This window comes from Pseudomonas sp. FEMGT703P (assembly GCF_002786345.1).
In the GTDB taxonomy this organism is placed as follows: Bacteria; Pseudomonadota; Gammaproteobacteria; order Pseudomonadales; family Pseudomonadaceae; genus Aquipseudomonas; species Aquipseudomonas peli.
The window spans coordinates 167198-280596 of the sequence record NZ_PGCM01000006.1 but is presented as its reverse complement, the minus strand read 5'-3'; the positions used below and the strand labels follow the sequence as shown (position 1 = coordinate 280596).

The 113399-nt window shown below is 59.0% G+C and carries 104 protein-coding genes and 2 tRNA genes (2 of these 106 running past the window's edge); 59 read left to right on the top strand and 47 right to left on the bottom strand.

The window, feature by feature from the left end; genetic code table 11:
• From CUR33_RS11415 to CUR33_RS11405, 3 genes are all read right to left on the bottom strand, one after another.
• Positions 1 to 532 carry the 5' portion of a substrate-binding periplasmic protein gene (locus CUR33_RS11415; protein ID WP_289239701.1) on the bottom strand. It extends 197 nt beyond the left edge of the window, so 532 of the gene's 729 nt are visible here — the first part of the coding sequence; it begins with the start codon at positions 530 to 532; its stop codon lies off the left edge, out of view.
• Between the two features lie 29 nt (positions 533 to 561).
• On the bottom strand, positions 562 to 1173 hold the full coding sequence (locus tag CUR33_RS11410) for a LysE family translocator (RefSeq protein ID WP_090251605.1): 612 nt from the start codon (positions 1171 to 1173) through the stop codon (positions 562 to 564).
• Positions 1174 to 1309: 136 nt separating this feature from the next.
• Positions 1310 to 2383, bottom strand: coding sequence for a hypothetical protein (locus tag CUR33_RS11405; RefSeq protein ID WP_289239700.1), 1074 nt, complete (start codon positions 2381 to 2383; stop codon positions 1310 to 1312).
• A gap of 350 nt (positions 2384 to 2733) precedes the next feature.
• Here CUR33_RS11405 and CUR33_RS11400 point away from each other — a divergent pair, with 350 nt between their 5' ends.
• From CUR33_RS11400 to CUR33_RS11390, 3 genes are read left to right on the top strand one after another with little or no spacing between them, the layout of a single operon-like run.
• A complete protein-coding gene (locus CUR33_RS11400) occupies positions 2734 to 3855 on the top strand; it encodes a beta-ketoacyl-ACP synthase III (RefSeq protein ID WP_289239769.1) in 1122 nt (373 codons plus the stop codon).
• Entirely contained in the window at positions 3855 to 4466 is a 612-nt protein-coding gene (locus CUR33_RS11395) for an RNA polymerase sigma factor (RefSeq protein ID WP_289239699.1), read from the top strand. The genes CUR33_RS11400 and CUR33_RS11395 overlap by 1 nt, the downstream gene beginning before the upstream one ends.
• Positions 4460 to 4693: an anti-sigma factor family protein gene (locus tag CUR33_RS11390; protein ID WP_090251613.1), complete on the top strand. Its 234-nt coding sequence runs from the start codon at positions 4460 to 4462 to the stop codon at positions 4691 to 4693. Before CUR33_RS11395 ends, CUR33_RS11390 begins: the two co-directional genes overlap by 7 nt.
• Positions 4694 to 4725: 32 nt before the next feature.
• Here the strand turns inward: CUR33_RS11390 and CUR33_RS11385 are convergent, their stop codons facing one another.
• Entirely contained in the window at positions 4726 to 5259 is a 534-nt protein-coding gene (locus CUR33_RS11385) for a hypothetical protein (protein WP_289239698.1), read from the bottom strand.
• Between the two features lie 249 nt (positions 5260 to 5508).
• Between CUR33_RS11385 and CUR33_RS11380 the strand changes: the two genes are divergently transcribed.
• A complete protein-coding gene (locus CUR33_RS11380) occupies positions 5509 to 6213 on the top strand; it encodes a Crp/Fnr family transcriptional regulator (RefSeq protein ID WP_160088215.1) in 705 nt (234 codons plus the stop codon).
• Positions 6214 to 6388: 175 nt separating this feature from the next.
• Complete coding sequence (locus tag CUR33_RS11375; RefSeq protein ID WP_160088213.1) at positions 6389 to 7093, top strand: Crp/Fnr family transcriptional regulator; 705 nt, start codon at positions 6389 to 6391, stop codon at positions 7091 to 7093.
• Here CUR33_RS11375 and CUR33_RS11370 read toward each other — a convergent pair.
• Together CUR33_RS11370 and CUR33_RS11365 are read right to left on the bottom strand one after the other, a co-directional pair.
• Positions 7090 to 9216: a putative bifunctional diguanylate cyclase/phosphodiesterase gene (locus CUR33_RS11370; RefSeq protein ID WP_289239697.1), complete on the bottom strand. Its 2127-nt coding sequence runs from the start codon at positions 9214 to 9216 to the stop codon at positions 7090 to 7092. The two genes, CUR33_RS11375 and CUR33_RS11370, sit on opposite strands and share 4 nt — an antisense overlap.
• A 101-nt stretch (positions 9217 to 9317) precedes the next feature.
• Entirely contained in the window at positions 9318 to 9617 is a 300-nt protein-coding gene (locus tag CUR33_RS11365; RefSeq protein WP_289239696.1) for a hypothetical protein, read from the bottom strand.
• A 393-nt stretch (positions 9618 to 10010) separates the two neighbouring features.
• Between CUR33_RS11365 and pgm the strand changes: the two genes are divergently transcribed.
• The 3 genes from pgm to CUR33_RS11350 all read left to right on the top strand — a co-directional run bounded on the left by pgm (position 10011) and on the right by CUR33_RS11350 (position 12421).
• Complete coding sequence (gene pgm, locus CUR33_RS11360) at positions 10011 to 11663, top strand: phosphoglucomutase (alpha-D-glucose-1,6-bisphosphate-dependent) (RefSeq protein WP_289239695.1); 1653 nt, start codon at positions 10011 to 10013, stop codon at positions 11661 to 11663.
• A gap of 125 nt (positions 11664 to 11788) precedes the next feature.
• Entirely contained in the window at positions 11789 to 11947 is a 159-nt protein-coding gene (locus CUR33_RS11355) for a DUF3309 family protein (RefSeq protein WP_090251631.1), read from the top strand.
• Between the two features lie 108 nt (positions 11948 to 12055).
• Positions 12056 to 12421 carry a winged helix-turn-helix domain-containing protein gene (locus CUR33_RS11350; RefSeq protein WP_289239694.1) on the top strand — a complete coding sequence of 122 codons (366 nt, stop codon included), beginning with the start codon at positions 12056 to 12058 and terminating at the stop codon, positions 12419 to 12421.
• On the opposite strand, the gene CUR33_RS11345 is transcribed toward CUR33_RS11350, so the two are convergent.
• From CUR33_RS11345 to dksA, 3 genes are all read right to left on the bottom strand, one after another.
• Entirely contained in the window at positions 12416 to 20929 is an 8514-nt protein-coding gene (locus tag CUR33_RS11345; RefSeq protein WP_289239693.1) for a GH36-type glycosyl hydrolase domain-containing protein, read from the bottom strand. The two genes, CUR33_RS11350 and CUR33_RS11345, sit on opposite strands and share 6 nt — an antisense overlap.
• Before the next feature lie 304 nt (positions 20930 to 21233).
• A complete protein-coding gene (gluQRS, locus tag CUR33_RS11340; protein WP_289239692.1) occupies positions 21234 to 22121 on the bottom strand; it encodes a tRNA glutamyl-Q(34) synthetase GluQRS in 888 nt (295 codons plus the stop codon).
• Positions 22122 to 22181: 60 nt separating this feature from the next.
• Positions 22182 to 22625, bottom strand: a complete 444-nt coding sequence (gene dksA / locus CUR33_RS11335) for an RNA polymerase-binding protein DksA (protein WP_090251641.1) — start codon at positions 22623 to 22625, stop codon at positions 22182 to 22184.
• Between the two features lie 196 nt (positions 22626 to 22821).
• Between dksA and CUR33_RS11330 the strand changes: the two genes are divergently transcribed.
• Both CUR33_RS11330 and sfsA read left to right on the top strand, forming a co-directional pair.
• Positions 22822 to 24003 carry a pyridoxal phosphate-dependent aminotransferase gene (locus CUR33_RS11330; RefSeq protein WP_289239691.1) on the top strand — a complete coding sequence of 394 codons (1182 nt, stop codon included), beginning with the start codon at positions 22822 to 22824 and terminating at the stop codon, positions 24001 to 24003.
• On the top strand, positions 23993 to 24700 hold the full coding sequence (gene sfsA / locus CUR33_RS11325; RefSeq protein ID WP_289239690.1) for a DNA/RNA nuclease SfsA: 708 nt from the start codon (positions 23993 to 23995) through the stop codon (positions 24698 to 24700). The genes CUR33_RS11330 and sfsA overlap by 11 nt, the downstream gene beginning before the upstream one ends.
• Before the next feature lie 22 nt (positions 24701 to 24722).
• Here the strand turns inward: sfsA and CUR33_RS11320 are convergent, their stop codons facing one another.
• Together CUR33_RS11320 and bsrA are read right to left on the bottom strand one after the other, a co-directional pair.
• Positions 24723 to 25901 (bottom strand): glycosyltransferase family 4 protein, encoded by a 1179-nt coding sequence (locus tag CUR33_RS11320; protein WP_289239689.1) that lies wholly within the window; start codon positions 25899 to 25901, stop codon positions 24723 to 24725.
• Positions 25902 to 25959: 58 nt separating this feature from the next.
• Positions 25960 to 26862, bottom strand: a complete 903-nt coding sequence (gene bsrA, locus CUR33_RS11315; RefSeq protein WP_289239688.1) for a LysR family transcriptional regulator BsrA — start codon at positions 26860 to 26862, stop codon at positions 25960 to 25962.
• An 82-nt stretch (positions 26863 to 26944) separates the two neighbouring features.
• Here bsrA and CUR33_RS11310 point away from each other — a divergent pair, with 82 nt between their 5' ends.
• Positions 26945 to 28066, top strand: coding sequence for an SRPBCC family protein (locus CUR33_RS11310; protein WP_289239687.1), 1122 nt, complete (start codon positions 26945 to 26947; stop codon positions 28064 to 28066).
• 4 nt (positions 28067 to 28070) lie between these two features.
• On the opposite strand, the gene cysZ is transcribed toward CUR33_RS11310, so the two are convergent.
• Positions 28071 to 28823 carry a sulfate transporter CysZ gene (gene cysZ / locus CUR33_RS11305; protein ID WP_289239686.1) on the bottom strand — a complete coding sequence of 251 codons (753 nt, stop codon included), beginning with the start codon at positions 28821 to 28823 and terminating at the stop codon, positions 28071 to 28073.
• Between the two features lie 268 nt (positions 28824 to 29091).
• On the opposite strand from cysZ, the gene trxB reads away from it, so the two are divergent.
• A complete protein-coding gene (gene trxB / locus CUR33_RS11300; RefSeq protein ID WP_282876487.1) occupies positions 29092 to 30039 on the top strand; it encodes a thioredoxin-disulfide reductase in 948 nt (315 codons plus the stop codon).
• 57 nt (positions 30040 to 30096) lie between these two features.
• Here the strand turns inward: trxB and CUR33_RS11295 are convergent, their stop codons facing one another.
• From CUR33_RS11295 to folM, 6 genes are all read right to left on the bottom strand, one after another.
• Positions 30097 to 30684, bottom strand: coding sequence for a putative glycolipid-binding domain-containing protein (locus CUR33_RS11295; RefSeq protein ID WP_160088191.1), 588 nt, complete (start codon positions 30682 to 30684; stop codon positions 30097 to 30099).
• Positions 30685 to 30868: 184 nt separating this feature from the next.
• Complete coding sequence (locus CUR33_RS11290; RefSeq protein WP_170048142.1) at positions 30869 to 31213, bottom strand: HopJ type III effector protein; 345 nt, start codon at positions 31211 to 31213, stop codon at positions 30869 to 30871.
• Entirely contained in the window at positions 31213 to 31503 is a 291-nt protein-coding gene (locus CUR33_RS11285; protein WP_090251667.1) for a DUF1244 domain-containing protein, read from the bottom strand. The genes CUR33_RS11290 and CUR33_RS11285 overlap by 1 nt, the downstream gene beginning before the upstream one ends.
• Before the next feature lie 123 nt (positions 31504 to 31626).
• Positions 31627 to 31998, bottom strand: coding sequence for a dihydroneopterin triphosphate 2'-epimerase (gene folX, locus CUR33_RS11280; RefSeq protein WP_090251669.1), 372 nt, complete (start codon positions 31996 to 31998; stop codon positions 31627 to 31629).
• Positions 31998 to 32558: a GTP cyclohydrolase I FolE gene (folE, locus tag CUR33_RS11275; protein ID WP_090251672.1), complete on the bottom strand. Its 561-nt coding sequence runs from the start codon at positions 32556 to 32558 to the stop codon at positions 31998 to 32000. The genes folX and folE overlap by 1 nt, the downstream gene beginning before the upstream one ends.
• Positions 32559 to 32580: 22 nt before the next feature.
• Positions 32581 to 33291 carry a dihydromonapterin reductase gene (folM, locus tag CUR33_RS11270; protein WP_289239685.1) on the bottom strand — a complete coding sequence of 237 codons (711 nt, stop codon included), beginning with the start codon at positions 33289 to 33291 and terminating at the stop codon, positions 32581 to 32583.
• Positions 33292 to 33555: 264 nt separating this feature from the next.
• Here folM and CUR33_RS11265 point away from each other — a divergent pair, with 264 nt between their 5' ends.
• Positions 33556 to 33852 (top strand): hypothetical protein, encoded by a 297-nt coding sequence (locus tag CUR33_RS11265; protein WP_289239684.1) that lies wholly within the window; start codon positions 33556 to 33558, stop codon positions 33850 to 33852.
• A 4-nt stretch (positions 33853 to 33856) separates the two neighbouring features.
• Here CUR33_RS11265 and CUR33_RS11260 read toward each other — a convergent pair whose 3' ends face one another.
• Positions 33857 to 34282, bottom strand: a complete 426-nt coding sequence (locus tag CUR33_RS11260) for a thiol-disulfide oxidoreductase DCC family protein (RefSeq protein WP_289239683.1) — start codon at positions 34280 to 34282, stop codon at positions 33857 to 33859.
• Between the two features lie 91 nt (positions 34283 to 34373).
• Between CUR33_RS11260 and CUR33_RS11255 the strand changes: the two genes are divergently transcribed.
• Both CUR33_RS11255 and CUR33_RS11250 read left to right on the top strand, forming a co-directional pair.
• A complete protein-coding gene (locus CUR33_RS11255) occupies positions 34374 to 35327 on the top strand; it encodes a MerR family transcriptional regulator (RefSeq protein ID WP_160088183.1) in 954 nt (317 codons plus the stop codon).
• Between the two features lie 207 nt (positions 35328 to 35534).
• A complete protein-coding gene (locus CUR33_RS11250; protein WP_289239682.1) occupies positions 35535 to 37313 on the top strand; it encodes an acyl-CoA dehydrogenase C-terminal domain-containing protein in 1779 nt (592 codons plus the stop codon).
• 140 nt (positions 37314 to 37453) lie between these two features.
• Here CUR33_RS11250 and CUR33_RS11245 read toward each other — a convergent pair whose 3' ends face one another.
• Both CUR33_RS11245 and CUR33_RS11240 read right to left on the bottom strand, forming a co-directional pair.
• Positions 37454 to 38065 (bottom strand): hypothetical protein, encoded by a 612-nt coding sequence (locus CUR33_RS11245; RefSeq protein ID WP_289239681.1) that lies wholly within the window; start codon positions 38063 to 38065, stop codon positions 37454 to 37456.
• Between the two features lie 51 nt (positions 38066 to 38116).
• A complete protein-coding gene (locus tag CUR33_RS11240; RefSeq protein WP_289239680.1) occupies positions 38117 to 38578 on the bottom strand; it encodes a PAS domain-containing protein in 462 nt (153 codons plus the stop codon).
• Positions 38579 to 38690: 112 nt separating this feature from the next.
• On the opposite strand from CUR33_RS11240, the gene CUR33_RS11235 reads away from it, so the two are divergent.
• The 7 genes from CUR33_RS11235 to CUR33_RS11205 all read left to right on the top strand — a co-directional run bounded on the left by CUR33_RS11235 (position 38691) and on the right by CUR33_RS11205 (position 43798).
• Positions 38691 to 39143 carry a flavodoxin gene (locus CUR33_RS11235; protein ID WP_289239679.1) on the top strand — a complete coding sequence of 151 codons (453 nt, stop codon included), beginning with the start codon at positions 38691 to 38693 and terminating at the stop codon, positions 39141 to 39143.
• Positions 39143 to 39610 (top strand): cupin domain-containing protein, encoded by a 468-nt coding sequence (locus CUR33_RS11230; RefSeq protein WP_289239678.1) that lies wholly within the window; start codon positions 39143 to 39145, stop codon positions 39608 to 39610. Before CUR33_RS11235 ends, CUR33_RS11230 begins: the two co-directional genes overlap by 1 nt.
• A gap of 99 nt (positions 39611 to 39709) precedes the next feature.
• Entirely contained in the window at positions 39710 to 40492 is a 783-nt protein-coding gene (locus tag CUR33_RS11225; RefSeq protein WP_108489704.1) for a class II aldolase/adducin family protein, read from the top strand.
• Positions 40489 to 41373 carry an alpha/beta fold hydrolase gene (locus CUR33_RS11220; RefSeq protein ID WP_289239677.1) on the top strand — a complete coding sequence of 295 codons (885 nt, stop codon included), beginning with the start codon at positions 40489 to 40491 and terminating at the stop codon, positions 41371 to 41373. The genes CUR33_RS11225 and CUR33_RS11220 overlap by 4 nt, the downstream gene beginning before the upstream one ends.
• Complete coding sequence (locus CUR33_RS11215) at positions 41373 to 41903, top strand: DUF1569 domain-containing protein (RefSeq protein ID WP_289239676.1); 531 nt, start codon at positions 41373 to 41375, stop codon at positions 41901 to 41903. The genes CUR33_RS11220 and CUR33_RS11215 overlap by 1 nt, the downstream gene beginning before the upstream one ends.
• A gap of 107 nt (positions 41904 to 42010) precedes the next feature.
• Positions 42011 to 42922: an SDR family oxidoreductase gene (locus CUR33_RS11210; RefSeq protein WP_090251709.1), complete on the top strand. Its 912-nt coding sequence runs from the start codon at positions 42011 to 42013 to the stop codon at positions 42920 to 42922.
• Between the two features lie 108 nt (positions 42923 to 43030).
• Positions 43031 to 43798 carry a crotonase/enoyl-CoA hydratase family protein gene (locus tag CUR33_RS11205; protein ID WP_289239675.1) on the top strand — a complete coding sequence of 256 codons (768 nt, stop codon included), beginning with the start codon at positions 43031 to 43033 and terminating at the stop codon, positions 43796 to 43798.
• Positions 43799 to 43807: 9 nt separating this feature from the next.
• Here CUR33_RS11205 and CUR33_RS11200 read toward each other — a convergent pair whose 3' ends face one another.
• Positions 43808 to 45346, bottom strand: coding sequence for a sigma-54-dependent transcriptional regulator (locus CUR33_RS11200; protein ID WP_289239674.1), 1539 nt, complete (start codon positions 45344 to 45346; stop codon positions 43808 to 43810).
• A gap of 74 nt (positions 45347 to 45420) precedes the next feature.
• Positions 45421 to 45720 carry an I78 family peptidase inhibitor gene (locus CUR33_RS11195; protein ID WP_289239673.1) on the bottom strand — a complete coding sequence of 100 codons (300 nt, stop codon included), beginning with the start codon at positions 45718 to 45720 and terminating at the stop codon, positions 45421 to 45423.
• 161 nt (positions 45721 to 45881) lie between these two features.
• Here CUR33_RS11195 and CUR33_RS11190 point away from each other — a divergent pair, with 161 nt between their 5' ends.
• The 8 genes from CUR33_RS11190 (at position 45882) to CUR33_RS11155 (ending at position 51137) form a co-directional block, all read left to right on the top strand.
• Positions 45882 to 46811, top strand: coding sequence for an ABC transporter ATP-binding protein (locus CUR33_RS11190; protein WP_289239672.1), 930 nt, complete (start codon positions 45882 to 45884; stop codon positions 46809 to 46811).
• Complete coding sequence (locus CUR33_RS11185) at positions 46808 to 47569, top strand: ABC transporter permease (protein ID WP_090251723.1); 762 nt, start codon at positions 46808 to 46810, stop codon at positions 47567 to 47569. The genes CUR33_RS11190 and CUR33_RS11185 overlap by 4 nt, the downstream gene beginning before the upstream one ends.
• A gap of 147 nt (positions 47570 to 47716) precedes the next feature.
• Complete coding sequence (locus CUR33_RS11180) at positions 47717 to 47902, top strand: hypothetical protein (protein ID WP_170048131.1); 186 nt, start codon at positions 47717 to 47719, stop codon at positions 47900 to 47902.
• Between the two features lie 134 nt (positions 47903 to 48036).
• Positions 48037 to 48381, top strand: coding sequence for a YciI family protein (locus tag CUR33_RS11175; RefSeq protein WP_289239671.1), 345 nt, complete (start codon positions 48037 to 48039; stop codon positions 48379 to 48381).
• Positions 48382 to 48409: 28 nt separating this feature from the next.
• Entirely contained in the window at positions 48410 to 48838 is a 429-nt protein-coding gene (locus CUR33_RS11170) for a YybH family protein (RefSeq protein ID WP_289239670.1), read from the top strand.
• A 172-nt stretch (positions 48839 to 49010) separates the two neighbouring features.
• Complete coding sequence (locus tag CUR33_RS11165) at positions 49011 to 49424, top strand: HPF/RaiA family ribosome-associated protein (RefSeq protein WP_090251725.1); 414 nt, start codon at positions 49011 to 49013, stop codon at positions 49422 to 49424.
• 262 nt (positions 49425 to 49686) lie between these two features.
• The gene (locus CUR33_RS11160) at positions 49687 to 50157 is read left to right on the top strand and encodes a hypothetical protein (RefSeq protein WP_289239669.1); all 471 of its coding nucleotides are present in this window, start codon (positions 49687 to 49689) and stop codon (positions 50155 to 50157) included.
• 128 nt (positions 50158 to 50285) lie between these two features.
• Positions 50286 to 51137, top strand: a complete 852-nt coding sequence (locus CUR33_RS11155; RefSeq protein ID WP_289239668.1) for a CAP domain-containing protein — start codon at positions 50286 to 50288, stop codon at positions 51135 to 51137.
• Between the two features lie 24 nt (positions 51138 to 51161).
• On the opposite strand, the gene CUR33_RS11150 is transcribed toward CUR33_RS11155, so the two are convergent.
• Entirely contained in the window at positions 51162 to 51587 is a 426-nt protein-coding gene (locus CUR33_RS11150; protein WP_289239667.1) for a helix-turn-helix domain-containing protein, read from the bottom strand.
• 72 nt (positions 51588 to 51659) lie between these two features.
• Between CUR33_RS11150 and CUR33_RS11145 the strand changes: the two genes are divergently transcribed.
• The gene (locus CUR33_RS11145) at positions 51660 to 52169 is read left to right on the top strand and encodes a DUF2938 domain-containing protein (RefSeq protein ID WP_289239666.1); all 510 of its coding nucleotides are present in this window, start codon (positions 51660 to 51662) and stop codon (positions 52167 to 52169) included.
• 10 nt (positions 52170 to 52179) lie between these two features.
• Here the strand turns inward: CUR33_RS11145 and CUR33_RS11140 are convergent, their stop codons facing one another.
• Complete coding sequence (locus tag CUR33_RS11140) at positions 52180 to 52761, bottom strand: NAD(P)H-dependent oxidoreductase (protein WP_289239665.1); 582 nt, start codon at positions 52759 to 52761, stop codon at positions 52180 to 52182.
• A gap of 152 nt (positions 52762 to 52913) precedes the next feature.
• On the opposite strand from CUR33_RS11140, the gene CUR33_RS11135 reads away from it, so the two are divergent.
• Positions 52914 to 53219, top strand: coding sequence for a putative quinol monooxygenase (locus CUR33_RS11135; RefSeq protein WP_289239664.1), 306 nt, complete (start codon positions 52914 to 52916; stop codon positions 53217 to 53219).
• Between the two features lie 67 nt (positions 53220 to 53286).
• On the opposite strand, the gene CUR33_RS11130 is transcribed toward CUR33_RS11135, so the two are convergent.
• Together CUR33_RS11130 and CUR33_RS11125 are read right to left on the bottom strand one after the other, a co-directional pair.
• Entirely contained in the window at positions 53287 to 54633 is a 1347-nt protein-coding gene (locus CUR33_RS11130; RefSeq protein ID WP_289239663.1) for a sensor domain-containing protein, read from the bottom strand.
• Between the two features lie 97 nt (positions 54634 to 54730).
• On the bottom strand, positions 54731 to 55417 hold the full coding sequence (locus CUR33_RS11125) for a GNAT family N-acetyltransferase (RefSeq protein ID WP_289239662.1): 687 nt from the start codon (positions 55415 to 55417) through the stop codon (positions 54731 to 54733).
• 187 nt (positions 55418 to 55604) lie between these two features.
• On the opposite strand from CUR33_RS11125, the gene CUR33_RS11120 reads away from it, so the two are divergent.
• Entirely contained in the window at positions 55605 to 56348 is a 744-nt protein-coding gene (locus CUR33_RS11120; protein WP_289239661.1) for a class I SAM-dependent DNA methyltransferase, read from the top strand.
• 321 nt (positions 56349 to 56669) lie between these two features.
• Complete coding sequence (locus CUR33_RS11115; RefSeq protein ID WP_289239660.1) at positions 56670 to 56969, top strand: putative quinol monooxygenase; 300 nt, start codon at positions 56670 to 56672, stop codon at positions 56967 to 56969.
• Between the two features lie 703 nt (positions 56970 to 57672).
• Here the strand turns inward: CUR33_RS11115 and CUR33_RS11110 are convergent.
• The 6 genes from CUR33_RS11110 to CUR33_RS11085 form a co-directional block, all read right to left on the bottom strand.
• The gene (locus CUR33_RS11110) at positions 57673 to 58476 is read right to left on the bottom strand and encodes a HEPN domain-containing protein (RefSeq protein ID WP_289239659.1); all 804 of its coding nucleotides are present in this window, start codon (positions 58474 to 58476) and stop codon (positions 57673 to 57675) included.
• 4 nt (positions 58477 to 58480) lie between these two features.
• Positions 58481 to 59668: a DUF262 domain-containing protein gene (locus CUR33_RS11105; RefSeq protein ID WP_289239658.1), complete on the bottom strand. Its 1188-nt coding sequence runs from the start codon at positions 59666 to 59668 to the stop codon at positions 58481 to 58483.
• A 393-nt stretch (positions 59669 to 60061) separates the two neighbouring features.
• Positions 60062 to 62008 (bottom strand): TniQ family protein, encoded by a 1947-nt coding sequence (locus tag CUR33_RS11100; protein ID WP_289239657.1) that lies wholly within the window; start codon positions 62006 to 62008, stop codon positions 60062 to 60064.
• Positions 62005 to 62949 (bottom strand): TniB family NTP-binding protein, encoded by a 945-nt coding sequence (locus CUR33_RS11095; RefSeq protein WP_289239656.1) that lies wholly within the window; start codon positions 62947 to 62949, stop codon positions 62005 to 62007. The genes CUR33_RS11100 and CUR33_RS11095 overlap by 4 nt, the downstream gene beginning before the upstream one ends.
• Before the next feature lie 2 nt (positions 62950 to 62951).
• On the bottom strand, positions 62952 to 64877 hold the full coding sequence (locus CUR33_RS11090) for a Mu transposase C-terminal domain-containing protein (RefSeq protein WP_289239655.1): 1926 nt from the start codon (positions 64875 to 64877) through the stop codon (positions 62952 to 62954).
• Between the two features lie 3 nt (positions 64878 to 64880).
• A complete protein-coding gene (locus CUR33_RS11085; protein WP_289239654.1) occupies positions 64881 to 65531 on the bottom strand; it encodes a Tn7 transposase TnsA N-terminal domain-containing protein in 651 nt (216 codons plus the stop codon).
• Positions 65532 to 66685: 1154 nt separating this feature from the next.
• On the opposite strand from CUR33_RS11085, the gene CUR33_RS11080 reads away from it, so the two are divergent.
• From CUR33_RS11080 to CUR33_RS11070, 3 genes are all read left to right on the top strand, one after another.
• Positions 66686 to 67033 (top strand): hypothetical protein, encoded by a 348-nt coding sequence (locus tag CUR33_RS11080; RefSeq protein WP_289239653.1) that lies wholly within the window; start codon positions 66686 to 66688, stop codon positions 67031 to 67033.
• A 241-nt stretch (positions 67034 to 67274) separates the two neighbouring features.
• The gene (locus tag CUR33_RS11075) at positions 67275 to 67889 is read left to right on the top strand and encodes an MbcA/ParS/Xre antitoxin family protein (RefSeq protein WP_289239652.1); all 615 of its coding nucleotides are present in this window, start codon (positions 67275 to 67277) and stop codon (positions 67887 to 67889) included.
• Positions 67890 to 68259: 370 nt separating this feature from the next.
• Positions 68260 to 69018 (top strand): hypothetical protein, encoded by a 759-nt coding sequence (locus CUR33_RS11070; RefSeq protein ID WP_289239651.1) that lies wholly within the window; start codon positions 68260 to 68262, stop codon positions 69016 to 69018.
• 2 nt (positions 69019 to 69020) lie between these two features.
• On the opposite strand, the gene CUR33_RS11065 is transcribed toward CUR33_RS11070, so the two are convergent.
• Positions 69021 to 70162 (bottom strand): IS3 family transposase gene (locus tag CUR33_RS11065; RefSeq protein WP_289239650.1). Its coding sequence is split into 2 segments (ribosomal slippage): positions 69021 to 69910 and positions 69910 to 70162, totalling 1143 coding nucleotides; the frame shifts between segments, so codons are not numbered across the junction.
• An 80-nt stretch (positions 70163 to 70242) separates the two neighbouring features.
• Between CUR33_RS11065 and CUR33_RS11060 the strand changes: the two genes are divergently transcribed.
• Both CUR33_RS11060 and CUR33_RS11055 read left to right on the top strand, forming a co-directional pair.
• On the top strand, positions 70243 to 72810 hold the full coding sequence (locus CUR33_RS11060; RefSeq protein ID WP_289239649.1) for a hypothetical protein: 2568 nt from the start codon (positions 70243 to 70245) through the stop codon (positions 72808 to 72810).
• Between the two features lie 246 nt (positions 72811 to 73056).
• Complete coding sequence (locus CUR33_RS11055) at positions 73057 to 73293, top strand: hypothetical protein (RefSeq protein WP_289239648.1); 237 nt, start codon at positions 73057 to 73059, stop codon at positions 73291 to 73293.
• Here the strand turns inward: CUR33_RS11055 and CUR33_RS11050 are convergent.
• Together CUR33_RS11050 and drt2 are read right to left on the bottom strand one after the other, a co-directional pair.
• Positions 73290 to 74234, bottom strand: coding sequence for a hypothetical protein (locus CUR33_RS11050; RefSeq protein WP_289239647.1), 945 nt, complete (start codon positions 74232 to 74234; stop codon positions 73290 to 73292). The two genes, CUR33_RS11055 and CUR33_RS11050, sit on opposite strands and share 4 nt — an antisense overlap.
• A gap of 30 nt (positions 74235 to 74264) precedes the next feature.
• Entirely contained in the window at positions 74265 to 75548 is a 1284-nt protein-coding gene (gene drt2 / locus CUR33_RS11045) for an antiviral reverse transcriptase Drt2 (RefSeq protein ID WP_289239646.1), read from the bottom strand.
• 804 nt (positions 75549 to 76352) lie between these two features.
• Between drt2 and CUR33_RS11040 the strand changes: the two genes are divergently transcribed.
• From CUR33_RS11040 to CUR33_RS11030, 3 genes are all read left to right on the top strand, one after another.
• A complete protein-coding gene (locus CUR33_RS11040; protein WP_289239645.1) occupies positions 76353 to 77450 on the top strand; it encodes an ATP-binding protein in 1098 nt (365 codons plus the stop codon).
• A gap of 23 nt (positions 77451 to 77473) precedes the next feature.
• Complete coding sequence (locus tag CUR33_RS11035) at positions 77474 to 78034, top strand: winged helix-turn-helix transcriptional regulator (RefSeq protein ID WP_289239644.1); 561 nt, start codon at positions 77474 to 77476, stop codon at positions 78032 to 78034.
• A 289-nt stretch (positions 78035 to 78323) separates the two neighbouring features.
• Entirely contained in the window at positions 78324 to 78656 is a 333-nt protein-coding gene (locus CUR33_RS11030) for a YegP family protein (protein ID WP_289239643.1), read from the top strand.
• A 104-nt stretch (positions 78657 to 78760) separates the two neighbouring features.
• On the opposite strand, the gene CUR33_RS11025 is transcribed toward CUR33_RS11030, so the two are convergent.
• The 7 genes from CUR33_RS11025 to CUR33_RS10995 all read right to left on the bottom strand — a co-directional run bounded on the left by CUR33_RS11025 (position 78761) and on the right by CUR33_RS10995 (position 91366).
• The gene (locus CUR33_RS11025; RefSeq protein ID WP_289239642.1) at positions 78761 to 79471 is read right to left on the bottom strand and encodes a YgjP family zinc-dependent metalloprotease; all 711 of its coding nucleotides are present in this window, start codon (positions 79469 to 79471) and stop codon (positions 78761 to 78763) included.
• Positions 79472 to 79484: 13 nt separating this feature from the next.
• Entirely contained in the window at positions 79485 to 82769 is a 3285-nt protein-coding gene (locus CUR33_RS11020) for a type I restriction endonuclease subunit R (RefSeq protein WP_289239641.1), read from the bottom strand.
• A 3-nt stretch (positions 82770 to 82772) separates the two neighbouring features.
• Positions 82773 to 83663, bottom strand: coding sequence for an OST-HTH/LOTUS domain-containing protein (locus CUR33_RS11015; RefSeq protein WP_289239640.1), 891 nt, complete (start codon positions 83661 to 83663; stop codon positions 82773 to 82775).
• Between the two features lie 10 nt (positions 83664 to 83673).
• Positions 83674 to 84909 (bottom strand): restriction endonuclease subunit S, encoded by a 1236-nt coding sequence (locus CUR33_RS11010; protein WP_289239639.1) that lies wholly within the window; start codon positions 84907 to 84909, stop codon positions 83674 to 83676.
• Positions 84906 to 86516 (bottom strand): type I restriction-modification system subunit M, encoded by a 1611-nt coding sequence (locus CUR33_RS11005; protein WP_289239638.1) that lies wholly within the window; start codon positions 86514 to 86516, stop codon positions 84906 to 84908. Before CUR33_RS11005 ends, CUR33_RS11010 begins: the two co-directional genes overlap by 4 nt.
• 269 nt (positions 86517 to 86785) lie before the next feature.
• Positions 86786 to 88036 carry a ribonucleotide-diphosphate reductase subunit beta gene (locus CUR33_RS11000; protein WP_090382856.1) on the bottom strand — a complete coding sequence of 417 codons (1251 nt, stop codon included), beginning with the start codon at positions 88034 to 88036 and terminating at the stop codon, positions 86786 to 86788.
• Between the two features lie 423 nt (positions 88037 to 88459).
• Positions 88460 to 91366 (bottom strand): ribonucleoside-diphosphate reductase subunit alpha, encoded by a 2907-nt coding sequence (locus CUR33_RS10995; protein WP_170048119.1) that lies wholly within the window; start codon positions 91364 to 91366, stop codon positions 88460 to 88462.
• 716 nt (positions 91367 to 92082) lie between these two features.
• On the opposite strand from CUR33_RS10995, the gene CUR33_RS10990 reads away from it, so the two are divergent.
• Positions 92083 to 92805, top strand: coding sequence for a response regulator (locus CUR33_RS10990; RefSeq protein WP_090251766.1), 723 nt, complete (start codon positions 92083 to 92085; stop codon positions 92803 to 92805).
• A 10-nt stretch (positions 92806 to 92815) separates the two neighbouring features.
• Positions 92816 to 94417, top strand: a complete 1602-nt coding sequence (locus CUR33_RS10985) for an ATP-binding protein (protein WP_289239637.1) — start codon at positions 92816 to 92818, stop codon at positions 94415 to 94417.
• A gap of 60 nt (positions 94418 to 94477) precedes the next feature.
• Here CUR33_RS10985 and CUR33_RS10980 read toward each other — a convergent pair whose 3' ends face one another.
• The 4 genes from CUR33_RS10980 to minC all read right to left on the bottom strand — a co-directional run bounded on the left by CUR33_RS10980 (position 94478) and on the right by minC (position 97053).
• Positions 94478 to 95113: an RluA family pseudouridine synthase gene (locus CUR33_RS10980; protein ID WP_090251771.1), complete on the bottom strand. Its 636-nt coding sequence runs from the start codon at positions 95111 to 95113 to the stop codon at positions 94478 to 94480.
• 56 nt (positions 95114 to 95169) lie between these two features.
• The gene (gene minE / locus CUR33_RS10975; protein ID WP_025165363.1) at positions 95170 to 95424 is read right to left on the bottom strand and encodes a cell division topological specificity factor MinE; all 255 of its coding nucleotides are present in this window, start codon (positions 95422 to 95424) and stop codon (positions 95170 to 95172) included.
• A complete protein-coding gene (minD, locus tag CUR33_RS10970) occupies positions 95421 to 96236 on the bottom strand; it encodes a septum site-determining protein MinD (RefSeq protein ID WP_090251774.1) in 816 nt (271 codons plus the stop codon). The genes minE and minD overlap by 4 nt, the downstream gene beginning before the upstream one ends.
• 91 nt (positions 96237 to 96327) lie before the next feature.
• Complete coding sequence (minC, locus tag CUR33_RS10965) at positions 96328 to 97053, bottom strand: septum site-determining protein MinC (protein WP_160088131.1); 726 nt, start codon at positions 97051 to 97053, stop codon at positions 96328 to 96330.
• A 158-nt stretch (positions 97054 to 97211) separates the two neighbouring features.
• Here minC and CUR33_RS10960 point away from each other — a divergent pair, with 158 nt between their 5' ends.
• The 15 genes from CUR33_RS10960 to CUR33_RS10890 all read left to right on the top strand — a co-directional run.
• The gene (locus CUR33_RS10960; protein WP_289239636.1) at positions 97212 to 98138 is read left to right on the top strand and encodes a lipid A biosynthesis lauroyl acyltransferase; all 927 of its coding nucleotides are present in this window, start codon (positions 97212 to 97214) and stop codon (positions 98136 to 98138) included.
• Positions 98139 to 98251: 113 nt separating this feature from the next.
• Positions 98252 to 99457: a patatin-like phospholipase family protein gene (locus CUR33_RS10955; protein WP_289239635.1), complete on the top strand. Its 1206-nt coding sequence runs from the start codon at positions 98252 to 98254 to the stop codon at positions 99455 to 99457.
• Between the two features lie 267 nt (positions 99458 to 99724).
• Positions 99725 to 100960: an aspartate aminotransferase family protein gene (locus tag CUR33_RS10950; RefSeq protein ID WP_090251783.1), complete on the top strand. Its 1236-nt coding sequence runs from the start codon at positions 99725 to 99727 to the stop codon at positions 100958 to 100960.
• A 174-nt stretch (positions 100961 to 101134) separates the two neighbouring features.
• Positions 101135 to 102151 (top strand): arginine/ornithine succinyltransferase subunit alpha, encoded by a 1017-nt coding sequence (gene aruF, locus CUR33_RS10945; RefSeq protein WP_289239634.1) that lies wholly within the window; start codon positions 101135 to 101137, stop codon positions 102149 to 102151.
• A gap of 11 nt (positions 102152 to 102162) precedes the next feature.
• Positions 102163 to 103179, top strand: coding sequence for an arginine N-succinyltransferase (astA, locus tag CUR33_RS10940; protein WP_090251788.1), 1017 nt, complete (start codon positions 102163 to 102165; stop codon positions 103177 to 103179).
• Between the two features lie 75 nt (positions 103180 to 103254).
• Positions 103255 to 104718 (top strand): succinylglutamate-semialdehyde dehydrogenase, encoded by a 1464-nt coding sequence (gene astD, locus CUR33_RS10935; protein ID WP_289239633.1) that lies wholly within the window; start codon positions 103255 to 103257, stop codon positions 104716 to 104718.
• Complete coding sequence (astB, locus tag CUR33_RS10930; protein WP_289239632.1) at positions 104715 to 106064, top strand: N-succinylarginine dihydrolase; 1350 nt, start codon at positions 104715 to 104717, stop codon at positions 106062 to 106064. The genes astD and astB overlap by 4 nt, the downstream gene beginning before the upstream one ends.
• Before the next feature lie 16 nt (positions 106065 to 106080).
• Positions 106081 to 106365 carry a topoisomerase II gene (locus CUR33_RS10925; RefSeq protein WP_282876459.1) on the top strand — a complete coding sequence of 95 codons (285 nt, stop codon included), beginning with the start codon at positions 106081 to 106083 and terminating at the stop codon, positions 106363 to 106365.
• 29 nt (positions 106366 to 106394) lie between these two features.
• Positions 106395 to 107405, top strand: coding sequence for a succinylglutamate desuccinylase (astE, locus tag CUR33_RS10920; protein ID WP_289239631.1), 1011 nt, complete (start codon positions 106395 to 106397; stop codon positions 107403 to 107405).
• A gap of 239 nt (positions 107406 to 107644) precedes the next feature.
• Positions 107645 to 108649, top strand: coding sequence for a low-specificity L-threonine aldolase (ltaE, locus tag CUR33_RS10915; protein WP_289239630.1), 1005 nt, complete (start codon positions 107645 to 107647; stop codon positions 108647 to 108649).
• A gap of 121 nt (positions 108650 to 108770) precedes the next feature.
• Positions 108771 to 111395, top strand: a complete 2625-nt coding sequence (gene alaS / locus CUR33_RS10910) for an alanine--tRNA ligase (RefSeq protein ID WP_289239629.1) — start codon at positions 108771 to 108773, stop codon at positions 111393 to 111395.
• A gap of 114 nt (positions 111396 to 111509) precedes the next feature.
• On the top strand, positions 111510 to 112748 hold the full coding sequence (locus CUR33_RS10905; protein ID WP_090251806.1) for an aspartate kinase: 1239 nt from the start codon (positions 111510 to 111512) through the stop codon (positions 112746 to 112748).
• A 187-nt stretch (positions 112749 to 112935) separates the two neighbouring features.
• Positions 112936 to 113121: a carbon storage regulator CsrA gene (gene csrA, locus CUR33_RS10900; protein ID WP_025165378.1), complete on the top strand. Its 186-nt coding sequence runs from the start codon at positions 112936 to 112938 to the stop codon at positions 113119 to 113121.
• Between the two features lie 62 nt (positions 113122 to 113183).
• Positions 113184 to 113274, top strand: a tRNA-Ser gene (locus CUR33_RS10895).
• A 52-nt stretch (positions 113275 to 113326) separates the two neighbouring features.
• Positions 113327 to 113399: transfer RNA gene (locus CUR33_RS10890), tRNA-Arg, on the top strand (it continues 4 nt past the right edge of the window).

Sequence of the window (113399 nt, the reverse complement as noted above, 5' to 3'; positions counted from 1 at the left end):
TGCTGATGGCATAGCGGTTTCGCCGAGCGCTGAGCTTGAGCAGCACCTGATCTTGGGTGCGGCCGTCTTCACGCTGGATCTGGCCGCTGGCGAACAGCGGCTCCAGGCGCGGGTAGGTGAAGCCGAGGACGGTGCCCAGGCGTTCATTGAGCAGTTGCTCTGGCTCCAGTTTCTCGGGCGTAACGCCTGCAAGCACATCACGCTGGGTCATAAAGGGCAGGCTCCAGATATAGCGATAGTGGCCACTGTTGACCCAGTTCGGGCTCACGTAACAGCGCACATCAATGTCGCCGGTATCCAGCGCGTGCTGCACGCGCATACGCGGCATCACCACCATCTCGGCCTTGCGCCCAACCTTGGCGGCCAGACGCTGATGCAAGTCGACGAGAATGCCTTCCACTGCCTTGCCGTCTTCGATACGCACCATGGGCATGGCCCAGCTGTCGTTGATCGAGAAGCGCAGCGCGCGCTCGGCGGCGAATGATGTGCCGCTCAGGGTGAGCAACAGCAGGGCAGTTAACAGCTTGGACACCAAGGCAGGTCCTTTGCGCTGTAGGCGCTTCAGCGGGTCATTGGCAGGGCTGCGCCCATCAAGGCAAACAGCCCGCCGCAGCAGCGATTGAAGCCTTTGCCACTGCGTTGCAGCCAGGGCCGCACGCGATGGGCCATGCGTGCCAGCAGGTATTCGACGCTGCCTTCGACCACGGCAAAGGTCAGCGCCATGATGGCGAACTGCAGTAAGAGGTCACCGCGTGGGTCGAGAAACTGCGGCAGAAAGGCGCCGAAAAACAGGATCACCTTGGGGTTGGACAATGCCGATAGCAGGCCCTGGCGAAACAGCTTGAAGCCGCTGCTCTCGGCTGCTTTCTCGGCCATCGCGAGGTGCAGTGGCGGTGCGCGCCAGAGCTGAATGCCGAGCCAGATCAGGTAGGCGCCGCCGAGCCATTTGAGGATGGTCAGGGCCTGCGCCGAGGCTTGCAGCAGGGTGCCGATACCGAGCATCGACAAGGCCATCAGCAGGGTAAATCCCAGCACGCCGCCGCTGACGGTAAACAGGGTTTTGCGGTGGCCATACAAGGCGCCATGGCTGAGCGCGAGCAGGCCATTGGGGCCTGGAGTCAGCGACAGGCCAAACACTGCCGTAAGAAAGATCAGCCAGGTATGCAGGGCCATAAGACAGGTATCCAGAAGCGCAAGAGTGCAGGGCCTGCGCGGCCCTGCGAGCCTCTGTTTTTTCATGCTGTGCCCAGATAGTCAAGCCGGCTTGAGTCGCACGGTCGCATTCATCAGCCTGGGCGGTGCACGGGGATCAGCGATTGGCCTCCTTAAAGTTATCGTCTGAGGGTTCCTTGCTGTAGGCGCCCTGATCCTGAACCAATTTCTTGCTGCCATTCATTAAGGTACTGATGCGGCTGTCGCTGGTTTTGGCAGAGGCGGCCTGGTTGCTGGTGCCGCTGATCAGCGGCGGGTTATTGCTGAACGACCACAGGTAGTGCCAGACCGCCGCATTGTGCTTCTCGGTCAGTTGCGTGGCGTTGAAGTACCAGGGCTTGAGTTCGCTGAAGGCCGTCATGTTCATCAGCCCAGTGTTGCTGTCGCCGATAAAACCGGTGCTGCTGGCCCCGGAGGTGCGGTAGGTCTCGAAGATCACACCTTTGGTTTTTAGCTCGCTGACATAGGTACGGCAGACTTCGCCGACCCACTTGTTACCCAGGTAGCTTTTCGCGTTGTTGGAGTAGAACGGATCGAGCAGGGCGACGCGCTTGGGCAGCAGTTTGCTGTTGATGGTTCCGGCAGTGACGGCATCGCTGATTTTCTTGGTCAGCACGATGGCCATCTGGTTACCCAGTGAGTGACCGGCGATGCGGATGTTGCTGCCGCTGTAGCCGGCCAGGTTAGCTTTGTAACTGTTGAACAGCAGATCGCTGGCCGATTGGCTGGGGCCTGTGGCGTATACCCCGCTGCTGTTGCGCCAACGCATGGCGCGTGGGCCGCTGGCGGTCCAGATCTTGGCCTCGGCATCTTTGACTTCGCCTTCATCGGCGAACTGATTCCAATACAGCACGCCCACGTTGTAGCCCGCTGCCAGCCAAGCGTTGGCAAGATCCAGATCGGGGCCGACGGCATCCTTACGGTTGAAGGTTTCGCGGTTCTTCTTTTGCGTCGAGCCGTTCTGCCAGCCGTGGATATAGATCAGTGTTGGTTTACTGGCCACGTAATAGGCATTCGTCTGGCCAGGCACGGCTTTTTGCCAGCTATCGCCGTAGCCAAACCAGTACAGGCCGTGGTCAAGATTCTGGAAGGTGCTGTCGGGGAATACACCCACGGCGGCCTGGCTCAGGGAGGTAAAACTCAGCACCAGCAATAGAAGCAGCTTGCGCATGACGGAAACCTTTCTTGTTATTAGGGAAAGGCGAGCATATAGATTGTCTGACAATCATCTATCCCCCGGACGGGTGAGGTCGCACCGTCTCCGATCAAGGCACTGGGCGGGATGTGTCTTGCGCGACGTTGTGAGCATCTTTGCCTCAATAGTCCGCAGTATGTTGCAGGTCCCAGACGTGCTGAGCGGACGAAGCACCCCAGGCTGTGGCAAACTCCAAGGCTCGTAACAGGACGTTTCATGGATCGAGTTTGCTGAGCCTGTCAGCCGTTTTTTTGCCCATGGCCTAGCCTGCCAGGGTGTATTGCATAACTGGCCGCTGCCTGCGGCGAAGAACAAGAGGAATGACTGTGCATAACGTCGTGATCAGTGGTACCGGCCTCTATACCCCGGCAAACAGTATTTCCAACGATGAGTTGGTCGAGTCGTTCAACGCCTTCGTCCAGCAATTCAATGCCGACAACGCCGCGGCCATTGCCAGCGGTGAAGTCGAAGCGCTGAGCGAGTCGAGCAGCGGCTTCATCGAAAAAGCCTCGGGCATCAAGAGCCGCTTTGTCATGGACAAGGCCGGCATTCTCGATCCCAAGCGCATGGCGCCGCGCCTACCGGAGCGCAGCAACGAAGACTGGGGCATCCTCTGCGAAATGGCCGTAGGCGCCGCCAAGGACGCCATGGCACGTGCCGGCAAGACTGCCGCCGATATCGACGGGGTGATCGTGGCCTGCTCCAACCTGCAGCGCGCCTACCCGGCGGTGGCGATTGAAGTGCAGGCCGCACTGGGCATCCAGGGTTTCGGTTATGACATGAACGTGGCCTGTTCCTCCGCCACCTTCGGTATCCAGGCTGCGGCCAACAGCGTGCAGCTGGGCCAGGCCCGCGCGATTCTGATGGTCAACCCGGAAATCTGCACCGGCCACCTGAACTTCCGTGACCGCGACAGCCACTTTATCTTCGGTGACGCCGCCACGGCGGTAATCATCGAGCGTGCCGACCAGGCCACCTCGAACTACCAGTTCGATATCGTCGGCACCAAGCTGATCACCCAGTTCAGCAACAACATCCGCAACAACTTCGGCTTCCTCAACCGCTGTGCGGAAGAGGGCGTCGGTGCCCGTGACAAGCTGTTCGTTCAGGAAGGGCGCAAGGTGTTCAAGGATGTCTGCCCGATGGTTGCCGAGCTGATTGCCGCGCACCTGGCCGAGAACAAGCTCAACGTCGGCGATGTGAAACGCTTCTGGCTGCACCAGGCCAACCTCAACATGAACCTGCTGATCGCACGCAAGCTGCTTGGCCGCGATGCCGAGCCAGGCGAAGCACCGGTGATTCTCGATACCTACGCCAACACCAGCTCGGCTGGTTCGGTGATCGCCCTGCACAAATACCAGGAAGACCTGCCGAACGGCGCCCTTGGTGTGCTCAGCTCGTTCGGCGCAGGTTATTCGATTGGTAGCGTGATCCTGCGTAAGCATTGATGGATTACCCGGCCGATCAGGCGCTGCTGGCCCGTCTGAGGGCAGGCGAGCAGAAGGCCTACCGCGAGCTGGTTGCCACCTATCAGGGGGCAATGCGCGCGGTGGCCTTTGCCATTGTTGGCAGCCGTAATGCCGATGAAGTGGTGCAGGACGCCTGGCTGGCCGTGGTGCGCAGCCTCGATGGCTTTCAGGCGCGCTCCAGCCTGAAGACCTGGCTGCTGACTATCACCGCCAACACCGCGAAAACCCGTCTCAAGGGCAATCGCCGTGAAGTGCTGCTCGACGACATTCCCTCGCCCCACGGCAGCATTGGTGATGAGCGATTCAGCTCGGATGGCCATTGGCTGCTGGCGCCGCATGCCTGGCATCACGACTCCCCGGAAGCTCTGCTGGCCGAGGACGAATTACGCGAATGCCTGGAGAAAACCCTGGCCAGCTTGTCCGAGCTGCAGGGCAGCGTGCTGCACCTGCGTGAGCGTGAAGGGTTGGAGTTGGAAGAAATCTGTAATCTTTTGCAGGTCTCGCTCTCCAATGTGCGGGTGCTGCTGCACCGCGCGCGTCTCAAGGTATTCGCCACCTTGGAGCATTTTGAGGAGACTGGCCAATGTTGAGTTGTAAGGAGTTGGTGGCCCACTCCAGTGAATTTATTGATGGTCAGTTGGGCCTGGGTAAACGCATGTCCGTGCGCTTGCACCTGGCGATGTGTCAGCACTGCCGGCGGTTTATCAAACAGATGCGTCTGAGTCAGGCGGTACTGCGCCAACTGCCGCCCGGGCAGAGCGCCGAGCTGGACGCTTTGGCGGCCAAGCTGGCGGAGTTGCGTCGCAACCATTCCTGATCGCCAGGCCGTTGGCCTGGCTAACTTCTCGTTTACTCGGCGTCTTGCGCGGCTTTAAGTGCTTCATAGGCCGGCGCGGCGTAGATGCCGACTTCCACTGCCAGCTCCATCACCCGCGCCAGGTCCGTGCTGTACACCAGTACGGCTTGCAGCTCGTCATCCAGCGGCTCGCTGAAATCCAGCAACACATAACCCTTGGTTTCCGGTGACAGGCTGGACAGTTGCACCTGAATGCGATTTAGCGCTTTTAGCGGCTCGACCTTGGCCAGTTGCTTGGCTTTGAGCACAAAGCTCACCTCTGGTCCGAACGATTCGGTGATCTGCTGGAACAGCGCGTCATAGCTGTCGGCCTGGAACAGCACAGTCTCCGGCAGGCTGCCGACCACCACCCATTCGCCCAGCGGAATGGGGAAGCTGTCGTCGAAATTGATGTCCGGGTTGGCGGCGAGAAACGCCTGCGGATCGGCGTAGGCCTGTGCGGCCTCATCGGCGATGCGCGTGACTTCTTCCGGCAGCATGCAGCCCGAGCTTATTTTGCTGATCAGTTCTTCAAGCTGGGCTTTCATTGGGGTCATCCTGCGGCATCAAAGGGCCGGCAAGGATAGCCGCAAATGGCTGAAAACGCTGCATTTGCGCGTTTTTGTCGACGCGTAAAATGACCATTTTCACCTGCCTTATAACTGCCCGGAATAGAGCCTGTCTGTACGCTACCGTACAGATAAAAAAACAGATTGGATTATGCTGGCGTGTGCAGTTAAGGCTCTGTAGCGAGCGCACATCAATCGCCAGCAGGCCTAAGAAGACCGGAGACAGTGATGTCCATAGCCCCATATCCCCAACAAAACCATCTGCTTGCCACCTTACCCGGTGAGGTGCTGGAGCGCCTGTTGCCGCACCTTGAGTTGGTGGATATGCCGCTGGGCATGGTGCTCTACGAATCAGGCGATACCCTGCGGCATGTGTACTTTCCCACCGATTCGATTGTGTCCCTGCTGTATGTGATGGAAAGCGGTGCGTCGGCGGAAATTTCCGTGGTGGGTAATGACGGGGTGATTGGTGTGGCGCTGTTTATGGGCGGTGAAAGCACCACCAGTCGCGCCCTTGTACAAAGTGCTGGCAGCGCTTACCGGGTACTCGGCAAACGCTTCAAGGAAGAGTTCAACCGGCATGGCGACATGCTGCAGCTGATGCTGCGCTACAGCCAGGCGCTGATTACCCAGATGGCGCAGACGGCGGTGTGCAACCGCCATCACTCGATTGATCAGCAGCTGTGCCGCTGGCTGTTGTTGTCGCTTGATCGGTTGAGGGACAACAAGCTGGCCATGACCCAGGAACTGATCGCCAATATGCTCGGCGTGCGCCGCGAGGGCGTCACCGAGGCCGCCGGCAAACTGCATCGCCAAGGCGTAATTGATTACAGTCGCGGGCTGATCACCGTGCTCGATCGCGCCAAGCTGGAAAGCCTGAGCTGTGAGTGTTACGCCGTGGTCAAGCGCGAAACCGACCGCCTACTGCCTTAAAGCCAGCGCATCCAAAGCCCCAATCTGTTACGCGCGCGGTTAGCCATTTAATGGATTGGCTTGAGTGCCGCAGCGCACAGAGCTTTGCCAAATGCTCAGGCAGACTGCAGCGGCGATAGCGTCAAGCACCGTTGTCGTGCCATGTTTTGGCAAGCGTCGTGCTCGGGACAAGTGAATGTCTGTTAAAGCACCGCTGCAAATCTTCAGCCGTCTGATCGAAGGGCTGCCCAGCAAACAACGCAAACAACTCCTTAATGGCTGCGAACCTGTGGACCTGGTTTTCGGCAACGTGTTGCATGAAGCCAACCAGCCGATTCGCCATGTGTATTTTCCGCTGAGTGGCTTTGTCTCGCTGGTGACCACCCTGGATGGGCATCAGCCGCTGGAGATGGGCCTGATCGGCAATGAAGGCATGCTGGGCGCAACGCTTGCCCTGGGCATTGGCCAGGCGCCCATGCGCGCGGTGGTGCAGGGTTCGGGCAGTGCCTTGCGTATCAGCAGTCAGTTATTCAAGCAGGAGCTGTTGAGTAGCCCGGCGCTGCTACGTGCGCTCAAGCGCTACCTGTATGTGGTGATGACGCAGCTGTCGCAGAGTGCAGCTTGTACGCATTTCCATGAAATCGAGCCACGTCTGGCGCGTTGGCTGCTGATGACCCACGACCGTGCGCATGCCGATCATTTTCACCTGACCCATGAGTACCTTGCCGACATGCTTGGCGTGCGCCGCAGTGGTGTATCGATTGCCGCCGCAGCCATGCAGGCACGCGGATTGATCAGCTATAGCCGCGGTGAGATTCATATCCTTGATCGCGCCGGGTTGGAGCTGGCCGCCTGCGAGTGTTATGCCGCGCTGCAGGCCGACTACCGCGCGCAGTTTTAACCCAGAGTGCCCGTTGTTTGGTAAAGCGTATTGATCGGCGAGCTGATGCCGCTGCGCAGCAGATTGGCAAACTGCTCCGCGCTGACCGGGTGGCTGAATAGAAAGCCCTGGCCTTCGCTGCAGTGATGGCTGCGCAGGAACTCCAGCTGCGCGGTTTCTTCGATCCCTTCGGCGATTACTCGCTGTTTCAGGCTGTTGCCCATGGCGATCACGGCGCTGACGATAATGCCGTTGCTGTTGTGGATGTCCTGCACAAAAGAACGATCAATTTTCAGCACATCGATGGGGAACTGGTTGAGGTAGCTGAGGCTGGAGTAACCGGTGCCAAAGTCGTCCACCGCCAGTTGTACGCCGAGGGTCTTCAGCTGCTGCAGGATCGTGGCGCTGGCCTGGGCGTCGCGCATCAGCACGCTTTCGGTGATCTCCAGTTGCAGGTTGTTGGGTTTAAGGCCGGTGACCCTCAGGGCGCTTTCCACGCTGTCGACAAAGTCCTTGCGGCGAAACTCCAGGGCCGAGATGTTCACCGCCACCGAATCCAGGGCATAGCCGCAGTTCTCCCAGCGTTTGGCCTGGGCGCAGGCTTGCAGCAGCACCCAGCGGCCCAGTGGCACGATCAACCCGCAGGCTTCGGCCACCGGAATAAACCGCGCCGGCAGAATCATGCCCCATGCCGGGTGCTGCCAGCGGATAAGCGCTTCGGCGCTGGTGATTCTGCCGCTGTGCAGGTCGATCTTCGGCTGGTAGTGAAGGATAAATTCGCTGTTTTCCATGGCCGTGCGCAGGTGCGCTTCGATCAACTGGCGTTCAACTGCGTGAACATTCATCTCCTGGCGGAAAAACTGGTAGTTGTTGCGGCCTTCTTCCTTGGCCAGGTACATCGCTGTGTCGGCATTCTTGATCAGGCCTTCGGCATCCCTGGCATCGTTGGGGTAGGTGCTGATGCCGATGCTGGAGGTAATGTGCAGTTGCTGCTGGCCAATGGTGTGGCTCATGGCCAGGACACTGAGGATTTTTTCGGCGGTGCGCGCGGCATCTTCGGCCGAGTGGCTTTCGCTCAGCAGCACCACAAACTCATCACCGCCCAAACGGCTGACCGTGTCAGAGCTGCGCACGCAGTCGCTCAAGCGCAGCGCTACCGCTTGCAGCAGCTGGTCGCCGACGCCGTGGCCAAGCGAATCATTGATGTGCTTGAAGTTATCCAGGTCGAGAAACAGCACCGCCAGGTGGCTGCTGCGGCGCTCGGCCAGAGCGATCGCCTGGTTGATGCGGTCATTGAGCAAGGCGCGGTTGGGCAGGTTGGTCAGGGCGTCATGCTGCGCCAGATGGGCCATCTTTTCGGTCATGGCGTGGGCGGCGGTCATGTCGTGGAAGACCATTACCGCACCCTTGAGGCGCCCGGCCGAATCATGGATCGGCGCGGCGGAATCTTCGATGGCGGACTCGCTGCCATCGCGGCGGATCAGTATCGTGCCGGCCGCCAGCAGTTTGCTCTCATCGTGCTGCAACACCTTGACGATGGGGTTGGCCACCGCCTCGCGGCTTTTATCGTTGACCAGGTGCATCACGCTATCGATCGGCAGGCCATGGGCTTTGTCGAGTTGCCAGCCAGTCATATGTTCGGCGGCGCTGTTGAGGTAGTCGACGTTGCCCTGCAGGTCGGTACTGATTACCGCATCACTGATCGAGTTGAGGGTCAGTGATGCGCGGGCTTTTTCGACGAACAACGCCTCTTCCACCGCCTTGCGCTGGATGATATTGCGCAGCGATTGCGGCACCAGGTAACTGTTGAAGTGGCCCTTGGACAGGCAACCCTGGGCACCACGCTGAATGGCGTCCCAGGTTTGCTGGTCATTCTCCAGGGTGCTCAGCGTGAGGATCGGAATGCTGGAGGCGAGGACGAACAGCTGGTCGAAGGTGGCCAAGCCCTGGCTGTCCGGCAGATCGAGATCAACCATGATCGCGTCGATGGGCTCTTTGCGATGGCTTTCCAGGCGCTGCAGGGCCTGCGCCAGGCTGGTCACCCACTCAATCAGGAACGGGCCGTCCTGGGCTCTATCCAGAACATCTTCCAAGGTCGCGGCGTCGTCACTGTTGCCGGTAATGATCAGAACGCGATTAGCCATGATGCCTATTCCTCCTTGAACAACATTACGCGGTGCGGGTGAGGCGCCTGCGTTGCCGATATGGCGTTAAGCATCGTGGGAGGTGCTGTGTGGTTGCGCGCTCAAAAGCGCAGCCGTGGCGGTGGCGGCTGGTCGTACTGCGGCGCGTTTACCGGCAGGCTGATCCAGCGGTCGTGTAGACGCGCCTTGCTGCTGGTGAGTTCAGTATTCTCTGGTTCCGGTTGCAGCCTGGCGTTGTGCAGGTTGTAGCGCGGCGCCGGTTCTGTGGTTGTCACGTGCTGTGGCGCTCGGCCGAACACTTCTGGCGCAAAGAGCTCGGCAGAGGCGTTGCCAGCCAGCAAGGCTGGCAGGATCAGGGCGATGCTGCTGGCTATCGCGTGGAAGTATCCGAGCCTGTGCATGTCATCTCTCCCTGTTCATGGACGTGCCTCACGTGCCTTCTCCAACGCACAACGTCCGGCCGCGAGCTGACCCGCGCTAACGTCGACAACTGCAATAGGTTTACTGCCCGTTAAGTGAGCTTTCGCTCAGGATGCGCAGCATGGCCAATCAGCGGGCCAAGCCGTTCGGGTGTGGGGGGCGGGTTGGCGCTGGGTTGGTCTGTCCATGGTCACCTCTGAGCAAGTCCCATGTGGGCGCAAATACGGGGGCTGAGTATTAGATACGCTGCTTGCAGGGGACTTGTCAGTGCGCTATCGCACCTAGCGCGCTTCGATATAAAGCCTCTCGGGATTACCCGGTCGGGCTGCTAGACTGGCGCACTTTTCACCGTCCGATCATTTTTGGAGCCTGTTGTGAGCCCGCGTATTCACCCTTTGGCCGGTCAGCCGGCACCTGCGTCCCTGTTGACTGATATCACTGCGCTGCTGGCGGCCTATTACGATCTGCAGCCGGACCTGAGCGTGGCCAGCCAGCGCGTGGCATTCGGCACCTCCGGGCATCGCGGCAGCTCCCTGGCTTACAGCTTCAACCAGGCCCATGTACTGGCGATCAGCCAGGCGATCTGTGATTACCGGGCGGCCCAGGGCATCAGCGGTCCGCTGTTTATCGGCGCCGACACCCATGCGCTGTCACAACCGGCGCTGGACAGCGCGATTGAAGTGCTGGCGGCCAATGGCGTGCAGACCATGATCTCTGCGGGCGGTGAGTTCACCCCGACGCCGGCAATCAGCCAGGCCATCCTGGTGCACAACCAGGGCCGCAGCTCGGGCCTGGCCGATGGCATCGTCATCACCCCCTCGCACAACCCGCCGGACAGCGGCGGTTTCAAATACAACCCCACCAACGGCGGGCCGGCTGACAGCGATATCACCACCTGGGTGCAGAACCGCGCCAATGCGCTGCTTGAAGGCGGCCTGCGCGAGGTCAAGCGCATGCCTTTGGCGCAGGCGCGGCAGGCGGCCAATGTGCAGGAATACGATTACCTCGCCAGCTATGTGAATGACCTGGGCAACGTCATCGACTTCGCCCCGATCCGTGCGGCGGGCCTGCGCCTGGGTGTCGACCCGCTGGGCGGCGCCGGCGTGCATTACTGGGGCCGCATCGCCGAGCAGTACGGCCTCAATTTGGACGTGGTGAGCGAGATTATCGATCCGCAGTTCGCCTTTATGAGCCTGGACTGGGACGGGCAGATCCGCATGGATCCGTCCTCCAGCCATGCCATGCAGCGTCTGATCGGCCTGAAGAACGGCTACGACATCGCCTTTGCCTGCGACACCGACTACGACCGCCACGGCATCGTTGCGCCAAGCGTCGGCCTGTTGCCGGCCAACCACTTCCTCAGTGTGGCCATCGATTACCTGTTCCAGCATCGCCCGCAATGGAGCGCCACAGCAGCGGTGGGTAAAACCCTGGTGAGCAGCGCGATGATTGACCGCGTCGCTGCGCGCCTGGGTCGGCCGATGCAGGAAGTGCCGGTGGGCTTCAAATGGTTTGCCGGCGGTCTGTTCGACGGCTCCCTGGGCTTTGGCGGCGAGGAGAGCGCCGGGGCGACCTTCCTGCGCCGTGATGGCAGGGTCTGGACCACCGACAAGGACGGCATCGCGTTGGCCCTGCTGGCTGCCGAGATGACCGCAGTAACCGGGCGTGACCCTGGCGAGTTGTACCAGGGCCTGAGCGATGAGTTCGGCGCGATTTATGCCGACCGCGTTGATGCGCCGGCCACGCCTGCGCAGAAAAAAGCCCTGGGCAAACTCTCGCCCGCGCAGATCAGCAGCCGTGAGCTGGCGGGTGATGCCGTTACCCAGGTGCTCGACAAGGCGCCGGGCAATGGCGCGGCGATTGGCGGCATCAAGGTGATCAGCGAGGGCGGCTGGTTCGCCGCGCGGCCGTCGGGCACCGAAGACATCTACAAGATCTACGCCGAGAGCTTCCGCGATGCGGCGCACCTGCAGCGCATCTTCAGCGAGGCGCAGCAGATCGTGGATGGGGCACTGGTCGCCGAATAGCAGGGCCGCCGTCGGTGCGATAGCGCACCGACACCTGCCGCTGTGGCGTACAGGATGAAGCAGCGCTTGGGTGCCATGCCGGCACCTGTTGTTCCGGCGTGTTGCAACTCATCAAGGAGAACGCCATGAGCCTGGGTACCATTCTATTGATCGTGCTTGTGCTGTTATTGATCGGTGCCATACCGGCCTGGCCACACAGCAGAAGCTGGGGTTACGGGCCTACGGGCGGTTTGGGCGTCGTGGTGGTGGTGCTGTTGGTGCTGCTGTTAATGGGCCGAATTTAACCGCTACCTGACATGTCCCACGGCCGCTGCGCAGCAAGTGGTTTGCCGCTTTCGCCTGAGTGATTCAGGCGTTAGTCTGCGCAGCGTATCCCCCGCTGTGGTCGCCGCATGTACCGTCTTGATCTGAAAATCCGCCTGCATAACGGTTCTGATATTGCCATTGGCCCCGGCAAGGCCGAGCTGTTGGCGGCTATCGCCCAGCACGGTTCGATCAGCGCCGCCGCGCGCGCCATGGGCATGTCCTATCGGCGCGCCTGGCTGTTGGTGGAAACCATGAACCGCAGTTTCAAGCAGCCGTTGGTCAGCACCCTGGCCGGCGGCAAGCAGGGCGGTGGCACCCAGCTCACCGCCACCGGCGAGCTGATTCTGCAGCGCTACCGCGCCCTCTGCGCCGCCGCCCTGGCAGCAGTGCAGAGTGGTTGCGACGAGCTGGCCGAACTGCTGGCCGAGCCACCCGCTAACAGCGACCTATAACTCAATCCGCAAGCGATGCGCCGCGCCATCCAGGGCGACTTTTAATGGCCCTTGCGGGCAAGTGATGGGCTGCTCGTCCAGCCAGGCTTGGCGAATGCCCTGGCTGCGTTGCGCCGGGTTGCTCAGCTCAATCTGGTAGTGGCTGCCAGCCAGGGCGATACGTGCGCTAAAGCCCGGCCAGTCGGGAGGGATGCAGGGGTTGAGCAACAGCCAGTCACCCTCGCGGCGAATACCGAGAATTCCTTCGACGCCGGCGCGCTGCATCCAGCCGGCTGCGCCGGTGTACCAGGTCCAACCGCCGCGCCCATTGTGCGGCGCCACTGCGTAAACATCGGCGGCCAGTACATAAGGCTCGACCTTGTAGCGCTGGCAGGCCTCAGGGCTGTTGCCGTGGTTGATCGGGTTGACCAGATCAAACAGGTCGAACGCCTGCTTGGCCGAGCCGAGCTGGCAGTACGCCAAAATCGCCCACATCGCCGCATGGCTGTATTGCCCGCCGTTCTCGCGCAGGCCCGGCGGATAACCCTTGATATAGCCAGGCTCCAGCGGGGTTTTGTCGAACGGCGGGGTGAACAGCAGGGCGATGCCATCGTCCTCGCGAATCAGCTGGCGTTGCATGGCAGCCATGGCCATGTTCGCCCGCAGCGGATCGGCGCTGGCGGACAGCACCGCCCAGGACTGGGCAATCGAGTCGATCCGGCATTCGCTGCTTTGCACCGAGCCGAGCCAGGTGCCGTCATCGAAGGTCGCGCGGCGGTACCACTGGCCATCCCAAGCATAGGTTTCCAGCGCCAGGCGCAGCTGCTCAGCATGTGCGCGCCAGCGTGCTACGCGGGCGCTGTCATACGCCTCGGCGTAGGGGGTGAACAGCGCAATGGTGCGCAGCAGTAACCAGCCGAGCCACACACTTTCGCCCTTGCCGTGCTCGCCAACGCGGTTCATGCCGTCGTTCCAGTCGCCGCCGCCAATCAGCGGCAGGCCCAGTTCGCCGGTCAGTTGCAGGCACTGGTCGAGGCCGCGGGCGCAGTGCTCGAACAGCGAAGCCGGCGCATCGGCCTGCATCGGCTGGAAGAACGCGTCATGTTCGCCAGCGGCCAGCAGCGGGCCTTCGAGAAAGTCCAATTGCTCATCGAGAATTGCCGCATCGCCGCTGCACTGGATGTACTGCGCAGTGGCGTAGGCCAGCCACACCCGGTCATCGGAGATGCGCGTGCGCACGCCCTGGCCGGAATGCGGCAGCCACCAGTGCTGCACATCGCCTTCGATAAACTGACGGCTGGCGGCGCGCAGGATATGCCCGCGGGTGATCGATGGGCTGGCAAAGGTCAGCGCCATGCCATCTTGCAACTGGTCGCGGAAGCCGTAAGCACCGCTGGCCTGGTAGAACGCCGAGCGCGCCCAGACGCGGCAAGCCAGGGTCTGATAGAGCAGCCAGCCGTTGAGCATGATGTCCATGGCGCGGCTTGGCGTTTGCACCTGCACCGCGCCGAGTACGCGCTGCCAGTGCGCTTGCACCTTGAGTAGCACCGCGTCCAGATCGGCCTCGCGGTACTGCGTTATCAAGGTGCTGGCCTGCTGTTCGCTGGCGCATTGGCCGAGGAGCCAGAGCACTTCCACGCTTTCCCCTGGCTGCAGTTCCAGCTGGCATTGCAGCGCGGTGCAGGGATCGAGCCCCGCACCCAGGCTGCCGCTCAGTGGGGCAAGGCGGGCGAGGGCGGCGGGTTGCGTGAGGTTACCGTTACGCCCGATAAACTCGCTGCGATCCGCCGTCCAGCTGCTTTGCCGGCCGCCCAGGTCGCTGAATGCGCTGCGCCCGGTAAAGGCGATGCTCCATGGGTTGCGGACCAGAACGGCACCGGTGGCGCTGTCCTGCTGACTGACGATAAACGGCGCGCTGGCTGCCCGCGTGCTGCCCAGCACCCATTCGGCATAGGCGGTCACGCTGAGGCGGCGTGGGCGGCCGGAGAGGTTACGCAGGGTCAGGCGGGAGATTTTGATCGGGTCGTCCAGCGGCACGAACTGCAGCAGCTCCATGGCAATGCCGCTTGCCTGATGGCTGAAGCGGCTGTAACCAAAGCCATGCCGCGCTTCATAGTGGCCGCTGTCGCGCAGCGGTTGGGCGGTGGGACTGAACAGCGCCAGGCTGTCTTCGTCACGGATATACAGGGCTTCGCCTGGCGGGTCGCTGACGGGGTCGTTGGACCAGGGTGTGAGCTGGTTTTCCCGGCTGTTGTCGGCCCAGGTGTAGCCGCTGCCTTCGGCCGAGACCTGAAAGCCGAACTGCGGATTGGCGATCACGTTGATCCACGGTGCCGGGGTGTTGCTCCAGGCGTCCAGGCGCACCACGTACTCGCGGCCATCCAGATCGAAACCGCCCTGGCCGTTGGCAAACTCCAGCGGGCTTGGCGGCGCTGCGTGGAATACCGGCAGGGGTTGCGCGCTGTGGTTGCTGGCGCTTGCCGGGACGGGGCTGGGGCAGGCCGGGATACGGGCCAGTTGTTCGGCAATGGGGCCGCGATGCGCCACCAGCAGCACCCTGGCGACGGCCTGCAGGCGTTCGCGGTATTCACCGCTGAGCAGGTCGGCGCGCAGCACGAATACCGCGCCCTGCGCCAGTTCGGCGGTAAAGCGTGGGCGTGATTGGCTGCTGCGTACGGCAGTTTCAATGGCCACCTGCAGGTCCTGTAGGTAGGAGGAGGCATGCTCGTTGACGATCACCAGGTCCACGGCCAGGCGCTTCATCCGCCAGTATTCGTGGGCGCGCAGCAGTTGCCGCACCTGGGCGATGTCTTCGGCGTCACTGATGCGCAGCAGAACGATCGGCAGGTCGCCGGAAATCCCTTGGGACCACAGCCCGGACTGGCTGCCGAGGCCGCGCAGCAGGCTGGCCGGCGGTGCGCGAAAACGCGAGTCGGCATACAGGATTGGTGCCGCCAGGCGCTGAAAGTCGGCGGCTTCGGCGGCGAGCATGTCGAGGTGGCGCAATTGCACCTGGGCCTGGGTCCAGGCCAGGGTTTTGGCGCGCTCGAAGGCGCTGCGGTCGTGGTGCTTGTCGATCAAATCAAGCAGCGCCTCACGGGTAGGCGCCACCACAGTCCAGAACGCTACACGAGCAATCTTGCCGGGTTCGATCAGCAGACGCTGGCGCAGCGAGAAGATCGGGTCCAGCACCGTGCCGACGGTATTCGATAGGCGCTGGCCCTGGCGGATTACCGCGGCGGCATGCAGTGCACAACTGCGTCCGAGAAACTTCGCGCGGTCGGACTCGTACTGCGGCTCGGCACTCACTTCACCTTCAATCACGGCAAAGTGCGCGGCCCACAGCGACGGTTCACTGGCACTGCGCGGCCGGCGTGTGGCAATCAACGCACCGAAGGCTGGCAGGTACTCGGTGACCACAAACAACTTGGAGAACGCCGGGTGGGCGTTGTCGCTGGCGGCGCTGGCCAGTACCAGTTCGGCGTAGGAGGTCAGTTCGATCTCCCGCGTTACGCGGCCGCTGTTGGTCAACGAGACGCGGCGCACTTCACCGTCGTCCTCGCCGGATACCAGCACTTCCAGGCTGGTGGTGAGATTGCCGTCGTGGCGGCTGTAGCTGGCGTAGTCCTCGGCGAACACCACTTCGTCATAGGGGTTGCTGCTGCTCGGCTGCGCGCCCAGGGACCAGCGGGTGCCATTGAGGGTATCCCAGAGAAAGATAAAGGAGCCGTGCGAGTCGCGGGTGCTGTCTTCTTGCCAGCGGGTGATGGCGATGTCGCGCCAGCGGCTGTAACCCGCGCCGCTGGCGGTGAGCATCACGCTGTACCGGCCGTTACTGAGCAGGTGAGTAACCGGCGGATTGCCGTTGAAGTGGTTCAGTCGGCGTTCGTTGTGCAGCGTGCAGTCGGCTTCTGTGGCGCAGGCGCTGACTTCTTCGGCGCGCGGATGGGCGACCGCGACATTGCGTGGCATGCGTTCCTGCAACAGCAGCTCGCAGGCCTGGATCATCGGTTCACGGTGGAAGCGCGCCCGCATCTGGCCGTCATGCAGGGTGTTGGCAATGGAGACGATGCTCATGCCCTGATGGTGGGCCATAAAATTGCGCACGATGGCGAAGGGTTGCTCATCCGGCAGGCGGGTGCGGGTGAAATCCAGCGCTTCATAGAAACCATAACGGCCCAGGGCGCCCATTTCATTCAGGCGGCGGTAGTTAGCCAGGGCGCCTTGCGGGTCGACCATGGTCGCTAGACCGGTGGCGTAGGGGGCAATCACCCGGTTGGCGGACAAGCCGCGCTTGAGGCCCAGGCCCGGTACGCCGAAGTTGGAATACTGGTAGGTCTGCTCCATGTCGCGGGCGTTGTAGGCCGATTCGGAAATCCCCCAGGGGATGCCCAAATCATTGCCATAGGCGGCCTGACGCGCGACCACCAGGCGGTTGGTCTGCTCCAGCAGGCTGCCGGCCGGCGCGCGCATCACCAGCGAGGGCATCAGGTATTCGAACATCGAGCCGGACCAGGAAATCAGTGCCGAGCCGCTGCCCAGTGGCGTGGCGGTGCGGCCCAGGCGGAACCAGTGACGGGTGCTGACATCGCCCTTGGCGATGGCGAACAGGCTGGCCAGGCGCGCTTCCGAGGCGAGCAGGTCATAGCAGCTGCTGTCCAGGCTGTTGTCAGCCAGGCAGAAGCCAATCGACAGTAGCTTGCGTTCCGGTTCCAGCAGGAAAGCGAAATCCATGTCCAGGGCCATGTTGCGTGCCTGCTCGGCGACGCTGCGCAGCGCGTCGTGCAGGGTTGTGCGTTGGCTATCCGTCAGCTCGGTATCCTGCTGCAGATCGCCCAGGGCCTGGGTGAGGGCCTGCAGCCAGAACAGCAGTTCCCCGGCCTGGTTATCCGTGTCGAGTGGGGCGAAGCCGCTGGCCAGCTGCGTGGCTTTGTCACTCAGGCGCAGCAGGGCTGGCAGCAAGCTAAACAGCGGCTGCGCGCCATTCAGGTCGGCTTCGATCTGTTGCAGTAATTCGTGCAGTTGTTGGCTGCGTTCGCTACTGGCAGTCGGCAGGGCCGCCAGCGCCGCCAGCGCGGTGCGGGCCAGTTGCAGGTTGTCGTCGATACCCTGGCGGGCGTCCGCACTTACGGGGGCTTTCAGCCATTCTTCGCAGGCATTGGCCACCACCAGTAGGTGGCCGGCTAGGTTGCCGCTGTCCACTGATGACACATAGGCCGGCGCCAACGGGCGCAAATCCTCGGTGTCGTACCAGTTGAAGAAGTGCCCGCGATGGCGCTGCAACTGCGCCATGACTGCCAGCGTGGCCTGCAGGCGGGTAATGGTGCGCTCGGTGCCGGCCCAGCCGAAATCACGTGAGGCAATGGCAGAGAGCAGGTACAGGCCCATATTGGTGGGTGAGGTGCGGTGGGCAATAACCGGCTTGGGATCTTCCTGAAAGTTATCCGGTGGCAGCTGGTTGTCGGCTGGGGTGACGAAGGTTTCGAAGAAGCGCCAGGTACGCCGGGCAATCAGGCGTAGCTCGTTGCGTTGCGTCGGGTCGATCAGCAGGCGTTTGGCTATGCGTGGCGAACGACTGACCAGCATGGCAATTGCCGGCGCGCTAAGCCAGAGCAGGGCGAAAGGCAGCACCAGCGGCCAGATGGCCGGTGACCAAAGCACGGCCAGAGCGCACAGCAGTAGACCTAGTACAGTGCCGCCGGCCATGCCGCAGTAGAAACCCAGCAGTTTCAAGCGCGGGCTGATCGCCGCCTGCGCGGCGGTGGTCCATTCCAGCAGGTTACGCCGGGTGATCAGCAGGCGGGTCAGGGTACGGCTGATCGCATCGAGCATGCGCCAGCTCTGGTCGGCGAGGAATGTCAGGTTCAGCGCGCTTTGCAGCAGGGCCAACAGCAGGTCATCGCGCAGTTTGCCGAGGTGGCTGCGCCAGCGAATACCGGCGCGTGCCGGCAGCAGGCCGAAGCACAGTGGCAGTAAGGCGGGGATCAGCAGGCTGGCAATCAGCAACAGGCTGGCGCTCAGCGCTGCCGGCAGGGGCAGCAACCAGCTCAGGCCCAGCGCTGCCAAGGTGGCCGGTGCCAGCAGGGAGCGGCGCAGGTTGTCGAGCATCTTCCAGCGGCCGATGCTCGGCAGTGCCGGTTTGCCGTGTAGCGGCCCGAAAATCCATGGCAGCAGCTGCCAGTCGCCCCGCGTCCAGCGGTGCTGACGCTTGCTGGCAACGTCGTAGCGCGAGGGGAATTCCTCGACCACTTCCACATCCGAAGCCAGGCCGGCGCGAGCGAAGACGCCTTCAAACAGGTCATGGCTGAGCAGGCTGTTTTCCCTGACCCGGCCTGCCAGCGCGGCCTCAAAGGCGTCGATGTCGTAGATGCCCTTGCCGGTAAAGGAGCCTTCGCCGAACAGGTCCTGATACACATCGGACACGGCTGCAGCGTAGGGGTCCATGCCGCCGGGACTGGAAAACACCTTCTGGTACAGCGAGCCTTCGCGCTGCAACGGCAGTGATGGGGTCACCCGGGGTTGCAGAATCGCGTAGCCGCCGACCACCCGTTGTAGCTCGGTGTTGAAACGCAGTTGGTTCAGCGGGTGGGCCATCTTGCCGATCAGACGCAGCGCGGCATCGCGGGGCAGGCGGGTGTCGGCGTCCAGGGTGATGACGTAGCGCACCGCGTCCGGTACGCGCTGGCTTAGCCCAGGCACCGGGGTAAAGCTGGTGTCAGTGGCACCGCGCAACAAACGATTGAGTTCATGCAGCTTGCCGCGCTTGCGTTCCCAGCCCATCCAGACGTTTTCACTGGAGTTGAACTGCCGCCGGCGGTGCAACAGGAGAAAGCGACTGCCGGCGATACCAGGCCCGTAGCGCTGGTTGAGCTGGTCGATGGCGGCGCTGGCCAGTTGCAGCAGGGCGTCGTCGCTGGCCAGGTGCTCCTGGTCGGCATCCAGGCCATCGGTGAGCAGGGCGAAGGTCAGGTCGCCGCCATGCCCAGCCAGGTGATGCACCTCCAGACGCTCGATCTGCTCCAACAGATCAGCCTCGCTGCCGAGCAGGGTCGGTACGGCAATCAGCGTGCGCAGGCTGCTGGGCACCCCTTCGCTCAGTTCCAGTCCCGGCAGGCCCATGGCGCCAAAGCTGGAACTGACCGCGCGATTGACCAGCGCGGTGGCCACTTCAGTGGCCGGCAGAAAGCCCAGCACACCCAGCGCCAGCAGCCAGCCGGCCGTGACGCCCTGGCTAGCCAGGCTGTACAGCGCCAGACCCAGTAGCAGGCTGGCCAGGCCAACGATGGCGCCGACGTAGCCGGTCATACCGAGGTGGATATGGCCACGGCTGATGCGCAGGCGCAGCGGCGGACGAAAATCGATGCGCTGCTCCAGCGCCAGGCGGCCTTCGGCGATCAGGTGGTAGCCGGGGTCGCTTGTGCGCGGATCTGCGTTCTGGGTTGCACTGGCCTGCTGTGTAGCCAGCAGCGCTTGTTCGGCAACTTCCAGTTCGCTGCAGCGACTGCCACGGGCCAGTTGCTCGATGGCGCTGCGGTACTGGTTGCGGGTGGCAAAATCCATCGCGGCAAAATCGCTGCGTGCGCCCAGGCGGGCATCCACCAGGCTGACGTTCTCGAATAGCTGCGCCCAGTCGATGGAGGAAATCAGGCGCATGCTGTTGATGATGTTGCGTACCGTAAGGTTGGACGCGCCCTGGCGCTGCTGCGCATGCTGCACCACTTCATCGATGCTGCTGCCCTGCGCGCCGAGGCGCTCTTCCAGCCAGCCCAGTGCCGGTGTGGTGAGCGGGTCATGGTCACGTAGGCGCTTGGCCAGTTGTGCGGCAAACGGCTCGCTCAACGCGGTGCGGGCGCGCTCGTGCAGTTCCCTGTCGAGCGCCGCGTGCGGGGCATCTTTACCCAGCAGGCGGCTGGCCAGGGCGTCGGCGTCGGCCCGTGCGCTGCGCCCGGCGGTCATCTGGTCTGCGAGGCGGCGCAGGTTCTCGATCAGCACGATGCGTAGGGTGATCGCCACGGCCCACAGCTCGCCGATGGTCAGCGGTTGCACCTGCTGATAGGCGACGATGAAGCGCTGCAGGATGTCCGGGTCGAAGTGGCTGTCGGTGTGGGCGATAAACGCCCAGGCCATGCCCAGTACCCGTGGATAACCGGCAAAGGGACCGCTGGCGAGTTTCGGCAGTTGGCGGTAATAGCCCGGCGGCAGGTCATCGCGGATCTCGCGAATCTGCTCTTCAACCAGGTGATAGTTGTCCAGCAGCCACTCGGCTGCCGGTACCACGCCACGGCCGTTGGCCAGTTCCGCAGCACTGGCGCGGTAGGCCGCAAGCAATACCTTGGCGTTGTCGTTCAGCCGGCGATGCAAGGACAGCACGGCGGGCGGCTTGCTGCTGATCGGTTGGGCAGCGGCCAGGGTGTAGGCGTGTTGTTCGAGGCGTTCGATGCCGAACAGTTCTTCGCGTACCGGGGCGTGATCAAGCCATGGCGAGGGTGCAGCGGCATGGCTGAATAGAGCAGAAAAGACGGAGGTCATAGGGCGCGGTTCCAGCCATCATTGGCATGCGCGATGGGCGTCGAGGTGCGAGGCCCATCTGAGAAACCGCGACAGCGGACCTACGAAGTCACGATTGCCTTGCCCCTGTTGCTTCGCCGTGCTGATTTTGCATATTGGCCGCAGACGCTGGTGTGTCCGGTCAACACCCAAGACCCGGGTACCGCGATGGCGAAGTAAACCTGCACCATCGGGAAGAATGCTGTCGCAGCATTGTCGTCACCCTACAGCACGCTGCTGGCTGGCGTCTGTTCGCTAGCGGACATAGGCACAAATGTGTCGACGTTTAGCGAAGTTGGGCTTCGGCGAGGGTCAGGCTGCGCGGAATAAGCGATGCATCCCAGTGCTGGCTGGCCCAGCGCAGCAGTTCGGCAGGCTGGCCATGGGGGGCGCCGTCCGGCAACGGCTGGCCAAGCGCACGCAGGGCGCGAATCAGCAGTGGAGTGGCCTGATCGGCCGGTAGCGGTGGCGAGCGGTAGGATTTGCCGAGCTTGTGGCCATCGGGCTGGATAATCAGCGGTACATGCAGATAGCGCGGTTGCGAAAAGCCAAGCAGCTCCTGCAGGTACAGCTGGCGCGGTGTGGAGTCGAGCAGGTCTGCGCCGCGCACTATATCTGTGATGCCCTGCCAGGCATCGTCGAGCACCACAGCCAGTTGGTAGGCATACAGGCCATCGCGGCGGCGAATCACAAAGTCACCGACCTCGCGGCCCAGGTGCTGGCGGTAGTCGCCTTGTACGCGGTCGACAAAGTGGTAAGTCAGCTCCGGCACGCGCAGGCGAATCGCCGCATCGGCAAAGCCGTGGCCGGCATTGCGGCAAGTGCCAGGGTAGATGCCCTGAGTGCCTTCCAGTTGCTTGCGTGAGCAGGTGCAGGCGTAGGCCAGGCCCTGGCTGAGCAGACGTTCGACCAGTGCAGCGTACTCGCCGTGACGATTACTCTGGCGCACCAGTTCGCCATCCCATTCGAAGCCATAGCCTTCGAGAGTGCTGAGAATGCCTTTTTGGGCGCCGGCGACTTCGCGTGGCGGGTCGAGGTCTTCCATACGCAGCAGCCAGCGACCATTTACCGCGCGTGCGTCAAGGTAGGACGCAAGGGCGGCGACCAGTGAACCGAAGTGCAGGTAACCGCTCGGGGTGGGGGCGAAGCGGCCGATATAAGCAGGTGTGTTCATGTCTGGCACACACAGGGAGGCAGAAACAACAGAGGGTGCCGAAGCACCCTCTGGGTCAGATCAGGAACCGATCTGTTTTTCTTTGATTTCCGCCAGGGTTTTGCAATCGATGCAAAGGGTGGCGGTGGGGCGTGCTTCCAGTCGGCGGATGCCGATTTCTACGCCGCAGGAATCGCACCAGCCGTAGTCGTTGTCTTCGATCAGTTGCAGGGTTTCGTCGATCTTCTTGATCAGCTTGCGCTCGCGATCACGGGCACGCAGTTCCAGGCTGAATTCTTCTTCCTGGCTGGCGCGGTCCGCTGGATCGGGGAAGTTGGCTGCTTCGTCCTGCATGTGGTGCACAGTACGATCAACTTCCTGCATCAATTCCAGCTTCCACTTGTTGAGGATGCCGGTGAAGTGGGCGCGCATCGGCTCACCCATGTATTCCTCGCCCTTTGTTTCTTTATAGGGCTCAAAACCACGAGTCAGTTGGCTGCTTTTTGCTTTTGCTTTGGTGGGCATGGATGACCGCCTCTCACTCTCTCTAATCCACTGCGCAGGACGGTGTCCCTTGCCGATCCTACGTCGCGTAGAACTGGCCCTGCGGCTGCAAGCGGGCGAACTTACCAGAACAACTCAGCCTGCGCCACTCCCGGTTGTCGAAGCTGCGTTGGGTATGCTTTAGAATCCGCGGCTTAATCCAGACCAAGGCAGTCCCATGGCTCAGTCCTACAGTGCGCGCAGCCGCGCCATAGAACCTTTTCACGTGATGGCGCTGCTGGCCCGTGCCAATCAGCTGCAGGCCGACGGCCATGATGTGATCCACCTGGAAATTGGTGAGCCGGATTTCACCACCGCCGCGCCGATTGTTGCCGCCGGGCAGGCGGCGCTGGCCGATGGGCACACCCGTTACACCGCCGCGCGCGGCCTGCCGGCCCTGCGTGAGGCGATTTCCAGTTTCTATGGCCAGCGTTACGGTCTGGATATCGATCCGCAGCGCATTCTGATCACCCCGGGCGGCTCGGGCGCCTTGCTGCTGGCCACCAGCCTGCTGGTTGACCCCGGCAAGCACTGGTTGTTGGCCGATCCCGGTTACCCCTGTAATCGCCACTTTCTGCGCCTGGTCGAAGGCGCGGCGCAGCTGGTTCCGGTTGGCCCTGATGTGCGTTATCAGCTAACGCCCGACCTGATTGAGCGTTATTGGGATCAAGATAGCGTCGGCGCCTTGGTGGCTTCGCCGGCCAACCCCACCGGCACCTTGCTTAGTCGCGACGAGCTGGGCGGGCTGTCTCAGGCGTTGAAAGCGCGCGGCGGGCATCTGGTGGTGGATGAGATCTACCACGGCCTGACCTACGGTGTAGACGCTGCCAGCGTGCTGGAAGTGGACGACGATGCCTTTGTGCTGAACAGTTTTTCCAAGTATTTCGGCATGACTGGCTGGCGCCTCGGCTGGCTGGTGGCACCACCGGCCGCCGTGCCGGAACTGGAGAAGCTGGCGCAGAACCTCTATATCAGCGCGCCGAGCATGGCTCAGCATGCAGCCTTGGCGTGTTTCCAGCCGCAGACCCTGGAGATCCTCGAACAACGCCGCCACGCGTTTCAGCTCCGTCGCGATTTCCTCCTGCCAGCGTTGCGTGAACTTGGCTTCAAGATCGCTGTGGAGCCGGAGGGCGCCTTCTATTTATATGCCGACATCAGCGCCTTCGGCGGTGATGCCTTTGCCTTCTGCCAGCACTTTCTGGAAACCGAGCATGTGGCCTTTACCCCTGGCCTGGATTTCGGCCGCTACCAGGCCGCGCAGCATGTGCGCTTTGCCTACACCCAGGATTTGCCGCGTCTGCAGCAGGCGGTGGATCGCATCAAGCGTGGTTTGAACAGCTGGAAGCCCCATGCAGTTTGATCCGCCTCTGGAAGAAGGGCGCCTGCTACGTCGCTACAAGCGCTTTCTCGCCGATATCGAGACCGCCAGCGGGGAGCTACTGACCATCCACTGCGCCAATACTGGCTCGATGCTCAATTGCATGAGCGAGGGCGCGCGTATCTGGTTCAGTCGCAGTAACGACCCCAAACGCAAGCTACCGGGCACCTGGGAGATTGGTGAAACGCCGCACGGTCGTCTGGCGGTGATCAACACCGGGCGCGCTAATGCCCTGGTGGAAGAGGCCCTGCGTGCCGGGCTGATCGCCGAGCTGAACGGCTTTACCAGCCTCAAGCGCGAAGTGCCTTACGGCCAGGAACGCAGCCGTATCGACTTTCGCCTGGACTACCCCGCAGGTGCGGCGTTCGTCGAAGTTAAGAGCGTCACCCTGGGGTTCGCCGACAGCCGCGTCGCCGCCTTTCCCGATGCGCGCACCGAGCGTGGCAGCAAACACCTGCGTGAATTGGCGGCACTGGCCCGTGAAGGGATTCGCGCGGTGCAGCTGTATTGCGTGAACCTAACGGACATTGATGCGGTGCGCCCGGCCGAGGAAATCGACCCGGCCTATGCCGCTGCTTTGCGTGAGGCGGTGAGCGCCGGTGTGGAAGTGCTGGCTTACGGCGCGGCGATCAGCGCGCAGGGTGTGCAGCTGATCAAGCGTCTGGATGTGCGGTTGTAGGAACGGGGCTTTCCGTTCCTCTTTAATGCTGCGTTCTGCCGGCCGGTAACGCTTGCACAGGTTGCATGGCGCTGCGCAGATGCTGCTCGAACAGCTCGACAATCGCCGGCCAGCCCTGGCGCGAGGCATGTAGCCGCGCATTCAGGCGCACTCGGCGCAGGCCCTCGTGGTCGGTGAGCAGCCAGCTGGCAGCATCGATAAAGCCTTGTTCGTCCTCGGCCACCGCAAGTGCGCCGTTATGCCCGTGGCGGATATGTTGCGCGGCCGCCGCTTGATCAAACGCCACCACGCCAAGCCCGGAAGCCAGGGCTTCGAGCACCACATTGCCGAAGGTTTCCGAGAGGCTGGGAAACACAAACAGATCGCCCGAGGCGTAATGCGCGGCCAGCTCTTCACCGCGCTGCAGGCCGCAGAACACCGCTTCGGGCAGTTGCTGCTGCAGGCTGGCGCGCTGCGGGCCATCACCGACCAGAATCAGTTTCAGCCGCCGCTGCGGGTGCGCCTGTTGCAGCGCCCGAAAGCTCTTGCTGAGCAGGGCCAGGTTCTTTTCCGCCGCCAGGCGGCCGACATGCAAGATGGCGATGTCCTGTTCCGCCAGGCCCCAGCGCTCGCGCAAGGCCGCGCAGCGTTTGGCCGGGTGAAACAGCTGGCTGTCGACGCCCCGCGAAAGCAGTTCCAGGTTGTCGAAGCCGCGCCGCTGCAGCTCAATCTGCTGGCTAACGCTGGGCACCAGGGTCATCTGCGAGCGGTTGTGGAACCAGCGCAGGTAATTGGTCAGCAGGCGGGTTAACAGGCCAAAGCCGTAATGCCCGGTGTACTGCTGGAAATTGGTGTGAAAACCGCTGACCACCGGGATATGCAGGCGCCGCGCCGCGCGCAGGGCGGACAACCCGAGCGGCCCTTCGGTGGCGATATACAGCACATCCGGGCGCTGCCGCTGCCAGCTGCGCAGCAGCTTGTGCAGCGACGACTGACCCCACTGCAAACCGGGGTAACCGGGCAGCGGCCAGCCACGGGTCAGCAGCAGATCCGGGTCGGCCGCACCGCGCGGGTCGACGTTCTGCCGCGGACGCACCAGTTGCACGCGATGGCCACGGCCACGCAAGCCGTCGACCAGGCGCCCGAGGGTGTTGGCCACGCCATTGATTTCCGGCGGGAAGGTTTCGCTGATCAGCGCGATATGCAGGGAAGCTGTGCTCATGGCAGCAGTGTCCGCTGCCGCTATGTAATGACTGTGACGTTTTGGTTGCGTTTGTATTTCAGTCGAGCAGTTCGATCAGCTGTTGGCGCAGCCAGGCGTGCGCCGGGTCGAGGTGCTGTTGCTGATGCCAGATCAGGCTGACCTGCACCGGCGGCATATCGAAGGGCAGCGGCGCGATTTCCAGCGCATGCACCGGAGCGAAGGCTTTGGCCAGCCGCGCGGGCACGGTGCCGAGCAGATCGGTCTGGGCGACGATGGCCGGGATCGGTAGGTAGTTGGGCAAATGCAACGCCGCCTGCCGCCGCACCCTGGCCGAACCTAGAACGATCTCCAGCGGCGAGCCACGTCCGGCGCGCGGCGTTACCGTGATATGCCGCGCCTGCTGGTAATCCTCCAAGCTCAGCCCGCCGATAAAGGCCGGGTGGCCGGCGCGGCCAATGGCCACCAGCGGTTCTTCACGCAGCGGCGCGTAGTGCAGGTCAGGCGAATCGAAGTGCAGGTAGTCGATGGCCAGGTCCAGCGCACCACTTTCCAGGCGTTGCACCAGGCTGTCGGCATCATCGGCTTGCACCAGCAGCTCGACCTGCGCGGCGCTCCGCGCCAGGTGTGCCTGCAACATGGGCAGCAGTGCGGCTTGCGCGTAGTCATTCAGCGACAGGCTGAAGGCGTGCGGGGTTTGCGGGTCAAACGGCTCGGCCGGGCCCAGGCCGGTCTGCAGCAGGCGCAAAGCCTGACGTACCGGCAGATATAAAGCCTGGGCGCGGGCGGTGGGCGTCAGGCCCCGGGCGGTGCGCAGAAACAGCTCTTCGCCGAGTTGCTGACGCAGGCGGGCGAGGGCGTTGCTCACCGTCGACTGGCTCAGGTGCAGGCGTTCGGCCGCGCGGGTCAGGTTGCCTTCCTGCATCAGTGCATCGAAGACCAGCAGCAGGTTGAGGTCGAGCTGACGCAAATTCGTTATCAAGAATAATGCTCTTTCTGAATATCCATTATCGGAATGATCTGGCCGCGCCTAGACTGCTGTCAATCTGCACAGGAGTTATGCCGTGGCCTATAACAATGACAATGCCCAGGCTTTCCGCACACGTTATCGGGATGCCATCCACCCGCTGTACAACCCCTGGCTGCATGCCGCCTTTGTGCTGGCCTATGGCCTGACCTGCATCAGCCTGCTGTGGCGCACCCTGGACGCGGTGGCGCCCTGGCAATGGCTATTGGTGCCGCTGAGCCTGGTGTTTTTCAGCTGGGGCGAGTACCAGGTGCACAAGCGCCTGGGGCACAACAAGACGCGCTTCGGCCAGCTGTTCTACAAGCGCCACACCGGCGATCACCACAGCTTTTTTGTCGAGGGGCAGATGCGCTACGAGACGCCGCGTGACTGGCGGGTGATCCTCTTTCCTGCCTGGTTGATCGTGCTCTACAGCCTGCCGCTGCTGGGTATCTGGTGGCTGCTGGCGCACCTCGACGGCAACCTGGCGGCGCTGTTCGCCGGCAGCATGCTGCTGGGCTATATGAGTTACGAGGTGGTGCATGCCTGCGAGCATCTGCCGGCCGAGCACCCCGTCGCGCGGTTGCCGTGGATTCGCCAGATGCGCCGCCTGCATGCGTTGCACCATCGCCGTGAGCTGATGCATGCGCGCAACTTCGGCATCGTCCATCCGCTGATGGACTGGCTGTACGGCACCCTGCACTGGGAACCGGAGCCGATTTATCAGCAGAATCGCCAGCAGCATCGCATTCGCCTCACACGCCCGGCGGACGATGTGCTGAGTTATGCAGCCGCGCCGATTCATTGGCCCGAATGGCATCCATCCTCACTGCGCATCTATGGCCGGGAGGGTGCATTGCTCGCCGGTGAGGTATTTGAAGAAGACATTCATGCCGGTGGCCGCGCAGGGCATCTGCGCTGGGATGTGCTCGACTACCAGCCAGGTCGCCGCTGGCAGGCCAGCGCTTGTGGTGATCACGGGCTGGCGTTGCTGCTGACCTACGAGTGCATAGAAGTAGAGGGCGGTTGCGAGTTTGTCCGCACCCTGGAATACGGCTTCGACGGCCTGCTGATGCGTTTGGCTAATCGCCTGCTGCTGAGCCGGCGTATCGAGCGCGAATCCCTGGCCTCGATGCAGGCGCTGCGCGCGGTACTGGAGCGCAGCCAACCTGCAGGGTGATGACTCAGGGGGCGGGCGTCAGTACCTGTTCCTGACGCTCACGCACCCAGAACACCGTGGCGCCGGCCACGGCTGCCGGCATCATCAGGATGTTCAGCCCTGGCACCAGCAAAGCAGCGTAGGTGATACCGCCAAAACCCAGGCTCTGCCAGCGCTTCTCACGCAGCCAGGCGAGCATGTCCTGCCAGCTCATCTTGTTGTTGTCTGCGGGGTAGTCGATGTACTGAATCGCCATCATCCACACGCCAAACAGCAACCACAGCGGCGCGGCGATCAGGTTGACCACCGGAATAAAGCTGAGGATCAGCAGACCAATGGCGCGCGGCAGAAAGTAGCCCAGCTTGCGCATCTCGCGGCTGAGGGTGCGTGGCACCATGGCAGTCAGTTCGGCCAGGCTGAAGGGCGGAAAATCATCCTGCCCGCGCACCACCACTTCGACCTTCTCCGCAAGAAAACCGTTAAACGGCGCGGCAATGATATTGGCCAGCAGGGTGAAGGTGAAAAACACCATCAGCAGTACCAGCACGACAAACAATGGCCACAGCACGTATTCAAGAAAGCTCAGCCAACTCGGCAGGCTGGGCATAAAGGTCTCGACCCAGCCACTGAACTGCTGCATGGAGATCACAATCAGCGCAGTAAACAGGATCAGGTTGATCGTCAGCGGCAGCAGCACAAACAGCCGCAGGCCGGGGCTAAGGACCAGTTTCAGGCCTTCGCTGAGGTATTGCGGGCCGGTCAGCACGGGGGCGTGCATGGGAGGAGTCTCCAGGAAGTTGAAGTCGCGCCGACCTTACCGGCTTTGTGTGGCAGGTGAAAGCCTCTGCAACGGACGCTAACGATTGCCGGTGTGCGCTTATAGCGCTTGCCTATGCACAGTATTGGCAAAGCATATTTCCGCAGTGCGTCGGGCAGGCATAGGCTGCGCAGCATCCCTTTGTGGGGCTTTCGACCTTATTACCTTCCCCTAGGTCCTCGCGAAAGTCCCTTTTTATTGCTGCCGGCAATGCCGGGAGGAGCTGTTGATGTCTGCTGATCGTCATGCCCGCGTGATCATTCTGGGCTCCGGCCCTGCCGGCTACAGTGCGGCGGTTTATGCTGCGCGTGCGAATCTCAAGCCCTTGCTGATCACCGGCCTGCAGGCCGGCGGCCAGTTGACCACCACCACTGAGGTGGATAACTGGCCGGGCGATGTACATGGCCTGACCGGCCCTGCGCTGATGCAGCGCATGCAGGAGCATGCCGAGCGCTTCGAGACGGAAATCGTCTATGACCATATCAATGCCGTGGACCTGGCCGGTAAGCCGTTCACCCTGGTGGGTGATAGCGGCACCTACAGCTGCGATGCGTTGATCATCGCCACTGGTGCCAGCGCCCGTTATCTGGGCTTGCCCAGCGAGGAAAGCTTTATGGGCAAGGGCGTTTCCGCCTGTGCCACCTGCGATGGTTTCTTCTACCGCAACCGTGAGGTCGCGGTGGTCGGTGGCGGCAACACAGCAGTGGAAGAGGCGCTGTACCTGGCCAATATTGCCAGCAAGGTGACCCTGGTACACCGCCGGGAAACCTTCCGCGCCGAGAAGATTCTGCAGGACAAGCTGCAGGCGCGGGTCGCCGAAGGCAAGATCGTGCTCAAGCTGAATGCCGAGGTCGATGAAGTGCTCGGCAACAACATGGGCGTGACGGGTGTGCGGGTGAAGAACAACGATGGCAGCTTTGACGAGCTGAGTGTCGATGGCCTGTTTGTCGCCATTGGCCATACGCCGAACACCTCGCTATTCGAAGGCCAGCTGGCGCTCAAGGACGGTTATCTGGTGGTCAACGGTGGCCGCGAAGGCAATGCCACTGCTACCAGCATTCCTGGCGTGTTTGCTGCCGGCGATGTGGCTGACCACGTTTACCGCCAGGCCATCACCTCGGCCGGTGCCGGTTGCATGGCGGCGCTGGATGTGGAGCGTTATCTCGACGGTCAGTAAGTCTGAGAATGCAAAAAGCCTCGATTTAATCGAGGCTTTTTGTTGTCTGCGGTCTGCCTAGACCCAGGTGTTGAGCTTCAAATCCCGCGAACTCATGCGCAAAAACTGATCGCTGGCTTTGACCAGCAGGGCGTGTTCGTCGACGGTCAGTTCGCTGCTCTTTTTACCCTGCGCTTCACTGCGGTAGAGGGTTCTTCCGCCTTCTTCGCGCAGACGTTGGTAGCGCTGGCTGCGTGCTTCCACTTTGAGGGTCAGCAGGTCAACGTAGGCGACTTGCATCAGTTCACTCTGCCCGGTTTCCAGAGCACAACGCTGCAGGGCAGGGGTGTGGGTGAAGGGCGATTCGGAGAGCATCACCTGCTGGCATTCGCTGAGGTCCGGGCGTGGCTCACCGTTGTGGAACCAGTTGCCACGGATGTCACGCTTGAGGTTAAGGCTGCGTTGACCGTGGTTGTCGACCTTCAGCCACAGGCGGCGAAAGCGCCAGCGCGGGTCGCAGTTAATCACGTAGGTTGCGGCGATGCTGTGGCCTTGCAGGCTTTGCATCAGATGGCTGGTGGCGTTGATGCCGTGTTCATCGATGTTCAGGCGCAGGTTTTCCACGCCGGGGTTGTGCCATGGTTTCCATACCAAGGTCTGCTGCATTTACGCGACTCCAAGCCAGGTAGGGGTAAGAAACCGGGAACGCACGGCCATAACGCAGCACGGAGCACCGTCCCTGGTGTTCTCGTTCAAGTAATGGCGCGCAGCATAGGCGGATTAAAGTCAGATGTCTGTCAGCCTTTGCCGACAGTTGCGCAAGTTTCTGCGCGCGCATTCGCGCGATTGATTACAAGCTGTTGCGTTGCAGCGAGGGCTGTTCGAATCGCACGCCCGCCAGGCCGGTCTCCATCAAGGCGCGGATATTGCCGTGGTCGCTGCCGCTCGGGGTGTTCAATACGCTGCGGTAATGCTCACCAAAGCACAGCAGGGCTTCTTCTACACTCAGGCCTTCAAGCAAGGCCAGGCCCAGGGTCTTGCACGAACCTTCATTTTGCCCGGCGGCGTTGTGCACTGCGCCATTGTCGAAGGCGCTGGGCTGGTACTGGTAGTGCTCCGCGATAAACGCCAGGGTCTCGGCGAAGGTGAAGTGCTCGCTGCGCAGTTTGGCGCGAAAGTCGTTGAGGTGGCTCATTACTTTTTTCCCTTGCTGAAGGCGGCCTGCTGCTCGGCGCTGGCGTCCTTCTGGTATTTAGCTTTCCACTCTGCATACGGCATGCCGTAGACCTCTTCGCGTGCCTCATCCGGTGTGACGGCAACGCCGATGTCATCGGCAGCGGCTTTAAACCATTTGGACAAGCAGTTACGGCAGAAGCCAGCCAGGTTCATCATGTCGATGTTCTGCACGTCAGGGCGTGAGCGCAGGTGGTGCACCAGGCTGCGGAAGGCGGCGGCTTCAAGTTCGAGGCGTTCTTGCTCGGTCATGGCGATGCTCTCTGAAGGCAAGCGGGAGTACGTTGGCGGCGATGATAAAAGCATGCCCGCCCGGCGGCAACGACCCGGCACAGGACGCACCGGGGATCATATAAGGCCGTTTCAGCGTTTTCTCTAGCGATGTCCAGCGAGGGTGATGGACACCGACTCGGCAAAGCGCAGGGCGTGCAGTTTATCCACTTCAACCTCGGCGTAGCGTACGTCCGGGTTGGCCATCACCAGGTCGAGAATTTCCTGGGTCATGCGCTCGAGCAGGGCGAAGCGATGCTCTTCAACATGGCGGATCACCGCCTTGGTGATGGTGCGGTAATTCAGCGCGTGGTCGATGTCGTTGTCGCGTACCGCCTCTACGGCGGGATAGAGAATGGTCAGGTTGATCAACACATCCTGCTTGTTGTTGATCTCCTCTTCCTTGATGCCAATGTAGGTGCGCAGGCGCAGGTCTTTGACGCGGATGCGGGCCATCCCAGGTTCCAGTCGCGGCATTACTTGCTCCGTCCGATCAGTTGCAGGAATTCATGGCGAGTGTTGCAGGATTCGCGGAAGGCTCCAAGCATCACCGAGGAGGTCATTACTGAGTTCTGCTTCTCCACGCCGCGCATCATCATGCACATATGCTTGGCTTCGACGACCACGGCCACGCCGGCGGCATTGGTGACTTGCTGGATCGCGTCGGCGATCTGCTTGGTAAGGTTTTCTTGGATCTGTAAGCGCCGCGCGAACATGTCGACGATGCGCGCGACCTTCGACAGGCCGAGCACCTTGCCGGTAGGAATGTAGGCGACGTGGGCCTTGCCGATAAACGGCAGCATGTGGTGCTCGCACAGCGAATACAGCTCGATGTCGCGAACGATCACCATCTCATCGTTATCGGACTCGAACAGCGCTCCGTTGACCACTTCTTCCAGGCTTTTGTGGTAGCCATTGCACAGGTATTGCATCGCCTTGGCAGCACGTTTTGGCGTGTCCAACAGGCCTTCGCGTTCAGGGTTTTCACCGACGCCAAGAAGAATCTCACGGTAGTGATTGGGCAGTTCTGGGGTCATTGCAGGATCCTCGCGGCCGGGTTCATTTGAGATGACGGCCGCCGTTGACAGTAAGGGTTGTGCCGGTGACATAGGGGTTGTCGAGCAGGTAGCGCAAGCTTTGGTAGATCACCTGTGGCCCGGGTTCGATGCCCAGTGCCGATTTGTTGAGGGTTTTGGCGCGGTACTCGGCATCGTCGTCCGGGTTGAACATGATCAGCGCCGGGGCGATACCGTTCACTTTGATCTGTGGGGCGAAGCGTGCAGCAAATGACAGCGTCAGGCTGTCCAGCCCAGCTTTGCTGGCGCAATAGGCGGGCCGGTTGGCGCTGCCCTTGCGTGCCACGTCATCGCTGATGTGCACGATATCGGCCGGCGAGCTGCGTTCCAGCAAGGGTTGGCAATGCAGGTTGATCAAATAGGGGGCGAGCATGTGCACGCTGAACAATCGCTGAAACGCCGCAGCTTCTTCGCCGGGCGTTTCCACCAGCCAATCGGAGGCGTTGTGCACAATGGCGCGCAGGCTGTCAGTGTGTCCTTTGAGTTGTTCGATAAACGCCAGGATGCCCGCCTCGTCGGCAAAATCAGCCTGTAGGGCCAGGGCACCGCGTTGCCGGAGTCGATCGATGCCGTCGCGTTCACTGCGGTAGGTCACGATCAGCGCGTGGCCGTCATCCAGCAGGCGCTCGGCACAGTACAGGCCAATACGCTGGCTAGCTCCGGTTATCAGGATAGGTGCGGCGCTGGCGCTCATGGTCGACTCGGCAGAAGGAAAAAGGTGGGTTCAGCGACGCTGCGCCGGGTTACCTGACCAGTAAGACGCGGCCTCGACTGAACCAGGAGTAAAGTTATACCAGCAATGTGCTTTGTACAACCATGCGGCCAGTACGGGTACTGCGTCTATACGGCTTAATTTGCCTATTTCATTGAGCTGTATCGGTATTTTTTGTGGATGAGGGCTGAATAAAATTGTTTTAATCGTGTACAAGATTGGATTTCTTGTACAGGTATGCAGCGTATGAAGCCGTGGCAATTGAGTGTTGCAGTGCTGTTTGGGCGCGTGCGTCGTGTGGAAGTGCTCACGCTGCGTTGCTGCGGCTACAAGGTGCAGGTGATCAGTAGGTCAGGTCGCGTGCGCACGCTGGAATATGCCTCGGGCCGCCAGCTATGGCCTGGGTTGGCAATGCTTAAGGCGCGGCTGCGTGGCTGCGGTATCAGGCAAATGCTGTTGCTGCAGCCCGAGAGTCACGACGAAATTATTGGTCGCCCTGTACTGCTTGAGCCAGACCCAGGTCTGCGGATCACGCTGCGCTGATGCGCTAACGCGATTTTTTGCTGACGTCGCATGTTGCATCCTTGCAGCGACGACTCGCATCCGGGTGGGGAAGCCAGTCAAGGTGTGGCCGTAGCCGGCAAAACAATCGATAACCCAGTTCAAACAGTGGCCGCAATGCGGGCCATGTCAACGGCGTGGCCCAGTGCCCAAGGCCCGCTGCGCGCCAGCTCCATAGCGTGGCATCCAGGCCGGTGACCCACTGGCCATCAGCGAAGCGGGCGTGCAGGAGGTTCTGCAGGGTTTCGCGGCTGTATCCGACGGACTCGGGATGAAAGTCGTTGACGCTGATATTAACCAGGCACAGCCGTTGTACATCAGCACGCTGGCGCAACAACTTGATCTCGCGGGCGCACAGCGGGCAGTCGCCATCGTAGTAGAGGGTCAGGGGCCAGCTCGGTTGCATATTCATGGTCTAACTCTTTGTATAAGTCTTGTACAAAGTATGCTGGAAATAGCTGGGTTACAATGCGGCCAACATTTTTTCTGTGATACCTGCGCCTATGTCCGATCACGTTGGTAGTGCGTCCCTCGTTTCGAGTGCTCTCAAGCAGGAAGAGTTATTTCCCATTCGTGAAGTGGCGCGTCTGACTGGTGTCAATCCGGTCACCCTGCGGGCTTGGGAGCGGCGCTATGGGTTGATCCAGCCGACGCGCACCGACAGCGGTCATCGTCTGTATTCACAGGTCGATATCGAGTCGGTGCGCAGCATCCTGGCGTGGATCGAGCGCGGCGTTGCAGTTAGCAAGGTCGGTAAGATTCTGGCCAAAAGCAGTTCGATCAAATCAGCCAGCTCGCCAGTCTATGAAGAAGTCAGTGCCAGCGAATGGGGCGAGTGGCAAGCCCAGCTCCGCCGCGCCATCAGTGCCTTTGATGAAGTGCGCTTGGATCGACTGTACGGCCAGATTTTCTCCAGCTATCCACTGCCCGTGGTGTTTCAGGACATCCTGATGCCGCTGTGGCAGGAGCTGTTGCTGCGCCAGGAGGAATACGGCCAGACCAGCGAATGGCTGTTTTTCGACACCTTCCTGCGTGCACGTACGTTGCAGCGCCTGCAGGTGTTGCGCGCTCAGGTTGAGGAGCGTGTGCTGCTGGCGGCCTTGCCGGGCCACTGCCGCGAGTTGGAGCTGCTGGTGGCTGGGTTGCTTTTGAGTAGCGCCGAAACGGCGGTCAGCGTATTGGGCCTGGGTCAGCCGTTGGAAGAGCTGACGCTGATCTGTGAAAAGATGCAGCCCCAGGCGCTCGTGCTGTTCTCCAACCAGCCGCCCACTGATGATCTGCCTAAAGTGCTCTCGCGCCTTGCGCTGGCGCTGGATTGTCCGCTGGTGATGGCCGGTGACGGTGCTGACCTCGCCGAGGAAAGTCTCAGCGGCTCACCGATTGCCTGCTTGGGTAATGAAGGCCGCCTGATGCAGCGCCGCCTGCAGCAGTTTCTGGCGGGCCACCTCGATACCTGATTTCTCCACTAAGTACCCCTGAATTTGGGCGGCCTCCCGGCGGGTGGTCGCGCTTTGGCGTGCCCAGAAATTACTGTCGGTTTTAATTAGTTGTACAGCTTGTACAGAAAATTGCTTGCTATCTGGGTCTTTAGGCTATACAAAAGCTATACATTGTTTGTTTGTGTATAGCTTGTATCCATTCGTACAGCTTGAGGACTCAGCAACATGACCCAATACCGCGCACCCCTTCGTGACATGCGTTTCGTTTTTGACGAGGTGCTCGACGCTTATGCCACCTTGCAGTCGCTGCCTAGTCAGCGCGAGTTCGGAAACGACCTCGGTGGCGCCATTCTGGAAGAAGCCGCCAAATTGGCGGAGAACGTACTGGCCCCACTCAATGGCCCTGGTGACAAACAGGGCTGTCAGTACGATCCGGAAAGTAAATCGGTTAAAGCACCGGACGGTTTCCGCGCTGCTTACCAACAGTTCGCCGAAGGCGGCTGGACCGCACTGGCCTGTACCCCCGAGTTCGGCGGTCAGGGCTTGCCCCATGTGCTGAACATGATGGTTGAGGAGATGGTTTGCTCGGCCAACTTGTCGCTTGGCATGTACCCAGGCCTGACTCATGGCGCGATCAATGCGCTGACCGCTCACGGCGCCCGTGAATTGCAGGAACGCTACCTGCCAAAACTGATCAGCGGTGAGTGGACAGGCACCATGTGCCTGACCGAGCCACAGTGCGGTACCGACCTGGGCTTGATCCGTACACGTGCTGTACCTCAGGCGGACGGCAGCTATGCCATCAGTGGTACCAAGATCTGGATCACCGGCGGTGAGCACGATCTGGCCGACAACATCCTGCACCTGGTATTGGCTAAGCTGCCCGATGCACCGGACAGCGTAAAAGGCATTTCACTGTTCCTGGTGCCCAAGTTCTTGGAAGACGGCAGCCGCAACCCGGCATTCTGCGGTGGCCTGGAACACAAAATGGGCATCAAGGGTTCAGCTACCTGCGTGATGAACTTCGAAGGGGCTCAGGGCTGGCTGATTGGAGAGCCGAACAAGGGCCTCAAGTGCATGTTCACCATGATGAACTCGGCGCGCTTGATGGTGGGCATGCAGGGGCTTGGTATTGCTGAAAGTGCTTACCAAGTCAGCCTTGGATTCGCCAAAGAGCGCCTGCAAAGCCGTTCGCTGTCGGGCCCGAAAGCCGCTAATAAACCTGCTGATCCAATCATCGTGCATCCGGACGTACGCCGCATGTTGCTGCGCCAGAAGGTGACCATCGAAGGGTGCCGCGCTCTGGCCTACTTCACTGGTCTGCACGAGGATGTGGCTCATGACCATGAAGACCCAGCTGTGCGTGAGCAAGCCGATGATCTGGTGCAGTTGCTGACGCCGGTGGTTAAAGCCTTCCTCACCGACGAAGGCTTCAACAGTGCTAACGAAGGGCTGCAGGTACTGGGCGGCTCCGGGTTTACCGAGGACTGGGGCATCGAGCAGCTGGTGCGTGATTCACGTATCACACGAATTTATGAAGGCACCAACGGCATTCAGGCGCTTGACCTCGTGGGTCGCAAGCTAGCGCTGGGTGGGGGACGTGCTGTGCGCAATTACTTCGCCCTTATCGAGGGTTGGCTCAAGGCGCATGCCGAGGCTGATCACGTAATGGCCGTGGGTGGTGCGCTCAAGCAACTGCAGCAAGCCACGATGTGGATTGCCACCGAAGGCATGAAAGATCCTGAGCAAGCGGGTGCTGCAGCGACACCTTACTTACGTCTGTTCGCCCTCACCAGCCTGGCCTGGATGTGGGCACGTATGGCCGCGGTGGCCAAATCCAAGCTTGCCGAAGGCAGCACAGAAATAGCCTTTTATGGCGCCAAGCTGAAGTCTGCAGACTTCTTTATGGCGCGCATCCTGACGGAAACCGACAGCCTGCTGGCCGAGGTTAAAGCTGGTAAAGCCACCTTGATGGCCTTCAGCGATGAGGAATTTGCTGCCTAAAACGACTGCGCAATCCGATAGCCACAAGTTCCGCCCATTTTCGGCTATCGGATTTTTTTATCCCTGCTGCAGGCTTTTAGCCTGCACTTTAGGCCCGCCTGATTGCGGGTCTTTTTTTGTCTGTTAGTTGCGGGCGTTGTTCAGCCGTGGCGTGCCTGTGGTTGTTGTTCGCGTAGCAGGTGTTGCTGGTAAATGTAGTGGCGCAGCTGCTCATCGCCTTGCGGGTCGAGGGTAAGCAGCTGATAGGCCAGCAGACCGTCTGCGGTTTCGCGGACAAAGATCCCCGATACGGCAATCGGTGCGTGTTCATCCACGGGCAACACCAGGTGAAAGCACTTGGGTGCCTTGCGCTGTGCGCGGTGTTCGATCAGCGCACCGTTCGCAGACAACTGATGAATCCACAGGTCACTCGGCTGTGTGTTGGGCTTATACAGCGGTAACGGCTCGGGCAGGAGTGAGCGCCATGCACGGTTGATCTCGCCTTCATCGATGATCTGCGGCGCGCCGAGCTGCAGGCAGGGTGCGTTGCGTTCATCCTGGCTAAGGTGCAGGTTGAAGGTGAGGTGCTGGTTAGCGATGTGCGCATGCAGGCTCAGCTGTTCATTGGCCGCACACTGCGACAGCAGTTCGCTGAGCTGTTTGCCCAGGTCAACCGGCACGCCCGTTTGTCTGGGCGGCACGCTGTTCGTGGGCTGATGCAGCTGGCGGATAAAGGCCAGTTCGGCCTGAGTCAGAAGTGCTTGTTCTTGCATGGGAGCGGTCTATATCAAGCTCTGGAGCTGTTGTGACCGCTGATCTGGGGATTAGTTAGTGCCGGTCGTCGCCTGCAAACGTGCCAGCTCGGCTTTGAGGACGGCCATCTCGGCTTCCAGCTCTTTGACCCGTTCCTGGGCTAGCACTTGTTCGGTGACGTTTTTCTGGATGCCTATGTAGTAGGTCAGCTGGTCGGCGTCATTAACCACCGGGGTGATTGATAGCTCGTTCCAGAACGGGCTGCCGTCCTTGCGGTAATTGCGGATGATCTGTCGGCACGGAAGGTGGGCTTTGACCGCCTCGCGGATGGCATCCAGGCCTGCTTGATCACGGTCGCCAGCCTGCAGAAAACGACAATCCTGATAAAGGATGTCTTCGCTGGCGTAACCCGTGAGTTTTTCAAAGGCGGGGTTGGCATAGATCAGGATGTTGTCGTCACCTTCCTGTTCGGCCACCACGATGCCGTCGTTGGAGGCGTTGATCACCAGTTGCAGCAGTTTGGCGTTGATCATGAGGCGATTTCCCAGTCTATGTCGGCTGCATTCTAAAACATCCGGGCGGTCTGTCTACTTGCGGCATAATGCCGTGCTTATCGATTTGGTTCTGACTGTTTCGGAGTTCTGCATGAAAATCGCCATCCTTTCCGGCTCGGTGTACGGCACCGCTGAGGAAGTTGCTCGCCACGCTGAGCGTCTGCTCAAGGCCGCCGGCCATGAGGCCTGGCACAACCCGCGCGCCAGTCTGGCGGACATTCAGGCGTTTGCTCCTGAAGCTTTTCTGGCGGTGACGTCGACCACCGGCATGGGTGAATTGCCGGATAACCTGCAGCCCCTGTACTACGCCATTCGTGATCATCTGCCGGCCTGGAGTGGCCTGCCGGGCGGGGTAATTGCCCTGGGCGACTCCAGCTATGGCGACACCTTCTGCGGTGGTGGCGAGCTGGTGCGCGAGCTGTATGCCGAGCTGGGCATCCGTGAAGTGCAGCCGATGCTGCGCCTGGACAGCAGCGAAAGCGTGACTCCAGAAACCGACGCCGAGCCCTGGCTGGCAGACTTTATTGTGGCGCTGCACGGCTGATGCACCCGCGCGCGCAAGAGCTGATCACGGCGCTGCAACTCCAGGCGCATCCGGAAGGTGGCTATTACCGTCGCCTGTATGAGTCGTCTGCACAGCTTGACGGTGGCCGTCTGTGCGGCACGGCGATCATCTTTCTGCTTCCCGCCGGCGCGGTCAGCCGTTGGCATCGGGTGGATGCCGACGAGCTCTGGCACTTTTATGAAGGCGCGCCGCTGGAGCTGCTGGTCGCCGAGCAGTCCGATGCCGTGCGCTGTGCGCGCTTGGGCCCGGTGGCCATCGGTCAGCTGCCGCAGCGCTTAGTGCCAGCACATGCCTGGCAGGCGGCGCGCAGCACCGGGGCGTTTACCCTGGTGGGTTGTACGGTGACGCCGGGTTTCGACTTCGCCGGCTTCCAGTTGCTCAGCGATGACCCTCAGGCCCACTGCGACTGGCCCATGCTGGCGCAGCTGCATCCCGAGCTGGTTTGACCTGCAAGGCCACCATGCTGGCCGCTAGAGCGACTCACCTTTGCGGCATCCCTCGCTAGACTCCTTGGCACTTCAATAACAAAAGCCGAGGAATTCATCATGACCGTTGCCCACGCACTGCCTGTTGTCAGCCTCAAGGATCAGGTGTCTGCTGCCGAATGGCAGACCCGCGTAGACCTGGCCGCTTGTTACCGGCTTATTGCCCTGTATGGCTGGGATGACCTGATCTTCACCCACATCTCGGCGAAGATCCCCGGCAGCGAAGACTTCCTGATCAACCCCTATGGTCTGATGTTCCATGAGATCACCGCCTCCAGCCTGGTGAAGATCGACCTCGCCGGCAACAAGCTGATGGACAGCCCGTTCGACATCAACCCCGCCGGCTACACCATTCACAGCGCCGTGCACGAGGTGCGCCACGATGTTGGTTGCGTGCTGCATATCCACACTCCGCAGGGGATTGCTGTATCGGCGCAGAAGCAGGGTTTGCTGCCACTGTCGCAGCAGTCGCTGTTCGTTCTCGCCAGCCTGGCCTATCACGGCTATGAAGGCGTGGCGCTGAACCATGACGAGAAGTCGCGCTTGCAGGCGGATTTGGGCGACAAGAACTTTATGATCCTGCCCAACCATGGCTTGCTTACCGCTTTCGGCAGCATCGCCGATGCCTTCCTCGGCATGTTTACCCTGCAGCGCGCCTGCGAGATTCAGGTGATGGCGCAGAGTGGCGGGGCGGAGCTGATCCATATCCCGCAACAGGTCCTCGACGGTGCCCGGGCGATGATTGCCGGCGTGATGAAAAGTCCGCAGGGCATGGGCGGCGCACTGCCGTGGCCGGCGCTGCTGCGCAAGCTCGATCAACAGATGCCAGGTTACGCAGCATGACGGCGCTGCCAGGGATTGCCCTGGCGGATTGGCGCAGTGCGGGGCAGACCTTTAGCTTTAACGGCCATGGCATCCGCTACTGGACGGCCGGTCAGGGCGAGCCGCTGTTGCTGATTCACGGCTTTCCGACCGCCAGCTGGGACTGGCATTACCTGTGGGCTGCGCTGGCTGAGCGCTACCAGGTGATTGCCTGCGACATGCTTGGCTTTGGCGACTCGGCCAAACCCCGTGGACATGCCTACAGCCTGCTGGAACAGGCTGATCTGCAGCAGGCGCTGCTGGCGCATCTGGGGATTGGTCAGTCAGTGCATGTGCTGGCCCACGACTACGGCGACAGCGTGGCGCAAGAGCTGCTGGCACGGCATCAGAACGGGCGCGTACAACTCGCCAGTTGTGTCTTTCTCAATGGCGGGTTGTTTCCGGAAACCCATCATCCGGTACTGGTGCAAAAGCTGCTGCTTAGCCCCATTGGCCCGCTGATTGGCCGGTTATTCAGCCGCCAGAAGCTGGCGCAGAGTTTTGCCAAAGTGTTCGGCCCACAGACCCAGCCCAGTGAGCGTGAACTGGATGACTTCTGGAGCCTGATCGCCGCCCATAACGGCCCGGCGGTGATGCACCGCTTGATCCGTTATATGCCCGAGCGCCGCATCAACCGCGACCGCTGGGTGGCGGCGATGCAGGCCACGGCGGTGCCGATGCGGGTGATCGATGGCGCAGTTGACCCGATTTCCGGGGCGCATATGGTGGCGCGTTACCGCGAGCTGATCCCCCAGCCGGACACTGTGCTGCTGGACGGCATTGGTCATTATCCGCAGACCGAGGCCCCAGCTCAGGTGCTGGCGCATTACCTGCAATTTCGTGAAGGGCTGGAGGCCACATAATGCAACGACGTACTGTCCTGAAAGGTGCCGCCCTCGGCGGTGTGGCGGTTCTGGGGGCTGGGTTCTGGGCATTGCCCAGCGGCGAGGCGCCAGCCGCAGTCAGCCTGGATGCGGCCCAGCAGCTTTTGGCCGGTTTAGTCGATCAGCCATTGCGCAGCCTCAAGGGTTGGAGCCCGGCCGAAGTGTTCAACCATTGTGCGCAGAGCATCGAGTATTCCATCAGCGGTTATCCCGAACTCAAGCCGGGTTGGTTCCGTAGCAGCGTTGGCCCGCTGGCCTTTAGCGTATTTGCCGCGCGTGGGGCGATGCGTCATCCGCTGAATGAGGCCATTCCCGGCGCGGCCCCGCTGAATGCGCCAGCCACGCAAGCCCACGCGCTACAGCGTTTGCAGCAAGCCTTTGCCGATTTCGCTGCGTATCAGGGCGAGCTGCAGCCGCACTTTGCCTATGGCGTTCTTAGCCATGCCGATTACGCCCAGGCCCATGTGCTGCATCTTTACAACCACTTGAGCCTGATCCGCCCGGCCTGACTATCCCGCTGCTTTATTGCGCACCATTCAGCGCTGCGCGTAGCTATTGTGACCAGAGCGCGACTGCTGGACACTCGGCGCATTGTTAATCTGCCGAGGAATGCTGCATGAGCGACGCCATCCGTTTTCAAGATCAGGTTGTAATCGTCACCGGTGCCGGCGGCGGCCTGGGCCGCGCCCATGCGCTGTTGTTCGCCAAACACGGTGCCAAGGTAGTGGTGAATGACTTGGGCGGCAGCACCCACGGTGAAGGCGCCAATGCCTCGGCGGCCGATAAGGTGGTTGAGGAAATCCGCGCAGCGGGCGGTACCGCTGTGGCCAACCACGACTCAGTGACTGACGGTGAGAAGATCGTGCAGTGCGCCCTGGACACCTTTGGCCGCATCGATGTGGTGGTGAACAACGCTGGCATTCTGCGCGACAAGACTTTCCACAAGATGGAAGACGCCGACTGGGACCTGGTTTACAAAGTCCACGTCGAAGGGGCCTACAAGGTCACCCGTGCCGCCTGGCCGCACATGCGTGAGCAGGGTTATGGTCGGGTGATTTTCACCGCATCCACGTCGGGCATTTACGGCAACTTCGGCCAGTCCAACTACGGCATGGCCAAGCTCGGCCTGTACGGCCTGACCCGCACCCTGGCCCTCGAAGGGCGCAAGAACAACATCCTGGTTAACGCCATTGCCCCTACCGGCGGCACGCGCATGACCGAAGGGTTGATCCCGCCGCAGGTGTTCGAGCAGCTCAAGCCTGAGCTGGTCAGCCCGCTGGTGGTGTACCTGGCGAGCAACGCCTGCGAAGAAACCTCCGGCCTGTTCGAAGTCGGCGGTGGCTGGATGGGCAAAGTGCGTTGGGAGCGCAGCCTGGGTGCTGGCTTCGATCCGCGTGAAGGCTACAGCCCGGAAGATGTGGCGGCCAACTTCGCGCAGATTTGCGACTTCGAGGGCGCGGCCCATCCGAAGGACAATATCGAAGCGATGAAAGAGATGATGGCCAACCTGCAGAAGTTCGCCCTCTGATTGCGCCACTCTGGCGGGGAGATCGGTCAGCAGGCTGATTTCCACCGCGCAGGGCTTTAAGGTGAAGGCCGGCTAAATGCCGGCCTTCGGCTTTTTAGGGAGCAGGTTATGCGCGTCATTATCGAAAAAAACGGCCCGGTCACTACCCTGATCATCAACCGCGCTGAGGTGCGCAATGCAGTCGACCGGCCGACGGCTGAGGCACTGGCCGCGGCATTGCGGGCTTTTGAAACGGATGAACAGGCGCGGGTGGCGGTGTTGACTGGCGCGGGTGGGACTTTCTGCGCGGGCGCTGATCTGGGTGCGGTGGCCGCAGGCGCTGAGCGCGCCAATCGCCTGGAAACCGAGGGTGATGGGCCGATGGGGCCGAGCCGCATGCAGCTGAGCAAACCGCTGATTGCCGCCATCGAAGGCCATGCGGTGGCCGGTGGCCTGGAGCTGGCGCTGCTCGCCGACCTACGGGTGATGGCCGATAACGCCGTACTTGGGGTGTTCTGCCGGCGCTTTGGCGTGCCGCTGATTGACGGTGGCACCGTGCGGTTACCACGGATTATCGGCCAGGGCCGCGCGCTGGATATGATTCTCACCGGTCGCCCGGTATTGGCTGAGGAAGCGCTGAGCATGGGCTTGGTCAATCGGGTGGTCGCAGCCGGTAGCGCGCTGGCTGTAGCGCAGCAACTGGCACTGGAGATTGCCGGCTTCCCACAACGCTGCATGCTCGCTGACCGCGCCAGCGCTTATGCGCAGTGGGATCTTCCTTTTGTGCAGGCGCTGGGCAACGAGTTTGCCGGCGGCATGGCGGTGATTGCCAGTGGCGAAACCCAGGCCGGCGCACAGCGCTTCAAGGATGGTACGGGGCGACACGGTACATTCTGAGCCGCGTATTTACGGTTTGCCCGGAATCCCGTATTTACGCAGACGCATGGCAATCGCGCTGTGCGAGGTGTGCAGACGGGTCGCCAGTTGCCGGGTCGAGGGATGGCTGGGATAGAGCTTTTCCAGCAGGGCTTTTTCGAACTGGTCCACTGCCGCTTCCAGACTGCTGACTTCGCCCTCGGCCTGCTGCGCAGCCACTGCGGTGCCGGCGATATCCAGATCATCGATCTGCACCAGATTGCTTTCGCAGATCGCCGCAGCACGGAAGATCACGTTCTGCAGCTGGCGCACATTGCCCGGCCAGCGATTGCCCAGCAGCGCCGGGTAGGTATCCGGTGTCAGCCGGCAGGGCAGGCGCTGGATCTGCGCGCAGGCCTGCTGCATAAAGTGCCGCGCCAGCAGCAGGATGTCCTGGCCGCGCTCGCGTAGCGGTGGCACTTCCAGGTTGAGCACGTTGAGGCGATAAAACAGGTCTTCGCGGAACGCGCCCTCGTTGACCATCTTTTCCAGGTCACGGTGGGTGGCGCTGAGGATGCGCACATTGACCTTGACCTCACGCTCGCCGCCGACCCGGCGGAAAGTACCATCGCTTAAAAAGCGCAGCAGCTTGGCCTGCAGGTACGGTGACATTTCGCCGATCTCATCGAGAAATACCGTGCCCTGGTTGGCCAGTTCCAGCAGCCCCGGCTTGCCGCCGCGCTGGGCTCCGGTAAAGGCGCCGGGGGCGTAGCCGAACAGTTCGCTTTCGGCGAGGTTCTCCGGCAATGCCGCACAGTTAAGCGCGAGAAATGGCGCGGTGCGTCGCGTGCTGATGGCGTGACAGGCGCGCGCCACCAGCTCTTTGCCGGTGCCGGTTTCACCCTGGATCAGCAGCGGTGCATCGAGGGTGGCGACGCGCTGGGCGCGGGTCTTCAGGCTGCGAATCGGTGCGGAGTCACCGAGCAGCGAGTCGAAGCCCTCGGCATGGTCGTGGTGCAGCGCCGCCAGGCGTTCGCCGATGCGGCTCGGCGCATACAGGCTGAGCAGGCCGCCGGCCAGTTGCCGCGCGCCGCCGTCGACGCCTTCGGTGATTGGCTGCGCATCCAGCAGCAGGGCCTGGCCCTTGAGCGTGACCTCACGCATCGGCAGGCGGAAACCCTGGTCGAGCAGCGCCTGGTGCAGATCGTTGTCGGCGAACAATTCACCAATGCCCAGACCATCAGGCTGTTGGCCACAGAGTTCGATCAGCGCCGGGTTGGCCAGCAACACGCGGCCCTGGCTGTCGACCGCCAACACTGGGTCGGTCATGGCCGCGAGCAGGGCGTCGAGTTGCAGATGCCGGCGCTGGCCCGGGAGGATGTCGACGATGGTCACCGCCTGTACGCCACGCACCTTGAACAGCGCCTCGCGCAGCTCGTCGAGCACATCGGGGCTCAAGGTCGGCGCGTCGATATAGACGTTCGGCGGCACCATCTCTACCGCATCCAGATTGAGATTGCGCCCACCGAGCAGCGCCAGCACTTCCTGGGTGATGCCAACGCGGTCGATAAAGGTGACGTGAATACGCATGAAAACGGGCGGCCGACTGGTTTACAGGTGCGCCAGTATGCCCGGTCTGTGGGGCTTAGTTAACCGAGGGGCGCTCAACCGCACGTCAGGCGAATGATCACTTCGCTTTCATCGATATCGATATTCAAACGCTGCGGGTTGTAATCCATGGTTGCGGCGTCGCCGGGGGCGAGCACGCGGAGGGTTTTGGCGTTGGCCCGCTGCTGCACCTGCTCGATCAGCTCGCTGCTGGCGGTCTGACCGAGTACGCCATGAACCTGCTCGACATTGCAGTCGCCGCTGATTTCGGCGCTTGGTTGGGCGGGCTGCTGTGAGCTGCAACCTGCCAGTAGGGCGAGGAGGCTGAGGCCGGCGAGGGCGTGACGAAGAGCCATGGTGTATTTCCTTGTCTGCATAAAACTCGGGTCAGCCTAGCAGCCGTATCCGTTGTAGCTCAACGTTGGGCTGCTCAATCCGTACAGGTTACTGCATCAGCATTTCCGCAAGCCCGGCCAACTTCCCTACAATTGCGCTTTTCCCCAGAGCAGGAGGTTCTGTGCAAGCGGTGATCTCGATTCAACAGCTGAGCAAGACCTACGCCAGCGGCCATCCGGCGCTGCAGGACATCAACCTGGACATTCGCCCCGGCGAAATCTTTGCGCTGCTCGGCCCCAATGGTGCGGGCAAGACCACCCTGATCAGCATTATCTGCGGTATCGTCAACCCAGGCGGCGGACGGGTCTTGGTGGGCGGTCAGGACATCATCAAGGACTACCGCGCTTCGCGCTCGCAGATCGGTCTGGTGCCGCAAGAGCTGGTCAGCGATGTGTTTGAAACCGTCTGGGCGACGGTGAAGTTCAGCCGTGGCCTGTTCGGCAAAAAGCCCAATCCGGCCTATCTGGAGCAACTGCTCAAGGACCTGTCGCTGTGGGACAAGCGTGACGCGAAGATTTTCGAGTTGTCCGGCGGCATGAAGCGTCGGGTGATGATCGCCAAGGCGCTGAGCCATGAGCCACAGATTCTGTTCCTCGACGAGCCCACTGCCGGCGTCGATGTCGAACTGCGCCGCGATATGTGGAACATGGTGCGCCGTCTGCGTGAGCGCGGTGTGACCATCATCCTCACCACCCACTACATCGAAGAGGCCGAGGAAATGGCCGACCGCATCGGGGTGATCAGCAAGGGGCGGATCATTCTGGTGGAAGACAAGCAGGCACTGATGCACAAGCTCGGCAAGAAGCAGCTGACCCTGCAACTGCAACAGCCCCTGGCGAGCATCCCCGCCGAACTGGCGCGTTACCCGCTGGAACTGAGCGACGAGGGCCGCGTGCTGGTGTTCACCTTCGACACCCAGAGCGAGCACACCGGCATCGCCGAATTGCTCAAGGACCTCGCCCAACACGGCATCGACTTCAAGGATTTGCAGTCCAGCCAGAGTTCGCTGGAAGAAATCTTTGTGTCTTTGGTCAAGGAGTCGCGCGCATGAATTTCTACGCAATCCGTGCCATCTACCTGTTCGAGCTGGCGCGCACCTGGCGCACCCTGCTGCAGAGCATTGCTACCCCGGTGATCAGCACCTCGCTGTATTTCGTGGTGTTCGGTTCGGCCATCGGTTCGAGCATGACCCAGGTGCAGGGCGTCAGTTACGGGGCGTTTATCGTGCCGGGGCTGATCATGCTGGCGCTGCTGACCGAGAGCATTTCCAACGCCTCGTTCGGCATCTACATGCCTAAGTATTCGGGGAGCATTTACGAGTTGCTGTCGGCGCCGGTGTCCTACCTGGAAATCCTGATTGGCTATGTCGGCGCAGCAGCCACCAAGTCGATCATTCTTGGCCTGGTGATCCTGATTACCGCGCGGCTGTTCGTCGATTTCGAGATTCTCCACCCGCTGTGGATGCTGGCGTTTCTGGTGCTGACCGCGCTGACCTTCAGCCTGTTCGGCTTCATCATCGGCGTGTGGGCCGATGGCTGGGAGAAGCTGCAGGTGGTGCCGGCGCTGATCGTCACGCCGCTGACCTTCCTCGGTGGCGCGTTCTACTCGATCAGCATGCTGCCACCGGCCTGGCAGACGGTGACGCTGTTCAACCCGGTGGTGTACCTGATCAGTGCATTCCGCTGGAGTTTCTACGGCGTGTCCGACGTCAACGTCGGCCTCAGCCTGGCGATGATTCTCGGCTTTCTGCTGCTGTGCATTCTGGCCGTGGGCGTGATCTTCAAGACCGGTTATCGGTTGAAAAGCTGAAGCGCGCTTGATGCGCTAGTGTGAAATGGTTCTTGCTGCGCGGCAGGTGCATCACGCAGCCACTGCCGTTATGGAGTGCAATGCAATGGACCATTCTGCCGCCTTGCCAGCTCTGCTGGCGCAGCTCTACCGCGATGAATCGCGCGCGTGCTGCCCACCCTGATCTATCTGCTGGGCGATTTCGACCTGGTCGATGACGCGCCGCTTCTCAATCGCCGCCTGGGCCGCGTCCAGCCTGCCCGTGATTCCTATCAGCGGGCATTGCAACTGGCGCAGCAGGGCGCTGATCGGCAGTTTCTGCAGATGCGCCTGGACGAGTTGCCGACCGGCTAAGCCGATAACCGCCTGGCGGATAAGCGCAGCTTGGCTACCGTTGGTCGGGCCTGAAAATATTTTGGACGGCGCTGTCGATTCAGCGCTGCGCCGATAGATTAGTCAGTAACCGCGCCGCATCCCCGGAGAACGCCATGAAATTCCCGTGCTTGGTCTACAGCAACGAGCATGCGCTTCATCACTCGCCCGACAGCCCGCGTGACGAGGAGTGTTTCGCCTACGCCGAGTCGGTGGCGCAGAGCGGCCGCATGCTCGCCGCCGAAGCGCTGGAATCGGTGCAGACAGCCACCACGGTGCGCATGCGCGGCGGCAAGCGGTCGATCACCGATGGGCCGTTTGCCGAAACCAAAGAGCAGCTGGCCGGTTTCTATCTGGTCGAGGCCCGCGACCTGAACGAAGCCATCCAGCTGGCCGGGCATATTCCGGCGGCGCGCTTCGGTTGTGTGGAAGTCCGCCCGGTGCGCGAGCTGCAGGTTTGACCCCACCACGAGAGCAAGGAGCGTCGAAATGAGCAGCACTCAAGCACAGATTCAACAGCAATTGGACTCCTGGGCCACCGCCTGCCGCAGCAAGGATGTCAGCCAGATCATGCGCCACTACGCCGAGGATGTGGTGGCCTACGACGCCATTGGCCCGCTGCGCTTTGTTGGCCGTGCGGCCTATCAGGCACACTGGCAGGCTTGCATGGAAACGTGCCCCGGCCCGGGCTTGTTCGAGATTCATCAGCCGAGCTTTTTGCTCAGTGGCGAGCTGGCCGTGGTGCACTACCTGTTCCACTGCGGCGGAACCGATGACCAGGGCGTATTGCACAGCAGCTGGATGCGCGTCAGCCAGTGTTTCCGCCTGCTGGGAGGGCAATGGTTGATCGCCCACGAGCATTTCTCCATGCCGGGCGACATGGAAAGCGGAAAAATTTTGTTTGATTTGCAGCCCTAGTCTTGTAACTCACGGGGGGCAAGGGTTTGAGCACTTCTACAGTATGAATATTGCACATTTGTGGCTGCGACCAACGTCTTAGGGGTTGCCTACAGGGGGGCTTAGTGGCGTAGGCTGGAGATGTCGCCTTGCTTGGCGACGCTTTCGCGAACAGTTGAAGAAGGAAAGCTTTATGCAAATCCAAGTTCACAGCGATAACCACATCGAAGGCAGTGCTCGTCTGGTTGAGTGGGTGAGTGCCAGTGTTTCCAGCAAACTGGAGCGCTTCGATGACGAGTTGACCCGCATCGTTGTCCATCTGCATGACGACAACGGCGCCAAAGCCGGCGCGCACGACAAACGCTGCCAGATCGAAGCACGGCCAAAAGGCCTGCAACCTATTTCCGTCACCCACAAGGCCGAGTCACTGGAACAGGCCATCGACGGCTCCATCGAAAAACTGCACCACGCCCTTGAGCATCAATTCGGCAAACTGCGCAGCAAGCGCGTCACGCCACTGCACGCCGATGAGGCGAACGATATTCCTGGTCAGGACGCATTGCTGGAAGAGGACTTCCTCGCCGAGGAACGTCTGCGCGCTGTCTAGGTAAACGTCACGGGCAACCGGCCAGGCTGGCTGCCCATCAACCCATCACACGCGCCCCCGTAGGTTTCTGCGGGGGCGCTGTCGTTTCAGGGCCTCACTAAGTGGTGCGCTGCCTGCCAGCGGCAACAGCCTGCCTGAGGCGGCAAAGCGTTTCCTCTTCGTTCAAGGCTGAGTGGACAGAAAGCCCGGTTTTACTGGCGTGTAGGTGGTTGGCCCATATTCTGCAGAAATGCCTGCTAGCTGACCTATGCAGGGATTCGCCATGACCAGTATTTCCAACAACTCGCCGCTGGCGAGCTATTTTGCCAACACCGCCAAACCCACGTCGGATGGCGCTGCGGCCAGTGCCAACAGCAAGGAAAAACCCGCTGCGGCCACTGACCCGCTTGCGGAAATTCGCCGATTTGCCAGCGGCATGGTGGCCAACAGCCGCGGCGGATTGTTGCGCGCGATGAACGCTGAAAGCAGCGGTGCCAGTAACGCGATTGCCAGTGATCGCTTCCGCCCGGTAACCGAGCAGGCCAGCGATACGTCGAAAATTGCCTTGCCGGATGTCGCTGAACTGGACCGTGACGATGCGGCCAAACTGCTGGCGCAAATCAACAAGCTGGTCGACGCCGGCCTGGACAAGACCGACAGCTTTGTGGGTTATAACGGCGACAAACAGACAGAGTCGTTGACCACCTACCGTGATTGGCTGCAGGCCAGGGGCGGCGTCAGTATTTACGTCTAAGCATTCAGCCGTTGATATTGCCGTCGGGCGTCCAGCGCATTGGGCTGGTTTCAACGCGCGAGGTGCGCCAAGATCACCCGAACACATTGATGGGCATGCCAGTGAGCCTGTTCAGGTCGAGGGGGATTATGGCTAGCAAGGGTTTTATTCGGGCGATCGTCGCCCCGGGGTTGGCGCTGTTGTGCGCTGCGGGTGCACAAGCCGCCGAGGACGCGCAACTGGTTGGGCTGATCAACAGCTACCGCAGCGAAGTGCAGCGGTGTGGCGAGCAGGCTTCTGCCGAGCTGCCGCCGCTGACGGCAGATCCACGCTTGGTGCAACCGGTAGGACGTGCGGGGGATCTGCAGCAAGCGATGAGCGCCGCCGGCTACCCGATGGTCAACGTGCAGGCCATCAGCCTGTCCGGTCCGCGTGACGCGGCGGCGGCGCTGACCGTGTTGCGGGAGAGCTTCTGCACGATTGTGCTGGACCCGCAGTTTGTCGATATCGGCGTCAATCAGCAGGGCCGTGAGTGGCGTATTCTGCTGGCTCGACCGCTGCTCACCGCACGCCTGGGCGACTGGCAGGCGGAAGGGCAGAAGCTGCTTGAGCAGCTCAACAGTGCGCGCAGCACCGCGCGTCAGTGCGGTAATCAACCCTTTGCCGCCGCCGCGCCGCTGACCTGGAATGCCACCCTGGGCAGTACCGCCGAAGCCCACAGCCGCGCCATGGCAAACGGCAACTTCTTTGACCACCAAGACCCTGATGGCCGCACCCCCGGCGATCGTGCGGAGCTGGCGGGTTACAGTGGCCAACGTGTCGGCGAGAACATCGCTGCCGGGCTTGATACCGCCAGCAAAGTGATCGCCGGCTGGCTGGCCAGCCCGGGGCACTGCGCCAACCTGATGAACCCGCAGTTCAGCGAATTGGGCGCGGCTTACGCCAACGACCCGAAAAGCGATGCCGGGATCTACTGGACGGCGCTGTTTGGCGCGCCGTAAGGGCGGTAATGCCGATCAAATCCGTTACTTGATCGGCGGATGAACCCGGCTCCTGGCTGTGGTGCGTGCGGCCAGGCTCATCAGTTGCTGGAACTTAGGGCACTCCAGGTGGTTTTCTGCCGGGCAGGAGGCGGCGTGGCGCAGGCCGTCGCGGATGGCGCTGAGGCGTTTGATGCTGCGGTCCAGCTCGTCGGCCTTGGCTTGCAGTTGCGCGCGGTCAATCGCTGGCTGGGAGCCTGCGGCGAGCATGGTGGCGATTTCATCCAGGGAAAACCCCGCCTCACGGCCGAGGGCGATCAGTGCCAGGCGTTGGATTACTGAGTCGCTGAACACGCGCTTGAGGCCGTTGCGGCCGATGGAGCGGATCAGGCCTTTCTCTTCGTAATAGCGCAGGGTCGATGCTGGTAAACCTGACCAGCGCGAGACTTTACCGATATCCATCTCTTTCATCCTTGACCTCAAGTTGACTTGAACTGGCAGGCTTATGAAAACAGCCTTTCAGACAAAGCAAAAGAGGTGGATATGAACAGTCAATTGATCCTGCACGTGCTCTTGGTCGGCGTGGGCGCAACGCTGCTGATGGATGCCTGGGCGCTGGCGCGGCGGCGCGTGTTCGGCGTTGCCTCGCTGGACTACGCATTGGTCGGCCGCTGGCTGGGGCATATGCGTCATGGCCGTTTCCAGCATGGGGCCATCGGCAAGGCACAGCCCGTGCGTGGCGAGCGGCTGCTGGGCTGGTGCAGCCATTACCTGATCGGCGTGGCCTTTGTCAGCCTGTTTGTGGCGCTAGTCGGGCCGCAGTGGCTGTGCCGACCAACGCTGCTACCGGCATTGCTGCTGGGTGTTGTCAGCGTGGCGGCGCCGTTGCTGCTGATGCAGCCAGGGTTCGGCATGGGCCTGGCGGCCTCGCGGATGGCCAATCCCTGGCAGGTCAGATTGCGTGCGTTGGTTACCCATTTGGTGTTCGGCCTGGGCGTGTACCTGGTCAGTTGGGTTGTGGCGCAGCTGCTGGCTTTGCCGCTCTGCCCCTAAGGCCGGCTGCTTAGCCCAGTACCCGCGCCAAGTGCTCTTCGTAGCGGGCGATATCTGTTTCGATGGCCGGGCGCTTCATCACGTCGACGCAGAGGAAGGTCGGCAGGGCGCTCATGCCGAGGAACTGGTTGGCCTTATGGAATGGGAAGTAGACGGCGTCCACGCCTTTGCCTTCAAAGAAGTCGCTCGGGTCATCGAAGGCCTGCTGCGGGGCGTTCCAGGTCAGTGACAGCATGTACTGCTTGCCCTGGATCAGGCCGCCGCTGCCGTATTTCTGCGAGGCGTCCGAGCGGGTGCGGCCGTCGCTGGCATAGAGGCTGCCGTGGCCTTCGGTAAACACCTCGTCGATGTACTTTTTCACCGTCCAGGGCGCGCCCATCCACCAGCCGGGCATCTGGTAGATGATCACGTCAGCCCAGAGAAATTTCTGCACTTCCTCGGCGATGTCGTAACCGCTGTCGATGTGGGTGTGCTTGAGGTCGAAGCCGGCGCGGTCAAGAAAGGCCAGCGCGGTGTCGTGCAGGGTGGTGTTGTAGCGGCCGTCGGAGTGGGCGAACTGTTTACCGCCGTTGAGCAGCAGAATCTTCTTCATGGCAGGGGCCTCGGTAAATGATGGCCGCATGCTAGGTCGTGCAGGCGAGTCGAAACAGCCGTTGGCGGGCAAATGACATGTGACTAAAACGCATGAATAGGCCAAGTTTGGTTGTTGTAGGGTAACTAAACCCACCCTGCCAGGAGCCCACGATGGCTGATTACTACGGATTTATCCTGCACGCCCATACCCGCCCGGAAAAAGCCGCCGAGTTCGAGGCGCTGTTCCGTGCGTATGTTGCACCCAGCCGCGCGGAGCCTGGCTGCATCGCTTACCACATGCTGCGTGACCAACAGGACCCGACGCTGTTTATCTTCTATGAGGTCTGGCAGTCACGGGCGCACTTGGCCACCCATAGCGCCTTGCCGCATATGCGCGAATTTCATGAGCGGCGCATGGAATACCTGCGCAGGGATTTCGATATTCGTGAGATCGAGATGCTCAGCCCGGCAGGCTGACGGCGCGCGTCTGTATGGCTTTAGTGAAGGGGCGACTCTCCGGTGAGAGAGCCGCCAAGCACTATGTCTACGGTTTCTCCACCACGACATAACGTTTGCCGCCACTGCGTTTGGCCACGTACATGGCTTCATCCGCGAACTGCACCAGCTGCAATTCGTTCTGGCAGTGTTCGGGGTACACCGCGATGCCCAGGCTTGGCGCGCTGAGCAAGCGGTGCCCATCCAGCAGGTAGGGCGCGCTGAGGGCGGTAATAATCTTCTCGGCCACCAGGGTCGCATCCTCCTGGCGGCCGATGTTGTCCAGTATCACCGCAAACTCGTCGCCGCCCAGGCGGCCCACCGTGTCGGACTCGCGCACGCACTGGCGTAAACGCCGCGCCACTTCCTGCAGCAACAGATCGCCGGTGCTGTGGCCGAAGCTGTCGTTGATCTGCTTGAAGTTGTCCATGTCGAGGTAGAGCACCGCCAGCTGCAGCGTGTCGCGTTTGGCGCGCTGCAAGGCGCTGCGCAGGCGGTCGAGAAACAGCGTGCGGTTGGAGAGTTCAGTCAGCTGGTCGTATTGGGCGAGAAACTCCAGGCGCGACTGTGTGCGTTTTCGCTCAATCGCCGTCGCCACCTGACTGGAGACAAACTGCAGCAGCGCCTGGTCCTGTTCGGTGTAGCGCTCCTTGGCGCTGTGGTTCTGCAGCACCAGGGCGCCGATGGTCTGGGTGCCGGAGATCAGCGGCACGCCGAGCCAGTCCAGCGCGCGCGGCGCGGCCTCGGGTTCATGCTGGGCAAGCCATTGGTTGGCGGTTTCCGGCGTCAACAGCAAAGCGTTGCCGGTGCGGATCACCTCGGCACAGAAGCGGCTGGTGGCCGCGGGCGTGGCGCATTGCTCGACCTGATAGGTCAGGTTCAACTGATCACTCACCGCGTCATACAGCGCCACGCAGAAATGCCGGGCGGGCAGCAGCTGCGCCATCACCTCATGCACGCGGCCGTAGAGCATGTGCAGATCACCCGCCGCGTGAGCCGCTTCCGAGACCGCATACAACGCCGCTTGCACCGCCTCGGCCCGCTTGCGTTGGGTGATATCACGCGCCACACCAACGCGCACTTGCTCGGCCTCCAGCCACTGGGCAGACCACATGATGTGCACGATATGGCCGTCTTTGTGGATGTAGCGGTTCTCGTGGTCGTGCGAGGGCTGGCCCGAATTGATCTGCTTGACCAGCGCGCGGGTAGCCGCGCGGTCGTCCGGGTGCATCAGTTCAAAGGCGGTACGGCCGACCATTTCTTCGGGGCGGTAGCCAAAAACCCGTTCGCTGGCAGCGCTGACGGACAGAAAGCGGCCTTCTACATCCACTACGCAGACAACGTCCAGCAGCAGATCCAGTAGTTTGTCGTGAGGCAGGTGCGGGTTTGACGTCATGGCCGTGAATATACTGCCCTGTTTGCGCGGTTCGCTAACGCTATGGTAGCTCTCCGCACGCGGTTGGTCTGTGCCTGCCCAGGCCTGCTGCGCTTAATCAATGTACGGTCAATCGCTCGCGTACCAGCGCTTGCGCGTGCTGGGCCATCTGGTCGAGCAGGCGGTCGCGCTGCTTCTCGGCATCGCTCATGGCGCGCTTGCCGTGTTGTTTCACCAGGTAGGCGTGGATTTGCTGGACTTCGGTGGAGCGGAAGATCGGCGCCAGGTCCTGCACCGCCACCAAACCGTCCGAACGCTGGCTGCGGGTGTTCATCAGCACCTGTGGCCCCTGCGCGGCCAGCACTTGAAACCCCATGGCCTCGAAGGTTGAAACCTTGCTGGCGACGCAGGCCAGTTCAGCGTGCGGGTACTGGGCGACCATCTGCTGCAGCAGGGCGCGGGCAATCCCGCGACGACGCTGGTTAGCCCGCACCGCCATGTAGGCCAGGGTGCAGGCCTCGGGATCATCCTGGGCGGGCAGATAGAGCGCAAAACCGAGCACCTGGGACGGGTCCACGTCATCAAGCGCCAGCAGCAACTGCGCGCGGCTGTTGAGGGTGCTGTCCATGGCCTGCAGGTACAGGTGCATTTCGTAGCCGATCACATACTGGTACAGCTGATACAGCGGGTTGCTGGGCGTCAGCGACACCGGGCTGATATCGCTGAAGTAGTCCACCACCATCTGCAGCACCTGGCTTTTCAGCGACTCGGGCGGAGGGGTGTTCAGGTGTACAAGGGTGAACATCGTCAGTCTGGCTCCGGGCGGGCGCAAGTGGGCGGTCGGCAAGGGCGGCATTGTACCGTCCTCGGCGGGACGTGTTTGCATGCGCGTGCGAGCGGAGGGCGGCCTTTGGGCAGGATCTGTAAGGCGATGACCACGCTTGGGCTATGATGCGCGCCCGCCACAGCGGCTCGCCCATCATCAGGTCACTATGTCCATCAATGCTCTCTACACCGACCTGTCCGATTATTACGATCTGATGTGCGCCGATATCGACTACCAGGCGCAAAGCCACTGCATTCATCGGCTGCAGCAGCTGTTCGGCAATGCCGGCAGCCGCCACCTCGACCTGGCCTGCGGAACGGGGCCGCATGTGCAGCATTTTATTGAAGCCGGCTACATCAGCAGCGGCCTGGATATTAATCAGCCGATGCTCGACAAGGCCGCCATCCGCTGCCCGCAGGCGCACTTTGCGGTGCAGGACATGTGCGCGTTCACCGTGAGCGAGCCGCAAGACCTGATCACCTGCTTTCTCTATTCCATCCATTACAGCGGCGGCATTGAGCGGCTAAAAGCCTGCATCGCCAGCGCCTATGCGGCGCTTGAGGTTGAAGGGCTGTTCTGCTTCAACGTGGTCGACAAGGGCAAAATCGACAACAGCCTGTTTACCGCACACAGCGCTGAGTACGCAGATGGCCAGTTCACCTTCAGTTCCGGCTGGCATTACGCCGGCGAAGGTGAGCAGCAGGTGTTACGGCTGCGCATCGAAAAGGCCACGGCCGGTGAAACCCTGGTGTGGCGCGACGAACACCCGATGGTGGCGGTGGGCTTTGTGGAGTTGCAGGCGTTGTTGCAGCCGTACTTTGACGTGCATGTGTTTGAGCATGACTACCAGAAACTTATCCCGTGGGATGGCGTTTCCGGAAATGCGTTGTTTGCCTGCGTAAAGCGTTAGTCCCCTAGGGTGGATGACGCTGTGTTCATCCACCGTTGCTGCGGTTGTCCGGGCTACTGGCTGTTCTTCATTCAAGGGCGCTGATTGATGGCTTAAATCAGGGTAATGGTGATGTTGGGTGCTTCATTTTCAAGCTGTGGAAGAAAGTGTTAGCGCGTTTTGTCGGTGTTTCTTCGTGGCGGGATCGACAAGGATGAGCCCAGTCCACAGCGAGTGATAACGATGAAACCTCCGATCAAACACTTAGGTTATTGGCTGTGTGCGCTGATGTTCACTGCCGTCGCCGGATGTGCAAGCCAACCCCTTGAAAGAGCCAACACCATGAATAAACCACTGGTATCCCTTGCTGTACTCAAAGCCAAACCCGGTAAACAAGAGGCGCTTAAAGCCGGCTTGCTGACCCTGATCGAACCGACGCGGGCCGAGCCGGGCAACCTGGATTACGTGTTGTTTGAGCGACGGGATGAGCCGGGCACGTTCTATATGCGTGAGGCGTTCAAGGACCAGGCGGCGCTGGATGCGCATTTTGCGACGCCGTATTTTCAGCGGTTTTCCGCTACGGCTGATGATTTGCTCAGTGAGCCATTGCAGCTGATTTTCTTGGAGCAGGTTTCGAACTGAGTGTTAGCCATGGGCCGTTGTCGTTTTTAAACGGCCCAAGTTGTGTTCAGACGCCGCTTATATGTTGTCTGGTCCAACGGTTCCGCCCTTACGGCGGGTCACTTCTGGCAGACGCCCGGATGGCCGGCCCCGCCAAAAGTAACCAAGAGGTCTTGCCCCTTGCATCCGGCCCGACTTCGTCGGGTTCCCTCGCTCCATCATTGCTCCAGGGGCCCGCCGCGAAGGGCCATCCCTGGCCCATCGCGACTCTCGCGGCATCCATGCCGCTCAACCCCTTACGCAACGATTCCACTCGGCCTCCTGATGGGGCGTTTGGCGTCGTCTGTGATAACGCAGGACAAACCGTAGGAGCGGGCTTGCCCGCGATGCTTTTACGTTCTGCTTTGCCGCCCACCAATATCCCAAACAACGCGATCCCCGAATCCCGTCAGGAGGCCGAGCGTAGGTGCTGTGGAGAGGGGCGTTTGGCATGGATGCCAAACGAGGAACGATGGGCCATGGATGGCCCACCGTGACGACCCTCGGAGCAGTGCCGGAGCGAGGGAAGTTGAGCGCAGCGAAACCCGGATGCCGGGCGCGCTTTCTCTTTGGTTACTTTCTCTTTGCGCGCGCAAAGAGAAAGTAACTCGGCGTAAAGCCGAAACCAGTAAAAGTGGATGACGGAGAAAATAAATCTGCCCCCTTTTTCAAGTGGACTTGCCGTTTATTGAGCAGTCTCTGCCGTACATAGAGTCACTTCATAAAGAGACATAATTTCTCCCATTGCCTTGGCAATAAGTCTTAGAAATTTTACGTAATCCTTTATGGTGTGAGTAGATGGCCATTCAAACTCTCCTGAGGGATGAGCGATTCGATTTCGAATGTCCATTAAGTCATTTAGTTTCTTTCGGGCCTTTGCTTCTACTTTGCTAGTGTCCGACTCTTCAAAATAAGATTTTATTGCTGCTTGCTCAGATATTCCAGTCCAGATTTTTTCCGCACCAATACGAGAGAATAGATCTGATAGCGCGTCTGCGCGCATGTTGGTTTCAGTGATAGAAAGGCACTCATGGTTAACTTTCGAAATTCTTGCATTTGGCTCTAGGTTGGAGGCAAGAGTTGATACAAACGACCGCACACCATTTTCGGCATGGCCATATCTTCTTGGTTCAGAGATTACTTTTGCAGTAAATATTGGAAGATTTGTGCGCATTTTCTTGGGGAGTCGGGAAAATTCTCCAGCTTTAGAGACAAGTCTTTGGCACAGGTCTTCAAATAGTGTTCTTGTCATTGCCTCAAATCGTCCGCAGGTATATAGAACTAATGTTCCAGCTACAAGTGTGAGGTTGCCATGGACGCGTTTCGTACCTTCATGAATAATTAGTGCTTCAGCTATGAACTCTTGCTCGCAGCAAGAGTTGCCTAATGGAGTGTTGGCGCTATTGAATTTTTTTAGAGACTCAATGAAATCCAACTGGCTACAAATTTTGTCCAGATCATTTTCATATTCAACAATAATCGGGTCCATTTGGCTAACCTTTGATTATTTTTTTGGCTAGTATCACCCGATCTTTTATAGATTCTATAGTGTTGCCGCGGCCTACTAATATTTCATAGTTTTCTTGGTCCGCAAGCGCTTGCTCGATTCGTGCATTTATAGAAACTGAGTTGATAGCTAGGTCTATGTTTGGAAGCTCAAACGCAGCCACCAAAATAGCGTCGTAGAGTGGCCGGCTAGCTTGGTTGTTGTTTGGTAGCAAATGGAAGTTGTAGCCAAGGGCATCAGTAACACGTTCGAGCGTAGACTCGAAGTCGGAGCGGAGAATGTCTACTTCGGTCGTCGAAATCTTGCTATAACGTTCCATTGTTTTATCAAAGACTTGCCGTAGAGAACCCCTCACTTTGTTATTTATAACGTCACGCACTGAGAAAAATCGCAAAACTAATTCGCAGTCCATCATTGATCTGTAAAGTACATTTTTTTGTAGTGCAACTGGCGTTTCATTTTCCTCGGAGTCGCTTTTTTGAGGGATTCTCCAAAGTTTAGTGAATTTATCTCCACGGGATAGTTTGTGCAGCGTTTCGTTAAAGTAGCCGGGGTAAAGGGCGTTTCGCATTTCTTGTGCGTTTAACTTGATTCCACCCGTGTTTAGCCGGCGGAATAGTATTAAGCGGATATCAAATGATTCTGTATCTCGCTCGGTTTCAGCTAGCAGTACAACCGCGTTGATTGTTCTTCGCAGCAGTCCTCGCTGAATTATTCCGGGGAGGTCGGAGAATCTCTTTCCTTGGAGTTCCACCCAAAATTCAAGACCAGTTAGTGCGTATTTGTTGTCTAGGAACTCGGAAATCGCTTCTAGGCGTTGGCGGCCATCCATGATTTCGTATTGGTTATAGTCTTTTTCGAACAGGAAAAGAGGGGGGATGGGGATATTCATTAAAAAAGACTCTATAAGTAGAGACTTCTTTTTACGGTCCCATCTTGCTCGTCGCTGGTAGCCCGGTGCTATATCGATGTAGTTACTATCTTTAATAGATGATGCGAGTGTGTGTAGCGTGAAATCTAAAGAAGTGCGGACAATCCTTATCTGGGTTTCAGCATATCGTTGAGAAAGCTCTTCATCGGTAAGCTTTTTAACTTCAGGTTGTTCTTCTTCGCTCTCAAACCAAGATTCAATATCTTCTTCCGAGAGGTTGTTTATATTGCTTGTATTTTGCATCATGTAAGTCCGTTTTTTGATTTTCGGCTTTAAGGTGAGAGCTAATTTTTGTTTTATTAAGAAGAGCTTTCGTTGATTTTTAGGCGGATATTCAAATTTTTTACATAAAAAAGCCCCGCACTAGGCGGGGCTTTTCTAAGCTCAACCCCAACATCCATGGCAGGTGTAGGGTCAATCTACGCTGATGTCAGCTCGCTCATAGTTATTATTCTGTGAAATGGAAGTCCCGGAAATAAAGGCTTGCAGCTGCGCTTGTCACTTTGTGCGAAATTCTTTTTTCGTTATATTGCGAATTTATAGAAATCCTTCGCGCTAATTTATGAAATTAGTTTTTTCTGTTCTTTTGTGAGGGATTCCAGTAGCAGAACGCTACTGGATTTTACGTAGGAGGGGTTATTTTATTTTGTTGACGTCGTGTCGACGAAGAAGGCGAACGGTAGAAACGTAGCCAGTCTCGTCCGGAAGAACAGGTTTAATTTTTTTTAGTCTTACTAGATTGGCTGTATGGCCAATAGGTGTGCCAAGAATTTCATCCGCTTCGCAGAAACTTATGAATAGGTCGCGATGCTCTTTGACTCTCTGGATTTGCTCCATAGACAAAAGGGTTTTGCTACCTATGCGGATGTGCTCCAGAAAGTTGCTTTGTATATATCTTCTGGAGAACGTCTGAGGAGTCATGCCGAACTTAGCTGAAAAGCTACCGAGAGAGGTCATGTTCTCAAATGTTGTTTTGGCGGTTGCTACGGAGCTACTAGTGAAATGGCGGCCAACCTTGATACTTCGTGCTCGGGTGATAAATCCTTGGCGTTCGAGGTGCTTCAAGTCGTGAAGCACAAATCCAAGATAGCGCGCTGCATCAGCGCTCGAGGTGGACTCTTCGCCGGTGATACTGGCTGAGCCTGAAGGTTTCCTTCCTGCGTTTGATTTGTAGCGAGCGAGGTTTTTTAGAGAGGCTTTGACTTGGTCGTTGATGTCGTCACGTCGATAAATGGTTGTTAGTCCGCCATCAATATCAGGCCCGGAAATCGGGGTTACCCCTAGGTGTAGGAGTTTTGCTGAAAGTGTCGTTCTAGGAAGACCAAGATCAGTAGCAAGCTGACCTACGAATCCGAAGCTCTCCGAAAAATGATCTACCGTAGTCGCCTGAAGCAATGTCCTGGCATGAGTGCCTCTCTTAAGACCTACCTGCATAAAGCCTTTAGAGAGCGCGCTACGAATTGCTTCCGGGTATACGCCCACTCGGATAGCCGCCTCTTCAATAGTGAGGTATGTGCTGCAATCTTTAATTGAAGGGAGTGAGGTGAAGGGGGGCTCCGCTGAGATGCTAAGTCCAGTCGATTGCTTGAGCAGCACGCATAGCTTCTTGGCAGAGTACTTCCACCGAGTTTCATCTCCCTTGTCCCGTTGAACCAAATCACGAGTTAGAAATGATCTAAGTTTGGTCGCTGATATCTTCAGCGCATGAATCATCTCGTCCTGATAAAGCTGAAGCGCTGAGCAATTGCACGTGCCTTCGGCGTCTGCGATATCGGCTTCGGAATGGAGCAAAATATCGACTTGGCTTTTGATCCATGAGTCCTTCGAGGCCATCCAGGGCGCGAGTAGTGGTCTCACTGTCAGGCAGGGATAAAGCAGCTTGGAAGCATTTATCAGGTCATCGAATACCCCCGTCTCACAATCGGCGATACGAACTGCGGTTTCTTGGATGCTCTGAGCTTGCTCGGGGTGCTGATTATACCGAAGGGCTCTGAGCGCAAAAATGAATCGACCAAAAGCAGTCTGATCTTTTGCCCTGAAGATGTTCAGCAGCCGATGAGAGCTGTCCGAGTGCATGAAAGTCCTCGAGCCTTTGCGTAGATCAAATCCGCAAGGGCAATGGGAGCCTGAAAGCTGAGTCCAGCGTATCCCTCGCGAGCATTGAGGGCATACCGGCTCTAGCTTGCAATCGTGGTATGGGCAGCTTTGCAGCCAACTGAGGTCGAGTATCGACGGATGAGTCCCTGCCTGCATGCATTCGGGGCAAAAGCTGAACGCATCAGCCCGAATATTTGCGGAGGGAACAGTCAGTCCCATGACCTCCACCGGGCTTTCGCAGGTGCGCCCGAGCTGCGTGTAGAAGCTCTCGTGAAACTGCTTGCCATTGAGATGCTCATGGCCGGCCAGTTGTGTAACGAGCTTTGAGTGCTTCATTTGCCAAGTAAACGGTTGCAACGACTCCTTGGCACCGAATGCTCTTGCCATGGCAGAAACCGAGCCAAAACCATTCGCGTGGGCTGTTCGAATCAATACGCTTCGGGGGCTTTCCTCAGCGCAGGCATGAGCAAGATGGAAAATAGTCATTTGACCGTTCTCCCAGAGATCAACTTGTTGAGTGAATCGTTTGTCAAGCGAAAGGCGTTGTTTCGGTAGTAGGCGGTTGGAATAACAGAAAGTTCAGCAGCTCCAATCAGATCGTTAAGTCCGAAGTTTCCGTCGTTACGAAGGAGCGCGAGTCTGAAGGCGTCGTTAAGTATTTGGCGGATACCGTTCATATTCCCGCCGGTTGCCAGATACATAGCCTTGAGTGGCTGGTCTGTATTCAAACTGATGGAATTATCAAACTCACCGATTTTCTTGATTTCCCCACTGAATGCCCGCAAGGTTTTGCTGAATGCGGAAGCGGGGTCGAGTGCTGAGTACGTGAAATGATTCATTCGGTGCCGATAAGGGTATCTCCGCGAGAGCTGTGGGTGTGCGTTTATGATTTCTTCGCAACTAGGAATTCCAACAATCGCAACAGGGACAAGGGTTTCGTTCAAGAGAGTTCTCACCCAGTCACATACCTGTTCGCGAGATTTCTCGGCACCTTTACGGAGCAAGTTGTCAAACTCATCTAGAACGATGAGTTTGGTCTGGCAAGTTTTAAGCAGAGTGACCAAGCGCTTGAAAAGCGTTGAACTGTTGCCAGTTACGTTGTTGGAGCCCAGTTCTTGCAACATCGACGTAGTGAGGCTCTTAGTCGTCGCACCTGCCTGTAGAGAGCAGTAAAACGCAGGGACGATTTCAGTGGTCCCTGCATCCGTAGCGACGACTTTCCTTTCCCCAAAGTGGCTCAGAGCAATCTTACAGACTGTCGATTTTCCTGTGCCTGGCTCACCAGTCAGAAGTACCGAAGCTGGCTCCCCTCTTGTCATCGTTGCTTCGATGCTGCGAGAGATGCATTCCATTGCGTCGGCGTATTCAGGGTGGTTCACGACAACTTGTGCAAACTTCACAAGCTTGTCTTTGATTTCGTCGTTCATCATTATTTCCTAGGCAGTAGGTAAGTTTCGTAGTCGTCGATGGCGTCGTCTTCATGCGTGTCGTCAATAAGTTCAAAATCGATTTCCTCTGAAAGTTGAGTGTCTTCGCCAATGTGCTGCGTATGGGGCTCAATCACGGTAGTTTGCGGGTTGCTTTGGCGATCTCCGTTACGAAGATCGCGCAAGTGAGCGCGTTTACGGCGAGCATTGTTCTCCTTGCTATCTCGCAGCGCTTGCCAAATGCGGAGCAACGTATGTCGGGCATCTTCTCCGGTGAACAGTTTTGCGTCCGCCTTCAGCTGTTGTTGAACAAGCTCGTGCTCATACATGGACAGGTCATATTGATAGTCATGCACTGCATCTGCTTGAAAAAAGACTTCGCTGCTAGGGTCACGTACGTAGACGGTGCCGAGGTTTGTGCTGTCGTATAGAACTTGAACTTTTTGTCCAGCCTGCAATTTGCTTTGTATATGTGACAGCGCAGGGCCGCTCCAAGCCAAATTCTTGAAGCGGACACGTCCACGATTGATAGTGCAGTAATGCGTGCCCATACAAATAAAACGGAGAGATTCGGCAGCGAAGACCTTGGGCGGATTCATTTTGTCCAACTTCCGCTCCCAGAGTTCATTGGCGGGCAAATGGCGTTGTCCGTGAGCAGTTTTGTTGTAGTAGTTCTGAATCCAGTCTTCGAGAATGCTGCGCAACTCATCTAGCGTCATGACAGCTTCGCCTTCAGAGTCATAATCTCCGCGCGCCATCGGATTCGATTTAGTCGTGCCGTCCATTCCATGGATGAGTTGCTCATTCAGTGTTTTAAAAAATGACTCAACAAAGGGCTTCTGATTTGGTTGGCCCTTGGCGCAAAAGCGAACGGTGAACCCTAGCTTGTGAGCTATCGATAGCAATGACGCGTTATAGAATTCAACACCGTTATCCACGACCAGTTCTTCCATTAGCCCGGCCGGTGTCCCGTCAGTACGCTCAGTGAGTGCGTGGCGCAGCGCGCTGGCCGTCTTCTCGAAGCATGGCGGAGTAAACGAAAGGCTCCAGCCTATAACCGAACTCGTGAGCACCTCTAGCAGCACGGTTAGGTAAGCTCGGCCGATGTAGAGGCCATCTTCCCCAGTCAGTTGTACATCGACTTCTTGGGTATCCGCTTCGACTCGAGCCAACAACCGATCAGGACAATAGATTCCTTTGCCAAAACCATGCTTTTTTTCTGCGGCTTTTCGACCAAGCCGAGCTACGTCTGTCTCGTAGCTGTCAAGCACTTCCAGTGCTCGGTAGAAGGTTGACGGGGAAGGAATATCAAGCTTGATGTGAGATTGACGGTTCAATTCTTCGATGTGCGCAACGAACAATTTGTAGACCATAAGCCCCGGTGGACGGGTGGCCCTCAAGTAGTGATTGCGAATGTAGTCCTGCATTATTTCCAGGGATTCTTGGCTCAGGCGCTTAGCCCGCAGTTGCTTTCCTGTCGAAAGGTTCACGAGGGCAAAGGTGTTCTGACCATTTTCCAGATATTGCTTTTTGAGCTGGTAAAGCTTCGTGTATTTCGGTGGTTTTGGATCGCCCAGCTCAGCGGCCATCTTTTCTACCGCAGCTATGGTTTTCTTGCGAGGGAGTGCACCGTGGAACATTTCCAGAAGCTTTTGGATGTAGTAAGTACGCCGTTCGAGCTTGAGTGCCATAGAGGCCTCTAGCCTCACTAGTTGCAGTGCTTTTTTCTCATCCATAAGTGCACTGGATACCGGCACGAGATGTCCCTGGCGAAGGAGTCGATCTACGTCTGTTTCACGCAGGTAAATGGGCCCCTTGTGATTCACTCCCCGCATGAAAATTCGACCGTTGCTGCGGCTGATAACTTCGACCAGCTCGCCATTAAGTCGGTAGCGTGCACCTATCTGTACTTCGTGTTTGTTCAGCATGATTTACCCCCAGAATACTTGGCTGTTAGTAGAAATTGGCTTGGTCCAGTCGCAACGCAGCTCCAGCTCGAAAATCGCAGCAGAGATTGAGGCTGGAGATGGCGCTGAAGGCAGCGCGAGAAGGTCGCCAATACTCATGGGGGCTTCCAGTACGCGGAGCTGATCACGCAAATAAGCCAGCTCAAGTGGATCGACACCGCGCGCTTGGCTGTAGGTTTTGATCAGGTTGTTGAGCCGTGGCTGCTTACGTATCTCGTTATCTGTGAGTAGCTCGAAGTCGTCACCGCGATCACGAAGGAAGTCGCGGGCAGCTCGATACAAAGCTAGGTATTTTGGTTTGAGAAACACGTTTTCTGGCTTTATTTCGACGAATTTTTTCGAGCCGTCCGCGTAACAAACTTCAAAGTCAGGCACGTAGGTGCGGGATTTCCCCTCGACTTCAAGAGTCAACCGTTCTGGTTGTTCGCGATAACTAACAACGTTTTTGTCCTGCTCCCAAAGAAAACATGCGTCAGCTTCCAGTCGCACTTCGCAGACTATTTGCGAGCCGTTTTTACGAGAGGAGAAGAAGGTCGTTTGCTTTCCATACTGGCTGCGCTTTATTGTTCTTGCAGGCGAAGGTGTCCCGCCGATATGACTTCGGAGTTTTTTCATGATGTATGCTCGTTCAGAGTTGGTTAGAGATTGATAGCCATTTTGGGGCTTGTCAAATAGGCTGTTGGCTTAACTGGCATAACATCATGAAGTACCCCTATGTTTTACGTTTTCTATATTGACAACTTTAAGAGCAGCGCAAGTTAATCAATAACTTGCGCTGATGCTTTCTTGTTTATTATTTTAGTTTTAATTGGCTTTATGATCCGACAGGCGGGCGCGCGAACTTCCTCAGCGCAGACTCGCTGTGGAATAAAAATTTGGTAATAAATAACAGGCGGCAGTAGCCGAGTATCCCTAGAGGGGAAATTAGGAGAGGCGTAATAACGAGAGAGGGGAGGAGAATGAGTCGTGCATGGGTGTCTCTGCATGGAGGTCGTATTGACCTGATGCCTCCAGAATATAACAACTGTTTCTCTAAAAGTCAATAGCTAAGTTGCTATTAGGGCAGTTTGGTACAGCGCCCGCCGGCAGGCACGGCATCTCGCCATGCGGATGAAAGGCCCGTTTTCAGGGCTTCAAGCCCTCGTCAGGCATCGCGTTGGTCTGTTGTGATAGGGCTATGGTGTCGTCAGTGCCTTGCTAAAGCACGCCGCCATTTCGCGCATTAGTGACAAACAACAAACTACATTCGGGCCCGTAATATTTTTTAGTTTGTAGGGTATTGACACGAACTTTTTATCGACTAGGTTAGTTTCCTATCTTGGGATATTTAAAGTTCCGACGATTTTCTCGATGGTGGATCATTGGCGCTATGAGTCATCACTTTTTCCTTTTATCTGACTCATTAGAAGCCCATTCGGATGGAGCGAGCAGGCGTTCATATTTTTTCTATGGATAAGCGAATGGTGCTTGGTCGCTTTCGGAGGTTGGTGCTGTTTTCTTTGCTTTCCCAGAATTTTTCCGAGATTTAAGATAAAAATCTCCTAGCCTTTTCGTTGTTCCCAATACCAACTTATCTCCGATGTTTCGCATGGTGCTGAAAATTGATGTATCCAGGTTGGTGCTTTATCGATCTTGATCGCTACTTCACTATGCGTGATTTCCTTAGCCGCAAAGTGACTTGCGTAAGCTGAAGCTGTTTTTTACTAAGTTCGGTTGAGAAGTTGTAATGATGAGTTGTTTTCTGAGGTTGCTCTGCTTGGAGATACGTGTTGATCAGCCCATATAAAGCAGTACTGCTCGTCAAAGCGTTGTTAGAGGAGTACCCGGAGTACGTAATTACCGGGTACTTAATGGATGTCCATATCAGTGCGTTTTGTGCCAGTGGCCGTATCTACAAGCACGTCGAATACGGGCATGGCAGGTTGATGCTCACTGAAGAGGTCATCAAGGTGCTCGAATTCGAGCACCGTGACAGGCGCTACATGATTGAGACCGTAGATGGTGAGCGCTTGCTAGTGGTGAATTTTCACCCATGGGGTGGGCGCAAGTCGTTGGAGCTTTTAGTCGAACGATTCGCCTGCGCAGCCTTATTGGGTTCGCGGTACTGCCTGCATTGAGTGTGCAGTCGAACCGGGTGCGCATAACACCGTTTCTGTGAAATGGCCGCTCGACCCATTGCCGAGCGGCTCAACTACCTCCCCTGAGATAACGCCATGAAGCAACCGGCTACCGAAATTTTCTGCGCGGTGTGTGGCGCTCACACGCGGGTCTTCGCTTGATGAGTTTTTGAAGCTGCACGGCGCAGGCATTCACTTCACGCCCCATCGTTATCACTAACCATCAGGAGTTTTGGCCCTTATGAATAAACAACTGGATGCGCTGCTGTGTAAGCGATACCCGGCAATCTTTTCTGTTGATGACTCTGAAGATTCACAGCTATTCGGCTTTGAGTGCGGCGACGGCTGGTTCACCCTGATTGATGCGACGTGTGAGTTGATACAGCGTCATCTTCAGAAGACGGGCGATCAACAGCTGGTGGCGACGCAGGTAAAAGAAAAGTTCGGGGGGCTGCGTTTTTACTACCGAAACGGCAGTGACCACGCCTCAACGGTTGTGAGGCTCGTCGATTCACTATCAGTGCATCTGTGCGAACTTTGCGGTCAGCCGGGCAAGGTCGTCGGGCTCTCCGGGTGGATGCAGACACGTTGCCCTGAGCATGCGAGCGAGGCTGTTTATGAAGAGTCGCTCCTGGTGGCGGTGAGAGAGAAAATCTTGCTCGCTCCGCCGATAGGTGAGCTGCTGGGTGTCGCTCTGGAGTTTTTTGGGCTTGATAGTGAGGCCGCTGTTCGTTGGTTGCTCCACCCCAACTTGGCGTTGGGGCACACTGCTCCGTTGACGCTGATGGGCACTGTCGAAGGGCAGTGTCAGGTGCTCACGCTACTTCGGCGTCTTGAGTACGGGGAACTTCCGTAGTGCCAACCACTGCGGGATAGGGACGGCTGTCGAATTTCCATCACAGCAGTGGGGGGGGCTGATGAGAGAGCAATATAACCGGGCGCTACTGCTCAAAGAAGTATGGTCTGAACCCATGACTTCAGTAGCGCCACGCTATGGAATGTCAGACGTGGGGCTGAAAAAGCTCTGTTCACGTTTGCAAATTCCCAGTCCATCACGGGGGTATTGGGCGAAGCTCAAAGCCGGAAAGCCCGTGGAACCGACTCCAAAGTTGAGGCCCTACACAGGTCTAGATGTTCACCTGTACAAGCCTTACATCTCGCCTGGAAGTAATCCGAAGCAGTCCTCGACACCGCCTAAACCTGTGGATTCTCGCCTTCAGATTATCTTGGATTACGAGGCCGATCCTGCACATAGAATCGTGGTGCCTGAGCGAGTGCGCGATCCTCACACACTCACGATCAAAACCCAGAGAGCCTTTAAAGAGGCATTCAAGGATCAACGCGACTTTCCCCGCGCACCGGGGGAAGTCTTGGATATCCGCGTTTCCGAATCGATGCAGGCTCGGGCGCTGCGTGTAGCCGATGCTTTCGTGAAGGCATTGGAGCGTCGGGGCTACAAGGTCACCCCAGGAAAACAATCCACTCGCGTAGAGATCCTAGGCGTCCAAGTCAGCCTCGTATTTTTCGAGTCAGCGAAACGTATCCCATACGTCCCTACTGAAGCGGAAAAGAAAAAGATCGCCAGGAATGAGTGGGTATGGATTCCGAAGTGGCAGCATCATCCCAGCGGAAAGCTTCAGGTGAGTGCTGATGGCGGCTACAGCGGGCAAATCACTGATGGCGCTCAGGCTCTGGTCGAAGAGCGGCTTAATGAAGTTGTTTGCCAAATGGCGCGCAGGGTCGTGAGGTATTTGGTTGCTCGTGAGGAGGCCGCTATCGAGCGAGAGGAGCGCAATCGAAAGCGGGCGCTCGCGCTGGAGAAAAAAGCAATTCGAGACGCCGAACGTAAGCGGGTGATGACCGTGCTCCGGGAAGCCAAGCAGTGGAAGCGTGCGACTTTGCTTCGAGAATATCTCGACGCGAAAGAGCGACTCTCCCTCGCGGGAGGGGGTGTTGTGGTCAACGAATTCTGGACACGGGTTTAGGTCTATCCGGCCAGTAATTCGGCTTCCACTGGCGTTTTGTATCCGTTGTAGCTGTGTGGCCGTTGATGGTTGTAGTAGTCCGTCAGGTAACGCAGTACATCCGCCTCAGCCTGACCCTGGCTGGTATAGCCTTGCTCTGGCATCCACTCCGTTTTCAGGCTTCTGAAAAAGCGCTCCATCGGTGCGTTGTCCCAACAGTTGCCACGCCGGCTCATGCTCTGCTTGATCCGGTAGCGCCACAGCATTTGGCGGAACTCGATGCTGGTGTAATGGCTGCCTTGGTCAGAGTGAAACATCAGCTGCTGCGGACAACCACGGGACTCAAAAGCCACGCGCAAAGCGCGCGTCGTAAGTTGCGAGTCCGGTCGATTGGATAGCGCCCAACCCACGATGCGGCGCGCATACAGATCCATAACCGCAGCCAGGTAGATCCAGCGATTACCCGCCCAGATGTAGGTCACGTCGCCGCACCACACTTGGTTGGGGCCGCTCACTGTGAACTGCCGATCCAGCTCATTCGCTGCGATAGCATTTTCACCATCAGCTCGACGATAACGATGCTTGCGCGATTGCGAACTGAACAGCCGGGCCTCTTTCATAAGGCGTCCGGCCAGAAAACGCCCCACCGCGACACCCTGTATCCGCAGCGCCGCTGACAATGTTCTGGCTCCAGCTGAGCCGCGACTCTGTAGATGAAATTCAGTGGCCAACTGGCGTAATGCAATCCGCCGATGATCTACCCGGCGGCGTCGCTTGCAGGCGTCGTAGACACTGCTGCGATGTACGCCAAATACGCGGCACAGCTCGGCTCGTGGATATCGCTCGCCCAATGCCTCGATCAGGCTTATTGATCGAGGGAGTCCGACATTAAGAGAGCGGTAGCCTTTTTTAGGATCTCTTTCTCCCGCTCTAAACGCCGAACCTGGGCCTCAAGGTCTTGTATGCGTTTCTGCTCGGGAGTCATGGCCTTACTGCGCGGCGGGGTTGTGCCACCACGCTCACTGCGCAGTTGCTCTACCCATCGGCGCAATGCCGTCGGGCCTACGCCCATCGACTTACCTGCCTCGGGGATGGAATAGCCTTGATCCAGAACCAGGCCTGCTGCTTCGAGTTTGAAATCTGTACTGAATGATCTTCTGGTCACGTAAACACCTCATTGCTGGGCGAAGCTTAACGCCCTATCGGGGTGTCCAGAATCATTGAGCCACAACAGGGCTTGAAGGCTTGCTTTGGATTACAGAGCAGCTTGAGGGGGCAGATAAGCCCCCAGTCTCGCAATTAAAGTTGGCAACAATTGCGGCACCGGCCACTGATGTTCGAGACGATACCGTCAAGCGTTTCGTGGCAACACGGCTTGCCGACCTGATGAGGCAGCGTCTCGCGATGACTGACATCAGCGCGCCGGATAATACTGGCGAGTCTCTTGGTGAGCGTGTGACAAGTGGAATGGCGCTAGCGCATGAGTTCGAGTCGACCGCTCGCAAACTTATCAAATGCTGGGCTGAGAACCCTGCTCTAGTTTTGTTGCTTCGGTGTGGGTTGGACTTGTTTCCGCACCCTCGGTTGCTTGATCCGGTTTTGGAAGCCCTAGACGCTAAACTCTTTAACGTGACGATCAACTGGCTGAGGCCGAAGCAGGATCGTGAAATTCGGGCGGCTGAGTATGTGGCCGCCGATCTCCTGCGAGCTGGTGTAAGTGAAACTGGTTTTCGGGATATGGAGGAGTACCCTAGCGCAGTCGATATCGAGGGGTATCGGCAAGAGTTAGGAGTTTTTGCTAGAAAAATAGTCATCGAGAGAACTGATTCACCATGGTACTTGTTGCAGCAGGCCTTTCTTTACCTGGCATCAATTGGTGACTGTGGCGTACCAATCAAGTCTATTTTAGAGCCATCGCTAGAGCCGACTTATCTCAAGCTTCGGAGTGCCATGGTGTTCGAGCCCGTGTCAGCTAGGGGGCTGCTGGAAATACTTCCATCAGCTTTGGTCACCCAGCAGATGCATCCCAACTCAAGTCGTTTCGGGGTATGGCTGTCAGAGGGTCTCCGGACTACTAGCGATGAGAGCCTACTCCAAGCAATCGTAAGTACTGTTGCCCTTGAAAGGCCTGATCTCTTAATTGAAGCAATAGGTAAGCGCGGTGGCCGCCCGCCAAAATGGAGGGAATTTGTTCCACCCTCTCTGGTAGAGATCAGTCGAGTCAATTTCAGCAAATATAAAGCTGGGAGTGCTTTGGAAACTCGCCAGTTGCTACGAGTAATGCAAGATCCATTCAATATTTTTGGGCAGGAGAATGGACTTCTTATGCTGGCAAAGGCTCTTCTAAGTGAGCCTGGTATTGAGACGCAGCTCTCTGCCGGGTTGAGTCCTGTAGATATTAGTTTGACGTGCTCAAATTGGTCAGGAATTCAGTCGCTGCCTGATGAAATTGGATTTCTAAAAGTCAATTTCACAGGAGAGCAAGAGCAGGCCAATCCTTTGTATGCGCGGCCTGAATGGGTCAGTGATGAGGGGGCCTGGCTATACGGACTAGGACGAGTCCTAAGGTCTGCTTTGACTGGTGAGTTTGATTTCACAAGTCGTCGATTTCTGGTGACAGAGGATGTCGGGCGTTATAGGGGAATTCGGAGTAGTTGGTACAAGCGGCGTTTTGGCATGCTTAATTCGAGTAGCGGTTTGACTGATGAGCCAGCCCCAATTTCTCCTTGGTTGTCGGGTTTCCTTTCCACTTTGCTCCAGTGGCCAGGCATTGAGTTCAAGGCAAACGACGCGGCCCCGGTCAGCACAGTACGCACGCCAGGTGAATTGCTGGCGCTCTTGGAAAAGCGTATTGCTATACAGCGTGCGTTGTATGGTGGTCGGAGTAACACACCCATCTATGTCGTTCCTACTAGTGACAATGCACCGCTTGTAGATCGCCCCCTCAGAGTGGCCATTGTTCAAACCCTTCGCCCGAAGATGGATGACTTCGATACTAAAGACCCTACGCATTGGACACCGGGGATGTTGGCGGAACATCGCCGCCATCTGGCTCAGGTCTGTCGGCTGGCACACGCGAAACTACGAGCTTGGGCTTCGGCCAAAGCCCTGCCTGAGGGGGAGGGCGATATTCCCGCCGTGGATGTAATCCTCTTTCCTGAGTTGGCAGTGCATCCTGAACATGTGTTCTTCCTGCGCCGGCTTTCTGACAAGCTCCAGGCCAATATTTTTGCAGGGTTGACCTTCATGCATTCTGATAAATGTGGAGGGCCGATCAATCAAGGGCTTTGGTTAATACGTACTGATGCGCCAGACCATGGCCGAAGTATTCAGTATGTGTGGCAGGGAAAGCTCCACCCGATGAAGCTCGAGCGGGAGATGGGAATCACTGGGTATAGACCTCATGTGACTCTGGTGGAGCTGCCGATTGGTACGACGTCACCAACGCGCCTTGCCGCAGCCATTTGCTACGACGCTACTGATCTTGATCTAGTAGCGGACCTTAGGGATCGCTCAGACGTATTTCTGGTTGCTGCCCTGAATCAGGATGTGCAGACCTTTGACAACATGGTTGCAGCGTTGCATTTCCATATGTACCAACCTGTGGTGCTTGCCAATTCCGGAGAGTTTGGGGGCTCCACTGCCCAGGTACCACTTCCTAAGCATGATCGTCTGGTTGCGCATATTCACGGCAATAACCAGGTCGCCGTGAGTGTGTTCGAACTTGACCCCGCTCCCTTCAAGTCGACTAAGCCTGCTAGGGCACCCAAGCAGCTCAAGGCAGCGCCTGCTGGATATAAGGGGCGGCCTTGATGTTGTGAGGCTGAGGCTTAGGTTGCTGGTTGGTAATTCGCTCTAGAGCAGGAGCATATGTGGCTGCGCGTAATTTGGCCTTATGGTCAATCGCCTCCCTCTTTTAGGTCGTGTCTGGCGTGGCTCCCTCCTAGGCCTGGTCACCAGCACCCCGGTCGCTGGTCGACCGGAAGCTACCCAGCTGGTTGGGGCGCGTTTCGACCACTAGCCTGAGTCGTCAGGACGAAGGCTGTTGGGGCTAGAAAAATGAAAAAGGCTGTTGAGCAGGACACCCTGGTGGCGCTGATTGAGAGCGGGGCGGCGCGAGAGTTTAGGGCGACGCGTGGACCGGGTGGCGAGGGCTGGAGCCTCAGTACCCGGCTGGGTCGATTTTGGCTGCCGGTGCGCTCGCGACGGGAGCCGGTCAGGACCTGGGCTAGCCTGACCGCGCTGGGGCGGTTTTGCGAGACGGTGGGTATTCGAAGTTTGAACGTGGAGTTTTAGCTTCGGTTGGGTTCGGCAAATACCAGCGAGAGATGGTCGATGCTCAGCAGCTCCGCTCGGTACACCTCAAACTGGCTGCCGTCTTTCTGCTCCACCGTACTTTTGACCGGATAGGCGCCAACAAAGAAGGCATGCACCTGTTCCCCTGCTTTGACGGCTTTCTCCAACTCATCCATTTCCGTCAGGAAGGCTTTGCGGCGTCGGGACTCGTCGATGCGCTCCTGCGGCACATGCGCCCAGACACGGTATCGCTTCTTGTCCACCCACACGGACTCTGCAAAACGCAGGCCCACGCCTTTGCCAGTGTACAGCCTCAAACCATCGATCAGTCCGTGGTAGATCAGTCCGGTTTCATCCTGGAAGTACTGGATCTTCTTGAAGAAGCGTGCGAAGACCTTGGTCTTATCCGCGATAGTAAAGGGCTGGTTTTTGCTGGCGTCATCATCGGACAGATAGCAATCCACCACCAAGTCCAGATAGCGCGTCCGGGTGCTGGTTTTTCGTCTATTGCCACCGCTTGAGGGTTCCGACCCGCCGCCGAAGGCCTCGTCATCACTCCCACTGGCCGTGGTTGCACCGCCGCCATTCCCTTTGCGCGTCCGAGGCGTCAGCTCTAGTTCGGTCGGAAAGATGCTGGGTTTGTAGTCGTCTTCCTGTTCAATCGGAGAGCGGGTGATACCGCCCGCCGTGCCTGGCTGCAAAAAACCACAGTTCGGTGCATGCTCATCCTTAATGCGAAAGTGCAGCGCCCGTTTGGATTTGCGCGCCATGTAGATGCCGACGGGAGTGAGTAGCGCACGGCAGTGCTCGTCCTCGCAGAGAAAGGTCAGCTCTTGTGCATAGTGCTCGCCGTCTTCGTCGGTGAACAACTCGCGCGCCCTATAGGGGGACAGCAATTCTTCGCGTTGTGCGCAAAATGCGCGGCCAAATTTCATCGCCATGGTTCGCTCTCTCAATCCTTCAAGGGGCAGTCATTCGCCCTGGGCGGCAGAAATGCGTTCGCGGAGTCTGTTCCAGTGCGGCTTGAGCTGCTTCTTGATCGAAGGGGAGTCCATGATCCTGGCGGCCCGGTAGCCATAGGAGATGAAGTTTCTCCGGCCCAGGTAGGAGTAGCGCTTATACAGCTTCTTCAGGAACATCGAGCGGGGCAACTGCCCTCTGGCAATCCGTTTGGCATTGACCTTGTCCATGCATTTCCCCGCCAGCCCGATGCCCCTGTTTACGCGATCTTGGTAGCGAGACAATGAGGATGAGCGCAGGTAAATGTTGGCCCCATCGAAGATAAAGCCCAGATATTGCAGCGGTCGGTCGGACCTCAAGCCCTTGGCTGACTGCGTGAACTTACAGGTCTCTGTTTTGGCGGCCTGGATTTCCAGGCCGATTTCATTGACCCGTAGGTCGACTAGGGCCTTGGCCTCCGCTTCCTTCTCCAGCGGGACTATCAGCAGCACATCATCGCAGTACCGGTAGTAAGCGCCGCCGCAGGATTGGACATACGCGTGGATCTGCTCATCGAAGCCCATCATGTACACGTTGGACAGCATGGCGCTGATAGGGGAGCCTTGGGGGATCCCTTTTTTGTCTTTGTTGGTTTCGATCAGATCGCCATCACGCACCTTGGCACGGAACTCATGGGGCTCACAAATTCGCTTACGACCGTGCTTGGGGTTGTTCTTGGAGAGCCCAAGCGTTTCGTAGACTTGATCCCTGTAGACGAACGAATACTTGGTGAGGGATCGATACACCGCGTAGTGATCGTCGGGCAACTGGCTGCTGCCGAGCAGCACCTGCCAGGCAGTTTTCAGGTGCGCATGGTCTAGGTTGTCAAAGAAGCCTTTGATGTCGATGGCGATGACGCAGCAGGACGTTCGTGACGCGATATCCAGGAACGCATCCCGAGCAAAATCGATATTGCTTTTGCCAAGGGCTCTAAACGCCAAGATTGCCGAGGCCCACCGCACCTTCGCCAGATGTTCCTCGTACGCCTGGTTCAGCAGATCGCAGTAGTACGAATAAATGTGGCTGTCGACGTGCGCGGCGTAGGAAATTGGCCGTTCTTTTGGGGCTTTTTTGGCGACTTTCCCAATGCTTTTGTCGAAGAACACTTTCTGTGTTTGTGCGACATAGCGAATGAATGGGTAAAAGGCATGCTTGGAAACAGTCTTCGGATTCGAAACTATCTCTAGCGCCGCCGCCTGGTTGATTGGGCGGTCAAAGTGCAGATAGCCGCGAGATTTGTACCAATTTTCTGGCATCAGATACATCCTTGTTTCGAGCCAACCGGCCAGGCTTAGGATGGCGGCAATCCTCAAGCCGCCTGGCCGGATAAACCCAAATGTTCCTCACATTATCCAATCGGCCTCAGTTACCCAGTGCCGATTTCGCCGCGATTGCTAGGATCGACGTATAGTGTCAGCGTCACATTTGGAGTACCTATGAAGATAAGTATCCGAGGGCTGCTGGCCGCATTGCTGGTCACCCTGGGTTGTTACACCTGGGATGCCGCCTTGGGGCTTGACAGCTTGTGATGCACCTTTGGATCTATATCCAAAGCGTTTGCAGGCTAGCATAAATCTGAAGTGATACAGCACTCATGCTCGCGTTCAGATATGGACTCTGGTTTACCTGCCACCGGACCAGGATCCTGTCTTCGCCCAGGCTCTCGTCGATGTCCAACTGTTGCAGCAGTAATATTCCGTCGCGTAACGAGCGAGTGCACCAAAGGTTTTCTACCTGCTTATGTTGGTAAAGCGGTGTGAGGTTGCTGAGTGAAGTCGATGTCTCGATCGCTAGACTGACTCAGGTGTCACCTAGGTAGGATGCCCATGCTGCTCTAACCAGTAAGCAAGTCGCGCGAGGCCTTGAATTTGAAGCATTTTCAAGGGCGAAATCGGAGCACTCCTATGACGAAGAAGGGGGCATGACGAGGTTCGCACTTTGTAATTGATGCCGTTTGGCCATTATAGTGTGCAGCCTGAAGAACTCGTACTAGGAGCGCGGAAACGAGCACCGCGCAAGTGATCCCGTCGAAATATACGGGGAGGCCAAGGAATAGGTTTTTGAGCCCGTTGATGATTGCTGACATAGAAAAATTTCTTAGATCCAACCCAGGAGCTATGGGGAAGGAAATTGCACGCCATCTCAGGTCTCAGAAGACTGTGGTCAACCCAATCCTCTACGGCCACCCTGAACGGTTCTATCGTGAGGATACTAACCGCTGGTATCTAGTTAACCCTGGCACGATGAAAATTTCTCTCAGGGAGGACGTCTGGGTCGGAAGCGCATTGTTTGAAGAAATGCTTTTGGTTACAGGTTCGCCTCTGGACCAAAACTGCGACACCGTCGAGTTCGTAGTGCCTACGGGCTGCAAAATCATGATCGACGCGGCTGCGCGCCTTTTGGCCCTGTGTAACCAGCTGGTACATCAGGGGGTCGAGGTATCAATTGACTTCAGTGCCTGTAAAACAACCCTAAGCTATTTCAATCGGCTTGGTTTCTTTGACCATTTGGCTGGCAGCGTAGGTGTCCTTCCGAAACGTCCGCGTAGTTCAGGTGCTGAAATTCATCGAGGCAAAAACGACGGCGTCGTCGAATTAGCATCCATTGATCACAAGCAGCCGGATAAAAACATCCCCGAGAGATTAAAAAATAGCCTTGTGAGCTGTGCTGGAGAGAGTTATTCCCAATCTGCTTTCACGTTTATTTCTGAGCTGTTCGGTAATGTTCAAGATCACTCGAAATCAGAGATTCCGGGATTCGCAGCGCTTCAGCACTACCCCAAGGGGCGGAAAATCCAAACGGTAATCTCGGACAGTGGAATCGGTATTGTGGGGAGCCTCCTGCCAGTTCTTCAGAACCTTCATCCTGAGATCTATGACGAGTTAGATTTCGCCAAGCCAGAAGCCGGTCCTGCCCTCGTGCTCCAGCTTTTTAAGCAGGGCCGGATTTCGAGTTCGGGTGAAGACGGTCGGGGTCTAGGGTTAAAACGCAGCGCTGATATGGCAGCTACTTTTAACGCAACCGTGACGGTACGGCAGAAAAATTTCGAGCTGATCATGGTTTACGAGCGAGGTGAGTTGCGGAGTAGTACCCCAAGGCTAGGTATGCCAAGCATTCTCGGTACGCATATCTGTTTTGAGTTCTTAATTGACAGCTGACAGTCTCTGGTTAAACTGCAAAAATGAATCGGAAATCCTACACAGTTACTCTATTTGATCTTACGAACGCTGATCATCCCTTCGGCAATGCTCAAGGGAAGGAGGCTTTTCGTAAGCTCCTCGACGTCGTTGAGGAGCATCCTCAGCATGCCGTTTTCGGAATCTCTCTGGCAGGAATCGTAGCCACAGATGCTTCATTTCCTAGAGAAAGCGTATTGGCTGTCGCCAAGCTTTATAAGGGGGAGCGCGGCTTCTTCCTTAAGGACGTAGGGGGGCGCGATCTTCTCGATAACTGGAATTACGCTGCCCAGGCAAAGGATTTTCCTCTAACGGTGTGGTCTGGCGACGGTTTCGAGTTCATCGGCCCCGACATCAGTCCCTCAATGAACGAGCTACTAACGTGCGTACTTTCAAATCGCACGGTCACTGCTGCAAAGGCGGCTGAATCGTTGGGGATATCAGTTCCTAACGCGAGCACGAAGCTCAAACGGCTGCTGGACCAAGGGTACATTCTGCGGGCTGAAGAGGCCGCCGAGTCCGGTGGTATTGAGTACATCTATCAAGCGATTGCAGAATCTGCTTAAACAGCTTTACACATTCAGAATAATTGGATAGTCTTTCTTGCAGCAGAGAAGGTTTCCTTCGCTGCCTGGTTAAACAGATTAATTTATTCAGAGTGGTGATCGATATGGCTACTAACCCACCATCAGGTGACGGGCATCGTAACGGAGCTGTTCGGGATCGTTCCCAAACTCAGACCACTTCGGGTCATTGGGTGAAACGGGATGCGGAAACCGGTCAGTTCATGGACGTAAAAACTTCGGACAAAACGCCTTTTAAAGGCGTCCGCAAAGAAAAGTAGGAGTTACAACGATGAGTGCAAAATTCGAGATTTTCCTTGGTTCCAACCAGCAGTATTACTTTCGACTCAAGGCTCCGAACGGGGAAAAAATCCTTGCTAGCGAGGCTTACACAACGAAAGCAAGCTGCCAAAATGGCATCCAGTCGGTGAAAGTTCACTCGCCTTATGACGCTAACTATAAAAAGCTGACGGCCACTAACTCTCAGTACTACTTCACCCTCAATGCAGGTAATGGTCAGGTCATAGGTGTAAGCGAGACCTATACGACTACTCAGGCGCGTGATGGGGGTATTGCTGCTGTGAAAGCTTACGCACCTACTGCGCTGGTGGTTGATCTGACCTAAATCCTTATCCTAAAAAGCCCCGCATGCGGGGCTTTTATTTGTGCGCAAAGAGAGCTGTGTACGGGTCCAAACAACACCGGCATTGCCAAGGAAATATGACGCGCCTACACCGCATCCCCAAACACCGCTCGCTCCAACACCTGGTGCTGCCTCTGCCAATCTGGCATGTGGCTAGCCACCAGCGCCCAGAATGCTTTGGTGTGGTTTTTTTCCACCGTATGGCACAGCTCATGGACGATAACGTAGTCCTGCACGCTCGCAGGTAGCTCCATCACACGTGGATGAAACTCCAAGGTGTTGCTTGCATCGCAGCTGGCCCACCGGCTCTGGAAGTGACGGATTCGTGCACCCGTTGCCTGAAGTCCCGTTTCTCGCTGCCAGTGACGGACACGTATCAACAGCTTCTCATGAGCACGATCCCGATAGAACCGTTCAAGCAACGGCATCAGTACGTCGGGCAGAATGCTTGCACCATCCGGGTTATCCACGATGAAGCGCGATGCAGTGAACGTTAGTCGGGGCTTGAGGATATCCGGCGTATGCCGTACTTCGGTGAAGTACGTACGCCCGGCATAGCGTAGACGACTGCCAGTCACGATGGGTTCGCTGGCAAGGGGCTGATTCACCTGTGCCAGCTTCTCCCTAATCCAGCGCGCACGACGAAGCACCAAAGCTTCTTGCTCAGGCTCGTCCACCAGCGGCCCACGCAAAAGCACGGGGCGACCCCGTTCCACGGTCACGTAATGTCGCTTGAGTTTACTATCGAGCTGGAAGTACCACTCGATAGCCGTTTGGCCGTAATTCAAGACTGGCATGGGCAACGCCGCATTAGTTTTTCAGCAGAATATCGAAGATTCGCTTGGCGTGATCACGCGCTACTGAGCGCTCCCAGCCTGCCAGGGGCATCAAGACCCCGCGCAGGTGATCTTTAAAATCAGGGTGCGTATCCGGCATTTTCTTCCAATTTTCAGTCGCCAGCGCACGGCTCAGCATTTCATCTTCAAACAGTTTGGTCGTTGCCACTCTTGCCGTGTCTTCAGCCAGTAACTCTGCAAGATAGTGATACACCGCTGAATGCGCAGGCTTATTAAAGCCGGTGTTGTCCTTGTCCTGAATCCGCTGGCTGAACAGCTCCAGCTGCTCCAGGAATTTGGCCTGGGTAATGCGGCCCGCCTTTTCCTCTTCCAGCAGTTTTTCCAGCTCCTCGGCAATCTTGTCGAAGAATGCTGGATCCTTGTCTTTGCCGGTGACGATGGTTTGCTTCAGCTGGTTTTTCATCACCAAGGCTCGGCTACCGGGACTGGCCAGCTTCTTTAAACGCTCCATATCACTGGCATCCAGAATCGACACCTCATGACCCAGCAGGCTCTTCGCCGGGCTGGCTGCGATGTACTCATCCAGCAGCTGTTGCAGCAGCGCGGACTCCAGTTTGGTGATGCGCTCCTTGTAGGTACTGCCCGGCAGTTTGTCGCGCAGCATCAGGCGAATCTCACCCAGCAGGGTGAAATAGGGCTTGAACGGTACGCCGCGAACATCCGGCAGGATGATGTCCACTGAGCGGTTGAACTGCTTCACCAGGTCGAGGAATTCTTCGACCATGTCCAACCGGGTGGCGGGATCAAGGAAGCGCTCGGCGTCGTCTTTGTAGGCCTCGCGCTGCGCCACCGGGTCATGCTTTTTCGGCAGCAACTTGAGGATGCGGTCGAGTGTGGCTTGTAGTTTTGGCAATTCGGTTTCAACACCTTCCCAGACCTGCGAAGGCTTCACGTCGCCGCCATAAATCTTCAGCGCATGGTCAAGGTGATCGACCACCCCGTGGTAATCCACGATGTAACCGGCATTTTTGCCGGGCAGGGTGCGGTTCACCCGTGCGATGGCCTGTAACAGGGTGTGTTCTTTTAACGGCTTGTCGAGGTACATGGTGCCAACAATCGGGGCATCCCAGCCGGTCAGCAGCATGTCAGAAACAATGATCAGCCCGACGTTGTTCGCCTGTGGCTTACCATCCAGCCCCTTAGCCTCTTCACCGTAGGGCAGGGGAAACAGCTTGCTGACAAAGTTGCCGATCTGCTCGGAAGGCATGGCCACCGGGGTCTTTCCGGCTTTCACCTCGGCCTTGACCCGCTCCTCGATGCTGCGGATTTTGTCGGTCTCAATCTCGTACGCTGCCGCCTCTTCCATGGCAGAAGCGCCCGTGCGGGAAGAGGTAATGCTGGCCAGGGAAATAACCACCTTGCTATCAAAGGTCGGCAGCCCTTTATTCGCCCGTTTGACCATGATCGCATCGAGCAGATCCTTGTAGCGCACCGCCATGTCGCGGCCATCGCACACCAGCATGGCCTTCAAACCTTTGGCCTTTACGCTGCTGAGAAAATGCTCGACCAGATGCTCGGCGACCTGCTCCATACGGTCACCGGCCTGACGCCAGCGGCGCAGCAGCTCACGCTTCAACTCATGCTGACGAACTTCACTCTGGTCGGCGAACTGCTCTTTGAACGCGGTATCCAGCTCCGCATTGGCCGACAGCGCCACCCAAGCATCCTGGTATTTGATCGGCAGGGTTGCACCATCCGCCACCGCTTCATGCAGGCGATATTCGTCGATGTATTCGCCACCGCCAAACTCGCCCAGCGTGTGTTTGTCCTCTTGCAGCAACGGTGTGCCGGTGAAGGCAATGAACTTCGCGTTGGGCAAGCTGGCACGCATAAAGGCTGCAAGGAAGTCGTACTGGCTACGGTGAGCTTCATCGACCAGCACATAGAAGTTGGGCTTGGTGCTCAGCACCCGGAAGTGCACCTTCTCCCGGCTGATTTCTTCCCACTTGGCCTTTATCGGAGCACCGTTCTCACCCACCGCCAGGTGGTGGACATTGCGCTCATGCACGATGAAGAAGTCCTTCTCCACACGAATCCGCCGATGGCGGGTCGCTTGCAGGGCATCATATTCTTCGTCAGGCGTCTCAGCGGCTTGCTCAGTAGACTGGTCGTTCTCCTGAAACTTCTGCACCGTGCTGGTGAACACGCTGCCGTAGTCGTTGGACAACATCTTCAACAAGCCATCGACCGACACAGCCTGAATGGCATTGATGCCCACCGCATGGAAGGTATCGAAGATCTGCTTATCGAGGTCTTTACGGTCGGTCAGTACCAGCACGGTAGGGTTGTTCAAACCCGTGCTATCGGCCCGCAGCATGCGTGCGAGCAGGGCCATGGTCAGCGACTTACCACTGCCCTGGGTGTGCCAAACGACGCCGCCTGAAGGTTTCGGTGCGCACAGGCGCCCCACCGTTTTGCGTACGGCCCGCCATTGTTGATAGCGCGGCAGCTTCTTCACCGTTTTGCCGTCGCGGGTCTCGAACAGCACAAAATGGGTGATCAGTTGCAGGAAGCGGCTCGGCTCAAATAATGCCCACAGCACATTTTCCTGCTCACTGGGAGCATCACCTAACAGGACAGCAACATCGGAAGTCTCCTGCGCCTGCAACCGATAGCGGGCGTAATACGCAGGCCTGGTAAGGATCGCGCCATACAGCCCTTCACGCCGATTAAGCCCAACACATACCTGGTTGAATACAAACTGGGTTGGGAAGGTGCTTTGGTAGCCATCCAACTGGCCCAGGGCTTCATCCAGGCGGTGATGACTGGCTTTGCATTCGATGATGGCCAGCGGTAAGCCATTCACAAACAGCAGTAGGTCAGGGCGGAAGACATCCCCATCCGCATTGCGCCCCACGTACTGATCGACCACATGGAAGTCGTTGTTGCTGGCATCGCTGGCGTCGAAAAAGCGCACGCTGCGGGGCTTACCTTCGACGTCCTTCACCTGAATATCCGAACGGTGAACCACCTGCTCCCAGAACGCCTTGTTGGCTGGCAACAGCTCATCATTGACGCGTTTACGTAGCTCGATCAGTGCGGCACTGATACCACCGGATGCGCTCGCCAGCCATGGATTAAGGATCAGCAGCCGAGCTTGCAACACATCGTCCAATACTGGAGCCAGGTGACGATGCTCAACCTGTACCTGGCTACCGGGCAGATGGGTGTAACCCAGCTTGATCAGCCAATTGATGGCGGGCAGCTCGACCCCGACCTTCTCCGGTGACTGGCTCATTGCTTACTCCTGTTCCTTGGAGGTTTCCCTCGGACGACTGCGATACCAAACCATCGTAGGGCCATTATCGGCTTGGCTTTGCTTACGAATTTCGAACTGCTGCGACACATGCAGCACATGCCGCCAACTACCGCAGCCATAGCGCTTGGGTGTCTGCTCGGGGTAGGTCTTGGCAATCCAGCGAATGGCTTCAAAAAGGGGTGTCCAGCCAGCCTGAGCCAGCTTGGTTTCCGCCTCACGTAAGCAGTTGGTTATACCGCTGCCAGCCCAGTGTACGGTGCCATCCAGCCCAATACCGTTGATAACGAAATCCCTGTACTCCGGGGTCTGCATAAACGACACCATATGCTGCCGGGCTTCATCCATGGATTTAGCCCAATCGCGCAGCGTCAGGTAATGGCCGTCGATGGTTTCGTTACTTTCATCGAGATAAGACTCCGCAGCTTTGCAGCCATCGACACTCCAAAGGTCGAAGCGCTGAAGGAAGTGGTGCACCAACTCATTACGCAGGTCGACCAGTTCCTTGAGCGCCGCCTTGGTCTCGGCGTAGCGTTCCTCGGGTAATTCCATCTGAAATCGAAAGCTAAACCAGCTCTGCTCTCCATTATCGACTTCGGTTTCATGTGACTCTGCGGACAGTTCTGACAGTTTCAGAGTGCTCTCGGTCAGCATCCCCACCAAGGCGCCTAAAGTCTTTTTATGGGCACAGGCAACCTTCTCGTCACGAATAGCCTGAAGCCGTTCCGGAGGGCCACTCAACTCGCTATGGGCCACCATGGCTTTGAGCAGCCGCTCGTACTGCTGCAACTGCAACATGCAGCGCCCGAGCTTACGCTGCACGGTGCGTTGCAGGTCAGGCACTGGATCCGGGAGCAGTAGGGGGATTTCGTCCATGAATAAAAACTCAGGCTATACCGCTAGGGCTATCGAGCTTGACCCGCCACTCGCCGGTTAGCAGCTTTTGCATCAGACCACGCTTGAGGGTTTGGTAGTGCGCCTTCTTCGTGCTCAGTGTTTCAATTCGAGCATTGGCGGCAGCCACAATATCGGCAATACGTACTTGCTCATCCAGAGGAGGCAAAAGCACTGGGAAGCTCTTCAACTGGGATGAGTTGATGCTAGCTAGATTCGTAGTGCGCTTAGCGCAGGAGAGAAAGTATTGGCGACCATAATCACTCGCAGCTAACGCCGCAAGGTAATACGAATTCAGTTTGGAAGGTGTTGGTCGTACTGCAAAGACGTGGTTCTGATGAAGGCATGGGGATATTTGACCCTCCCAAACATCCCCACGACCTAGCTTGTCGAAATCCCCACCTTCGGTCATCAGAACATCACCAGACTGAAGCGCATAGCGCTCAACCTGGGCAGCATCAACCGCAATGGTTTTCACCTCAGTTAGATCGATATGTCCATCCTGCACATTGGCAACCCGCAGGTAAGGTAGTTCGATAGGCTCCTTCAGCCCCTTTTTGCCTTTCGCAACGCCAGTACGAATTCCCGCAACCTCCTGTAGAGAAACCGTTGGCCAATCAGCAGAGCACTGGCTGAACAGGGTTTGCATCAGACCCTGCTTGAGAGTGTGGGTGGCCTCAATCTGTCCGGCAATCACATCCAACTTGTCATCTACAGCTGTGAGGATAGCGGCGACCTTCTTTTGCTCAGAAAGAGGAGGAATATCAACAATAATGTCTGACAGATCTGCCCAGCTAACACGCGGCATTTTTGTCCCGTAAGACAAGGCTTCAACAGTGGAAAAAACACCATCACCTTGCATCAAGTTGAATAGAAAATTGCTATCGATAATCTCTTCATTGGGATAAATAGCCAATACTTCTGTGGTACAGACACCATCGAATGGGGCAACGGCATACTTCCGAAGATATGGACGAAGTTTGCCAAACAGCACATCACCTTTAGTGAAAGAGGTCTTGATACTTGTCTGAGTGCCGCTTGCATCCCAACCAAGCAAACGACCTGTTTGTGACTCAATATGCTCAAGCTCTACACAAGGGACTCCGCTCTTAGCAGTGCCCTTCGTTTTACGCACAGATGCGATAGAGCCAAGTGGTAATGTCAGCCAGCCATCAGGAACCCAGTCTTCGCCGTGAGCTTGATGACCCTGACGCCCCACTTCGCTCATACCTCAATCTCCAACAGGCCCAACTCCGCCAGATACCCATTCAGCCGCGCATCAATCTGGGCCTCTTCCTCAGCCAGAACGGCTAGCTGATCTAAGATTGCAGATACGTCCACGGTCTCCTCGGTCACTCCGTTATCGATGTAGCGGGCAATATTGAGATTGCCGTCGTTGCTACGGATTTCGTCCAGCGTCACCACGCGGCAATAATTCTCGACCTCCGCTTGCTGCTCAAATGCCGCCTTATGTGTATTAACGATGTGCCTGATGTCATCAGCTCGCAGACTGTTCTGCGCCTTGCCTTCTAGGTAGTCACGGCTGGCATCAATGATGATGACTTTGCCCTTGAGAGCAGCAGGTTTCTGTTTGTTAAGGATCAGCACGCAAGCCGGGATGCCTGTGTTGTAGAAAAGTGCAGAGGGCAGGCCGACGATGGCTTCAATCAGATCACCCGGCTGGCTGCCATTGGCTGCGTCTGTGCCGAACAGCATTCCCTCGCGAATCTTGCCTTCTTCACCGCTGCGGAACAGAACCCCGTGGGGCAGGATAATGCCCATACGACCATCAGCCTTAAGGCTGGCCAGCATATGCTGGGCGAAAGCTAGGTCGGCATAACCACGCGGCGGGATGCCATATACCAGCCGACCGTAAGGATCGCTGACCAGCTTGTAGTTGGGGGATTTGGCCTTCTTGCCATTCTCCTGCTCGTTCTCGCTGCTCAACTCCAGTGGAGTCCACCAGGACTTTGCCGAGAACGGCGGATTGGCGATAACCCGGTCGAAGGTCTTGAGGTAATCGCCGTCGAGATGCTTGGGCTCGACCAGAGTGTCGCCACGCTCAATTTCCGCACGCATGTTGTGCAGGTACAGGTTGAGCTTGGCGATGGCCCAAGTGCCCAGGTTCTTTTCCTGCCCGAACAGCAGCACATTAGGCTTACCCATCAGGGTGCCATTGGGCAAGGCGGATACATGGTGGGCGCTCTCCACTAGCATGCCGCCACTGCCGCAGGTGGGGTCATACACGCTATGACCCGGCTGCGGATCAATCAGCTCAACCACCACTTGGACCACGCCCTTGGGCGTATAGAACTCGCCGCCTCTTTTACCAGCATCGTCAGCAAACTGTTTGATCAGATACTCGTAGGCATCGCCCAGCATGTCGGCCTTGTACAGGTCGTCATTGCCCAGCTTGTACTGGTTAAAGTGGCGCAGCAGGCGCTGCAAGGTGGCATCCGCCAGCACACGTTTGTCACCGTACTGCGTTGCTGTCAGTACATGTTGCAGCTCAGGGTTGTTGGCCTCAATGGTGGCGAAAGCCTTATCTAGGGCTTCGCCGATATTCTCGGTGCGTGAGATCAGATCGAACCAACGGGCACTGATGGGGAACTTGCCCCATTTGTCCTCGATTTCGTCCTGGGCATCGCTGTAGCTCAGGCTTTCGTCCTTCATCAGCTTGGCGACACGCTCATCGAACACGTCGTTGTAACGCTTGAGGAAGAGCAGGCCGAAGATGTAGTTCTTGAAGTCGGAGGAGTCGATGGAACCGCGCAGAATGTTGGCGGATTCCCAGAGCCAGGACTCCAGCGTTTCGAGTGACAGCTTGTCAGCCATGGGTAAATCAATCCCTATACAAAGCACTACGCCCAGCACCAGGCAATTGCTGCCATGACGCATGGGCACATCAGAAAAAGTGGGATCGATTGTACAAGTCGTTGTCACCTGTAGCCCGAAAATTCATCTCGCTCCACTGCTCCTGTCAAATGAGCATGGCCGTTTAGAGAATAAAAAAGGGCTGCCCAATGGCAGCCCTTTTTTGGTGCGTCCGTTTCACGTTTAGCGAGAAACTTTCGCGGTCTAGCGATTTTGAGCGCAGCTGGCCATCAATCCCAGCTCAATGCCCCACCAGTCTGATACTCAATAACCCGCGTCTCGAAGAAGTTCTTCTCCTTCTTCAGGTCCATGATCTCGCTCATCCATGGGAACGGGTTAGTAGTACCTGGGTACTCTTCTTTCAAACCAATCTGAGTCAAACGACGGTTGGCGATAAATTTGAGGTAGTCCTCCATCATCGCCGCGTTCATGCCCAGTACGCCGCGCGGCATGGTGTCGCGTGCGTATTCGATTTCCAGTTGGGTGCCCTGGAGGATCATCTGGGTGGCTTCGTCTTTGAGCTGGGCATCCCACAGGTGCGGGTTTTCGATCTTGATCTGGTTGATCACGTCGATGCCGAAGTTCAAGTGCATGGACTCGTCACGCAGGATGTACTGGAACTGCTCGGCGACGCCGGTCATCTTGTTGCGACGACCCATGGAGAGGATCTGGGTGAAGCCGCAATAGAAGAAGATGCCTTCCAGTACGCAGTAGTAGGCGATCAGGTTGCGCAGCAGTTCTTTGTCGGTCTCGACCGTGCCGGTGTTGAAGGTCGGGTCGGAGATCGAGCGGGTGTATTTGAGGCCCCAGCTGGCTTTCTTCGCGACCGATGGAATCTCGTGGTACATGTTGAAGATCGCGCCTTCATCCATGCCCAGCGATTCGATGCAGTACTGGTAAGCGTGGGTGTGGATCGCCTCTTCGAAGGTCTGGCGCAGGATGTACTGGCGGCACTCCGGGTTGGTGATCAGGCGGTACACGGCCAGGGCCAGGTTGTTGGCAACCAGGCTGTCGGCGGTGGAGAAGAAGCCGAGGTTACGCATAACGATGCGGCGCTCGTCGTCGGTCAGGCCGTCCGGAGTTTTCCACAACGCGATGTCCGCGTTCATGTTTACTTCCTGCGGCATCCAGTGGTTGGCGCAACCATCCAGATACTTCTGCCAGGCCCAGTCGTACTTGAAAGGTACGAGCTGGTTGAGGTCGGCGCGGCAGTTGATCATGCGTTTTTCGTCGACGGCTACGCGCGCGGCGGTGCCTTCCAGCTCGGCCAGGCCTTCGGCGATGTCGAGTTGGTCGAGCGAGGCTTTGGCGCGGGCCACGGCGTCGCTGTCGTCAGCGGCCACGGCGCGGGCTTCAACGGCGGCAGCACCGCCCACCTGGTCGAGTTTGTCGATGCTCATGTCTGCCAGTTGGGCAGAGGCTTTATTGGCTACAACGGCGTCGGCGCCGTCTTCCTTGTCAAATTCATCCCAGCTCAGCATGGCTTGGCTCCTGCTTGCGGGCCGGTGAAATAACCGGCCTGTATGGATATACAGATATTTCTGATTATGTTCCGTTGCGTATCGCGCGCAAGGGTAAAACGGGTACCGCTGGTCGGGGTGGCTCTAATGACTGGCCGTTGCCCCGAAGCCCACGCCGGGTAGGGCGGGGGTTGGTAATAAGTGGGAGAGCTTTTGCCCTCTCCCTAACCCTCTCCCGCAAGCGGGCGAGGGGACTGAACGTGTGTTGCTTTAGAACTGTGCTTCGGCTTTTGCTTTGGCTTTTGCCCGACGTTCGAGCGTGTAGCTGAGCGAGTGAGCGCTAGGCGCCTGGTCGGTTGGAACCCCTGAGCATACGACTGTATGTGATGGGGGCCGACCGATCAGGCAACAACGCGCGCGCCGCTCAGATCCACGCGTCGCGTGTCACTGACAAGCTTCGCAGTCTGGTTCGTCGATGGCACAGGCCTTTGGTACTGGCGCTGGGCCTGCGCTCATTTCCACTTCCGGGGCCTTGGCCGGTGCTGCGCTCAGGCCTTCGCTGCCACCACTGGACACGGCGTTCAGCTTGCCGGTGTTGATGGTGGACTTCTCGGTGCTGGTCGCGGCCAGGGCACGGAGGTAGTAGGTGGTTTTCAGGCCACGGTACCAAGCCATGCGGTAGGTCACGTCGAGCTTCTTGCCCGAGGCCCCGGCGATGTACAGGTTCAGCGACTGCGCCTGGTCGATCCACTTCTGGCGACGGCTGGCGGCATCGACGATCCACTTGGTGTCGACTTCGAACGCGGTGGCGTAGAGGTCTTTCAGCTCTTGTGGGATGCGCTCGATCTGCTGCACGGAACCGTCGTAGTACTTGAGGTCGTTGATCATCACCGAGTCCCACAGACCGCGGGCTTTGAGGTCGCGAACCAGGTACGGGTTGATCACGGTGAATTCGCCCGAGAGGTTCGATTTCACATAGAGGTTCTGGTAGGTCGGTTCGATCGACTGCGATACGCCGGTGATGTTGGCGATGGTGGCGGTCGGTGCGATGGCCATGATGTTGGAGTTACGAATGCCTTTCTGCACACGGGCACGTACCGGAGCCCAGTCCAGGGACTCGGTCAGGTCAACGTCGATGTACTTCTGGCCGCGCTGCTCGATCAGGATCTGCTGCGAGTCGAGCGGCAGAATGCCTTTGCTCCACAGCGAACCGTCGAAGGTGGAGTAGGCGCCGCGCTCGTCGGCCAGGTCACAGGAGGCCTGGATGGCGTAGTAGCTGACCGCTTCCATCGACTTGTCGGCAAATTCCACGGCGGCGTCGGAGCCGTACGGGATGTGCTGCAGGTACAGGGCGTCCTGGAAGCCCATGATGCCGAGGCCAACCGGGCGGTGCTTGAAGTTGGAGTTACGCGCCTGCGGTACCGAGTAGTAGTTGATGTCGATGACGTTATCGAGCATGCGCACGGCGACCTTGATGGTCTTTTCCAGCTTGGCGGTGTCCAGCTTGCCGTCGACGATGTGGTTTGGCAGGTTCACGGAACCCAGGTTGCACACGGCGATTTCGTCGGCGTTGGTGTTCAGGGTGATCTCGGTGCACAGGTTCGAGCTGTGTACCACGCCCACGTGCTGCTGCGGGCTGCGCAGGTTGCATGGGTCTTTGAAGGTCAGCCATGGGTGGCCGGTTTCGAACAGCATGCTGAGCATCTTGCGCCACAGGTCTTTGGCCTGGATGGTCTTGAACAGCTTGATCTTGCCGCCGTACTGGGTCAGGGCTTCGTAGTACTCGTAGCGCTCTTCGAAGGCTTTACCGGTCAGGTCGTGCAGGTCTGGCACTTCGGACGGGCTGAACAGGGTCCACTGGCCGTCATCGAACACGCGCTTCATGAACAGGTCCGGAATCCAGTTGGCGGTGTTCATGTCGTGGGTGCGGCGACGGTCGTCACCGGTGTTTTTGCGCAGCTCGATGAACTCTTCGATGTCCATGTGCCAGGTTTCCAGGTAGGCGCAGACCGCGCCTTTGCGCTTGCCGCCCTGGTTAACTGCAACAGCGGTGTCGTTGACCACTTTGAGGAACGGCACCACGCCTTGCGACTTGCCGTTGGTGCCTTTGATGTAGGCACCCAGCGCACGTACTGGGGTCCAGTCGTTACCCAGGCCGCCGGCAAATTTGGACAGCAGGGCGTTGTCGCGGATGGCGTCGTAGATGCCGCCCAGGTCGTCCGGTACGGTGGTCAGGTAGCACGACGACAGCTGCGGACGCAGGGTGCCGGCGTTGAACAGGGTCGGCGTCGAGGCCATGTAGTCGAATGACGACAACAGGTTGTAGAACTCGATGGCGCGGTCTTCTTTCTGCTTCTCTTCAATCGCCAGACCCATGGCCACGCGCATGAAGAACACTTGCGGCAGTTCGAAGCGGGTGCCGTCCTTGTGAATGAAGTAGCGGTCGTAGAGGGTCTGCAGGCCCAGGTAGGTGAACTGCTGATCGCGCTCGTGGTTGATCGCTTTGCCGAGTTTTTCCAGGTCGAAGCTGGCCAGCACCGGGTTGAGCAGTTCGAACTCGATACCCTTGGCGATGTAAGCCGGCAGGGCCTTGGCGTATAGCTCGCTCATTTCGTGGTGGGTGGCGCTGGTGGCGACACCGAGGAAGCCGAGGCCTTCGGCGCGGATGTTGTCCATCAGCAGGCGCGCGGTGACGTAGCTGTAGTTCGGCTCACGCTCAACCAGGGTGCGTGCGGTCATCACCAGAGCGGTGCTGACGTCGCTTTGCGCTACGCCGTCGTAGAGGTTCTTCAGGGTTTCTTTCTGGATCAGCGCGCCGTCGACTTCCGCCAGGCCTTCGCAGGCTTCGGTGACGATGGTGTTGAGGCGGCCCATGTCCAGCGGCGCAACGGTGCCGTCGAGGTGGGTAACGCGAATGCTTGGGTGCGGCTCGGCAATGTCGGCGGCGCCGGTCTTGCGCGCCTGGCTGCGCGATTCACGGTAGATCACGTAGTCGCGGGCGACTTTCTGCTCGCCGGAACGCATCAGGGCCAGTTCAACCTGGTCCTGGATTTCTTCGATGTGGATGGTGCCGCCGGACGGCATGCGGCGCTTGAAGGTGGCGGTGACCTGTTCGGTCAGACGCGCCACGGTTTCATGGATACGCGACGAGGCAGCTGCAGTGCCGCCTTCAACAGCGAGAAAGGCCTTGGTGATGGCAACGGTGATCTTGTCATCGGTGTACGGCACTACGGTGCCGTTACGCTTGATCACACGCAGTTGACCCGGCGCGGTGGCGCTCAGGCTCTGGTTGTCATCGTTAGCCTGCGGCGCATTGGCCTGCGGGTTCTCGCGGGAGGTGTCGGTGTGCATGAAAGTCTCCATGTTCTGTATTTATTAGTTAGACGCTTTGCCGTCGATCACTGTGGCTACTGCCATTCATTCCATTTCAACAATGCCATGGGCGCAGCCAGAGGCCGGGCACATGGGGACTTGCAAATTGGGCAGGGAAGGTACGACTAAAGCGCCTTCCTGGCTCAAGAGTCACACGTCAAGGCGCTTTTGGCGCCTCAACTACTACATCTAGTGGTGCAACCGCGTGTGCGGTCGCCGCTTTATTCATTTTCAGGCGCGCCAAGCGCTGCACTGAAGGGTGGCCTGCTGCGGTAGAGCAGGCGTACTGCAAAGGTCTTTCAGGCGACCGGTGACGGGCTGGGATCAGGCCGTGTGCGAGTCATTCTTCTTGTATCCGGTTGCCAAGCTAAACCCAACATGTGGTGGGTGTCGCGCGATTGGCATACAAGATAATGCGCTATCTGGGGTATTGCAAGGCGAGAGAGCAAGAACAACCTGTGGATAAGTTGTGGGTGAATTGTGGGTTAAACCGCGCGATCGACGGCAAGCCCGCATGCTTGCTGGGGTGTACCGTTCGTCGGTGTTGATTGGCCTATTTCTGCCGGTTGCCCAGACGTGGCCTATCTCTCAGCGTGATACTACATCTAGTGTTTTTACAGAAATGTGGCATGCGCTATGCAGTGCTCGGGGCATTGATACAATGCCGGCCGTTTCCGTGTTGGCAGGAGTCCGTTGTGGAGCAGCAGTCGTGGCACATTCTTATTGTCGAAGACGACCAGCGCCTGGCCGAGTTGACCCGTGAGTATCTGCAGGGCAATGGCCTGAATGTCGCCATCGAGATGGATGGTGCGAAGGCCGCTGCGCGCATTCTGCAAGAGCAGCCTGACCTGGTGATTCTCGACCTGATGTTACCGGGCGAAGATGGCTTGTCGATCTGCCGCAAGGTGCGTGGGCAATACGACGGGCCTATCCTGATGCTGACCGCGCGTACCGACGACATGGATCAGGTGCTGGGCCTGGAAATGGGTGCCGATGATTACGTCTGCAAACCGGTGCGCCCGCGTGTGCTGCTGGCGCGTATTCGCGCGCTGCTGCGCCGTCATGAGGGCAGTGAGGTGCAGGCGCCGAGCGAGCGCCGGCGTTTGCAGTTCGGCCCGCTGGTGATCGACAGCGCCATGCGTGAAGCCTGGCTCGGTGAGCAGAGCATCGAATTGACCAGTGCCGAGTTCGACCTGCTGTGGTTATTGACCTCCAACGCCGGGCGGATTCTCTCGCGCGAGGAAATCTTCAACGCCCTGCGCGGCATCGAATACGACGGCCAGGACCGCTCCATCGACGTGCGCATCTCACGCATCCGCCCGAAAATTGGTGACGACCCCATGCACCCACGGCTGATCAAGACCGTGCGCAGCAAGGGCTATCTGTTTGTGGCCGAAGCGGCTGAAGCACTGACATGAAGTCGCTGGCATGAACTCAATCTTCCTGCGCATTTATGGCGGCATGCTCGCGGTGCTGGTGCTCGTCGCGCTGCTCGGCGTCGGTGCGCTGCAGCTGCTCAACGAAGTGCGGGTCGATCAATACCGTGAGCGTCTGGCGCAGGGTACCTTCCGCCTGATGGCCGATAACCTCGCGCCGATGGTCGACATCGAGCGGCGTCGCGCCGTGACGGTGTGGGGGCGCTTGCTCGGCATTCCACTGCGCATCGAGGCGCTGGAGGGTGCCGGGCTGGACAGCGGCGCGCGCAATAGCCTGCGCCGTGGTCAGGTGGTGGTGCACCAGACCGGCCCGCATGAGGCGCGCATCTTCAGCCAGCTCGATGGGAAGCCGCTGCTGCTGATTGCCGACGTGCAGCAGGTCAGTGAGCAGCTCGCGCGTGCCACCAGCTTTCTGTTGATTGACGAGCTGGTGCGCTACCCCTGGGATGAGCAGCCGCGACGGCTGGCCGCGTTGAAACAGGACAAACAGTTCGGTTTTGACCTGCGCCTGGTGCGCCTCGACCAAGCCGACCTCGACCCTGACCAGCGCCGCCGCGTGGATGAAGGCGACACGGTAATGGCCCTGGGCCGAGGCGGTGACAGCATTCATGTGTTCTCCGGCATCGTCGACACGCCCTGGGTGCTGGAAATCGGCCCGCTGTATCAGATGAACCCGTATCCGGCGCAATGGCTGGTACTGATCGGTGCGTTGGGCCTGAGCCTGATCGGGCTGATGGTATACCTGCTGGTGCGGCCTCTGGAGCAACGCCTGAGTGATCTGGAAGGCGCGGCGACACGCATCGCCAGTGGCCGTTTGGATGCCCGTGTGCCAACCCGAGGCAGTGATTCGGTGGGGCGCCTGGCGGCAGCTTTTAACGCCATGGCCGAGCACCTGCAGCGCTCTCTGAGCATTCAGCGTGAAATGGTCCGTGCGGTGTCCCATGAGCTGCGCACGCCGGTGGCGCGGCTGCGCTTTGGTCTGGAAATGATCGGCGACGCGGAAACCGATACGGCGCGACGCAAATATATGGAGGGCATGGACAGCGATATCCAGGACCTCGACAAGCTGGTCGACGAGATGCTCACCTACGCGCGCCTGGAGCAGGGCGCGCCGGCGCTGAACTTCCAGCCGGTCGATTTGAACGAACTGATTGATCAGGTGATCACCGAGCTGGCGCCGCTGCGCGCCAGCGTGCGGGTCGAACACGGTCCTTCGCGTAATGCGTTGGATGGTGGCGGTGCGCAGGTTGAAGCCGAGTTGCGCTACCTGCACCGCGCCCTGCAAAACCTGGTGAGCAACGCCATGCGCCATGCTGAATCGCGGGTGCGCGTCAGTTATCACGTGGGGCAGCAGCGTTGTCGCCTTGATGTCGAGGATGACGGCCCGGGCGTACCGGAAGAGGCCTGGGAACACATCTTTACGCCATTCCTGCGCCTGGACGACAGCCGCACCCGCGCCTCGGGTGGGCATGGCCTGGGCCTGTCCATCGTGCGGCGGATCACCTACTGGCACGGCGGTCGCGCGCAGATCAGTCGCAGCGAAGAACTGGGCGGGGCCTGTTTCAGCCTGATCTGGCCGCGCAAGCAGGGCTGAAAGCAGCCTGGGTGCAAGCCAGGCTATGGAGTGCGTTCCACCCTACAGTGCAGGTCAGCTTTAAAACGGTGCCGGGCACTCGAAGCGCATGCGCTCGCCCGTTTGTGGGTGGGTCAGGCTGAGCATGCTGGCGTGCAGGCACAGGCGCGGGTAAGCGGCCAGGGCTTGTTCATGGGCATACAGGCCGTCACCGAGCAGCGGGTGGCCGATGGACAGCATGTGCACGCGCAACTGATGTGAGCGGCCGGTGATGGGCGTGAGTTCGACGCGGCAATGTTCGGCGTGGCGTTCCAGCACTTTCCAGTAGGTCAGGGCATGTTTGCCTTGCTCATGATCGACCACGTGGCGCGGCTTGGTCGGCGGGTCATAGCGCAGTGGAAGGTCGATACTGCCGCTGTCCAGTGCGGGTTGGCCCCAGCACAGGGCGGTGTAGGCTTTTTCGGTTTCGCGGTCATGGAACTGCCGGGACAGCTCGCGGTGGCTGTCGGCGTCGCGCGCCAGGACGATAATTCCCGAGGTTTCCCAGTCCAGGCGATGGACGATGCGCGCTTCCGGGTAACCGTTTTCCTGCAGGCGGGTGACCAGGCAATCGCGGTTATCCTCGGCGCGGCCGGGCACGGAGAGCAGCAGGGTGGGTTTGTTGATCACCAGTAGGGCGGCGTCCTGGTGGAGAATTTCGACATTCGACAGCGGCATGGGTTTTCCACAAATAGAAACGGCGGCCTGGGCCGCCGTTGCATGCTCTCAACCAATTAACGGTCGGGGAGCGTGATGTTAAGTTCCAGAATGGAACAGCTGCCCTGGTTTTCCAGTGCAACCTGTACTTGATCCGAGTCGATATTGACGTACTTGCGAATCACCTCGACCAGTTCTTGCTGCAGGGCCGGCAGGTAGTCCGGCTGGCTGCGCTGGCCGCGCTCGTGGGCGACGATGATTTGCAGACGCTCTTTCGCAATGGACGCGGTGGTTTCTTTTTTGCGTTCACGAAAGAAGTCAAAAATGTTCATTCACGACCTCCAAACAGGCGTTGCATGAATCCCTTCTTCTGCACATCGAGGAACCGATGTGCCACTTCCTTGCCCAGCAGGCGGTCAACCGCGTCGCTGTAAGCCTGGCCTGCATCGCTCTGGTCATCGAGGATCACCGGCACGCCCTGGTTCGAGGCCTTGAGTACGGCTTGCGATTCCGGGATCACGCCGAGCAGGCGGATGGCGAGGATTTCTTCGACGTCTTCCACGCCCAGCATTTCGCCTTTGACCACGCGCTCAGGGTTGTAGCGGGTCAGCAGCAGGTGTTCCTTGATCGGCTCTTCGCCCTTCTCGGCGCGGCGCGATTTGCTGGCCAGCAGGCCGAGCATACGGTCGGAGTCACGTACCGAGGAGACTTCCGGGTTGGTCACGACAATCGCTTCATCGGCGAAGTACATGGCCAGGTGCGCGCCTTTTTCGATACCGGCTGGCGAATCGCAGACCACGTATTCGAAGTTTTCGCGCAGTTCGTTGATGATTTTTTCAACGCCTTCCTGGGTCAGGGCGTCTTTGTCACGGGTCTGGCTGGCGGCCAGCACGTAGAGATTTTCCAGGCGCTTGTCTTTGATCAGGGCCTGGGTGAGGGTCGCTTCGCCGTTTACAACGTTGACGAAGTCGTACACCACGCGGCGTTCGCAGCCCATGATCAGGTCAAGGTTACGCAGGCCGACGTCGAAATCGACGATGACAGTCTTGTGCCCGCGCAGGGCGAGACCGGTACCGATGGCAGCGCTGGTGGTGGTTTTACCGACGCCACCTTTGCCGGACGTAACAACGAGGATCTTGGCCAAGGTGATTCACCCTAAAGTGTAGAGAAAACGCAGGTTCCGTGGCCTATTCAGGCGTCCGGCTGCCCTGTTTGAAAAGTGGCGGCAGTATCCGTTAAAGGCGGGTGATGTTCAACACGTCACCCGACAGGCTGACATGCACCGCTTCGCCCCAGAGCGGGTCGCGGCGCAAGTCTTCGGCCACCTTGTACTGGCCGGCGATGGACAGCAGCTCGGCGCCCATCTGCTGGCAGAAAATCCGCGCCTTGAGATTGCCCTTGATCCCGGCCAGTGCTCGGCCGCGCATCGGGGCGTACACATGGATGTTGCCATCGGCGAGAAGTTCCGCACCGGCGCTGACCGGGGCCAGGACGATCAGGTCGCCGCCCTGGGCGTACACCTGTTGGCCGCCGCGTACCGGGCTGGTGATGATCTTGCTTGGTTTGAATTCGGGTTCAGCGGGCTTTTCCGGTTTTGGCGGGGCCAGATCGATCAAGCGTTCACGCGCGCCGGACGGCGGCAGCACGGGTAAATCCAGGGCTTCGGCGGCGGCGATATCGGCCTCACGGTTGGCGCGGATGGCCAACGTGCGCAGGCCGTGCTTGCGGCAGACTGCCATCAGCTCCGCCAGGTCGAGCATGCCTTCGCCTTCGGGCAGCTTGTCCAGGGCCAGCACCAGCGGGGTGTTGCTGAAGAAGGCCGGGGCTTGGGCGACTTTTTCGCTGAGCTGCTGGTCGAGGCGGGCGAGGTCGTTGTGCGCCAGCTCCATCACGGTGATGGCCAGCATGCTGCCTTTAAGCTGGAATACGGGGTCTTGCGCGAGGAGATCAGCTTGGCTCATGGTCTGCCTGATACGGCCCTTGTTTAGAAACTGGCGGAAAAGTAAGCCGGACTTATAGCGATAACGCCGCGCGCTCGCAAGTTGCGCGCCGCGAAACCAGGGGCCGGACAAACTCCTGATAGAATGCCGCGCTTTATTGCGTGCCTCGGACCTGTGTTATGGATCGCCCTGTATTTCGCGCTTATTTCCTGCATCCCCGCTTCTGGCCCCTATGGCTAGGCCTGGGCCTGCTGTGGCTGATTGCCCAGCTGCCTTACACGGTGCTGCTGCGGCTGGGGCGTTGCCTGGGTGGTGTGATGTATCGCCTGGCCAGCTCGCGCCGCAAGATTGCCGCGCGCAACCTGGAGCTGTGCTTCCCGCAGATGTCCGCCGCCGAGCGCGAGGCGCTGTTAAAGGAAAACTTTGCTTCCACCGGCATCACCTTTTTTGAAATGGCCATTGCCTGGTGGTGGCCTGCCGAGCGCCTGCGTCGCCTGGGCACCATCGAGGGCTTGGAGTATCTGCGTCAGGCCGAGGCTGACGGTCAGGGCGTAATCCTCATGGCGCTGCATTTCACCACCCTGGAAATGGGCGGCGGCCTGCTTGGCATGGCTCAGAACATGTACGGCATGTACCGCCCGCACAAGAATCCGCTGTTTGACTACGTGCAGCGTCGCGGCCGCGAGCAGCGCCTGCTCGGGGTGATTGGTCGTGATGACGTGCGCGGCATGCTCAAGCTGCTGCGTGCCGGCGGGGTGGTCTGGTATGCGCCGGATCAGGACTACGGCGCCCAGCGCAGTGTGTTTGTGCCGCTGTTCGGTGTGCCGGCGGCCACCGTCACCGCCACCAGTAAGTTCGCCCGCTTGGGTCGCGCTCAGGTGATTCCTTTTACCCAGCAGCGTTTGCCCGATGGCCAAGGCTATCGCCTGGTGATTCATCCGCCGTTGGCGGATTTCCCAACCGACAGCGAAGAGGCCGACTGCCTGCGCGTCAATCAGTGGATCGAGCAGGCGATCAGTGCCTGCCCCGAGCAGTATCTATGGGCGCACCGACGCTTCAAGACGCGGCCCGAAGGCGAGCCGAAGCTCTATAAGAAGAAGCGTTAGGGCCGCCATCCAATTGGCGGGTTGTGCGCTGAGGTGAGGTTTCTTGGCGTTGGGTTGTTCCGTGTGCGCCTGAGTGGCTCCTATACTGGCTGAAAAATAATAGGAAACAGCCTATGCCGCTCACTGCTTCAACCAATCAGCCGGTCACCGGGCTGATCCTTTCCGGTGGTGGCGCACGGGCGGCCTATCAGGTTGGCGTGTTGTCGGCGATTGCCGACTTGCTGCCCAACGCCGCGCACAATCCCTTTCCGGTTATCGTCGGTACTTCGGCCGGTGCCATCAATGCGGTGGGGTTGGCCTGCGGCGCGTTGCACTTCACTGAAGCGGTGCGCCGGCTGACCAGTGTTTGGCAGGGCTTTCATACCCATCAGGTTTATCGCAGCGATTGGCCGGGCGTATTGCGTCAGGCCAGTCGGTTTATTGGCCACAGCATGCTCGGGTTGGGTGGTCAGGTGCCGGTGGCGCTGCTCGACAGCGCGCCGCTGGCCGACCTGCTTGGGCGTGAGCTGGATTTCAGTGGGATTGCCGCCGCCGTTCGCCATCGGCAGCTGCGTGCGGTGGCGGTGACGGCGTTTGGCTATGAGACTGGCCAGGCCGTTACCTTTTATCAAGGCCGTGCCGCTATCGACCCCTGGTTCCGCCATCGGCGTGTCGGTGTGCCGACCCGCTTGGTCCTTGAGCACCTGCTGGCCAGCGCTTCGATTCCGCTGATATTTCCGCCAGTGAAAATCAATCGCGAATACTTCGGTGACGGTGCGGTGCGCCAGTCCGCGCCGATCAGTCCGGCCTTGCACCTGGGGGCGACGCGGGTGCTAGTGGTCGGGGTCAGTGGCAATCCGGCGGCTGGGCCGCAGAATCCGGTGCCGGTGGTGCGGCCACAGCAGAACCGGCCACCAAGCCTGGCGCAGATCAGCGGGCATATGCTCAACAGCACCTTTATTGACAATCTGGAAAGCGATATCGAGCTGCTTGAGCGGCTTAACCAGATGGGCCGGCTGATCCCCGCCGAAAATCACCCGCGTGGCCTGGGGCTCAAACCTGTGGATGTGCTGGTGATTTCCCCCAGCCAGCCGCTGGACCTGATTGCCGCGCGCCATCGCCATGAGCTGCCCAAGGCGTTGCGCCTGTTTCTGCGTGGCCCAGGGGCGACCAAGGCCAGCGGCGCCGGGGTGCTGAGTTACCTGTTGTTTGAGCCGGGTTACTGCAATGAGCTGATCGAGTTGGGTTATCAGGACGCCATGGCGCAGAAAACCCGCTTGATCGAGTTTCTCTGTCTGGACAGTCCGCCGGTACCGGCAGTGATTCCGGTAACCGCCTAGCCAGGCCATCACTCTTGTTTTTATTCCGGCTGCCTGGGCGGCCAAATTCCTTTTCTGCGTGGCCGAGAAAACCGCGCCAAGGCCGGTGGCTGCATTTAAACTGCGCCTTCCCGATGCTTTCTGTCGCATTTGCGAAAGCAGCGGATTTCCTCGGGTTGGCGCTATAAGAAGTTGTCGCATGGCGGCAATGCCGGCCCCGGATCAGTCCCTACAATCCTTCACATCGCCTGCTATTGAATGCAGGTGTTCCTCGTCAGGAGAGCTCAGATGTCCGTTCAGCACGACCCGGTGAATCGTCACCCGGTACAACGCGCCGATTTCGACCAAGTGATGGTGCCTAACTACGCACCCGCTGCCTTTATTCCAGTACGTGGCGCCGGTTCGCGCGTATGGGATCAAAGCGGTCGCGAGCTGATCGACTTTGCCGGCGGTATTGCCGTCAACGTGCTGGGTCACGCGCATCCGGCGCTGGTCAAGGCGCTCACTGAGCAGGCCGGCAACCTCTGGCACGTATCCAACGTGTTCACCAACGAGCCGGCCCTGCGCCTGGCCAAGAAGCTGATCGACGCTACTTTCGCGGATCGCGTGTTCTTCTGTAACTCCGGCGCCGAAGCCAACGAGGCCGCCTTCAAGCTGGCCCGTCGCGTGGCGTTCGATAAGTTCGGCGAAGACAAGTGCGAGATCATCGCCGCGACCAACAGCTTCCACGGTCGCACCCTGTTTACCGTCAGCGTCGGCGGTCAGCCGAAGTATTCCGACGGTTTCGGCCCGAAGATTCAGGGCATCAGCCACATTCCCTATAACGATATCGACGCGCTGAAGGCCGCGGTATCCGACAAGACCTGCGCCGTGGTGCTTGAGCCGATTCAGGGCGAAGGCGGCGTGCTGCCGGCTGACCTGGCTTACCTGCAAGCGGCCCGTGAGCTGTGTGACCAGCACAACGCGCTGCTGGTGTTTGACGAAGTGCAGAGCGGCATGGGCCGCAGCGGTGCGCTGTTCGCCTATCAGCATTACGGCGTGACTCCGGACATCCTCTCCAGTGCCAAGAGCCTGGGCGGTGGTTTCCCGATTGGCGCGATGCTGACCACCGAAGCACTGGCCAAACACCTGGCCGTTGGCACCCACGGCACCACCTACGGCGGCAATCCGCTGGCCTGTGCGGTCGGTGAGGCGGTGATCGACACCATCAACACGCCTGAAGTACTCGACGGGGTGAAGGCCAAGCATCTGCGCTTCAAAACCAAGCTGGAGCAGATTGGCCAGCAGTACGGCGTGTTCAGCGAAGTACGCGGCCTTGGTCTGCTGATTGGTGCGGTGCTGTCCGATGCCTGGAAGGGCAAGGCCAAGGCAATTCTCGACGCCGCTGCGGTGGAAGGCGTGATGGTGCTGCAGGCCAGCCCGGACGTGGTGCGTTTCGCCCCGAGCCTGGTGGTGGAAGACGCCGATATCGATGAAGGTCTGGCGCGTTTGGAGCGTGCTGTGGCCAAGCTGACCCAAGCCTGATTGCCGGCCTGACCTGCCGTTAAACGGTGGATCAGGCTGTGCCCGCTCGACCCACGGATGGGTTGAGCTAACAGCAAGGAAGCCTGTCTCTGTGTGTGCCGCAGTGTTGGTTGCGGTTTTCTCTAGGCCGCCCGGTTTGGGCAGCTTGGAGCTTTTATCAAAAGGAGTGGCACCATGCTGGTGATGCGCCCCGCGCAAATGGCCGACCTCACTGAAGTGCAGCGTCTCGCCGCGGACAGCCCGGTTGGTGTGACTTCACTGCCGGACGACAGCGATCGTCTGCGCGAAAAGATCGCCGCGTCGGAGGCCTCGTTCTCCGCCGAAGTCAGCTTCAACGGTGAAGAAAGCTACTTCTTTGTGCTGGAAGACAGCGAGAGTGGTCGCCTAGTCGGCTGCTCCGGCATCGTCGCTTCGGCCGGCTACTCCGAGCCGTTTTACAGCTTCCGCAACGAAACCTTTGTGCACAACTCCCGCGAGCTGAAGATCCATAACAAGATCCACGTGCTCTCGCTGTGCCACGACCTCACCGGTAACAGCCTGCTGACCAGCTTCTACGTCGAGCGGCCGTTGGTGAACACCGCCTGGTCGGAACTTAACTCGCGTGGCCGTTTGCTGTTTCTCGCCAATCACCCGGAGCGCTTTGCCGATGCGGTGGTGGTGGAGATTGTCGGCTACAGCGATGAAGGCGGTGATTCGCCGTTTTGGGATGCTGTGGGGCGCAACTTCTTCGACATGAATTACACCGAGGCCGAGCGCCTGTGTGGGTTGAAGAGCCGCACCTTCCTCGCTGAGTTGATGCCGCATTACCCGATCTACGTGCCGCTGCTGCCGGATGAGGCGCAGGAAGCGATGGGCCAGGTGCATCCACGGGCGCAGATCAGCTTCGACATTCTGATGCGCGAAGGCTTTGAAACTGACCACTACATCGACATTTTCGATGGTGGCCCGACTCTGCACGCGCGCACGTCGGGCATTCGCTCGATTGCCCAGAGCCGTGTAGTGCCGGTGCGTATCGGTGAGCCTGGCAAAGGCGGGCGACCGTATCTGGTCAGCAACGGTCAGCTGCAGGATTTCCGCGCGATTGTCGCGGAGCTGGATTGGGTGCCGGGTAAGCCGGTCACCCTGAGTATTGCGGCCGCCGAGGCCCTGGGCGTCGGCGAAGGCGTCAGCGTACGCCTGGTTGCGGTTTAAGGAGTTAGCGCATGATCGTTCGTCCCGTCCGCAGCACCGATCTGCCGGCTCTGTTTCAGCTGGCCCGCAGCACCGGCGCAGGCCTGACTACCTTGCCGGCCAACGAGGAGCGTCTGGCGCACCGCGTGGGCTGGGCCGAGAAAACCTTCCGTGGTGAAGCCGCGCGTGCCGATGCCGACTACCTGTTCGTGCTCGAAGACGACAGCGGTGAAGTGGTGGGTATCTCGGCTGTTGCAGGTGCCGTTGGCCTGCGCGAGCCCTGGTACAACTACCGGGTCGGCTTGACCGTCAGCGCCTCGCAGGAGCTGAACATCCACCGGCAGATCCCCACTCTGTTTCTCGCTAACGACCTGACCGGCAACTCCGAGTTGTGCTCGCTGTTTCTGCGCAGCGACCAGCGCAGCGGTCTGAATGGCCGGCTGTTGTCGAAGGCGCGCTTTCTGTTTATCGCCGAATTCCGCGAGCTGTTCGGCGACAAGGTGATTGCCGAGATGCGCGGCATGTCCGATGAACAGGGCCGTTCACCGTTCTGGGAAAGCCTGGGCCGGCACTTCTTCAAGATGGAGTTCAGCCAGGCTGACTACCTCACCGGCGTGGGCAACAAGGCCTTTATCGCCGAGCTGATGCCCAAGTTTCCGCTCTATACCTGCTTCCTCTCCGAGGATGCGCGCAACATCATCGGCCGCGTCCACCCGGACACCGAGCCGGCGCTGGCCATGCTCAAGGGTGAGGGTTTCAGCTATCAGGGCTATGTGGACATATTCGACGCCGGCCCGGCCATCGAGGCCGAAACCGCGAAAATTCGCGCCGTGCAGGACAGCCAGGTATTGGTGCTGGCCGTCGGCACCCCGGGCGATGACGCGCCGCAGTTTCTGATCCACAACCGCAAACGCGAAGCCTGCCGGATTACTGCCGCTCCGGCGCGTTTGGCCGCTGGCACTCTGGTGGTCGACGCGCAAACCGCCAAGCGCCTGCAGCTGTCGGCGGGCGACCAAGTGCGTGCCGTCGCGGTTTCCGCTCGCGGCTAAAGCCGAGCGCCGTTGTTTCAATTTGCTGATCCGGTGCAAGCCGGGTCGATACCTTGCTGGGAGTGATAAAACAAAATGAGCACTCATTACATTGCCGGTGCCTGGCACGCAGGCCAGGGTGAAGCCCTGGAATCGCTCAACCCGGTCAGCCAGGAAGCCATCTGGCAAGGTCAGGCGGCCAGCGCCGCACAAGTTAGCGCTGCCGTAGAGGCCGCGCGTGCTGCATTCCCAGCCTGGGCCTCGCGCTCGCTGGATGAACGCATCGCCGTGCTCGAACAGTTTGCCGCCACCCTGAAAAGCCATGCCGACGCCTTGGGCCACTGCATCGGTGAAGAAACCGGCAAGCCGCTATGGGAAACCGCCACCGAAGTCACCAGCATGGTCAACAAGGTTGCCATCTCGATCCAGAGCTACCGCGAGCGCACCGGTGAGAAGAGCGGCCCGCTGGCCGACGCCACCGCCGTGCTGCGGCACAAGCCGCATGGCGTGGTGGCGGTGTTTGGCCCCTACAACTTCCCCGGTCACCTGCCTAACGGCCATATCGTGCCGGCGCTGCTGGCGGGTAACTGCGTGGTGTTCAAGCCCAGTGAGCTAACCCCGAAAGTCGCCGAGCTGACGGTCAAGTGCTGGATCGAAGCCGGTCTGCCGGCAGGTGTGCTCAACCTGGTGCAAGGTGCGCGCGATACCGGTGTGGCGTTGGCTGCGCATGACGGCATCGACGGCCTGTTCTTCACTGGCTCCAGCCGTACCGGCAACCTGCTGCACAACCAGTTCGCCGGTCGCCCGGACAAGATTCTCGCCCTGGAAATGGGCGGCAATAACCCGCTGGTGGTCGATCAGGTCGCTGATCTCAATGCAGCGGTGTACACCATTATTCAGTCAGCCTTTATCTCCGCCGGCCAGCGCTGCACCTGTGCGCGCCGTCTGCTGGTGCCACAAGGCGCCTGGGGCGACAGCCTGCTGGAGCGTCTGGTTGAGGTTGCTGCAAGCATCAAGGTCGGTAGTTTCGACGCCCAGCCTGCGCCCTTTATGGGCTCGGTGATTTCCCTGGCCGCCGCGCAGCACCTGATCAAGGCGCAGCAGCATCTGCTGACCCAGGGTGCCAAGCCGCTGCTGGAGATGACTCAGCCGTTGCAGGGCGCCGCCTTGCTCACCCCAGGCATCATTGATGTGACTGAGGTCGCCAATCGCCCGGACGAAGAGTTCTTCGGCCCGCTGCTGCAGGTGATTCGCTACGCCGATTTCGATGCGGCCATCGCCGAGGCCAACAACACTCAGTACGGCCTGGCGGCAGGCCTGCTGTCCGATTCCAAGGCGCGCTACGAGCAGTTCTGGCTGCAAAGCCGCGCCGGTATCGTCAACTGGAACAAACAGCTGACCGGTGCCGCCAGTACCGCGCCATTCGGCGGTGTGGGCGCCTCTGGTAACCACCGCGCCAGTGCCTATTACGCAGCCGATTATTGCGCCTACCCGGTGGCCTCGCTGGAATCCGACAGCCTGAGCCTGCCTGCCACCCTGACACCCGGAGTAAGCCTGTGAGCAATTCATTCGAAGTAAATTTTGATGGCTTGGTCGGGCCGACTCACAACTATGGCGGCCTGTCCTACGGCAACGTTGCCTCGCAGAGCAACAGCCAGGCCGCGTCCAACCCGAAGGAAGCGGCCAAGCAGGGCCTGGCCAAGATGAAGGCCTTGATGGAAATGGGCTTCAAGCAGGGCGTGCTGGCCCCGCAGGAACGCCCGAATGTCGCCGTGCTGCGCAGCCTGGGTTTTACCGGCACTGACGCACAGGTGATCCAGAAGGCCGCGAAAGACGCTATGCCGCTGCTGGTCGCCAGCTGCTCGGCTTCCAGCATGTGGACGGCCAACGCCTGCACCGTCAGCCCCAGCGCCGACACTGCCGACGGTCGCGTGCATTTCACCGCTGCCAACCTCAATTGCAAATTCCACCGCTCGATCGAACACCCGACCACCAGTCGCGTGCTTGGCGCCATGTTCGCCAATCAGCAGCACTTCGCTCACCACGCGGCTTTGCCGGCAGTCGGTCAGTTCGGTGATGAAGGCGCGGCCAACCACACGCGCTTCTGCAAAGGCTATGGCGATGCCGGCGTGGAGTTCTTCGTATTCGGTCGCAGCGCCTTCGACAGCCGCTTCCCGGCGCCGCAGCGCTACCCGGCGCGGCAAACCCTGGAAGCCTCGCAGGCGGTTGCTCGTCTGCACGGCCTGAGCGATGACGGCGTGGTTTATGCCCAGCAAACGCCTGCAGTGATCGATCAGGGTGTGTTCCACAACGACGTGATCGCCGTGGGCAATGGCGAGGTGCTGTTCTATCACCAGGACGCCTTCCTCGACACCGACAAGGTGCTGGCCGAGCTGAGTGAAAAGCTCTCCCGCCGTGGCGGCAACTTCCAGGCCGTGTGTGTGCCACGTGATGCGGTGACGGTGGAGGATGCGGTCAAGTCCTACCTGTTTAACAGCCAGCTGCTCAACCGCGCCGATGGCGGCATGCTGCTGATCGTGCCGGAAGAGTGCCGCAACAACGGCAATGTCTGGCGCTATCTGGAACAGCTGACCAGCGGTAATGGGCCGATTCGCGAGGTCAAGGTGTTCGACCTTAAGCAGAGCATGCAGAACGGCGGTGGCCCGGCTTGCCTGCGCTTGCGCGTGGCGCTCAAAGAGCACGAGCTGGCAGCGGTCAATCAGGGCGTGATAATGACCCCGACCCTGCATGACAGCCTCAACGTTTGGGTCGACAAGCACTACCGTGATCGCCTGAGCGAAAACGATCTGGCTGACCCACAATTGCTGAACGAATGCCGTGCGGCCTTGGACGAACTGACGCAGATCCTTAAACTGGGCACGGTTTATCCATTCCAATTAGCTTGATTGAGTACTTATTACCATGTCCGACGCCCTGCAACTGATCCTCGAAGACACTGACGGCACCCAGCTGGAAACCTCCTGCACGCGTTTTGCCGTGATCTGGCAGGGCCAGGAAATCTGGTTCCAGCAGGTTGGCAACAACCAGCTGATGATCGGTGTGGACGTGGAGGAGGGCGCTGCCGAGTACGCCAACCTGCTGCTGCGCCCGCTGGCCACCAACCTGGTCAGCCTGGAGCTGGAAATGGAAGCCGCCGGCCTGGACGAAGACGACGATCATGTACACGGCCCTGACTGCAACCACTAAGAGCTATTTGACGCTCTGAGGAAACGCCCATGCTTGCCCTCGGTAAACTGCTTGAACTGACCCTCGCCGGCCACGAGCCGGCAGCGAAGATTCAGCTGACTCCCGAGGGCACGCGTTTACGTTGGCTGGCCGAAGGCGCGTTGGAAATAACGCCGCCGGTGGCCAGCGACAATGGCCTGGACCTGCTGCTGTCTGCCGGCATCCATGGCAACGAAACCGCGCCGATCGAATTGCTTGACCGCCTGCTGCAGGGCATTGCCCGCAGTCAGCTGAAGCCGCGTGCGCGCATTCTCTTTCTGTTCGGTAACCCGGCTGCCATGCGCAGCGGTGAGCGTTATATCGAGCAGGACATCAACCGCCTGTTCAACGGCCGTCACGATCAGCACACTGGTGCAGAAGCGCTACGCGCCTGTGACTTGGAGCATCTGGCCGCTGCCTTTTTCAGCAAGCCGGAGCGCACTCGTCTGCATTACGACCTGCACACCGCCATTCGTGCGTCGAAGATCGAGCAGTTCGCCCTTTATCCATTTCAGGAAGGCCGCCCGCGCAGTCAGCGTGAACTGGCGCGCCTAAGCGCTGCCGGGATTGAGGCGGTGCTGCTGCACAATAAAAGCTCGATCACCTTCAGCGCCTACACCTACACCCAGCTTGGGGCGGAAGCCTTCACTCTGGAGTTGGGCAAAGCGCGGCCGTTTGGGCAGAACGAGCTGGTCAACCTGGATCTCTTCGAACTGCATCTGCAGGCGCTGATCGAAGGCCGCGAGCCCGAAGGCGCCAGCGATGATCTAGGCGAACTCAAGCTGTTTGCCGTAGCGCGTGAAGTGATCAAGCACAGCGACGCCTTCACGCTTCACTTGCCGGCCGATATCGAGAACTTCAGCGAACTGCCAATTGGCTACCTGCTGGCCGAGGATCTGGCTGACACCCGTTGGGTAGTGGATGAGCCGGGTGCACGCATCATCTTCCCGAATCCCAAGGTCAAGAACGGCCTGCGCGCCGGTATCCTGATTATTCCCGCCGAAGACGTCCAACTGGCTTGAGCCAGTTACGATCTGCTGCGCGTCGCCCCTGCTGCGTTAAAAACAGACTCGGAATGCTCATATACAAAAGTACACTCCGCTTCCTCGTCTGTTTTTGCCTTGCATGGCTCTAGCTCGCGAGATCGTATAGCGATTTCTTGGTGCAATCTGTCCTGCGTTTTCTCGCCTGATCTGTACCTTGTTTGCCCAGTGGGTGCGCTTTAGCATCGGCGTTTAGCCCCATCTAAGGACTGCCCGCCATGCCCGTTATCGACCTGCGCAGCGACACCGTCACCCAGCCGACCCGCGGTATGCGCGAGGCCATGCAAGCCGCCGAGCTGGGCGATGACGTGTATGGCGAAGACCCTACAGTCAACCGCCTTGAGCAGTATCTGGCCGCTGAGCTCGGCTTCGAGGCCGCGCTGTTTGTGCCGACTGGCACCATGAGCAACCTGCTCGGGCTGATGGCTCATTGCGCGCGTGGCGACGAATATATCGTCGGTCAGCAGGCGCACACCTATAAATACGAAGGCGGCGGCGCCGCGGTGCTCGGTTCGATCCAGCCGCAGCCGATTGAGGGCGAAACCGATGGCTCGCTCGACCTGGCCAAGGTCGAAGCAGCAATCAAGCAGGATGATTTCCACTTCGCCCGCACCCGCCTGCTTGCGCTGGAAAACACCATGCAGGGCAAGGTACTGCCGCAGGCCTATCTGCAATCGGCACGCGAGCTGACGACGCGACGCGGCTTGGCCCTGCATCTGGACGGCGCGCGGTTGTATAACGCGGCAGTCAAATTAGGTGTGCCGGCGCGGGAGATCACCCAATACTTCGATTCGGTGTCGGTGTGCCTGTCCAAGGGCCTTGGCGCACCGATTGGCTCGGTGTTGTGCGGCTCGGCCGAGCTGATCGGCAGGGCGCGGCGTTTGCGCAAAATGGTCGGTGGCGGTATGCGTCAGGCCGGCATGCTCGCCGCAGCCGGCTTGTATGCCTTGCAAAATCAGGTAGCGCGCCTGGCCGAGGATCACGCCAACGCCGAGCGCTTGGCCGCCGGCCTGCGTGAGCTGGGTTATGCGGTGGAGCCGGTGCAGACCAATATGGTCTACGCCCAGGTGGGCGAACAGGCCGGTGCACTGAAGGCCTTCTGCGCCGAGCGCGGGATCAAACTCACTGCTGCGCCGCGGCTGCGCATGGTCACTCACCTGGATACCTCCACTGCGGATATCGATCAGGTGGTCGCAGCCTTCGCCGAATTTCGCCGAAATTGATTGTCTTGGAGCGATGAATAGTCGCTCTCTATCAATAAAGGCACTAGCCCCCTAGCGCAGGCCCTATATAATGCGGCCCTTTGCCGGCTTTGTCGTGGCCGCTGGTTTTTGGAAGATTCCTATGAAAAGCGCAGAAATCCGTGAAGCCTTCCTCAGCTTCTTCGAACAGAAAGGACACACCCGTGTCGCTTCCAGCTCCCTGATTCCGGGCAATGACCCGACCCTGCTGTTCACCAACGCGGGGATGAACCAGTTCAAGGATTGCTTCCTCGGCCTGGAAAAGCGCGCCTACACTCGCGCCGCCACCAGCCAGAAGTGCGTGCGTGCCGGCGGCAAGCACAACGACCTGGAAAACGTCGGTTACACCGCACGTCACCACACCTTCTTCGAAATGCTCGGCAACTTCAGCTTTGGCGACTATTTCAAGCGCGACGCCATTCACTTCGCCTGGGAGTTCCTCACCGGCGAAAACTGGCTGAACCTGCCCAAGGAAAAGCTCTGGGTCACCGTCTACGCCACGGACGATGAAGCCTATGACATCTGGAACAAGGAAATCGGCGTACCGGCCGAGCGCATGATCCGTATCGGCGACAACAAAGGTGCGCCGTACGCGTCCGACAACTTCTGGACCATGGGCGACACCGGCCCGTGCGGTCCGTGCACTGAGATTTTCTTCGATCACGGCGATCACATCTGGGGCGGTCCACCCGGTTCGCCAGAGGAAGACGGTGATCGCTACATTGAAATCTGGAACAACGTGTTCATGCAGTTCAACCGCACCGCTGACGGCGTATTGCACCCGCTGCCGGCACCGAGCGTGGACACCGGCATGGGCCTGGAGCGCATCAGTGCCGTGCTGCAACACGTCAATTCGAACTACGAGATTGACCTGTTCCAGAGCCTGCTGAACGCGGCGGCCCAGGCCATCGGTTGCGCCAACGAAGCCCAGGCATCGCTGAAAGTGGTGGCTGACCATATCCGCTCGTGCGGCTTCCTGATCGCCGACGGCGTGACACCGTCCAACGAAGGCCGTGGCTACGTCCTACGACGCATCATCCGCCGCGCCTGCCGTCACGGTAACAAGCTGGGCGCCAAGGGCAGCTTCTTCTACCAGATCGTTGCTGCACTGGTGGCCGAGATGGGCGATGCCTTCCCGGAACTGAAGCAGCAGCAGGCGCATATCGAGCGCGTGCTGAAAACCGAAGAAGAGCAGTTCGCCAAGACCCTGGAGCAGGGCTTGAAGATTCTTGAACAAGACTTGGCCGAGCTGAAAGGCACGGTGATTCCGGGTGAAGTGATCTTCAAGTTGTACGACACCTTCGGCTTCCCGATGGACCTCACCGGCGACATCGCCCGTGAGCGCGAACTGACTCTGGATGAAGAAGGTTTCGAGCGCGAAATGCAGGCGCAGCGCGAGCGCGCTCGTTCTGCCAGCGCGTTCGGCATGGACTACAACAGCCTGGTCAAGGTCGACAGTGACACCGCGTTCCTCGGCTACCAGGGCACCAGCGGCAGCGGCAAGATCATTGCGCTGTTCAAGGCCGGTCAAGCGGTCGACAGCCTGGGCGAAGGTGAGGAGGGCGTTGTGGTCCTCGACCAGACGCCGTTTTACGCCGAATCCGGTGGTCAAGTGGGTGACTGCGGCTTCCTTGAAAGCGCTGGCGTGCGTTTCGATGTGCGCGATACCACCAAGGCTGGCGGCGCATTCCTGCACCACGGCGTTGCGGTCAAAGGCGGCTTGAGCGTCGGCACCTCGGTCAAGGCGGAAGTGGACGCCAGCGTGCGTCAGGCCACTGCACTCAACCATTCGGCTACCCACTTGCTGCATGCGGCGCTGCGTCAGGTGCTGGGCGAGCACGTGACCCAGAAGGGTTCTCTGGTCGACAGTCAGCGTCTGCGTTTTGACTTCAGCCACTTTGAGGCGATCACTCCAGCGCAACTGAAAGAGCTGGAAACTATTGTCAACCGCGAAGTGCGCGGCAACAGCGAAGTCGAAACCCTGGAAACCGACATCGAAACCGCCAAGGCCAAGGGTGCCATGGCGCTGTTCGGTGAGAAGTACGGCGATCAGGTTCGCGTGTTGAGCATGGGCGGTGACTTCTCCGTTGAGCTGTGCGGCGGTACTCACGTCAAGCGCACTGGCGATATCGGCTTGTTCAAGATCACCAGCGAAAGCGGTGTGGCGGCTGGCGTGCGTCGAATTGAAGCGGTTACTGGCGTGGCAGCCTTTGCTTACTTGAACGGCGCGGAAGAGCAGTTGAAAGAAGCCGCAGCGCTGGTCAAAGGCAGTCGCGACAACCTGCTGGACAAGCTCGCCGGTGTGCTGGAGCGCAACCGTCAGCTGGAAAAAGAACTGGAGCAGCTCAAGGCTAAGGCCGCCAGCGCTGCCGGTAACGACTTGGCCGGCTCGGCGGTCGACGTCAAAGGCATCAAGGTGCTGTCAGCACGTCTCGACGGTCTGGACGGCAAGGCGCTGCTGGCGATGGTCGACCAATTGAAGAACAAGCTCGGCAGCGCGGTGATCCTGCTCGGCGGCGTGCAGGACGACAAGGTCGTGCTGGTGGCCGGCGTGACTCAGGATCTGACCGCCAAGCTGAAAGCCGGTGAGCTGATGAAGCAGGCAGCTGCTGCTGTTGGCGGTAAAGGCGGCGGTCGTCCGGACATGGCTCAGGGCGGCGGCGTTGATGCAGCGGCTCTCGATGGTGCGCTGGCGTTGGCCGTTACTTTTGCTGAGCAAGGTCTGTAAGTACCGGATTGCTTGAGTCTACAGGGCAAGGCCCGGTATACGCCCGGCGGGCCTTGGCAGGGTATTGAGTTATCTGTTTAATGGGCGCCCTTCACGGGCTGAGGCGGCTTTGAAATGGCTTTGATCGTACAGAAATTTGGCGGCACCTCCGTCGGCACTGTTGAGCGTATTCAGCAGGTGGCCGCGAAGGTGAAGAAATTCCGCGAAAACGGCGATGACATTGTGGTTGTGGTTTCCGCCATGAGCGGTGAAACCAATCGCCTGATCGATCTGGCCAAACAGGTCAGTGATGGTCAGCCGGTACCGCGTGAACTCGACGTGATGGTCTCGACCGGTGAGCAGGTGACGATTGCCCTGCTGGCCATGGCGCTGATCAAGATTGGCGTACCGGCGGTGTCCTATACCGGCAACCAGGTGCGCATCCTGACTGACAGCGCGCACAATAAAGCGCGCATCCTGCAGATCGATGATCAGAAACTGCGTGCCGACCTCAAGGCTGGGCGTGTGGTGGTGGTTGCTGGTTTCCAGGGTGTCGACGAGCACGGCAACATCACCACGCTGGGTCGTGGTGGTTCCGACACCACGGGTGTGGCGCTGGCGGCGGCCTTGAAGGCTGACGAGTGCCAGATCTACACCGACGTTGATGGTGTCTACACCACTGACCCACGTGTGGTGCCACAGGCTCAGCGTCTGGAAAAAATCACCTTTGAAGAGATGCTGGAAATGGCCAGCCTCGGTTCTAAGGTGCTACAGATTCGTTCGGTGGAGTTCGCCGGCAAGTACAACGTCCCGCTGCGCGTGCTGCACAGCTTCCAAGAGGGGCCGGGCACCCTCATTACCCTTGATGAAGAGGAATCCATGGAACAGCCGATCATCTCCGGCATCGCTTTCAACCGCGACGAAGCCAAGCTGACCATCCGTGGCGTACCGGACATCCCGGGCGTGGCGTTCAAAATTCTCGGCCCGATCAGTGCCGCGAACATTGAAGTGGACATGATCGTGCAGAACGTTTCGCACGATAACACCACTGACTTCACCTTCACCGTACACCGCAATGACTACACCGCGGCGTTCGAGGTGCTGGAAAACACCGCTCGCGAACTGGGTGCGCGTGAAGTCATCGGTGACACCAAGATTGCCAAAGTGTCCATTGTCGGTGTTGGCATGCGTTCCCACGCTGGCGTAGCAAGCCGCATGTTCGAGGCGCTGGCCAAGGAAAATATCAATATCCAGATGATCTCCACCTCGGAGATCAAAGTCTCCGTGGTAATCGAAGAGAAATATCTGGAGTTGGCAGTGCGCGCCCTGCACACTGCTTTTGAACTGGATGCCCCGGCCCGACAGGGCGACTGAGGCATTATCCGAAAGGCGCGGTTTATCCCGCGCCTTTCGTCTTTTTGGTTGGCATGAGCAGGAACTTTCTTTCTGCTCACACTGGTCAATACTTGGGTGAAGGCTCTGCTTGAGATGTTCGGGGCTGCCACCATTTTATTTTTGCAGACTGCTGTTGTCCTGAACTGAAATCCGTAAGGAGAAAGGAATGCTGATTCTGACTCGCCGGGTCGGAGAGACCCTGATGGTGGGTGACGAAGTCACTGTCACCGTGTTGGGCGTTAAAGGTAATCAGGTGCGCATTGGCGTTAACGCGCCTAAAGAGGTAGCTGTGCACCGCGAAGAAATTTACCAGCGCATCCAGAAAGAGAAAGGCGAAGAACCAAGCCACTAATTTTTATCGAAATTTTGGCTTTGCAAACGGGGAAAACATGGTTATCATGCGCCCCGTGTTGCGGAGAGGTGGCCGAGTGGCCGAAGGCGCTCCCCTGCTAAGGGAGTACATCTCAAAAGGGTGTCGGGGGTTCGAATCCCCCCTTCTCCGCCATTATTTAGTGCTGTAGGCGTTGATTAAGAAGTCTGCAGTGCAAGCGTGACATGCACTCATAGCTCAGCTGGATAGAGTACTCGGCTACGAACCGAGCGGTCGGAGGTTCGAATCCTCCTGAGTGC

Excerpts from the sequence above, each read along its gene's own strand:
- CUR33_RS11385 (WP_289239698.1), bottom strand. The coding sequence starts at position 5,259 with ATGAAAGCCCAGCTTGAAGAACTGATCAGCAAAATAAGCTCGGGCTGC.
- CUR33_RS11210 (WP_090251709.1), top strand. The coding sequence starts at position 42,011 with ATGAGCGACGCCATCCGTTTTCAAGATCAGGTTGTAATCGTCACCGGT.
- gluQRS (WP_289239692.1), bottom strand. The coding sequence starts at position 22,121 with ATGAACACACCTGCTTATATCGGCCGCTTCGCCCCCACCCCGAGCGGT.
- CUR33_RS11030 (WP_289239643.1), top strand. The coding sequence starts at position 78,324 with ATGAGTGCAAAATTCGAGATTTTCCTTGGTTCCAACCAGCAGTATTAC.
- CUR33_RS11200 (WP_289239674.1), bottom strand. The coding sequence starts at position 45,346 with ATGCGTATTCACGTCACCTTTATCGACCGCGTTGGCATCACCCAGGAA.
- CUR33_RS11320 (WP_289239689.1), bottom strand. The coding sequence starts at position 25,901 with ATGAGCACAGCTTCCCTGCATATCGCGCTGATCAGCGAAACCTTCCCG.
- CUR33_RS11255 (WP_160088183.1), top strand. The coding sequence starts at position 34,374 with ATGTCCGATCACGTTGGTAGTGCGTCCCTCGTTTCGAGTGCTCTCAAG.
- CUR33_RS11175 (WP_289239671.1), top strand. The coding sequence starts at position 48,037 with ATGAAATTCCCGTGCTTGGTCTACAGCAACGAGCATGCGCTTCATCAC.
- CUR33_RS11145 (WP_289239666.1), top strand. The coding sequence starts at position 51,660 with ATGAACAGTCAATTGATCCTGCACGTGCTCTTGGTCGGCGTGGGCGCA.
- CUR33_RS11195 (WP_289239673.1), bottom strand. The coding sequence starts at position 45,720 with ATGGCTCTTCGTCACGCCCTCGCCGGCCTCAGCCTCCTCGCCCTACTG.
- CUR33_RS11015 (WP_289239640.1), bottom strand. The coding sequence starts at position 83,663 with ATGGACGAAATCCCCCTACTGCTCCCGGATCCAGTGCCTGACCTGCAA.
- CUR33_RS11375 (WP_160088213.1), top strand. The coding sequence starts at position 6,389 with ATGTCTGTTAAAGCACCGCTGCAAATCTTCAGCCGTCTGATCGAAGGG.
- CUR33_RS11355 (WP_090251631.1), top strand. The coding sequence starts at position 11,789 with ATGAGCCTGGGTACCATTCTATTGATCGTGCTTGTGCTGTTATTGATC.
- CUR33_RS11245 (WP_289239681.1), bottom strand. The coding sequence starts at position 38,065 with ATGCAAGAACAAGCACTTCTGACTCAGGCCGAACTGGCCTTTATCCGC.
- CUR33_RS10905 (WP_090251806.1), top strand. The coding sequence starts at position 111,510 with ATGGCTTTGATCGTACAGAAATTTGGCGGCACCTCCGTCGGCACTGTT.
- CUR33_RS11100 (WP_289239657.1), bottom strand. The coding sequence starts at position 62,008 with ATGACTATTTTCCATCTTGCTCATGCCTGCGCTGAGGAAAGCCCCCGA.
- CUR33_RS11345 (WP_289239693.1), bottom strand. The coding sequence starts at position 20,929 with ATGACCTCCGTCTTTTCTGCTCTATTCAGCCATGCCGCTGCACCCTCG.
- CUR33_RS11350 (WP_289239694.1), top strand. The coding sequence starts at position 12,056 with ATGTACCGTCTTGATCTGAAAATCCGCCTGCATAACGGTTCTGATATT.
- sfsA (WP_289239690.1), top strand. The coding sequence starts at position 23,993 with ATGCAGTTTGATCCGCCTCTGGAAGAAGGGCGCCTGCTACGTCGCTAC.
- alaS (WP_289239629.1), top strand. The coding sequence starts at position 108,771 with ATGAAAAGCGCAGAAATCCGTGAAGCCTTCCTCAGCTTCTTCGAACAG.
- dksA (WP_090251641.1), bottom strand. The coding sequence starts at position 22,625 with ATGCCCACCAAAGCAAAAGCAAAAAGCAGCCAACTGACTCGTGGTTTT.
- CUR33_RS11405 (WP_289239700.1), bottom strand. The coding sequence starts at position 2,383 with ATGCGCAAGCTGCTTCTATTGCTGGTGCTGAGTTTTACCTCCCTGAGC.
- trxB (WP_282876487.1), top strand. The coding sequence starts at position 29,092 with ATGTCTGCTGATCGTCATGCCCGCGTGATCATTCTGGGCTCCGGCCCT.
- CUR33_RS11220 (WP_289239677.1), top strand. The coding sequence starts at position 40,489 with ATGACGGCGCTGCCAGGGATTGCCCTGGCGGATTGGCGCAGTGCGGGG.
- minE (WP_025165363.1), bottom strand. The coding sequence starts at position 95,424 with ATGAACATTTTTGACTTCTTTCGTGAACGCAAAAAAGAAACCACCGCG.
- CUR33_RS11050 (WP_289239647.1), bottom strand. The coding sequence starts at position 74,234 with ATGGCGATGAAATTTGGCCGCGCATTTTGCGCACAACGCGAAGAATTG.
- CUR33_RS11265 (WP_289239684.1), top strand. The coding sequence starts at position 33,556 with ATGAAGCCGTGGCAATTGAGTGTTGCAGTGCTGTTTGGGCGCGTGCGT.
- CUR33_RS11395 (WP_289239699.1), top strand. The coding sequence starts at position 3,855 with ATGGATTACCCGGCCGATCAGGCGCTGCTGGCCCGTCTGAGGGCAGGC.
- csrA (WP_025165378.1), top strand. The coding sequence starts at position 112,936 with ATGCTGATTCTGACTCGCCGGGTCGGAGAGACCCTGATGGTGGGTGAC.
- CUR33_RS11095 (WP_289239656.1), bottom strand. The coding sequence starts at position 62,949 with ATGAACGACGAAATCAAAGACAAGCTTGTGAAGTTTGCACAAGTTGTC.
- astA (WP_090251788.1), top strand. The coding sequence starts at position 102,163 with ATGATCGTTCGTCCCGTCCGCAGCACCGATCTGCCGGCTCTGTTTCAG.
- CUR33_RS11365 (WP_289239696.1), bottom strand. The coding sequence starts at position 9,617 with ATGCACAGGCTCGGATACTTCCACGCGATAGCCAGCAGCATCGCCCTG.
- CUR33_RS11235 (WP_289239679.1), top strand. The coding sequence starts at position 38,691 with ATGAAAATCGCCATCCTTTCCGGCTCGGTGTACGGCACCGCTGAGGAA.
- CUR33_RS11225 (WP_108489704.1), top strand. The coding sequence starts at position 39,710 with ATGACCGTTGCCCACGCACTGCCTGTTGTCAGCCTCAAGGATCAGGTG.
- CUR33_RS10950 (WP_090251783.1), top strand. The coding sequence starts at position 99,725 with ATGTCCGTTCAGCACGACCCGGTGAATCGTCACCCGGTACAACGCGCC.
- CUR33_RS11020 (WP_289239641.1), bottom strand. The coding sequence starts at position 82,769 with ATGAGCCAGTCACCGGAGAAGGTCGGGGTCGAGCTGCCCGCCATCAAT.
- folE (WP_090251672.1), bottom strand. The coding sequence starts at position 32,558 with ATGACCCCAGAACTGCCCAATCACTACCGTGAGATTCTTCTTGGCGTC.
- CUR33_RS11285 (WP_090251667.1), bottom strand. The coding sequence starts at position 31,503 with ATGACCGAGCAAGAACGCCTCGAACTTGAAGCCGCCGCCTTCCGCAGC.
- CUR33_RS11160 (WP_289239669.1), top strand. The coding sequence starts at position 49,687 with ATGACCAGTATTTCCAACAACTCGCCGCTGGCGAGCTATTTTGCCAAC.
- cysZ (WP_289239686.1), bottom strand. The coding sequence starts at position 28,823 with ATGCACGCCCCCGTGCTGACCGGCCCGCAATACCTCAGCGAAGGCCTG.
- CUR33_RS11035 (WP_289239644.1), top strand. The coding sequence starts at position 77,474 with ATGAATCGGAAATCCTACACAGTTACTCTATTTGATCTTACGAACGCT.
- CUR33_RS11390 (WP_090251613.1), top strand. The coding sequence starts at position 4,460 with ATGTTGAGTTGTAAGGAGTTGGTGGCCCACTCCAGTGAATTTATTGAT.
- CUR33_RS10985 (WP_289239637.1), top strand. The coding sequence starts at position 92,816 with ATGAACTCAATCTTCCTGCGCATTTATGGCGGCATGCTCGCGGTGCTG.
- CUR33_RS11105 (WP_289239658.1), bottom strand. The coding sequence starts at position 59,668 with ATGCAAAATACAAGCAATATAAACAACCTCTCGGAAGAAGATATTGAA.
- CUR33_RS11380 (WP_160088215.1), top strand. The coding sequence starts at position 5,509 with ATGTCCATAGCCCCATATCCCCAACAAAACCATCTGCTTGCCACCTTA.
- CUR33_RS10925 (WP_282876459.1), top strand. The coding sequence starts at position 106,081 with ATGTCCGACGCCCTGCAACTGATCCTCGAAGACACTGACGGCACCCAG.
- CUR33_RS11170 (WP_289239670.1), top strand. The coding sequence starts at position 48,410 with ATGAGCAGCACTCAAGCACAGATTCAACAGCAATTGGACTCCTGGGCC.
- CUR33_RS11155 (WP_289239668.1), top strand. The coding sequence starts at position 50,286 with ATGGCTAGCAAGGGTTTTATTCGGGCGATCGTCGCCCCGGGGTTGGCG.
- CUR33_RS11005 (WP_289239638.1), bottom strand. The coding sequence starts at position 86,516 with ATGGCTGACAAGCTGTCACTCGAAACGCTGGAGTCCTGGCTCTGGGAA.
- CUR33_RS11010 (WP_289239639.1), bottom strand. The coding sequence starts at position 84,909 with ATGAGCGAAGTGGGGCGTCAGGGTCATCAAGCTCACGGCGAAGACTGG.
- CUR33_RS11290 (WP_170048142.1), bottom strand. The coding sequence starts at position 31,213 with ATGAGCCACCTCAACGACTTTCGCGCCAAACTGCGCAGCGAGCACTTC.
- CUR33_RS11085 (WP_289239654.1), bottom strand. The coding sequence starts at position 65,531 with ATGAAAAAACTCCGAAGTCATATCGGCGGGACACCTTCGCCTGCAAGA.
- CUR33_RS11000 (WP_090382856.1), bottom strand. The coding sequence starts at position 88,036 with ATGCTGAGCTGGGATGAATTTGACAAGGAAGACGGCGCCGACGCCGTT.
- CUR33_RS11075 (WP_289239652.1), top strand. The coding sequence starts at position 67,275 with ATGAATAAACAACTGGATGCGCTGCTGTGTAAGCGATACCCGGCAATC.
- CUR33_RS10960 (WP_289239636.1), top strand. The coding sequence starts at position 97,212 with ATGGATCGCCCTGTATTTCGCGCTTATTTCCTGCATCCCCGCTTCTGG.
- CUR33_RS10980 (WP_090251771.1), bottom strand. The coding sequence starts at position 95,113 with ATGCCGCTGTCGAATGTCGAAATTCTCCACCAGGACGCCGCCCTACTG.
- CUR33_RS11215 (WP_289239676.1), top strand. The coding sequence starts at position 41,373 with ATGCAACGACGTACTGTCCTGAAAGGTGCCGCCCTCGGCGGTGTGGCG.
- folM (WP_289239685.1), bottom strand. The coding sequence starts at position 33,291 with ATGAGCGCCAGCGCCGCACCTATCCTGATAACCGGAGCTAGCCAGCGT.
- CUR33_RS11410 (WP_090251605.1), bottom strand. The coding sequence starts at position 1,173 with ATGGCCCTGCATACCTGGCTGATCTTTCTTACGGCAGTGTTTGGCCTG.
- CUR33_RS11260 (WP_289239683.1), bottom strand. The coding sequence starts at position 34,282 with ATGAATATGCAACCGAGCTGGCCCCTGACCCTCTACTACGATGGCGAC.
- CUR33_RS11130 (WP_289239663.1), bottom strand. The coding sequence starts at position 54,633 with ATGACGTCAAACCCGCACCTGCCTCACGACAAACTACTGGATCTGCTG.
- CUR33_RS11240 (WP_289239680.1), bottom strand. The coding sequence starts at position 38,578 with ATGATCAACGCCAAACTGCTGCAACTGGTGATCAACGCCTCCAACGAC.
- CUR33_RS11370 (WP_289239697.1), bottom strand. The coding sequence starts at position 9,216 with ATGGCTAATCGCGTTCTGATCATTACCGGCAACAGTGACGACGCCGCG.
- CUR33_RS11120 (WP_289239661.1), top strand. The coding sequence starts at position 55,605 with ATGTCCATCAATGCTCTCTACACCGACCTGTCCGATTATTACGATCTG.
- astE (WP_289239631.1), top strand. The coding sequence starts at position 106,395 with ATGCTTGCCCTCGGTAAACTGCTTGAACTGACCCTCGCCGGCCACGAG.
- astD (WP_289239633.1), top strand. The coding sequence starts at position 103,255 with ATGAGCACTCATTACATTGCCGGTGCCTGGCACGCAGGCCAGGGTGAA.
- CUR33_RS11135 (WP_289239664.1), top strand. The coding sequence starts at position 52,914 with ATGGCTGATTACTACGGATTTATCCTGCACGCCCATACCCGCCCGGAA.
- drt2 (WP_289239646.1), bottom strand. The coding sequence starts at position 75,548 with ATGCCAGAAAATTGGTACAAATCTCGCGGCTATCTGCACTTTGACCGC.
- CUR33_RS11150 (WP_289239667.1), bottom strand. The coding sequence starts at position 51,587 with ATGAAAGAGATGGATATCGGTAAAGTCTCGCGCTGGTCAGGTTTACCA.
- CUR33_RS10995 (WP_170048119.1), bottom strand. The coding sequence starts at position 91,366 with ATGCACACCGACACCTCCCGCGAGAACCCGCAGGCCAATGCGCCGCAG.
- CUR33_RS11295 (WP_160088191.1), bottom strand. The coding sequence starts at position 30,684 with ATGCAGCAGACCTTGGTATGGAAACCATGGCACAACCCCGGCGTGGAA.
- minC (WP_160088131.1), bottom strand. The coding sequence starts at position 97,053 with ATGAGCCAAGCTGATCTCCTCGCGCAAGACCCCGTATTCCAGCTTAAA.
- folX (WP_090251669.1), bottom strand. The coding sequence starts at position 31,998 with ATGCCGCGACTGGAACCTGGGATGGCCCGCATCCGCGTCAAAGACCTG.
- CUR33_RS11250 (WP_289239682.1), top strand. The coding sequence starts at position 35,535 with ATGACCCAATACCGCGCACCCCTTCGTGACATGCGTTTCGTTTTTGAC.
- CUR33_RS11230 (WP_289239678.1), top strand. The coding sequence starts at position 39,143 with ATGCACCCGCGCGCGCAAGAGCTGATCACGGCGCTGCAACTCCAGGCG.
- CUR33_RS11055 (WP_289239648.1), top strand. The coding sequence starts at position 73,057 with ATGAAAAAGGCTGTTGAGCAGGACACCCTGGTGGCGCTGATTGAGAGC.
- CUR33_RS11090 (WP_289239655.1), bottom strand. The coding sequence starts at position 64,877 with ATGCTGAACAAACACGAAGTACAGATAGGTGCACGCTACCGACTTAAT.
- aruF (WP_289239634.1), top strand. The coding sequence starts at position 101,135 with ATGCTGGTGATGCGCCCCGCGCAAATGGCCGACCTCACTGAAGTGCAG.
- CUR33_RS11185 (WP_090251723.1), top strand. The coding sequence starts at position 46,808 with ATGAATTTCTACGCAATCCGTGCCATCTACCTGTTCGAGCTGGCGCGC.
- CUR33_RS11330 (WP_289239691.1), top strand. The coding sequence starts at position 22,822 with ATGGCTCAGTCCTACAGTGCGCGCAGCCGCGCCATAGAACCTTTTCAC.
- ltaE (WP_289239630.1), top strand. The coding sequence starts at position 107,645 with ATGCCCGTTATCGACCTGCGCAGCGACACCGTCACCCAGCCGACCCGC.
- CUR33_RS11165 (WP_090251725.1), top strand. The coding sequence starts at position 49,011 with ATGCAAATCCAAGTTCACAGCGATAACCACATCGAAGGCAGTGCTCGT.
- CUR33_RS10955 (WP_289239635.1), top strand. The coding sequence starts at position 98,252 with ATGCCGCTCACTGCTTCAACCAATCAGCCGGTCACCGGGCTGATCCTT.
- CUR33_RS11110 (WP_289239659.1), bottom strand. The coding sequence starts at position 58,476 with ATGGACCCGATTATTGTTGAATATGAAAATGATCTGGACAAAATTTGT.
- CUR33_RS11025 (WP_289239642.1), bottom strand. The coding sequence starts at position 79,471 with ATGCCAGTCTTGAATTACGGCCAAACGGCTATCGAGTGGTACTTCCAG.
- CUR33_RS11115 (WP_289239660.1), top strand. The coding sequence starts at position 56,670 with ATGAATAAACCACTGGTATCCCTTGCTGTACTCAAAGCCAAACCCGGT.
- CUR33_RS11140 (WP_289239665.1), bottom strand. The coding sequence starts at position 52,761 with ATGAAGAAGATTCTGCTGCTCAACGGCGGTAAACAGTTCGCCCACTCC.
- CUR33_RS11125 (WP_289239662.1), bottom strand. The coding sequence starts at position 55,417 with ATGTTCACCCTTGTACACCTGAACACCCCTCCGCCCGAGTCGCTGAAA.
- CUR33_RS11205 (WP_289239675.1), top strand. The coding sequence starts at position 43,031 with ATGCGCGTCATTATCGAAAAAAACGGCCCGGTCACTACCCTGATCATC.